The 115,085-nt window shown below is 64.5% G+C and carries 102 protein-coding genes, 2 pseudogenes and 1 riboswitch (2 of these 105 cut by a window edge); of the genes and pseudogenes, 58 read left to right on the plus strand and 46 right to left on the minus strand.

From position 1 onward, the window contains the following. Positions 1–2,813, plus strand: partial view of a ribonucleoside-diphosphate reductase subunit alpha gene (locus AWB81_RS03585; protein ID WP_062632531.1) — the 3' portion only. It extends 187 nt beyond the left edge of the window; only the last 2,813 of its 3,000 coding nucleotides appear in the window; its start codon lies beyond the left edge, outside the window; the stop codon is at positions 2,811–2,813. 230 nt (positions 2,814–3,043) lie between these two features. Here the strand turns inward: AWB81_RS03585 and AWB81_RS03590 are convergent, their stop codons facing one another. Next, the gene (locus AWB81_RS03590) at positions 3,044–4,441 is read right to left on the minus strand and encodes an MFS transporter (RefSeq protein ID WP_062632532.1); all 1,398 of its coding nucleotides are present in this window, start codon (positions 4,439–4,441) and stop codon (positions 3,044–3,046) included. Positions 4,442–4,583: 142 nt separating this feature from the next. Here AWB81_RS03590 and AWB81_RS03595 point away from each other — a divergent pair, with 142 nt between their 5' ends. Then, positions 4,584–4,796, plus strand: a complete 213-nt coding sequence (locus AWB81_RS03595) for a DUF3820 family protein (RefSeq protein ID WP_062632533.1) — start codon at positions 4,584–4,586, stop codon at positions 4,794–4,796. 108 nt (positions 4,797–4,904) lie between these two features. Here AWB81_RS03595 and AWB81_RS44530 read toward each other — a convergent pair whose 3' ends face one another. Further along, positions 4,905–5,093 carry a hypothetical protein gene (locus tag AWB81_RS44530; protein WP_143753603.1) on the minus strand — a complete coding sequence of 63 codons (189 nt, stop codon included), beginning with the start codon at positions 5,091–5,093 and terminating at the stop codon, positions 4,905–4,907. A gap of 259 nt (positions 5,094–5,352) precedes the next feature. On the opposite strand from AWB81_RS44530, the gene AWB81_RS03605 reads away from it, so the two are divergent. The 3 genes from AWB81_RS03605 to AWB81_RS03615 all read left to right on the plus strand — a co-directional run bounded on the left by AWB81_RS03605 (position 5,353) and on the right by AWB81_RS03615 (position 7,794). Then, positions 5,353–6,600, plus strand: coding sequence for a ribonucleotide-diphosphate reductase subunit beta (locus AWB81_RS03605; protein WP_062632535.1), 1,248 nt, complete (start codon positions 5,353–5,355; stop codon positions 6,598–6,600). Positions 6,601–6,703: 103 nt separating this feature from the next. Next, positions 6,704–7,018 (plus strand): hypothetical protein, encoded by a 315-nt coding sequence (locus tag AWB81_RS46765; RefSeq protein WP_087134791.1) that lies wholly within the window; start codon positions 6,704–6,706, stop codon positions 7,016–7,018. Positions 7,019–7,047: 29 nt separating this feature from the next. Further along, the gene (locus AWB81_RS03615) at positions 7,048–7,794 is read left to right on the plus strand and encodes a histone H1-like DNA-binding protein (protein ID WP_087134792.1); all 747 of its coding nucleotides are present in this window, start codon (positions 7,048–7,050) and stop codon (positions 7,792–7,794) included. Between the two features lie 246 nt (positions 7,795–8,040). Here the strand turns inward: AWB81_RS03615 and AWB81_RS03620 are convergent, their stop codons facing one another. From AWB81_RS03620 to AWB81_RS03660, 9 genes are all read right to left on the minus strand, one after another. Then, on the minus strand, positions 8,041–8,517 hold the full coding sequence (locus AWB81_RS03620) for an outer membrane lipoprotein (RefSeq protein ID WP_062632536.1): 477 nt from the start codon (positions 8,515–8,517) through the stop codon (positions 8,041–8,043). A gap of 16 nt (positions 8,518–8,533) precedes the next feature. Further along, positions 8,534–9,472, minus strand: coding sequence for a carbohydrate kinase family protein (locus tag AWB81_RS03625; protein ID WP_062632632.1), 939 nt, complete (start codon positions 9,470–9,472; stop codon positions 8,534–8,536). 107 nt (positions 9,473–9,579) lie between these two features. Further along, entirely contained in the window at positions 9,580–10,080 is a 501-nt protein-coding gene (gene tpx / locus AWB81_RS03630; protein ID WP_062632537.1) for a thiol peroxidase, read from the minus strand. A 101-nt stretch (positions 10,081–10,181) separates the two neighbouring features. Next, entirely contained in the window at positions 10,182–11,591 is a 1,410-nt protein-coding gene (locus AWB81_RS03635; RefSeq protein ID WP_062632538.1) for a DUF3426 domain-containing protein, read from the minus strand. Between the two features lie 56 nt (positions 11,592–11,647). Then, on the minus strand, positions 11,648–12,541 hold the full coding sequence (prmA, locus tag AWB81_RS03640) for a 50S ribosomal protein L11 methyltransferase (RefSeq protein WP_062632539.1): 894 nt from the start codon (positions 12,539–12,541) through the stop codon (positions 11,648–11,650). A 5-nt stretch (positions 12,542–12,546) separates the two neighbouring features. Continuing rightward, complete coding sequence (gene accC / locus AWB81_RS03645; RefSeq protein WP_062632540.1) at positions 12,547–13,917, minus strand: acetyl-CoA carboxylase biotin carboxylase subunit; 1,371 nt, start codon at positions 13,915–13,917, stop codon at positions 12,547–12,549. Between the two features lie 173 nt (positions 13,918–14,090). Continuing rightward, positions 14,091–14,579, minus strand: a complete 489-nt coding sequence (accB, locus tag AWB81_RS03650) for an acetyl-CoA carboxylase biotin carboxyl carrier protein (protein ID WP_062632541.1) — start codon at positions 14,577–14,579, stop codon at positions 14,091–14,093. 364 nt (positions 14,580–14,943) lie between these two features. After that, positions 14,944–15,477 carry a TlpA family protein disulfide reductase gene (locus AWB81_RS03655; RefSeq protein WP_062632542.1) on the minus strand — a complete coding sequence of 178 codons (534 nt, stop codon included), beginning with the start codon at positions 15,475–15,477 and terminating at the stop codon, positions 14,944–14,946. A gap of 38 nt (positions 15,478–15,515) precedes the next feature. Beyond that, on the minus strand, positions 15,516–16,187 hold the full coding sequence (locus AWB81_RS03660; RefSeq protein ID WP_062632543.1) for a hypothetical protein: 672 nt from the start codon (positions 16,185–16,187) through the stop codon (positions 15,516–15,518). Between the two features lie 181 nt (positions 16,188–16,368). Here AWB81_RS03660 and mpl point away from each other — a divergent pair, with 181 nt between their 5' ends. The 18 genes from mpl to pyrF all read left to right on the plus strand — a co-directional run bounded on the left by mpl (position 16,369) and on the right by pyrF (position 36,477). Continuing rightward, positions 16,369–17,802, plus strand: a complete 1,434-nt coding sequence (gene mpl / locus AWB81_RS03665) for a UDP-N-acetylmuramate:L-alanyl-gamma-D-glutamyl-meso-diaminopimelate ligase (protein WP_087134793.1) — start codon at positions 16,369–16,371, stop codon at positions 17,800–17,802. Further along, complete coding sequence (locus tag AWB81_RS03670) at positions 17,799–18,398, plus strand: YqiA/YcfP family alpha/beta fold hydrolase (protein WP_062632545.1); 600 nt, start codon at positions 17,799–17,801, stop codon at positions 18,396–18,398. Before mpl ends, AWB81_RS03670 begins: the two co-directional genes overlap by 4 nt. A gap of 178 nt (positions 18,399–18,576) precedes the next feature. Then, positions 18,577–20,646, plus strand: coding sequence for a ribonuclease catalytic domain-containing protein (locus AWB81_RS03675; protein ID WP_062632546.1), 2,070 nt, complete (start codon positions 18,577–18,579; stop codon positions 20,644–20,646). Beyond that, a complete protein-coding gene (gene aroE, locus AWB81_RS03680; RefSeq protein WP_062632547.1) occupies positions 20,643–21,488 on the plus strand; it encodes a shikimate dehydrogenase in 846 nt (281 codons plus the stop codon). Before AWB81_RS03675 ends, aroE begins: the two co-directional genes overlap by 4 nt. 40 nt (positions 21,489–21,528) lie before the next feature. Next, positions 21,529–22,251 (plus strand): monofunctional biosynthetic peptidoglycan transglycosylase, encoded by a 723-nt coding sequence (gene mtgA, locus AWB81_RS03685; RefSeq protein ID WP_062632633.1) that lies wholly within the window; start codon positions 21,529–21,531, stop codon positions 22,249–22,251. 355 nt (positions 22,252–22,606) lie between these two features. Then, a complete protein-coding gene (locus AWB81_RS03690; RefSeq protein WP_062632548.1) occupies positions 22,607–23,545 on the plus strand; it encodes an IclR family transcriptional regulator in 939 nt (312 codons plus the stop codon). After that, positions 23,542–24,528: a 2-dehydro-3-deoxygalactonokinase gene (locus tag AWB81_RS03695; RefSeq protein ID WP_062632549.1), complete on the plus strand. Its 987-nt coding sequence runs from the start codon at positions 23,542–23,544 to the stop codon at positions 24,526–24,528. Before AWB81_RS03690 ends, AWB81_RS03695 begins: the two co-directional genes overlap by 4 nt. 14 nt (positions 24,529–24,542) lie before the next feature. Then, positions 24,543–25,220: a 2-dehydro-3-deoxy-6-phosphogalactonate aldolase gene (locus tag AWB81_RS03700; RefSeq protein ID WP_062632550.1), complete on the plus strand. Its 678-nt coding sequence runs from the start codon at positions 24,543–24,545 to the stop codon at positions 25,218–25,220. Continuing rightward, positions 25,217–25,996 carry an SDR family oxidoreductase gene (locus AWB81_RS03705; protein ID WP_062632551.1) on the plus strand — a complete coding sequence of 260 codons (780 nt, stop codon included), beginning with the start codon at positions 25,217–25,219 and terminating at the stop codon, positions 25,994–25,996. Before AWB81_RS03700 ends, AWB81_RS03705 begins: the two co-directional genes overlap by 4 nt. 197 nt (positions 25,997–26,193) lie before the next feature. Beyond that, on the plus strand, positions 26,194–27,207 hold the full coding sequence (locus AWB81_RS03710) for an arabinose ABC transporter substrate-binding protein (protein ID WP_062632552.1): 1,014 nt from the start codon (positions 26,194–26,196) through the stop codon (positions 27,205–27,207). A 109-nt stretch (positions 27,208–27,316) separates the two neighbouring features. Next, a complete protein-coding gene (gene araG, locus AWB81_RS03715; protein WP_062632553.1) occupies positions 27,317–28,831 on the plus strand; it encodes an L-arabinose ABC transporter ATP-binding protein AraG in 1,515 nt (504 codons plus the stop codon). A gap of 28 nt (positions 28,832–28,859) precedes the next feature. After that, positions 28,860–29,876 carry an L-arabinose ABC transporter permease AraH gene (gene araH / locus AWB81_RS03720; RefSeq protein WP_062632554.1) on the plus strand — a complete coding sequence of 339 codons (1,017 nt, stop codon included), beginning with the start codon at positions 28,860–28,862 and terminating at the stop codon, positions 29,874–29,876. Between the two features lie 19 nt (positions 29,877–29,895). After that, positions 29,896–30,687 carry an SDR family NAD(P)-dependent oxidoreductase gene (locus AWB81_RS03725; protein ID WP_062632555.1) on the plus strand — a complete coding sequence of 264 codons (792 nt, stop codon included), beginning with the start codon at positions 29,896–29,898 and terminating at the stop codon, positions 30,685–30,687. Further along, positions 30,687–31,562, plus strand: coding sequence for an SMP-30/gluconolactonase/LRE family protein (locus AWB81_RS03730; RefSeq protein WP_200822471.1), 876 nt, complete (start codon positions 30,687–30,689; stop codon positions 31,560–31,562). The genes AWB81_RS03725 and AWB81_RS03730 overlap by 1 nt, the downstream gene beginning before the upstream one ends. An 83-nt stretch (positions 31,563–31,645) precedes the next feature. Continuing rightward, a complete protein-coding gene (locus tag AWB81_RS03735) occupies positions 31,646–32,746 on the plus strand; it encodes an aldose 1-epimerase (RefSeq protein ID WP_062632556.1) in 1,101 nt (366 codons plus the stop codon). Between the two features lie 146 nt (positions 32,747–32,892). Beyond that, positions 32,893–34,359 carry a tetratricopeptide repeat protein gene (locus AWB81_RS03740; RefSeq protein ID WP_143753604.1) on the plus strand — a complete coding sequence of 489 codons (1,467 nt, stop codon included), beginning with the start codon at positions 32,893–32,895 and terminating at the stop codon, positions 34,357–34,359. Positions 34,360–34,418: 59 nt separating this feature from the next. Beyond that, entirely contained in the window at positions 34,419–35,534 is a 1,116-nt protein-coding gene (gene glf / locus AWB81_RS03745) for a UDP-galactopyranose mutase (protein WP_062632558.1), read from the plus strand. 130 nt (positions 35,535–35,664) lie between these two features. Beyond that, positions 35,665–36,477 carry an orotidine-5'-phosphate decarboxylase gene (pyrF, locus tag AWB81_RS03750; protein ID WP_062632559.1) on the plus strand — a complete coding sequence of 271 codons (813 nt, stop codon included), beginning with the start codon at positions 35,665–35,667 and terminating at the stop codon, positions 36,475–36,477. Here pyrF and AWB81_RS03755 read toward each other — a convergent pair. From AWB81_RS03755 to thiL, 4 genes are all read right to left on the minus strand, one after another. Beyond that, positions 36,474–39,830 (minus strand): DEAD/DEAH box helicase, encoded by a 3,357-nt coding sequence (locus AWB81_RS03755; RefSeq protein ID WP_062632560.1) that lies wholly within the window; start codon positions 39,828–39,830, stop codon positions 36,474–36,476. The genes pyrF and AWB81_RS03755 overlap by 4 nt on opposite strands. A gap of 76 nt (positions 39,831–39,906) precedes the next feature. After that, entirely contained in the window at positions 39,907–40,407 is a 501-nt protein-coding gene (locus tag AWB81_RS03760; RefSeq protein ID WP_062632561.1) for a CinA family protein, read from the minus strand. Between the two features lie 32 nt (positions 40,408–40,439). Beyond that, entirely contained in the window at positions 40,440–40,973 is a 534-nt protein-coding gene (locus AWB81_RS03765; RefSeq protein WP_200822470.1) for a phosphatidylglycerophosphatase A family protein, read from the minus strand. Continuing rightward, a complete protein-coding gene (gene thiL / locus AWB81_RS03770) occupies positions 40,963–41,982 on the minus strand; it encodes a thiamine-phosphate kinase (protein ID WP_062632563.1) in 1,020 nt (339 codons plus the stop codon). Before thiL ends, AWB81_RS03765 begins: the two co-directional genes overlap by 11 nt. Before the next feature lies 1 nt (position 41,983). Between thiL and AWB81_RS44535 the strand changes: the two genes are divergently transcribed. The 4 genes from AWB81_RS44535 to AWB81_RS03785 all read left to right on the plus strand — a co-directional run bounded on the left by AWB81_RS44535 (position 41,984) and on the right by AWB81_RS03785 (position 46,056). Further along, complete coding sequence (locus AWB81_RS44535; protein ID WP_143753605.1) at positions 41,984–42,220, plus strand: hypothetical protein; 237 nt, start codon at positions 41,984–41,986, stop codon at positions 42,218–42,220. A gap of 21 nt (positions 42,221–42,241) precedes the next feature. Continuing rightward, complete coding sequence (locus AWB81_RS03775; protein ID WP_062632564.1) at positions 42,242–44,548, plus strand: NADP-dependent malic enzyme; 2,307 nt, start codon at positions 42,242–42,244, stop codon at positions 44,546–44,548. A 463-nt stretch (positions 44,549–45,011) separates the two neighbouring features. Next, on the plus strand, positions 45,012–45,476 hold the full coding sequence (locus AWB81_RS03780) for a ribonuclease (protein WP_374730470.1): 465 nt from the start codon (positions 45,012–45,014) through the stop codon (positions 45,474–45,476). Positions 45,477–45,492: 16 nt separating this feature from the next. Beyond that, positions 45,493–46,056, plus strand: coding sequence for a barstar family protein (locus tag AWB81_RS03785; protein WP_062632635.1), 564 nt, complete (start codon positions 45,493–45,495; stop codon positions 46,054–46,056). Between the two features lie 57 nt (positions 46,057–46,113). On the opposite strand, the gene AWB81_RS03790 is transcribed toward AWB81_RS03785, so the two are convergent. Both AWB81_RS03790 and AWB81_RS03795 read right to left on the minus strand, forming a co-directional pair. Next, on the minus strand, positions 46,114–46,851 hold the full coding sequence (locus tag AWB81_RS03790; RefSeq protein ID WP_062632566.1) for a 16S rRNA (uracil(1498)-N(3))-methyltransferase: 738 nt from the start codon (positions 46,849–46,851) through the stop codon (positions 46,114–46,116). A 122-nt stretch (positions 46,852–46,973) separates the two neighbouring features. Then, the gene (locus AWB81_RS03795) at positions 46,974–47,387 is read right to left on the minus strand and encodes a VOC family protein (protein ID WP_062632567.1); all 414 of its coding nucleotides are present in this window, start codon (positions 47,385–47,387) and stop codon (positions 46,974–46,976) included. 400 nt (positions 47,388–47,787) lie between these two features. Here AWB81_RS03795 and tkt point away from each other — a divergent pair, with 400 nt between their 5' ends. Together tkt and gap are read left to right on the plus strand one after the other, a co-directional pair. Beyond that, positions 47,788–49,830, plus strand: coding sequence for a transketolase (gene tkt, locus AWB81_RS03800; RefSeq protein WP_062632568.1), 2,043 nt, complete (start codon positions 47,788–47,790; stop codon positions 49,828–49,830). 52 nt (positions 49,831–49,882) lie between these two features. Continuing rightward, a complete protein-coding gene (gene gap, locus AWB81_RS03805; RefSeq protein WP_062632569.1) occupies positions 49,883–50,893 on the plus strand; it encodes a type I glyceraldehyde-3-phosphate dehydrogenase in 1,011 nt (336 codons plus the stop codon). Positions 50,894–50,943: 50 nt separating this feature from the next. Here gap and AWB81_RS03810 read toward each other — a convergent pair whose 3' ends face one another. Next, positions 50,944–51,639, minus strand: a complete 696-nt coding sequence (locus AWB81_RS03810; protein ID WP_062632570.1) for a FadR/GntR family transcriptional regulator — start codon at positions 51,637–51,639, stop codon at positions 50,944–50,946. Positions 51,640–51,878: 239 nt separating this feature from the next. On the opposite strand from AWB81_RS03810, the gene AWB81_RS03815 reads away from it, so the two are divergent. From AWB81_RS03815 to AWB81_RS03825, 3 genes are read left to right on the plus strand one after another with little or no spacing between them, the layout of a single operon-like run. Further along, positions 51,879–53,201 (plus strand): C4-dicarboxylate transporter DctA, encoded by a 1,323-nt coding sequence (locus AWB81_RS03815; RefSeq protein WP_062632571.1) that lies wholly within the window; start codon positions 51,879–51,881, stop codon positions 53,199–53,201. 33 nt (positions 53,202–53,234) lie between these two features. Then, positions 53,235–54,245, plus strand: a complete 1,011-nt coding sequence (alc, locus tag AWB81_RS03820; RefSeq protein ID WP_062632572.1) for an allantoicase — start codon at positions 53,235–53,237, stop codon at positions 54,243–54,245. A 5-nt stretch (positions 54,246–54,250) separates the two neighbouring features. Continuing rightward, on the plus strand, positions 54,251–54,766 hold the full coding sequence (locus AWB81_RS03825) for an ureidoglycolate lyase (RefSeq protein ID WP_062632573.1): 516 nt from the start codon (positions 54,251–54,253) through the stop codon (positions 54,764–54,766). A gap of 73 nt (positions 54,767–54,839) precedes the next feature. On the opposite strand, the gene fur is transcribed toward AWB81_RS03825, so the two are convergent. Then, a complete protein-coding gene (gene fur / locus AWB81_RS03830; RefSeq protein ID WP_062632574.1) occupies positions 54,840–55,268 on the minus strand; it encodes a ferric iron uptake transcriptional regulator in 429 nt (142 codons plus the stop codon). Between the two features lie 188 nt (positions 55,269–55,456). On the opposite strand from fur, the gene AWB81_RS03835 reads away from it, so the two are divergent. The 10 genes and pseudogenes from AWB81_RS03835 to AWB81_RS46770 form a co-directional block, all read left to right on the plus strand. After that, the gene (locus AWB81_RS03835; RefSeq protein WP_062632575.1) at positions 55,457–56,281 is read left to right on the plus strand and encodes an outer membrane protein assembly factor BamE; all 825 of its coding nucleotides are present in this window, start codon (positions 55,457–55,459) and stop codon (positions 56,279–56,281) included. A 173-nt stretch (positions 56,282–56,454) separates the two neighbouring features. Then, a complete protein-coding gene (gene dapB, locus AWB81_RS03840; protein ID WP_062632576.1) occupies positions 56,455–57,252 on the plus strand; it encodes a 4-hydroxy-tetrahydrodipicolinate reductase in 798 nt (265 codons plus the stop codon). A 17-nt stretch (positions 57,253–57,269) separates the two neighbouring features. Further along, a complete protein-coding gene (locus AWB81_RS03845; RefSeq protein ID WP_062632577.1) occupies positions 57,270–57,947 on the plus strand; it encodes a MotA/TolQ/ExbB proton channel family protein in 678 nt (225 codons plus the stop codon). A 5-nt stretch (positions 57,948–57,952) separates the two neighbouring features. Then, positions 57,953–58,381 (plus strand): ExbD/TolR family protein, encoded by a 429-nt coding sequence (locus tag AWB81_RS03850; RefSeq protein WP_062632578.1) that lies wholly within the window; start codon positions 57,953–57,955, stop codon positions 58,379–58,381. 227 nt (positions 58,382–58,608) lie between these two features. Continuing rightward, positions 58,609–61,203: a leucine--tRNA ligase gene (leuS, locus tag AWB81_RS03855; RefSeq protein ID WP_062632579.1), complete on the plus strand. Its 2,595-nt coding sequence runs from the start codon at positions 58,609–58,611 to the stop codon at positions 61,201–61,203. 111 nt (positions 61,204–61,314) lie between these two features. Then, on the plus strand, positions 61,315–61,848 hold the full coding sequence (locus tag AWB81_RS03860) for an LPS-assembly lipoprotein LptE (RefSeq protein WP_062632636.1): 534 nt from the start codon (positions 61,315–61,317) through the stop codon (positions 61,846–61,848). Between the two features lie 16 nt (positions 61,849–61,864). Further along, positions 61,865–62,950 carry a DNA polymerase III subunit delta gene (gene holA, locus AWB81_RS03865; RefSeq protein ID WP_062632580.1) on the plus strand — a complete coding sequence of 362 codons (1,086 nt, stop codon included), beginning with the start codon at positions 61,865–61,867 and terminating at the stop codon, positions 62,948–62,950. Positions 62,951–63,104: 154 nt separating this feature from the next. Continuing rightward, positions 63,105–64,376 (plus strand): glutamate-5-semialdehyde dehydrogenase, encoded by a 1,272-nt coding sequence (locus AWB81_RS03870; RefSeq protein ID WP_062632581.1) that lies wholly within the window; start codon positions 63,105–63,107, stop codon positions 64,374–64,376. Between the two features lie 15 nt (positions 64,377–64,391). Continuing rightward, a complete protein-coding gene (locus AWB81_RS03875) occupies positions 64,392–64,808 on the plus strand; it encodes a CopD family protein (RefSeq protein WP_062632582.1) in 417 nt (138 codons plus the stop codon). Between the two features lie 1,110 nt (positions 64,809–65,918). Beyond that, positions 65,919–66,155: pseudogene (locus tag AWB81_RS46770) on the plus strand (YadA C-terminal domain-containing protein); the annotation flags it as partial. 244 nt (positions 66,156–66,399) lie between these two features. Here the strand turns inward: AWB81_RS46770 and AWB81_RS03885 are convergent. Further along, a complete protein-coding gene (locus AWB81_RS03885; protein ID WP_062632583.1) occupies positions 66,400–67,239 on the minus strand; it encodes a MurR/RpiR family transcriptional regulator in 840 nt (279 codons plus the stop codon). Positions 67,240–67,542: 303 nt separating this feature from the next. On the opposite strand from AWB81_RS03885, the gene edd reads away from it, so the two are divergent. From edd to AWB81_RS03905, 4 genes are all read left to right on the plus strand, one after another. Beyond that, on the plus strand, positions 67,543–69,441 hold the full coding sequence (edd, locus tag AWB81_RS03890) for a phosphogluconate dehydratase (RefSeq protein ID WP_062632584.1): 1,899 nt from the start codon (positions 67,543–67,545) through the stop codon (positions 69,439–69,441). A 75-nt stretch (positions 69,442–69,516) separates the two neighbouring features. Continuing rightward, entirely contained in the window at positions 69,517–70,149 is a 633-nt protein-coding gene (gene eda / locus AWB81_RS03895; RefSeq protein ID WP_062632585.1) for a bifunctional 4-hydroxy-2-oxoglutarate aldolase/2-dehydro-3-deoxy-phosphogluconate aldolase, read from the plus strand. Positions 70,150–70,404: 255 nt separating this feature from the next. After that, positions 70,405–71,766 carry a GntP family permease gene (locus AWB81_RS03900; protein ID WP_062632586.1) on the plus strand — a complete coding sequence of 454 codons (1,362 nt, stop codon included), beginning with the start codon at positions 70,405–70,407 and terminating at the stop codon, positions 71,764–71,766. Between the two features lie 60 nt (positions 71,767–71,826). Further along, a complete protein-coding gene (locus AWB81_RS03905; RefSeq protein ID WP_062632587.1) occupies positions 71,827–72,321 on the plus strand; it encodes a gluconokinase in 495 nt (164 codons plus the stop codon). 69 nt (positions 72,322–72,390) lie between these two features. Here the strand turns inward: AWB81_RS03905 and purB are convergent, their stop codons facing one another. The 3 genes from purB to AWB81_RS03920 all read right to left on the minus strand — a co-directional run bounded on the left by purB (position 72,391) and on the right by AWB81_RS03920 (position 75,640). Continuing rightward, complete coding sequence (gene purB / locus AWB81_RS03910; protein WP_062632588.1) at positions 72,391–73,779, minus strand: adenylosuccinate lyase; 1,389 nt, start codon at positions 73,777–73,779, stop codon at positions 72,391–72,393. Positions 73,780–73,879: 100 nt separating this feature from the next. Beyond that, positions 73,880–74,605 (minus strand): N-acetylmuramate alpha-1-phosphate uridylyltransferase MurU, encoded by a 726-nt coding sequence (murU, locus tag AWB81_RS03915; protein WP_062632589.1) that lies wholly within the window; start codon positions 74,603–74,605, stop codon positions 73,880–73,882. Between the two features lie 9 nt (positions 74,606–74,614). Then, on the minus strand, positions 74,615–75,640 hold the full coding sequence (locus AWB81_RS03920; protein ID WP_062632590.1) for an aminoglycoside phosphotransferase family protein: 1,026 nt from the start codon (positions 75,638–75,640) through the stop codon (positions 74,615–74,617). Between the two features lie 259 nt (positions 75,641–75,899). Between AWB81_RS03920 and AWB81_RS03925 the strand changes: the two genes are divergently transcribed. From AWB81_RS03925 to rsmA, 4 genes are all read left to right on the plus strand, one after another. Then, positions 75,900–78,269: an LPS-assembly protein LptD gene (locus tag AWB81_RS03925; RefSeq protein ID WP_062632591.1), complete on the plus strand. Its 2,370-nt coding sequence runs from the start codon at positions 75,900–75,902 to the stop codon at positions 78,267–78,269. Between the two features lie 113 nt (positions 78,270–78,382). Next, the gene (locus AWB81_RS03930; protein ID WP_235025708.1) at positions 78,383–79,735 is read left to right on the plus strand and encodes a peptidylprolyl isomerase; all 1,353 of its coding nucleotides are present in this window, start codon (positions 78,383–78,385) and stop codon (positions 79,733–79,735) included. A gap of 16 nt (positions 79,736–79,751) precedes the next feature. After that, entirely contained in the window at positions 79,752–80,738 is a 987-nt protein-coding gene (pdxA, locus tag AWB81_RS03935; protein ID WP_062632593.1) for a 4-hydroxythreonine-4-phosphate dehydrogenase PdxA, read from the plus strand. Positions 80,739–80,783: 45 nt separating this feature from the next. After that, positions 80,784–81,596 carry a 16S rRNA (adenine(1518)-N(6)/adenine(1519)-N(6))-dimethyltransferase RsmA gene (rsmA, locus tag AWB81_RS03940; RefSeq protein WP_062632594.1) on the plus strand — a complete coding sequence of 271 codons (813 nt, stop codon included), beginning with the start codon at positions 80,784–80,786 and terminating at the stop codon, positions 81,594–81,596. A gap of 4 nt (positions 81,597–81,600) precedes the next feature. Here rsmA and AWB81_RS03945 read toward each other — a convergent pair whose 3' ends face one another. From AWB81_RS03945 to AWB81_RS04010, 14 genes are all read right to left on the minus strand, one after another. After that, positions 81,601–82,533 carry a DMT family transporter gene (locus AWB81_RS03945; RefSeq protein ID WP_062632595.1) on the minus strand — a complete coding sequence of 311 codons (933 nt, stop codon included), beginning with the start codon at positions 82,531–82,533 and terminating at the stop codon, positions 81,601–81,603. Positions 82,534–82,733: 200 nt separating this feature from the next. Continuing rightward, a complete protein-coding gene (gene gloA / locus AWB81_RS03950; protein ID WP_062632596.1) occupies positions 82,734–83,135 on the minus strand; it encodes a lactoylglutathione lyase in 402 nt (133 codons plus the stop codon). Positions 83,136–83,268: 133 nt separating this feature from the next. Further along, entirely contained in the window at positions 83,269–84,168 is a 900-nt protein-coding gene (locus AWB81_RS03955; RefSeq protein ID WP_062632638.1) for a M48 family metallopeptidase, read from the minus strand. Positions 84,169–84,250: 82 nt separating this feature from the next. Next, complete coding sequence (locus AWB81_RS03960; RefSeq protein WP_062632597.1) at positions 84,251–85,024, minus strand: lysophospholipid acyltransferase family protein; 774 nt, start codon at positions 85,022–85,024, stop codon at positions 84,251–84,253. Between the two features lie 46 nt (positions 85,025–85,070). Next, positions 85,071–85,628 carry a D-glycero-beta-D-manno-heptose 1,7-bisphosphate 7-phosphatase gene (gene gmhB / locus AWB81_RS03965; protein WP_062632598.1) on the minus strand — a complete coding sequence of 186 codons (558 nt, stop codon included), beginning with the start codon at positions 85,626–85,628 and terminating at the stop codon, positions 85,071–85,073. A 25-nt stretch (positions 85,629–85,653) separates the two neighbouring features. Continuing rightward, positions 85,654–87,753 (minus strand): glycine--tRNA ligase subunit beta, encoded by a 2,100-nt coding sequence (glyS, locus tag AWB81_RS03970; RefSeq protein ID WP_062632599.1) that lies wholly within the window; start codon positions 87,751–87,753, stop codon positions 85,654–85,656. A 17-nt stretch (positions 87,754–87,770) separates the two neighbouring features. Then, positions 87,771–88,778 carry a glycine--tRNA ligase subunit alpha gene (gene glyQ, locus AWB81_RS03975; protein ID WP_087134796.1) on the minus strand — a complete coding sequence of 336 codons (1,008 nt, stop codon included), beginning with the start codon at positions 88,776–88,778 and terminating at the stop codon, positions 87,771–87,773. 155 nt (positions 88,779–88,933) lie between these two features. Then, positions 88,934–90,601 (minus strand): apolipoprotein N-acyltransferase, encoded by a 1,668-nt coding sequence (gene lnt, locus AWB81_RS03980; protein ID WP_062632600.1) that lies wholly within the window; start codon positions 90,599–90,601, stop codon positions 88,934–88,936. A 112-nt stretch (positions 90,602–90,713) separates the two neighbouring features. After that, the gene (locus AWB81_RS03985; RefSeq protein WP_062632601.1) at positions 90,714–91,616 is read right to left on the minus strand and encodes a CorC family transporter; all 903 of its coding nucleotides are present in this window, start codon (positions 91,614–91,616) and stop codon (positions 90,714–90,716) included. Between the two features lie 201 nt (positions 91,617–91,817). Continuing rightward, on the minus strand, positions 91,818–92,471 hold the full coding sequence (locus tag AWB81_RS03990; RefSeq protein WP_235025709.1) for a gamma-glutamylcyclotransferase: 654 nt from the start codon (positions 92,469–92,471) through the stop codon (positions 91,818–91,820). A 49-nt stretch (positions 92,472–92,520) separates the two neighbouring features. Continuing rightward, positions 92,521–92,991 (minus strand): rRNA maturation RNase YbeY, encoded by a 471-nt coding sequence (gene ybeY / locus AWB81_RS03995; RefSeq protein ID WP_062632603.1) that lies wholly within the window; start codon positions 92,989–92,991, stop codon positions 92,521–92,523. Between the two features lie 22 nt (positions 92,992–93,013). Continuing rightward, the gene (locus tag AWB81_RS04000) at positions 93,014–94,135 is read right to left on the minus strand and encodes a PhoH family protein (protein ID WP_062632604.1); all 1,122 of its coding nucleotides are present in this window, start codon (positions 94,133–94,135) and stop codon (positions 93,014–93,016) included. A gap of 32 nt (positions 94,136–94,167) precedes the next feature. Further along, on the minus strand, positions 94,168–95,529 hold the full coding sequence (gene miaB / locus AWB81_RS04005) for a tRNA (N6-isopentenyl adenosine(37)-C2)-methylthiotransferase MiaB (protein ID WP_062632605.1): 1,362 nt from the start codon (positions 95,527–95,529) through the stop codon (positions 94,168–94,170). An 88-nt stretch (positions 95,530–95,617) separates the two neighbouring features. Then, positions 95,618–96,604, minus strand: coding sequence for a LysR family transcriptional regulator (locus AWB81_RS04010; protein WP_062632639.1), 987 nt, complete (start codon positions 96,602–96,604; stop codon positions 95,618–95,620). A gap of 143 nt (positions 96,605–96,747) precedes the next feature. Here AWB81_RS04010 and AWB81_RS04015 point away from each other — a divergent pair, with 143 nt between their 5' ends. The 3 genes from AWB81_RS04015 to AWB81_RS04025 all read left to right on the plus strand — a co-directional run bounded on the left by AWB81_RS04015 (position 96,748) and on the right by AWB81_RS04025 (position 99,078). Then, positions 96,748–97,122 (plus strand): VOC family protein, encoded by a 375-nt coding sequence (locus tag AWB81_RS04015; protein ID WP_062632606.1) that lies wholly within the window; start codon positions 96,748–96,750, stop codon positions 97,120–97,122. Positions 97,123–97,142: 20 nt separating this feature from the next. After that, the gene (locus AWB81_RS04020; protein ID WP_062632607.1) at positions 97,143–98,318 is read left to right on the plus strand and encodes an MFS transporter; all 1,176 of its coding nucleotides are present in this window, start codon (positions 97,143–97,145) and stop codon (positions 98,316–98,318) included. 73 nt (positions 98,319–98,391) lie between these two features. Next, positions 98,392–99,078: an HAD family hydrolase gene (locus tag AWB81_RS04025; protein ID WP_062632608.1), complete on the plus strand. Its 687-nt coding sequence runs from the start codon at positions 98,392–98,394 to the stop codon at positions 99,076–99,078. A gap of 3 nt (positions 99,079–99,081) precedes the next feature. Here AWB81_RS04025 and ribB read toward each other — a convergent pair whose 3' ends face one another. The 3 genes from ribB to glpD all read right to left on the minus strand — a co-directional run bounded on the left by ribB (position 99,082) and on the right by glpD (position 103,391). Next, complete coding sequence (ribB, locus tag AWB81_RS04030; RefSeq protein WP_374730471.1) at positions 99,082–99,816, minus strand: 3,4-dihydroxy-2-butanone-4-phosphate synthase; 735 nt, start codon at positions 99,814–99,816, stop codon at positions 99,082–99,084. Positions 99,817–99,964: 148 nt separating this feature from the next. Then, a riboswitch (FMN riboswitch) is annotated at positions 99,965–100,125 on the minus strand. A 168-nt stretch (positions 100,126–100,293) separates the two neighbouring features. Further along, positions 100,294–101,790 (minus strand): glycerol kinase GlpK, encoded by a 1,497-nt coding sequence (gene glpK, locus AWB81_RS04035; protein WP_062632641.1) that lies wholly within the window; start codon positions 101,788–101,790, stop codon positions 100,294–100,296. 44 nt (positions 101,791–101,834) lie between these two features. Next, positions 101,835–103,391 (minus strand): glycerol-3-phosphate dehydrogenase, encoded by a 1,557-nt coding sequence (glpD, locus tag AWB81_RS04040; protein WP_062632609.1) that lies wholly within the window; start codon positions 103,389–103,391, stop codon positions 101,835–101,837. Positions 103,392–103,626: 235 nt separating this feature from the next. Between glpD and AWB81_RS04045 the strand changes: the two genes are divergently transcribed. Continuing rightward, positions 103,627–104,007, plus strand: a complete 381-nt coding sequence (locus tag AWB81_RS04045) for a hypothetical protein (protein ID WP_062632642.1) — start codon at positions 103,627–103,629, stop codon at positions 104,005–104,007. 76 nt (positions 104,008–104,083) lie between these two features. Here AWB81_RS04045 and AWB81_RS04050 read toward each other — a convergent pair whose 3' ends face one another. Both AWB81_RS04050 and AWB81_RS04055 read right to left on the minus strand, forming a co-directional pair. Beyond that, positions 104,084–104,281 (minus strand): hypothetical protein, encoded by a 198-nt coding sequence (locus AWB81_RS04050; RefSeq protein WP_062632610.1) that lies wholly within the window; start codon positions 104,279–104,281, stop codon positions 104,084–104,086. A 305-nt stretch (positions 104,282–104,586) separates the two neighbouring features. After that, positions 104,587–105,366 (minus strand): DeoR/GlpR family DNA-binding transcription regulator, encoded by a 780-nt coding sequence (locus AWB81_RS04055; protein ID WP_062632611.1) that lies wholly within the window; start codon positions 105,364–105,366, stop codon positions 104,587–104,589. Positions 105,367–105,630: 264 nt separating this feature from the next. Between AWB81_RS04055 and ggt the strand changes: the two genes are divergently transcribed. The 3 genes and pseudogenes from ggt (at position 105,631) to AWB81_RS04070 (ending at position 109,115) form a co-directional block, all read left to right on the plus strand. Next, complete coding sequence (gene ggt, locus AWB81_RS04060) at positions 105,631–107,268, plus strand: gamma-glutamyltransferase (RefSeq protein ID WP_062632612.1); 1,638 nt, start codon at positions 105,631–105,633, stop codon at positions 107,266–107,268. 461 nt (positions 107,269–107,729) lie between these two features. Then, complete coding sequence (locus AWB81_RS04065) at positions 107,730–108,557, plus strand: ferritin-like domain-containing protein (RefSeq protein WP_062632613.1); 828 nt, start codon at positions 107,730–107,732, stop codon at positions 108,555–108,557. 92 nt (positions 108,558–108,649) lie between these two features. Next, positions 108,650–109,115: pseudogene (locus AWB81_RS04070) on the plus strand (hypothetical protein). Between the two features lie 49 nt (positions 109,116–109,164). Here AWB81_RS04070 and AWB81_RS04075 read toward each other — a convergent pair. From AWB81_RS04075 to AWB81_RS04090, 4 genes are all read right to left on the minus strand, one after another. Next, complete coding sequence (locus tag AWB81_RS04075; RefSeq protein WP_062632614.1) at positions 109,165–110,649, minus strand: DEAD/DEAH box helicase; 1,485 nt, start codon at positions 110,647–110,649, stop codon at positions 109,165–109,167. Positions 110,650–110,916: 267 nt separating this feature from the next. Continuing rightward, entirely contained in the window at positions 110,917–111,537 is a 621-nt protein-coding gene (gene trhA, locus AWB81_RS04080; protein WP_062632615.1) for a PAQR family membrane homeostasis protein TrhA, read from the minus strand. A gap of 197 nt (positions 111,538–111,734) precedes the next feature. Continuing rightward, the gene (locus tag AWB81_RS04085; RefSeq protein WP_062632616.1) at positions 111,735–113,030 is read right to left on the minus strand and encodes a c-type cytochrome; all 1,296 of its coding nucleotides are present in this window, start codon (positions 113,028–113,030) and stop codon (positions 111,735–111,737) included. A 21-nt stretch (positions 113,031–113,051) separates the two neighbouring features. Beyond that, positions 113,052–113,792 carry a c-type cytochrome gene (locus AWB81_RS04090; protein ID WP_062632617.1) on the minus strand — a complete coding sequence of 247 codons (741 nt, stop codon included), beginning with the start codon at positions 113,790–113,792 and terminating at the stop codon, positions 113,052–113,054. A gap of 499 nt (positions 113,793–114,291) precedes the next feature. Between AWB81_RS04090 and AWB81_RS04095 the strand changes: the two genes are divergently transcribed. Further along, positions 114,292–115,085, plus strand: the 5' portion of a protein-coding gene (locus AWB81_RS04095) for a CopD family protein (protein WP_062632618.1). It continues 142 nt past the right edge of the window; the window shows 794 of its 936 coding nt (coding positions 1–794); it begins with the start codon at positions 114,292–114,294; its stop codon lies beyond the right edge, outside the window.

Below are 115,085 nucleotides of genomic sequence, written 5' to 3' on the forward strand. Positions count from 1 at the left end.
CCTTCCTCGCCGTGAACGGCGGGCAGGGCGCAGCTTCCGCGCGCGTGCGCGAGCTGGTCGAGCAACTGACGCAGAGCGTCGTGCGCGCGCTCGTGCGCAGCCGTCCGAACGGCGGCACGTTCCACATCGAAGACATTCAGGATCAGGTCGAACTCGCGCTGATGCGCGGTGGCGAGCACAACGTAGCGCGCGCTTACGTGCTGTATCGCGAGAAGCGCACGCAGGAACGCGCACACGCGCCGGAAGTGCAGGCGAACGCGCTCGGCATCAACGTGATCGACGCCGGCGTCTCCCACCCGCTCGACCTGAACGCGTTGAAGGCACTGATCGTCTCGGCGTGCGAAAACCTCGGCGACGCCGTCTCCGCCGATCCGATCGTCGCGGAAACGGTGAAGAACCTGTACGACGGCGTGCCGATGAGCCAGGTCTACGACTCGGCCATCCTCGCCGCGCGCACGATGATCGAAAAGGACCCGGCGTACAGCCAGGTCACGGCGCGCATCCTGCTGCACACGATCCGCCGCGAGATTCTGGAAGGCGAAGTCACGCAAGCCGAAATGAGCGAGCGCTACGCCGAATATTTCCCGCTCTTCATCAAGCAGGGCGTGGAAGCGGAGCTGCTCGACGACAAGCTCCAGCAATTCGACCTGAAGCGCCTCGGCGCCGCGCTCGACGCGAGCCGCGACCTGCAATTCGGCTACCTCGGCCTGCAGACGCTGTATGACCGCTACTTCCTGCACACGGAAGGCAAGCGCATCGAACTGCCGCAGGCGTTCTTCATGCGCGTCGCGATGGGCCTCTCGCTGAACGAAATCGACCGCGAAGCACGCGCCATCGAGTTCTACAACGTGCTGTCGAGCTTCGACTTCATGTCGTCGACGCCGACGCTGTTCAATTCCGGCACGCGCCGCTCGCAACTGTCGTCGTGCTACCTGACGACGGTCGCCGACGATCTCGACGGCATCTACGAAGCGCTGAAGGAAAACGCGCTGCTCTCGAAGTTCGCGGGCGGCCTCGGCAACGACTGGACGCGCGTTCGCGCGCTCGGCTCGCATATCAAGGGCACGAACGGCAAGTCGCAGGGCGTGGTCCCGTTCCTGAAGGTCGTGAACGACACGGCCGTCGCCGTGAACCAGGGCGGCAAGCGCAAGGGCGCGGTGTGCGCGTACCTGGAGACGTGGCACCTGGACATCGAAGAGTTCCTGGAACTGCGCAAGAACACCGGCGACGACCGCCGCCGCACCCACGACATGAACACGGCGAACTGGATTCCCGACCTGTTCATGAAGCGCGTCCACGAAGGCGGCGACTGGACGCTCTTCTCGCCGGCAACCTGCCCGGACCTGCACGACCTGTTCGGCGCGGCGTTCGAGAAGGCTTACACGGCTTACGAAGAGAAGGCCGCGCGCGGCGAGATCAAGCTGTTCAAGAAGATCCCGGCGGCGCAACTGTGGCGCAAGATGCTCGGCATGCTGTTCGAAACCGGCCATCCGTGGATCACGTTCAAGGATCCGTGCAACATCCGCTCGCCGCAGCAGCACGTCGGCGTCGTGCACTCGTCGAACCTGTGCACGGAAATCACGCTGAACACGAGCGACACGGAAATCGCCGTGTGTAACCTGGGCTCGGTGAACCTCGTCGCGCACCTGGCGAAGCAGGCCGACGGCACGCTGGCGCTCGACCACGACAAGCTGAAGCGCACGATCAGCGTCGCGATGCGCATGCTCGACAACGTGATCGACATCAATTACTACGCGGTCGCCAAGGCGCGTAACTCGAACCTGAAGCATCGCCCGGTCGGCATGGGCATCATGGGCTTCCAGGACTGCCTGCACCTGCTGCGCACGCCGTACGCGTCGGATGAGGCCGTCAGCTTCGCCGATACGTCGATGGAAGCGGTCTGCTACTACGCGTACTATGCGTCGACTGAACTGGCGGAAGAGCGCGGCCGTTATTCGAGCTACCGCGGCTCGCTGTGGGATCGCGGCATCCTCCCGCAGGATTCGCTGAAGCTGCTGGCGCAAGAGCGCGGCGGCTACGTCGAAGTGGACGAAAGCGAATCGATGGACTGGACCTCGCTGCGTTCGCGCATCGCCACGCACGGCATGCGCAACTCGAACTGCATCGCGATCGCACCGACCGCGACGATCTCGAACATCATCGGCGTGTCGGCGTGCATCGAGCCGACGTTCCAGAACCTGTACGTGAAGTCGAACCTGTCGGGCGAATTCACGGTGGTCAACGACTACCTCGTGCGTGATCTGAAGGCGCGCGGCCTGTGGGACGAAGTGATGGTCTCCGACCTGAAGTACTTCGACGGCACGCTCTCGCGCATCGACCGCATCCCGGCCGACCTGCGCGCGATCTACGCCACGGCGTTCGAACTGGACGCGAAGTGGGTCGTAGAAGCGGCGGCGCGGCGCCAGAAGTGGATCGACCAGGCGCAATCGCTGAACATCTACATGGGCGGCGCGTCGGGCAAGAAGCTCGACGAGGTCTACAAGCTCGCGTGGCTGCGCGGCCTGAAGACGACGTACTACCTCCGCACGATGTCGGCGACGAGCGTCGAGAAGTCGACGGTGGCGCACGGCGCGCTGAACGCGGTGCCGTCGGGCGAGTCGGGCAATGGCGCCGGCGGCGCGTCGGGTGCGGGCTACAACGGCGGCATGAACATGGGCGGTTCGTCGGCTGGCGGCTTCAACGCGGCAGCGGCGACGGCTCCGGCAGTCGCGGCAGCGCCGGAAGCGGATGGTCCGGTCTGCATGATGCGTCCGGGCGATCCGGGCTTCGACGAGTGCGAGGCTTGCCAGTAAGCGTCGGCATTCTGCAAGCACCGGCCGGGTGAATGCCAGGTCGGCGCAAGAAGCAGACGCGTAGCTAACGGAAGTGGTGGAAGAGTCGGGCCGGTACTGGAATCGGTTCTCAGACGTCAGACAGACGACGTCGCGAGGAAGGTTCCGATACCGGCCCGATTCGTTTGGTGCAGCGCAAAGGGCCGCAAGCAAGGCTGGCAGGCGGTCTCAGGCGCGTGAGGCGAAGCGGCTCACCCCCGCGTCCCGCGCGAAATCTCCGACCCGGCTTCGTGTGACAGCCGCGCCGTCACCGGAATCGAGAGGAACGAAAACGCGCCGACCACGAAGAACGCCGGCCAGAAATCCGGCCAGACGATCGTCGCGTGACCTTGCACGCTCTGCGAGATGTCGAGCGTGATGCCGGCGATCGTCACGCCAAGCCCGAGCGACACCTGCTGGATGAAACTCGCGAGGCTCGTCGCGCGGCCGACGTCGCGCGTTTCGATCTCTGCATAGGCGAGGGAGTTCAGGCTCGTGAATTGCAACGCCGGGAAGAAGCCGCCGAGCAGCACCACGGCCCAGATGACCCACGTCGGCGTGCCCGGGAAGAAGAGGCCGCAGGCCGCGATCGCGATACCCGAGAGCGCCGCGTTGACCATCAGCGTGTGCCGGAAGCCGAAGCGGTGCAGCACGCGCGACGCGAGCGAGCGCATGAACATGCCGCCGAATGCGGACGCGCAGGTGATCGAGCCCGACTTGAACGCAGTCATGTGCAGCCCTTCCTGCAGCGCGAGCGGCAGGAGGAACGGTACCGCGCCGAGCCCGATCCGGAAGAGCGAACCGCCGAGCACGCTCGCCTGGAAGGTCGGCACACGGAAGAAACGAAGGTCGAGAAGCGGGCGCTCGGCGCGTCGAGCATGCAGCAGGTAGAGCACGACCATCAGCGCGCCTGCCGCGCACATCGTACCCGCGACGCTGTTCGGCACCAGTTCGCCACCGACGAGCGAGAGCCCGAGCAAGAGCAGCGTGCCGCCGCTTGCCGAGAGGAAGAAGCCGAACCAGTCGAGCCGGCCGGGATGTTCCTCGCGCGAGTTGGCGATGTAGCGGTTCGTCAGATAGATGCCCGCGATGCCGATCGGGATGTTGATGAAGAAGATCAGGCGCCAGTGCAGGTAGGTGGTGATGAACCCGCCGAGCAACGGCCCGACGGCGGGGCCGAGCATCGCCGGCACGCTCAGGTAGTTCATCGCGCGGATGAACTCCGAGCGGCGCACCGAGCGGAAGATGATGATGCGCCCGACCGGCACCATCATCGCGCCGCCGACGCCCTGCACGAAGCGTGCGACGGTGAAGGTGGCGAGAGAGTTTGAGGCCGCGCACAGCAGTGAGCCGACCACGAAGATGCCGATGGCGGTGCGAAAGACGGTGCGGGCGCCGAAGCGGTCGGCGACCCAGCCGCAGATCGGAATGAAGACGCCGAGCCCGAGCACGTAGCTCGTAACGGCGATCTTCAGCGTGACGGGATCCCGGCCGAACGCGCGTGCCATCTCGGGAATGGCCGTCACGATGACGTTCGCATCCACGCTTTCCATGAACATCGCGCACGCGACGATGAGAGGGGCGACGAAAGCTTTGATGGCGAGCGGCATGGAGAATCGATCGAACGTCTCTTCGCGGGGCAGCGGCGATTATGGCATCGATGCGAGGCTGCCGCCGAGGCATTGAGCCGTCGATGGCGCGCGATGATAAGGTGCGCGCCATCGACGACATCGACAGACAGGATGGAAGGACATGGACCCGGAAGATTTGCAACGGCTCGTCACGCAGACGATGCCCTATGGAAAGTTCAAGGGAAGACTGCTCGCGGACCTGCCCGCTCACTACCTCGCGTGGTTCGCACGTGAGGGTTTTCCGCAAGGTCAGCTTGGCCGGCTGCTCGCGCTCATGCACGAGATCGACCACAACAACTTGCGCTCGCTGCTTGAGCCGCTGAGGCAGCGATGACGCGTTGTTGAGCTCGCTGAAGGGCTTGACAAAGGCGCTCGGGACGACATTTGGCGTCGGGATCGGGCCCACAATAGCTTGTGGTCGATGGAATAGAGAGCCCAACATTTAGTGGAATTTCGAGGCCTCGGATGCTACACTTCGGCAACGCGTTTTCGACTCATTGAGGCGTTCAGGCCGCATCGGGCGGTCGCGCCAAGCGATGTCGAAGCGAGCGTTTTCGATGCTGCATCGCTCGTCGTCGAGACCGAAAGCGTCGATGCGAAAACGCAGGTCACCGGCATCGTCGACGCTCACTTCGCATCCGCTTCGACGCGCACTTCAAACGCAGTCATGCAAGGTCGCAAGTCGAAGCATCAAGCACGAAGCAAGGCTCGATGATGAGCACGTCGATCGAGCAGCAACACACATCGCGAGAGGCTTCACACACGATGCGTTGAGCAAAGTGTTGTATGCAGGTAGCAACGCGAACACAAAACAGGAATTTTCATGAGCAAGCTCTTTTATCGCTCATGAAAAGATGGTACAAACCGATCTAAATTGATGGTGAGAATCTATGCTCAACTGGGATGACGAGACCACTGCCGTAGCTCCGTCGAGCGCTTCGCAACAGAACACGTTGCGCAACGCCGCGGGTACGGTTGCCGGCATGCAGCAAGCATCGCGCGCCGGTCATCAAGTTGCTCCTCAAGCAGCACGTCACGCCGCCTCGGCGACCAACATCTTCTCGGACGACTTCGTCGCTCCCGCAGCGGCAACCGCAGGCGCCATCGCCGCAGTCAGCGAAGCGCGCGTCAACGTCGCCGACAAGCGCATCATCAACGGCAAGACCGACGTCAACCAGCTCGTGCCGTTCAAGTACAAGTGGGCGTGGGAAAAATATCTGGCGGGTTGTGCCAACCACTGGATGCCGCAGGAAGTGAACATGTCGCGCGACATCGCCCTGTGGAAGGACCCCAACGGCCTGTCCGACGACGAGCGCCGTATCGTCAAGCGCAACCTCGGCTTCTTCGTGACGGCCGATTCGCTCGCCGCGAACAACATCGTGCTCGGCACGTACCGTCACATCACCGCTCCGGAGTGCCGCCAGTTCTTGCTGCGCCAGGCGTTCGAAGAGGCGATCCACACGCACGCTTACCAGTACATCGTCGAGTCCCTCGGTCTCGACGAGAGCGAAATCTTCAACGCGTACCACGAAGTCGACTCGATCCGCGCGAAGGACGAGTTCCTGATTCCGTTCATCCAGACGCTCACCGATCCCGCCTTCACCACTGGCACGCTCGAAGCGGACCAGAAATTGCTCAAGTCGTTGATCGTGTTCGCCTGCGTGATGGAAGGGCTCTTCTTCTACGTCGGCTTCACACAGATCCTGGCGCTGGGTCGTCAGAACAAGATGACGGGCGCGGCGGAGCAGTACCAGTACATCCTGCGCGACGAGTCGATGCACTGCAACTTCGGCATCGACCTGATCAACCAGATCAAGCTGGAAGAGCCGCAACTGTGGACGCCGGAGTTCCGTGCGGAGATTCGCGAAATTTTCAAGCAGGCTGTCGAACTTGAATATCGCTACGCTGAAGACACCATGCCGCGCGGGGTGCTCGGCCTGAATGCGTCGATGTTCAAGAGCTACCTGCGCTTCATCTGCAATCGGCGTTGTCAGCAGATTGGTCTCGACCCGCTCTTCCCGAACGAGGAAAACCCGTTCCCGTGGATGAGCGAGATGATCGACTTGAAGAAGGAACGCAACTTCTTCGAGACACGCGTGATTGATTATCAAACGGGCGGCGCGCTGACCTGGGAATAACAACAAGCCCAGGACGTGTTGCAGACGGAAATCGATGGGATGCAGGTGCCGCCGCGACCAACGCGAGCATCTGCAGTCAAGGTTTTAGGAGAACGGTCGCCTGATGCAAAGTGCGCCTCGAGGGCCAATGGCCCGACTAGAAGACAGGCGTTTTGCGGACCCTTCAATGGGACGGGCAAACTTCCCCCCGGACAATGCCGGCGGCCTGGCCGCCGGTTCGATCAAGCGATTGCCGGCACCGGAGTTCGGTGTCGACTCAATTTGGCGCGCGGTGCCTCGGGGCACGGCGCGCCTTGCCGTATTCATTAGCGTAAGCAGGTGGGATCAGCGTACGCCGATGAATAATCCGCTTCGCAGCGTGCGCCGTGAGACGCGCTCGCGGGAAGCGGGTTTTGACGAAGGGTGTTGTTTGAACTGACTCTCATCTGAAACCTGAAGGAGAAAATGATGGCACTTGCCAAGAAAAAACCCGCCGCCAAGAAGGCTGCAGCCAAGCCGGCCGTAAAGAAGACGGCCGCCAAGAAGGCGACCGCCGTGAAGAAGGTCGCAGTGAAGAAGGTCGCGGCCAAGAAGGCAGCTCCGGCCAAGAAGGTCGCGGCGAAGAAAGTCGCGGTGAAGAAGGTAGCAGCCAAGAAAGTCGCGGCGAAGAAGGTAGCAGCAAAGAAGGTAGCCGCGAAGAAGGCCCCGGCGAAGAAGGTAGCAGCCAAGAAAGTCGCGGCGAAGAAGGTCGCAGCGAAGAAGGTAGCGGCGAAGAAGGCTCCTGCGAAGAAGGCAGCAGCCAAGAAGGCGCCTGCGAAAAAGGCTGCTGCGAAGAAGGCGCCTGCGAAAAAGGCTGCCGCGAAAAAGGCCCCCGCGAAAAAGGCTGCTGCGAAGAAGGCCCCTGCCGCCAAGAAGGCGCCTGCTGCCAAGAAGGCTCCCGCTGCCAAGAAGGCCCCTGCTGCGAAGAAGGCTCCCGCTGCCAAGAAGGCTGCAGCGCCTGCTGCCACCAAAAGTGCTCCCGATGCAGCAGCGAAAACTGCCGCTCCGGCTGCGAAGAAGGCTCCGGTCAAGAAGGCAGCCGCCGCAAAGAAGAGCGCCCCTGCAGCTCCGGCAACCACCGCCACGACTCCGGCAGCTCCGGCTCCAGCTTCGGCGGTCAAGACGGCGTTGAACCCGGCTGCGGCATGGCCGTTCCCGACGGGCAGCCGTCCGTAAGTACCGGGCAGCACGCAGTATCGCGACACACTCGATGTGTCTCTAGGCCGGGTAGGGCTACCCGGTCAAAACCCGTCGCCGGAGCGATCCGACGGCGGGTTTTTATTTAGCCGCGGCAACTCCCATGCAGCCGTCCGCGATCCGCAGACGCAAAAAAGCGCACGTGCCTTGCGACACATGCGCTCGTGTTTGCCACTGGCCGTCCGCGATCAAGCGCGACGGCCAGCGTCTTTGTCCTTCGCCCGCTCAGTGCGTGACGCGCGTGACTCCGCCGCTCGACAGCAGACGAACCCGCTCGCCGGCCTGGAAGACTTCGCCCGTCGAGGTTTGCGTGATGGCACGCATGTCGCCGTTATCCAGCCGCACGGTGATCTCCAGTCCGTTCTTCACCGCGACGTTGTTCTCCACCGCGTTGCCCGCCACGGCGCCCGCGAGACCGCCGACGATGCCCGTCAGGATCGAGCCGGTCCCGCCGCCGATAGTGCTGCCAGCCACCGCGCCGAGCGCGCCGCCGCCAATCGCGCCGAGGCCGCTCGGCTGCCCGTTGTTCGAACTGATCTTCACGCCGCGCACGCTTTCGACGGTTGCCATGCGCACCGTCTCTTCGCGCTGCGCCTGCGATGCCGTGTAGACATCGGGTGAACTGCTGTTATAGGCGCAGCCGGACATTGCCACCGAGCTGACCAGCGCCACTGCCAGCCCGACACGACTCATGCTTTTCATTCCCTTGCTCCACAAATTACGACAGGCTGGTTCCGAATGCCTGTTTGAAACGCTCTTCGATTTCGGCGCGCGTCGGCGCGTAAGTCTGCGGTCCCTGATGTTCGATTTTGAGCGAGCCCATCAGGCTGGCAAGACGACCGGTCTTCTCCCAGCCAAGCTTGTTTTCGATGCCGTACAAAAGGCCGCCGCGGAACGCATCGCCGCAGCCCGTCGGGTCGACCACCTGTCGCGCCTTCACGACGGGAATCTCCTCGACGCCGTCTTTGTGATGAATCTGCGCACCCAGTTCGCCGCGCGTGACCACCAGCGCCTCGACCCGGCCCGCAATGTCTTCGATCGACCAGCCGGACTTGTTGCTCAACAGCTTGGCTTCGTAATCGTTGACCGCCACGTAAGTGGCAAGTTCAATCATGTGACGAAGCTCCACACCTTCGAGGATCGGCAGGCCCTGGCCCGGGTCGAAGACGAACGGCACGCCGGCCTTCGCGAACTGGTCGGCGTGCTGGCGCATGCCGTCGGCGCCGTCGGGCGCGACGATGCCGAGCGTGATCCCGCGCGCCTCGTCGGCGCGATTCTGGTGCGATTCCATCATCGCGCCCGGGTGGAAGGCGGTGATCTGGTTGTTCGCGAGGTCGGTCGTGATGAAGCATTGCGCCGAGTGCTGCTCGGGCAGCACGCGCACGTATTCCTTCGACAGGCCGAGCGCGTCGAGGCGGTCGAGGTAGAGCTGCGCGTCGGCTTCGCCGAGTGTCGCCATGATCTTCGCGTCGCCGCCGAGCAGCTTCAGTGCGTACGCGATGTTGCCCGCGCAGCCGCCGAAGTTGCGGCGCATCGTCGGCACCAGGAAGCTGATGTTCAGCATGTGCACCTGGTCCGGCAGGATGTGGTCGCCGAAGCGGCCCTGGAAGGTCATGATGTTGTCGTAGGCGAGCGAGCCGCAGATGAGCGTAGCCAAGGCGAACGTCCTTTGAATCGAGTCGGAAAGGGGAAGGCGCATTCGTCAGACTGCGCGAGCAGCCTCACGAATGCGCGGACCGCGAGCGGTCCGCGCGAAAAGTGCTTTTACTTCAGTGCCGCGAGCGCCGCGTCGTAATTCGGCTCGTTCTTGATTTCGGACACGAGTTCGGAATACACGACCTTGTCGTTCGCATCGATCACGACGACCGCGCGCGCCGTCAGGCCCTTCAGCGGTCCGCTCGTGACGTCGACACCGTATGCCTTCGCGAAATCCGTGCCACGGAACGTCGATGCCGTCACGACGTTCTGCAGGCCTTCGGTCACGCAGAAGCGCTTGGCCGCGAACGGCAGGTCGCCCGAGACGACCACGACGGCCGTATTGTCGAGCTTGCCGGCAGCCTCGTTGAATTTGCGCGTGGACGTGGCGCAGGTGGGCGTGTCGAGGCTCGGGACGATGTTCAGCACCTTGCGCTTGCCCGCGAAGTTCGCGAGCTTCACGTCGCCGAGGTCCGCGCCGACGAGCGTGAAATCGGGGGCCTGCTGTCCTGTCGACGGGAAGCTGCCGGCCACGTCGATCGGGTTGCCGCCGAGGGTAACTTGACTCATGTTGCGCTCCTGGATTGCGTCAGATGTTCAGAGGAAAGCGCGCGTCCGCTGGCGGACGCGCGTCGGGGAAAAAAGCGAGGCGTGTTGTACCGCTCTCGAAGTCACGGATAAAAAACCTGCACGCGATAGTTCGCGGCGACCGCGTCGCCCGTGTCGAGCCGCACAATCACCGGCTGCGTGCTGCGCGCGGGCAGGCCCGTGGCGAATATCGTACCCGGACGCGCGTAATCCTGCGGCCAGAGCACGCGGCGAATCGCGATGTTGTTCTTGTCGTCGAGCAATGTGAGCTCGAGCGCCGGATAGGCGAGCGCGACGTCGTACCGGTTGCGCAGCGACAGCTTCAGTTCCAGCTTGTGCGGCCCGTCCACTTGCCTCAGGCCGGAGTTCTCGATCTGCAGGCCGTCGATGTCGCGCGGGGGCGTCACGATACAGCCGAGCTGCTCGCATGCTGTGACGTAGATCGACTGCGCGTGCGGAAAATAGACGATCACGGTCTCGCGCTGCCACCACGCCAGTTGCAGCACCAGCGTCACGGCGAGTACGACGGCGGCCACGCGCCCGGTGATCTTCCAGAACTTCGGTGAGCGCCACGGGGGAACCGTCTCGCGCATGGCGGGATAGGGAGCGGCTTCGCCGTCGCCACGCGCGGAGAAGCCGCCGGAGTCGGAAGGCGGCATGTTGAAGCGCGGTTCGGGATCGGACGGCCATGCGGGACCTGGTGCCGGGCGTTCGGTTTCGTTCGCGGCGCGCCGTGATGGATCGACGAAGGGTTCTTCGCGGGTATCGGCGAAGCGCTCCGCGCCGGCTTCGGGAGGAACGCCGGCCTGCCTTCGCGCCTGCTCTTCCTCGGGACGCTCGACGAACGGTCCCGTGCGCGCGCGGACAAAGCGCTTGCCGCTAGCTTCGTCGGGCGGCGTGACGAACGGTTCGGGGCGCTCATCGAGCGACGGGTCCGCGCGATCTCCCTTCAAGGGTGCCGGCTTCGCTTCGGGTTCGTGCCGGGCCGCGGGTACTGCGGCCGTTTCGTTGCGAGCGAGATCTTCGGCGAACGGCGCGAAGACCGTCTCTTCGCCCGCACCAGCATCGCCCGCGACGAACGACTTCGTATGCGGTTTGCCGAAGGTTTCGAATGCGGCTTCGTGCGGGGTATCGGCGGGTGTTTCTTCTGCAGGAGCATTGGCCGTAACGGATTCACCGGCTTGCGAGCCGCGCCCGCCGGGCGTCAAGGGCGTCTCGGCAACGGGCGGACGCTCGTCTTCCTCGCGCCGCGCGTCCGCAAACAAGCCGGCGGACGCTGCAGTCGCAGCAGGAGCGACTTCATCTCGCGCGCTCGCGTGCCCGATTTCGGCAGGCGCGGCCGGCTCGTCAGGCGCGAGTTCGAACTGATAATGTGCGGCGTCGAAGACTTCCTGGCAATGCCCGCAGCGCACGCGGCCATCGTGAGGCGCGAGCAGATGCGGATCGAGTCGGAATACGGTGTCGCAGTGAGGACAGCGGGTTGCCAGCGCCATGTTTGAGCCGAAGGCCTGATGGCCGGTTCGTGGACGATGGCGCTATTCTAAATGCTTTAGCGTCGAGTTCCGGCGAGGCATACCCAGCCTTCGTGTTCGCGCCAGACGCTAATGTCGATCCACTGCGCATAGACGGCCGCGACTTCGTCGGCCTGCCGCGCAAGAATGCCCGACAGCGCGATGCGCCCGCCCGCCTTCACCTTCGAAGCGAGCATCGAAGCCATCAGTTTCAACGGATTCGAAAGAATATTCGCGACGACGATATCGAACTCGCGTTCAGGGCAATCGTCGGGCAGGCCGTAAGTGACCTCCGCGCGATTGCGCTCGCTGTTCTGGCGAGCCGACTCGACCGCTTGCGGATCGATGTCGATGCCGAACACCGGATTCGCGCCGCACTTCTTCGCGAGGATCGCGAGGATGCCGGAACCGCAGCCGTAGTCGAGCACGGACTGATCGTTCTGAACCGACTGCTCCAGCCACTCCATGCAAAGGCGCGTGGTCGGATGGCTGCCGGTGCCGAACGCGAGGCCCGGATCGAGTTCGAGAATGAGCGCGCCGGGGTCGGGCGCGTCGTGCCAGGACGGCACGACCCAGATGCGCTCGCCGATCGAAATCGGATCGAACTGCGACTGCGTGAGCCGCACCCAGTCCTGTTCCTCGACGTCGCGCACGGTGAAGGAAGGCGTTTGCGCCAGTCCGATTTCGTTCGACGCCGCCGCGAGCAGGACGGCGGGATCGGCGTCTTCCGCAAGCAGCGCGACGACGCGCGAGCGCTTCCACGCGCTTTGCTCGGGCGTGAGTCCGGGCTCTCCGAAGAGCGGCTGCTCGTCGGGCGTATCGGCGTCGGCGTCTTCCACGGATACCGACAGCGCGCCGATTTCGAGCAGCGCGTCCGACAGCGCTTCCGCGTGCTCGCGATTCAGCTCGGCGATCAATTCCCGGTAACTCATCGTCTTTACGCCTCTTCTGCGGCGACTGCCGCCTGGCGCGCGGCCAGCTTGTTTTCGAGGTAGTGGATGCTCGTGCCGCCCTCGACAAACTTCGCGTCGATCATCATCTCGCGATGCAGCGGGATGTTGGTCAAAATGCCCTCGACAACCATCTCCGACAGCGCGATGCGCATGCGGTTGATCGCCTGTTCGCGGGTCGCGCCGTAGGAAATCAGCTTGCCGATCATCGAATCGTAGTTCGGCGGGACGAAATAGCCGTTGTACGCGTGCGAATCGACGCGGATTCCCGGGCCGCCCGGCGAATGCCACGAAGTCAGGCGTCCCGGCGACGGCGTGAACTTGAACGGATCTTCCGCGTTGATACGGCATTCGATCGCGTGGCCGCGGAACTGGATGTCCTTCTGGCGGAACAGCAGCTTTTCGCCGGCGGCGATGCGGATCTGTTCCTGCACGATGTCGACGCCGGTAATCAGTTCCGTCACCGGATGCTCGACCTGCACGCGCGTGTTCATTTCGATGAAATAGAACTCGTTGTTTTCGTACAGGAATTCGAACGTGCCCGCGCCGAGATAGCCCATCTTCTTGCAGGCCTCGGCACAGCGGTCGCCGATGCGGTCGATCAGCCGGCGCGGAATGCCCGGTGCCGGCGCTTCCTCGATCACCTTCTGGTGGCGTCGCTGCATAGAGCAGTCGCGCTCGCCGAGCCAGATCGCGTTGCGAAACGAGTCCGAGAGAATCTGGATCTCGATGTGGCGCGGGTTTTCGAGGAACTTCTCCATGTAGACCTGCGGGTTGCCGAACGCACGGCCCGCTTCTTCGCGCGTCATGTTGACCGCGTTCACGAGCGCTGCTTCCGTGTGCACCACGCGCATGCCGCGCCCGCCGCCGCCGCCCGCCGCCTTGATGATCACCGGATATCCGACGGCGCGCGCAATCTTCACGATCTCTTTAGGATCGTCGGGCAACGCGCCTTCAGAACCTGGGACGCACGGCACGCCGGTCTTGATCATCGTCTGCTTGGCGGTGACCTTGTCGCCCATCATGCGGATCGTTTCCGGGCGCGGGCCGATGAACGTGAAGCCGGATTGCTCGACGCGCTCGGCAAAGTCCGCGTTCTCCGACAGGAAGCCGTAGCCGGGATGGATTGCTTCGGCGTCGGTGACTTCCGCCGCGCTGATGAGCGCTGGCATGTTCAGATAGGAGAGGTTCGACGGTGCCGGTCCGATGCAGACGGCTTCGTCGGCGAGCTTTACGTACTTCGCTTCCTTGTCGGCTTCCGAATAGACGATGACCGTCTTGACGCCCAGTTCGCGGCACGCGCGCTGGATGCGAAGCGCGATTTCGCCACGGTTCGCAATGAGGATTTTTTCAAACATAGCAATTATTCGACTCGTCAACGGGCCGCGTGTGCGGCCCTGGAGGATCGGCGGCGCGTTCTGCCGGACTCGATGCGGCGACGCCAGCGCGACATGCCTGAGTGCTGGCCTGACGCCGGAGGCACGCTGTCGAAAAAAGCGCGGCGCGTCCGGCGCGGCATGATGTCGTTCGCTCAGTCGCCGATCAGGAACAGCGGCTGGCCGTACTCGACCGCCTGACCGTTATCGACGAGGATTTCCTTGATGACGCCCGACTTGTCCGCTTCGATTTCGTTCAGGAGCTTCATCGCTTCGATGATGCAGATGGTCTGGCCTTCCTTCACCGTGTCGCCGACCTGCACGAACGGATCGGCGCCCGGCGACGGCGCGCGGTAGAACGAGCCGACCATCGGCGACGTCACGATGTGGCCCTGCGGCGCGACGGCAGCCGGGGTCGCGACCGCGGGTGCGCCTGCAGCGCCGGCGCCCATGTCGCCTGGCGCGCCGAATTGCGGCGCGGCCTGGACCTGGCCTTGTGGCAGATACTGCTGCGGCGCCTGCATGTAGACGGGCGCGGCGTTCTTGACGATGCGAACCTTTCCTTCGCCCTCTGTCACTTCGAGTTCCGAGATACCCGATTCCGAGACGAGGTCGATCAGCGTTTTGAGTTTACGAAGGTCCATCGAAAAATCCCCTTTCAATACTTGGAGACCGGAAACGCATCCGGTGCTTGACTTGATATTTGGGTGATACGTTGCCGGCCGGTCAGCCGCGAAACAGTAAGGCGAGCCTTGCGGACGCCGGCCCGGATGCGCCCAACATGCCGTCCGCGTTCTCCACGCGTTCCCGCGGACGTGCGCCTAGGTTGATGCGAATTGGGCGCACTTTAGCGCCGTTTAGAGAATTTTGTCTAGTTTTACAGGAATTGGATGAATTCCGGCCCGGAACAAATTACCTGACACACGGCGCGTGCGGCAGTATGTTCTTTTAAAATCCCCCAAACAAGCAGCAATTCGGCGCTTTCAGGTGCCAAGTCGCGCTGGCTGATTACAGCGCGTCGAGCGTCTTTTTGAGCTCTGCGAGGTCGACTTCACCGAGTTTTGTCGAACGAACGACGCCTTTTGCGTCGATTACGACGGTAAATGGCAACCCGCCGGCGTCGTCGCCGAAGCGGCGGGCAAGGTCAGCGCCCCCGAATCCCGCGATATAAACCGGGTAGTCGACGGGGACCTTGTGCAGGAAGTCGTTCACGTTCTTTTCGGTGTCGACGCCGAGGCCGATGAACGTGATGCCCTTTTTCTCGTAATCGCGATGCATCGCGGAGAGCGCGGGCATTTCCTTCACGCACGGGCCGCACCAGGACGCCCAGAAGTTCACCACGACGGGCTTGCCCTTGAACGCCGCGAGCGATTGCTGCGTGCCCGCCGCGGGTTGCAGCGACGCACCCCACAACTGGCCGACAGCGTCCGTCGACGGTGCGGCCTCGCTCGTGCCGCCCGTCATCAGATGGCCCGCGTAAAAGCCGCCGCCAGTGGCGGCGATCGCGACGACGAGCGCCGCAAGAATGCGTTTGGAGTTCATTGGATTGCGAGTGAGTGTACGTTCAGTCGTTTAGCCGTTCAGCCGGCGATGCCGAGCGGAGGCGGCGTATCCGGGCCGCCGGAGCGATCGGAGTCGTCGAGCAGCGCGCGCACGGCAGCCGTGTTTGCACGGGCGAGTCGTCCGCGGCCGTCCGCGCGAACCGCGCCGCGCAGGTCATTGGTGTCGTAGAGCGCGATGTGAATGCCGACCGGCTCCTCTGCGCGCGTCGGGCGATTGAGGAAGCTCAGGGTCTCTACGTAGCCGCGCCCGGCGAAGTGCCGAGTCTCGGAGACGTCGTACTGGATATTCGCGTTGAGCAGATAGATCGCGACTTCCTTCGGGTTGTCGCAGAAACATTGCAGATGGACGTCGGAATGTTCGCCGGCCGTGCCGTTGAGCACCGCGCCCGTCAGGTACGGATTGAACTGTTCGAGCCGCAGCATCCAGTCGAGCGCGACTTCGCGCATCCGGCGCAGCACGAGGGGCTGGCTGTCGCTCTGGAAGATCGCCTGGTATTCGCGGATTTCTTCCTCGATCTGGTCGTTATCCGGCAGCCATTCGCCGCCGACCTTCGACTCGCCCACGACCTGCCGCGCCGCCTTGCGCTTCGCGGTGGAGTAGTCGAGCCCGTCTTCGGCGATCATCCGTGCAGCCGCAATCGCGATTTCCTCGCGAACGCGCTGCGGATCGAAATGAGATTTGCGCACCATCTCGGAATAATACTAGAGATTGAAGGGCGGCCCGCTTGGGGGCGGCTGCGCGCACGGGCGCCCGCGCGGACGGCCGCAAAGCCGGTGCGCCGGGCGCCCTCGGTTACAATAAGCGCCTTCTTGCATCTTCGCCGACGGGCGTCCGAAAGCCGCCCGTCCAACGTTTTCCGGGACTGGCGCGTTGGCGCCGACACGCTTTATGCATATCCACATCCTCGGTATCTGCGGCACCTTCATGGGCGGTCTCGCCGTCCTCGCCCGCGAGGCGGGTCACAAGGTCACTGGCTGCGATGCCGGCGTCTATCCGCCGATGAGCACGCAACTCGAAGCGCAAGGCATCGAATTGATCGAAGGCTACGGCGTCGAGCAGCTCTCGCTGGAACCGGACCTCTTCGTGATCGGCAATGTCGTGACGCGCGGAAATCCGCTGATGGAGGCGATCCTCGACCGCGGGCTGCCTTATACCTCCGGGCCGCAGTGGCTCGGCGAGCATGTGCTGGCGGGCAAATGGGTGCTGGCTGTCGCCGGCACGCACGGTAAGACCACGACGAGTTCGATGCTCGCGTGGCTGCTCGAAGAGGGCGGGCTGAATCCGGGTTTCCTTATCGGCGGCGTGCCGCTGAACTTCGGCATTTCGGCGCGGCTGACGGATTCGAGCTTCTTCGTGATCGAAGCCGACGAGTACGACACCGCGTTCTTCGACAAGCGCTCGAAGTTCGTCCACTACCGGCCGCGCACGGCGGTGCTGAACAACCTCGAATTCGATCACGCCGACATCTTCCCCGATCTCGCCGCGATCGAAACGCAATTCCATCATCTCGTGCGCACCGTGCCGGGCGTCGGGCGCATCGTCACGAACGGCCGTGAAGCCGCGCTCGAACGCGTGCTGACGCGCGGCTGCTGGTCGGGCGTGGAACGCTTCGGCGTCGAAGGAGGCTGGCAGGCGCTGCCCGCCTCCGACGGCGCGCCCGTCGACGAGCAATTCGCCGTCTACTGGGAAGGCGAGCGGCTCGGTGTCGTCGACTGGCAGGTGCAGGGCGAGCACAACCGCATGAACGCGCTCGCGGCGCTTGCGGCGGCGCGCTCGGTCGGCGTGCCGCCGTCGCAAGCGATCAAGGCGCTCGGCAGCTTCCGCAACGTGAAGCGGCGCATGGAAGTGAAGGGCAGCGTCGACGGCATCACGGTCTACGACGACTTCGCCCACCATCCGACCGCGATTGAAACCACGGTCGCCGGGCTGCGCACGCGCGTCGCGGGGAAAAACAGCGACGGAAAACCGGCGCGCATTCTCGCCGTGCTGGAACCGCGCTCGAACACGATGAAGCTCGGCACGATGAAGGCGCAATTGCCGTCGAGTCTCGCCGATGCCGATCTCGTCTTCGGCTACGGCGCGCGCGAAGGCCGCGACAAGCTCGGCTGGGATCTCGCCGAAGCGCTCGCGCCGCTCGGCGCGAAGGCGCAGGCGTTCAACGAAATCGATCAGTTGGTCAAGGCGGTCGTCGCCGCCGCACAGCCGGGCGATCACGTCCTCGTGATGAGCAACGGCGGATTCGGCGGCGTGCATCAGAAACTGCTGGACGCGCTGTCGGCGCGCCCCGCCAGGGGCCACGCGTGATTCTCTACCTGCACGGCTTTCGTTCGTCGCCGCAATCGTTCAAGGCGCGCGTGATGCGCGCCCGCCTCGCGGAACTCGGACGGCTCGACGAATGGCAATGCCCGATGTTGCCGGTTTCGCCGCGCGACGCAATCGAGCTCGCCGAAACGCTGACCCATGGCGTCGCTGCCGGCGATGTCACCGTGATCGGCAGCTCGCTAGGCGGCTACTACGCGACGTATCTCGCCGAAAAGCACGGCTGGCGCGCGGTGCTGCTCAATCCGGCGGTCGTCCCGCAGCGCGACCTGAGCCACTACCTTGGCGAGCAGCCGCTGTGGCACGGCGGCGGCAGTGTCGTCGTCACGCCCGGCCATCTGGACGAACTGCGCGCGCTTTCCGTCGAGTCGGTTACGCGGCCCGAGCGCTACTATCTGATCGCCGCAACCGGCGACGAAGTGCTCGACTACCGCACGATGCTCGACCACTACCCGAACGTGCGAACGACGCTGATCCAGGGCGGCGATCACGCGATCAGCGATTTTCCGAAGTATCTGGATCAGGTGATCGCGTTTTGCGCGCCCCGGCCGCCGGCGACGATGGCGTCCGCGGCGGCCTGAACGCGGCCTGAGCGCGGCGACGCCGTCACGCGCGGGGACGGCAAAACGGCGACCAGACGGTGCCTGCTGCGCGAAAACCGGCGTCGAACTTCCGCGCGGTTTTTGCGTTGCCCTAAGCTAAATCCAATGACGGCGAGCCAGTTCGGCGCGCCGCTCCACAGTCTTACGAGAGTATTGAGTGAACGTCTTCTTCGAGGAATCGGGTAGTTTCAAGGCCGGCGCGGTGCTGTCCAGGCAGGGCGACGCGTTCCAGGTCGAGTTGCCGGGCGGGCGGCGGGCGAAGGTGCGCGCGAAAGACGTGCTGATCGAGTTCGAGAAGCCCGCCGCCGCCGACCTGATGAAGGAAGCCGACACCGTCGCGCAGGAGATCGATCTCGATTTCCTGTGGGAATGCGCGCCCGACGAGGAATTTCCGTTCGCGACGCTCGGCGCCGATTATTTCGGCGACAAGTTCGGCGCCGTGGAGCGCGCTGCGCTCGTCTTGCGGATGCACGGCTCGCCGGTGTATTTCCGCCGCAAGGGCCGAGGGCAGTATCAGCGCGCGCCGCAGGAACAGTTGCAGATGGCGCTCGCGTCGCTGGAGAGGAAGCGCCAGCAGGCGCTCGTCCAGGCGGGCTACGAAGAGGAACTGAAGGCGGGCAAGCTGCCCGAAGCGCTCGCCGGCCGTGCGATCGGCCTGCTTACGAAGCCCGACAAGAATTCGATCGAGTACAAAGCGCTCGAAGCCGCCGCCGCCGCGCGCGGCATCTCGCAGGCGCGGCTGATGCTCGAATGCGGCGGGATTCCGTCGGCGCGCTCGCTGCACGAGGCGCGCTTTCTCTCGGAATTCTTCCCGCACGGCGTCGGCTTCCCGGCGGTTCAGTTGCCCCCGCTGCCCGAAGATCTGCCGGAAGCGGACGTCGAAGCGTTCTCCATCGACGATGTCACGACCACCGAAATTGACGACGCCTTCTCCGTCGAGCATCTCGCCGACGGGCGTGTGCGGATCGGCATTCACATCGCGGCGCCGGCGCTCGGCATTACGCGCGGCGACATGGTCGATGCGATCGCGCGCACGCGCCTCTCGACGGTCTACATGCCTGGCGACAAGATCACGATGTTGCCCGACAGCGTCGTCGAGGCGTTCACGCTCGCCGAAGGCGGCCTGCGCCCGGCGCTCTCGCTCTACATCATCGTGAATCGCGAGACGCAGGAAATCGTCGCCACCGAAACGCGCGCTGAACGCGTATTCGTGAAGAGCAATCTGCGCCACAACCATCTCGACGAATTCGTCACGGAAGAAACGCTCGCGAACGGCAGCGGCGAGTATGCGCACAAGGAAGACATCGCGGTTCTGTGGCCGCTTGCGCAGGCGCTCTTCGAAAAGCGCCAGGAAGCGCGATCCACGTACGGCCTCAAGCGCGAAGTGCAGCGCAACAACGACTTCAATTTCTACGTCGAAGGCGAGCACATCACGATCACGCCGCGCCGCCGCGGCTCGCCGCTCGACCTGATCGTCGCGGAACTGGCGATTCTCGCGAATTCGTCGTGGGGCGCGTTTCTCAACGATCACGGCGTGCCGGGCATCTATCGCTCGCAGCGCGGTTTCGGCGGCCCGGGCCCGAAGCGCACGCGCATGCAGACGACGCCCGCGCCGCACGAAGGGCTCGGTGTCGCGCAATATGCGTGGAGCACGTCGCCGCTGCGCCGCTACGTCGATCTGGTGAACCAGTGGCAGCTGCTCGCGTGCGTGCAGCACGGCGTGATGGCGAAGCTCGCCGCGCCGTTCAAGCCGAAGGACGCGGATCTCTTCGCTGTCGTGCAGGGCTTCGACGACACCTATTCCGCCTACGCCGATTACCAGCGCCGCATGGAATATTTCTGGTGCCTGCGCTGGCTCAAGCAGGAAAACCGCAAGCAGGTGCAGGCGTCGGTGGTGAAGGACGACCTCGTGCGCCTCGACGAAATCCCGCTGATCCTGCATGTGCCGGCGCTCGGCGTGCACGCGCGCGGGACGAAGGTGATGCTCGACGTGATGTCGATCGACGAACTGACGGTCGAGGCTTCGTGCCGGCTTCTGCACGTGATCGACGCGCCGTCGTCGGCGGCGGTCGAGGTGGAAGAGCCGGAAGAGGAAATCATCGAAACCGACGATCTCAGCGCACAGAGCGAAGCCGAAGCGCAGGCGGAAGCCACGCCGGACGCATCCGCCGAAAGCCCCGACACCCCCGAACAACCCTCGTCCGACGCCACGGAGCCGACGCGATGAACAAGGAACGCTACGCCGTCATCGGCAATCCGGTCGAACACAGCAAATCGCCGTGGATTCACGCGCGCTTTGCCGAGCAGACGGGCGAGCCCGTCGAATATGGACGCATTCTCGGCACGATCGGCGGCTTTGAAAACGATGTGCGCACGTTCATCGCAGCGGGCGGGCGCGGCATGAACGTGACCGTGCCGTTCAAGCTCGACGCCCATGCGTTCGCCGATTCGCTCACGCCGCGCGCAGCGGCGGCGGGCGCGGTGAACACGCTCAAGTTCACCGCAGAAGGCGTGCGCGGTGACAACACCGACGGCGTCGGCATCGTGCGCGACATCGAGCAGAACCTCGGCGTGCGGCTCGAAGGCGCGCGCATCCTGCTGCTCGGCGCGGGCGGCGCGGCGCGCGGCGTCGTACTCCCGATGTTCGAGAAGAAGCCGGCCGCGCTCACCATCGTCAACCGCACGGCGGCGAAGGCGCATCAGCTCGTCGACCGTTTCGCCGATGCCGCCAGCGCCGCTTCCGTGCGCTTCTCGGGCGGCGGCGCGGAGATCGTCGAAGCCGGGCCGTACGACGTCATCGTGAACGCGACGGCGGGCAGCCTCGACGCCGCGCTCCCCGATTGCGACGACAACGCGTTCGGCCCCGGCACGCTCGCCTACGACATGATGTACAGCCCCAAGCCGACCGTCTTCATGCAGCACGCGGAATCGCTCGGCGCGCGCGTGTCGGACGGGCTCGGCATGCTGGTCGAGCAGGCGGCGGAATCGTTTTTCGTGTGGCGCGGCGTGCGGCCGGACGGCGGCGCGGTGCTGCGCGAGTTGCGCCAGGTGCTGACCGCGAAGGCCTGAGCCCCTCATCCACCGGACCGCGCGCATGGCCTCCCCGACGATGACACGAGCGAAACCCGCGGCCCGTCTCGGCCCGGCGCGCTGGATCGCATACGGCATCTCGGTGCTCGGCATCGCGCTCTTCGCAACGCAGCTCTTCTACTTCGTGCAGATCGGCATCTGGACGACGGTGAATCCGTCGTCGACCGCGTTCATGCGTTCCGACGCCTGGCGGCTCAAAGCGGAGCGGCCGGATTTGTCGGTACAGCGCACATGGGTTCCGTACGACCAGATCTCGCGCAACCTGAAGCGCGCGATCATCGCGTCGGAGGATGCGAACTTCGCGAGCAACAACGGCTACGAAACCGACGCCATCCTCCAGGCGTGGGAGAAGAACAAGGCGCGCGGACGGATCGTCGCGGGCGGCTCGACCATCTCGCAGCAGCTTGCGCGCAACCTTTTCCTGTCGCGGGAGAAGAGCTATATCCGCAAGGCGCAGGAACTCGTCATCACCGCGATGCTCGAGTTCTGGATGGACAAGGAACGCATCTTCGAGATCTATCTGAACTCGGTCGAATGGGGCAATGGCGTCTATGGCGCCGAAGCGGCCGCGCATTATTACTACAAGACGTCAGCGGCGAAGCTCACGGCGTGGCAGAGCGCGCGGCTCGCGGTCATGCTGCCGCGGCCGCGATATTTCGACGAGCATCGCAATTCGGCTTATCTCGCGCAGCGCACCCGGATCATCGCGAAACGCATGGGCGCCGCCGAGTTGCCGGAATAGCTTTTTTAGCCGGTCGACGCTAAACGCATAAAGCCCTGATTGGTCAGGGCTTTTTTTCGTTTTCTTGCTGTTTCCTTACGCGGTGACTCCCATTATCTGAACACTGCAATCACATATTGAATATTCGAGACGGTCGGAACTAGAATCCGTCCACAGCCTGAACGGCACCTGCGACGCGGCGCGATGTTTCATCCGCCGCGCGACGAAAAGAACGGAGACACATCATGCAATCGATCGCCCGCCTGCGTCCGCAGGTCGCTTCGGCTCATTCGGCCACTTCTCATCGAGCATCCCGCGCGACTGCGCAGCGCCACGCCTGACGCCGCGGCGGCACGGTCCAACGAGCACGAGCGCCATGAACAAATCACCGAATACCGATATCGACGTCGCCGGCGGCACGGTCACGCCGGACCCCGCGCAGCAGCCGAAGGCCGCCGCGAAACCGGCCGGCCGCGATCCCGACGCGCTCGCGCTGCCAAGCGCGCTCGTCGACATCACGCCACAGCAGGCGGGCACGCAGACGCTCTTGCGCGGCCTCGCGATTCTCGAAGCTGCCGCGAACGGCGCGCGCGACCTGCGCGCGTTCGGCGCGGCGCTCGGCACGACGCGCAGCACGACACACCGGCTCGTCAGCTCGCTCGTGCAGGCGCGCTATCTGCGCCAGGTGCAGGGCGGATACCTGCTCGGGCCGAAGCTGATCGAGCTCGGCACGATTGCGCTGGAACAGATGCCGCTCACGGCGGTGGCGCGCCCGCATCTGGAAGCGCTCGCCGAGCACACGCACGACACGATTCACCTCGGCGTGCGCGACGGCGACGACGTCCTCTACATCGACAAGATTCCCGGCACGCGCGGTCTGGAAATGCGCTCGCGCGTCGGGCACCGGATGCCGCTCGCGTCGACCGGCATCGGCAAGGCGATGATGCTCGACCTTCCGCACGACGCGTGGACCAGGCTGCTGGAAGCGTCGCATCGGGCGCTCGCGGGCGCGAGCTTCAAGCCCGACAACCGCCCCGACATCGACATCTTCACGCAGCGCATGACGCGCTACGCGCAAGGCGGTTTCACGTTCGACCTCGAAGAAAACGAGGCGTCGATCCGCTGCGTCGCGGCACCGGTGCGGGATGCGTCGGGAGCGATCGTGGCGGCGCTGTCGGTGGCGAGCACGATTCCGTACATGCCGCACGACCGGATGGAAGAACTGATCCCGGTCGTGCAGCGCGAAGCGCGCGCGATCTCGGAAGAACTCGGCTGGCGCGTGCCGCAGCCGACCACGCGCAGGATCAAGCGATGACCGGCGCCGATACAAACGCCGACGCCGCATTGGTCGCGCTCGACTGGGGCACGACCGCGCTGCGCGCCTACCTGCTCGGCGGCGACGGAGCGGTATTGGATACGCGGGCGTCGGCGGCGGGAATCATGAACCTGCCGGCGGGCGGCTTCGACGAGGCGTTCGACGAAACCTGCGGCGCGTGGCTCGCGGGCAACGCGCAACTGCCGGTGATCGCGGCAGGTATGGTCGGCAGCGCGCAGGGCTGGCTGGAGGCGCCTTACATCGAGACGCCCGCCGATGCGCCGGCGCTTGTAAACGGCATCGTGAAAGTGAAGGCGGCGAACGGCGCGACGGTGCATATCGTGCCCGGCGTGCTGCAGGCAGGCGCGATGCCGAACGTGATGCGCGGCGAGGAAACGCAGATCTTCGGCGCGCTCGCCGGCGACGCCGCGCTCGAAAGCGAGCCGCACGGCGCGCTGATCGGCCTGCCGGGCACGCATGCGAAGTGGGCGTTCGTGTTCGGCGGGCGTATCGAGCGCTTCTATACGTTCATGACCGGCGAGACCTTCGGCGCGCTGCGCGATCACACGATCCTCGGTCGCACGATGCGAGCGAACGACCAGCACGATGCCGAGGCGTTCGTGCGCGGCGTCGATACCGCGAAGGACGCCGGCCACGCGGGTCTTCTCGCGACTATCTTCAGCACGCGCACGCTCGGGCTCACCGGACAGCTCGCGCCGGAACAGCAGCCGGACTATCTCTCCGGCTTGCTGATCGGCCACGAACTGCGCGGCCTGAACGAAGTGCTCGTGCGCGAGCATTCGACGCTCGCCGGCAAGACGCTGCGCTTGATCGGCAACGATGCGCTGTGCGAGCGATATCGCGCGGCACTTGCCCGCTTCGGCTGCCACGACACCAAGACCGTCGCGCAGGCGACCGAGCGCGGTCTCTTCCGGATTGCAGCGCAGGCGGGGCTCGTGACATCCGCCGCCCGCACAAGTTGAAAGGAGCAACGCCCATGCAGCCTCATATCAACCTGCCCGCGCCCTACGCGCCGCACGCCGGACTCGATGCCGCGTTCAGCGCGTGTCCGCTGATCGCGATCCTGCGCGGCGTCACTCCCGCCGACGCCGCCGACCACGGCCGCGCGCTGTACGAAGCGGGCTTTCGCATCGTCGAGGTTCCGCTCAACTCGCCGCAGCCGTTCGACAGCATCGCGGCGATCCGTCAGGCGCTGCCGCCCGATGCGATCGTCGGCGCGGGGACGGTGCTGCATTTCAGCTTCGTCGATCAGGTGAAGGCGGCCGGCGGCGAGCTGATCGTGATGCCGCACAGCGACGCCGATGTCGTGCGCGCGGCGAAATCGCACGGCATGGCCTGCGCGCCGGGCGTCGCGACGCCGAACGAGGCGTTTCTCGCGCTGAAGAACGGCGCCGACGTGCTGAAGATGTTCCCCGCCGAACAACTCGGCCCGGAAGTGGTAAAAGCGTGGCGCGCAGTGATCGCGTCGGCCGTGCCGCTCGTGCCGGTCGGCGGAATCGCGCCGGACAACATGGGGCCATTCCTGACGGCGGGCGCGAACGGCTTCGGTCTCGGCTCGGCGCTGTACAAGCCGGGGCAGAGCGCCGCCGTCACCGGATCGCATGCGAAGGCGTTCATCCGCGGCCTTCAGATCGCGCGGGGCGAAAAGAAATGAAGCGGCTCGCCGGCAAGGTCGCGATCGTCACCGGCGCGGGTCGCGGAATCGGCGCGGCGATCGCGCTCGCGTTCGCCCGCGAAGGCGCGTCGGTCGTGCTGGCGGAACTCGATGTCGGGACGGCGCGCGAGACGGCTGCGCGCATCGCGGACGAAACCGGTTCGCAAAACGTGCTCGCGGTAGAGACCGACGTCACACAGAGCGTTTCGGTGCAACGGGCGGTGGCGCAGGCGGAGCAGGCGTTCGGCCCCGTCGACACGCTCGTGAACAACGCGGGCATCAACGTCTTCCGCGACCCGCTCACGATGACCGACGACGACTGGCGCCGCTGCTTTGCCGTCGATCTCGATGGCGTCTGGAACGGCTGCCGCGCGGTGCTGCCCGGCATGGTCGAGCGCGGCACGGGGAGCATCGTGAACATTGCTTCGACGCACAGTTTCAAGATCATTCCCGGCTGCTTTCCGTATCCGGTCGCGAAGCACGGCGTGATCGGCCTGACGCGCGCGCTCGGCATCGAATACGCGCCGAACAACGTGCGCGTGAATGCGATCGCGCCGGGCTACATCGAAACGCAGCTGACGCACGACTGGTGGAACGAACAGGCCGATCCGGCCGCCGCGAAGCAGGCGACGCTCGATCTGCAGCCGATGAAGCGCATCGGCCGTCCGGAGGAAGTCGCGATGACGGCGGTGTTCCTTGCATCGGACGAGGCGCCGTTCATCAACGCGAGCTGCATCACTGTGGATGGCGGGCGTTCGGTGCTTTATCACGATTGATTGAGAAAGAAAGCAGTGACGCACTGGCCGTGGTGCGGCATGGGACCAGAGTAAGCGCATGGGACCAGAGTAAGCGCTAATGCGCCGACTCTGGTCGACAACGCCAAACCTGGTCGACAAAAAAACGCGGCCACACACCTTCGTAGCGCTCGTCAAAACAGCGCATGGACTTGAGACATACGTCAGGAGACACAAAGATGAAACGCAGAATATTCCTCACGCTGGTTGCCGCGACCACCGCCGCAAGCGCCACCATGCTCGCCGCACCGGTCGCGCAGGCCGCCGACGAGCAGATCAAGATCGGCTTTATCGTGAAGCAGCCCGAAGAGCCGTGGTTCCAGGACGAGTGGAAGTTCGCCGAAATCGCCGCGAAGGAGAAGGGGTTCACGCTGGTGAAGATCGGCGCGCCGTCGGGTGAGAAGGTAATGAGCGCGATCGACAACCTCGCCGCGCAGAAGGCGCAGGGCTTCGTGATCTGCACGCCGGACGTGAAGCTCGGGCCGGGCATCGTCGCGAAGGCGAAGGCCGACAAGCTCAAGATGATGACGGTCGACGACCGCCTCGTCGACGGCGCGGGCAAGCCGATCGAGTCCGTGCCGCACATGGGCATCTCGGCTTACAACATCGGCAAGCAGGTGGGCGAGGGCATCGCCGCCGAGATCAAGAAGCGCGGCTGGGACATGAAGGACGTCGGCGCGATCGACGTGACCTACGAACAGTTGCCGACCGCCCATGACCGCACGACGGGCGCCGCCGACGCGCTGGTCGCCGCGGGCTTCCCGAAGGCGAACATCATCATGGCGCCGCAGGCGAAGACGGACACGGAAAACGCGTTCAACGCCGCCAACATCGCGCTGACGAAGAATCCGCAGTTCAAGCACTGGGTTGCTTTCGCGCTGAACGACGAAGGCGTGCTCGGCGCGGTGCGCGCAGCGGAAGGCCGCGGTTTCAAGGCGGACAACATGATCGGCGTCGGCATCGGCGGGTCGGATTCGGCGCTGAACGAGTTCAAGAAGCCGAACCCGACCGGCTTCTTCGCGACCGTGATCATCAGCCCGAAGCGCCACGGCGAGGAAACCTCCACGCTGATGTACGACTGGATCAAGGACGGCAAGGAACCGCCGAAGCTCACGCTCACGAGCGGCATGCTCGCGACCCGCGACAACGTCGCGGAAGTGCGTGAAAAAATGGGCCTCGCGTCGGCGAAATAAGGGTCCGGTGTCAAGGTGAAAGAAAGGCCGCTCTTGCATGGGTCCAGAGTAAGCGCTAAAGCGCTAGCTCTGGTCGACACGAGCGGCCTTGCAGAATTCAGGAGGCGATGTGTCAGCGACGCTGCGTTTTGACAATATCGGCAAGGTGTTTCCAGGCGTGCGCGCGCTCGACGGCGTGTCCTTCGACGTCCACGCCGGCGAAGTTCACGGCTTGATGGGCGAGAACGGCGCGGGTAAATCGACCTTGCTCAAGATTCTCGGCGGTGAGTACCAGCCCGATTCGGGCCGCGTGCTCATCGACGGCAACGAGGTGCATTTCCCGAGCGCGGCCGCATCGATTGCGGCCGGCATCGCGGTGATTCACCAGGAACTGCAATACGTGCCCGATCTCACGGTCGCCGAAAACCTGCTGCTCGGCGCGCTGCCGAGCACGTTCGGCTGGGTGAACAAGCGCGAGGCGAAAAGGCACGTGAAGGAGCGCCTCGTCGCGATGGGCGTCGATCTCGATCCGAACGCGAAGTTGAGGAAGCTTTCCATCGCGCAGCGGCAGATGGTCGAAATCTGCAAGGCGCTGTTGCGCAACGCGCGCGTGATCGCGCTCGACGAGCCGACCAGTTCGCTCTCGCACCGCGAGACCGAAGTGCTTTTCAAGCTCGTGCGCGACCTGCAGGCGGACAAGCGCGCGCTCATCTATATCTCGCACCGCATGGACGAGATCTATGAGCTGTGCAACACCTGCACGATTTTCCGCGACGGCCGCCTGATCGGCTCGCATCCGAAGCTCGCGGAAGTGCGGCGCGACACGCTCGTCGCGGAAATGGTGGGCCGCGAGATCAGCGACATCTACGACTACAAGCCGCGCGAACTCGGTCCGGTGCGCTTTGCGGTCGCGGACGTGGAAGGACATGCGATCAAGAGTCCGGCGAGCTTCGAAGTGCGGCGCGGCGAGATCGTCGGCTTCTTCGGGCTGGTCGGCGCGGGGCGCAGCGAACTGATGCACCTCGTCTACGGTGCGGACAAGAAGAAGGCCGGCACGATCGAACTCGACGGCCGTCCGATCAAGGTGCGCAGCACCGGCGAGGCAATCAGGAACGGCATCGTGCTGTGTCCGGAGGATCGCAAGGAAGAAGGCGTGATCGCGATGGCGACGGTCGCCGAGAACATCAACATCTCGTGCCGCCGTCATTACCTGCGCGCGGGATTCTTCCTCGACCGCAAGAAGGAAGCGCAGACGGCCGAGCGTTTCATCAAGCTCCTGAAGATCAAGACGCCGACGCGCAAGCAGAAGATCCGCTTCCTGTCGGGCGGCAACCAGCAGAAGGCGATTCTTTCGCGCTGGCTCGCCGAGCCCGACCTGAAGGTCGTGATCCTCGACGAGCCGACGCGCGGCATCGACGTCGGCGCGAAGCACGAAATCTACAACGTCATCTATCAGCTGGCCGAGCGCGGCTGCGCGATCGTGATGATTTCGTCGGAACTGCCGGAGGTGCTCGGCGTGTCGGACCGGATCGTCGTGATGCGGCAGGGGCGGATCGCGGGCGAACTGCCGCGTGCGAAGGCGAACGAACAATCGGTGCTGAGTCTCGCGCTGCCGCAGTCGGATACGACGGCAATAGCAGCCTGAACAGGTTCAAAGGAACACGGAGCGAATCATGGAAGCAAGAGAAAACATCGTCAGCCAGGCGAGCGAGTCGGTCGCGAACGCGCTGATCCCGCAGAAATCCGACAAGCAGAAGTGGTGGCAGCAAATCACCGAATACAGCCTGATCGTCATCTTCATCGTGATGTTCGTGACGATGTCGGCGACGGTCGATCATTTCTTCTCAATCGAGAACATGCTCGGCCTCGCGCTGTCGATTTCGCAGATCGGCATGGTCGCCTGCACGATGATGTTCTGCCTCGCGTCCCGCGATTTCGACCTCTCGGTCGGCTCGACCATCGCGTTCGCCGGCGTTCTCTGCGCGATGGTGCTCAACGCCACCGACAACACCGCCATCGCGATCGTCGCGGCGGTCGCGGCGGGCGCGGTGATCGGCTTCGTGAACGGCGCGGTGATCGCCTACCTGCGGATCAACGCGCTGATCACGACGCTCGCGACGATGGAAATCGTGCGCGGACTCGGCTTCATCGTGTCGCACGGGCAGGCGGTGGGAGTGTCGTCGGATACCTTCATCGCGCTCGGCAGTCTCGCGTTCGCCGGCATCTCGCTGCCGATCTGGGTGACGCTTGCGTGCTTCATCGTTTTTGGCGTCATGCTCAACCAAACGGTGTATGGTCGCAATACTTTGGCGATCGGCGGCAATCCGGAAGCGTCGCGGCTCGCGGGGATCAACGTCGAGCGCACGCGCGTCTGGATCTTCATGATCCAGGGCGCCGTGACCGCGCTCGCGGGCGTGATCCTCGCCTCGCGCATCACCTCGGGCCAGCCGAACGCCGCGCAGGGCTTCGAGCTGAACGTGATTTCGGCGTGCGTGCTGGGCGGCGTGTCGCTGCTGGGCGGCCGGGCGACGATTTCGGGCGTGGTGATCGGCGTCCTGATCATGGGCACGGTCGAGAACGTGATGAACCTGCTCAACATCGACGCGTTCTATCAGTACCTCGTGCGTGGCGCCATTCTGCTGGCTGCCGTGCTGCTTGACCAGTTGAAGAACCGCGGCTCGCGTGACTAATTCATCAGAGGGATAAAGCATGGCATCTTCCATCGACAGCGCCTACGCGCGCTTTCCCAGCCTCGCCGGCAAGACGGTGCTGATCACCGGCGGCGCGACCGGCATCGGCGCGGCCTTTGTCGAGCATTTCTTCGATCAGGGCGCGAAGGTCGCGTTCTTCGACATCGATACCGACGCGGGTGAGGCGCTCGCCGACCAGTTGGGCGCCGATCTGCCGGAAGGCCGCTATCGGCCGATGTTCCTGCGCGTGGATCTGACCGACATCGACGCGCTCAGGAAGGGCATCGCCGATGTGCGCAGCGCGCTCGGCCCGATCGGCGTGCTCGTGAACAACGCGGCGAACGACAAGCGCCACAAGATCGAGGACGTGACGCCCGAGTCCTACGACGCGGGCATCGCGGTGAACATCCGTCACCAGTTTTTCGCGGCGCAGGCCGTGATCGACGACATGAAGCAGCTCGGCAGCGGCTCGATCATCAATCTCGGCTCGGTCAGCTGGATGCTCAAGAATGGCAACTATCCGGTCTACGTGACGGCGAAGGCGGCGGTGCAGGGCATGACGCGCGGCCTCGCGCGCGACCTCGGACCGTTCAGCATCCGCGTCAACACGCTCGTGCCCGGCTGGGTGATGACGGACAAGCAAAAGCGCCTCTGGCTCGACGACGCCGGCCGCCGTGCGATCAAGGAAGGGCAGTGCATCGACGCCGAGTTGCTGCCCGAGCATCTCGCGCGCGCGGCGCTGTTCCTCGCGTCCGACGACAGCCGCATGATGACCGCGCAGGACGTGATCGTCGACGGAGGCTGGGCGTGATGGACGCGCGCGTGCAGCTTCTGGTCGACAGCCAGTGCGCGCTCGGCGAAGGCGCGACCTGGTGCGCGGCGAGCGGCCGGTTCTACTGGACCGACATTGAAGGCGAACGCCTGTGGCGCTATGATCCGCGCGACCGGACGAGCGTTTCGTTCGCGATGCCCGAGCGGCTGTGCTGCTTTGCGACATGCGCCGATCCAGATTATTTGCTGCTCGGACTCGCGTCGCGGCTCGCGTTCTTCGATCTCGCGACGGGCGAAATTGAAACGATCGTCGAAGTCGAGGCCGGCCTGCCGACGCGCCTGAACGACGGCCGCTGCGACCGGCAGGGCCGGTTCGTGTTCGGCACGAAGCACGATGTCGCGAAGGCTGAGGCGATCGGCGGGTTTTATCGGCTGAACGGGGATTTGTTGCTCGAACGGCTGCCGCTTGCGGACTGCGCGATTTCGAACAGCATTGCGTTCAGCCCGGACGGCACGACGATGTACTACTGCGATTCGCCGACGCGGCAAATTCGCGCATGCGACTACCCGACGTTCGCGCACGATCGACTGTTCGCCGAATTGAGCGACGCCACCGGCGAGCCCGACGGCTCGACAGTCGATCGCGACGGTGGTCTGTGGAACGCGCAGTGGGGCGGCGCGCGCGTCGTGCGGTATGCGCCCGACGGCCGCGAAGCGGCGCGCATCGAAGTGCCGAGCGCGCAGCCCAGTTGCGTCGCGTTCGGCGGCGCGGCGCTCGACACGCTGTACGTGACGAGCGCGCGCGTCGGCCTCGATGAAGAACAACTGCAACGCGACTTGCACGCTGGCGGCGTTTTCATCGCGACGCCCGCTGCGAGCGGGATCGCGGAACCGGTGTTTGCAGGCAAGGCATGAAGAATCCGAGGCGGCGCGCAGATGACGCGCCGCCCACCCGACCCGGCCATGCCGGGCTGTCGCCTCTCGATGGAGCGTGAGACATGACTGTTGCTCGTTCAGCGGAAAGAGTGAATCCTGCGTCGACGTCCTCCACAGCGGCCGCCAACGCGCGGCGCTCCAAACTGGCCGCCGCCACCGAGCCGCCAATACGGCCCGGACCGGGCACCTCCGTCGTCGCGATGGGCGGCGCCGGCATCGAAGGCTGCATCACGCTCGCCAATTCGAATCTGCGGCTCGACGTGGCCCCCGCGCTCGGCGGCGGCATCACGCGTTTCGACTGGCGTCATGAAGGCGCGCTCGTGCCGATCTTCCGGCCGTGCGTTCATCCGAGCGCGGACACCGATCCGAACCAGCTTGCGTGCTATCCGCTGCTGCCGTATTCGAACCGGATCGGCAACGGGCATTTCAACTTCTCCGGGCGCGCGATCGACGTGCCGCGCAATCGCGACGACGAACCGCTGCCGCTGCATGGCGACGGCTGGCTCGGAGCGTGGGAAGTCGAGGAAGAGGAGGCGTCGCGGGTGCGTCTGACGCTCGACCGGAGCGGGGGCAAGCCGTATTCGTATCGCGCGGCGCAGACGTATCGACTGGATGGCGCGACGCTTGTCGTTGCGCTCGATGTCGAGAACACCGGCCGCGAGGCGCTGCCGTTCGGGCTCGGACTGCATCCCTTTCTGATGCGGGAGGCGGACACGGAGCTGTCGGCGGCGGCGGGCGGGTTGTGGCTCTGCGGCGACGACTGGCTGCCGGTGCGGCATGTGCCGGCGCCGCCGGCGTGGCAGTTCGGCGTCGCGTATCCGATGCCGCCGACGATGGTCAACAACGCGTTCACCGGATGGAGCGGGCGGACGAGCGTGTTATGGCCGAAGCGGCGTCTTTCGCTGACGATTTCCGCCAATACGGATTACTACGTGCTGTACGCGCCGCCCGGGGCCGATTACTTCTGTTTCGAGCCGGTCGATCATCCGATCAACGCGGTCAACCTGCCCGGAGGCGGCGAAGCGCATGGGATGACCGTGCTGGCACCGGGGGAGAAGCTGGCGCGGGAGTTCCGGTTCACCGTCGAGCGGACGGGTGAAGCGGTCCGGCGCGGGCGGCCGAGAGCGGCAGCGGGGGCGCGGGGGCGGACGGCGGCACGGTAGCCTCGTCGGAAAGGGGAGGAATTCTCTGCAAAGTAGCCGGGCCACTGGGTGCGAAATGCGGGGAATTATCGTCTCTGTTCGGGCAATGGCCTTTTCAGGTTGTTCAGTAGACTCGTTGCGTAAGAACTTGGACAACGCGCGAATCGATGATGACAGCCTCTCCCTCAGCCTGCAGTGATGAAATCGGCGTTTGCGCCGGCCCGGAATCCAGTGATGGACGCGCGCCCACGGAGGCTTTAGGCCAGCCAGCGCCGGAGCGAACGGCAGTTGCGAGCAGCGACGCTGTCGATCGGGATCTCAAAGCGGCCGAAGTCTTTGAAATGGCAGTCTTGCTTCACGCCGAAGGCGATTTCCGTGGGGCCGAGCCGCTTTATTTGTCGGCGCTCGAACGGCAGCCAGATCACGCCGACGCGAATCACAACTTCGGCGTGCTGTTGATCCAGCAGGAGCGATTGCCCGACAGCCTGTCTTATCTCAAGGCCGCGTGCGACTTGACACCGGATCGCGCGGATTACCGTGCGGTCTATGAAGAGGCGCTCCTGCTCGCCGGCGAGCAGGAGAAGGCTTCGAACCCGATTTCAGGCGAGCCGCTCGACTCACGCTCGACCGCCGCGAATCCGGTCGCGCTCAAGTGCGCCTACGACGAGGTCATCCTGTTTTGTCCGCAGGTAGTGACCGGCGGCCCCGAAGCCATGCATCAACTGGCCTATACCATCAACGCGCTTGGCGGCAACGCGAAGATTGCGTACTACGGGGCGATTTCCCGGACCAGCCTGGCCAACGATCAGGTCGAATGCAGCTATCAACCCGATCCGAACCTCGTCGAGGCCTACGCGGCCTATCAGCCCGTCGTGCTGAGCCGCGCTTCGTTGAAACCGCGCACGCTGGTCATTTTCCCCGAGGTATTGGCCGAAGTCGCGAGAAAAATGACCGCATGCCCCCGCGCCATCTGGTGGCTGTCCGTGGACAATGCCGTTGTTTCGAATCCCAAACTGACCGATAAACAAACCGCCCGCGAAATTCTGGACGAGCCGCAACTGATTCATCTGTATCAGTCGGAATATGCCCGGCATTTCCTGCAACATCACGTCGGGCTGCGCAACCTGTTTCCGCTATTCGACTTCATCAATCGGGATTACATCGAAGAAGGCGAGTCGTCAGCGCGGGAAGCCAGGCGTCATGTGGCGATATTTCCCCGCAAGGGCGGACCTTTGGCCGCGCAATTCGTTGCCTCCGCTCAGGGGATCGATTTCCGGTTACTCCAGAATATGAGCCGTGCCGAAGTTCGCGCCGCATTGCGAGAGTGCGCGATTTATATCGATTTCGGCCATCATCCGGGTAAAGACAGAGTGCCGCGCGAAGCGGCGGCGAGTGGCGCGGTTGTTTTCCTTCATGAGAAGGGGGCCGCTGCGCATTTCGCGGATCATCCACTGGATCGCCGCTATCTGTTCAACACCGGTGACATCGCCAGTGGCGAACTGCTTCGACGCGTCCGGGCTGCCCTGGAAAACCTCGACTTTCACGTCGACCAGCAGCGTTACTACAGGCAGCGCATCCGGCTGGAAGTGTCGGAGTTCGAGCAGCAAACGCGCGCGGCCTTCTTCGAAAACTGAATATCACAGCATGATTCGAGCCTCACGGTTGCTGACGGCTCGAAGTCGCGGAGTTCCAGATGAAAATTTTGATAGTCGGCGCCGGCTTGTTCGGCGCCGTATGTGCGCACGAGTTTGCCAAAGCAGGCCACCGTTGCACGGTCATTGAAAAGCGATCCCACATTGGTGGCAACGTCTTTACTCGATATATTCCGGAAGCGGACTGCCACGAGCACGTGTATGGCGCGCATATCTTCCACACGAACTCGAAAAAGATCTGGGATTACGTCAATCAATTTGCCGAATTCAACCATTACGTCAACCGCGTAAAGGTCGACTGCGGTTCGGGGATATACAGTTTTCCGATCAACCTGTTCACCCTTTACCAGGTGTATGGCGTGCGCACACCCGACGAGGCCCGGGCGCGGCTCGAGCAGGCATTGGTGCCCAACGCGACGCCGGCGAACATGGAAGAATATTGCCTGTCCGCAATCGGGAAGGACCTGTATCAAATCTTTATCGAAGGGTACACGCAGAAACAGTGGGGTCGGCATCCTCGCGAACTTCCCGCCGATGTGGTCAAGCGGCTGCCCGTACGTTTCACATTTGACGACAATTACTTCAACGACCGATATCAGGGAATCCCGGTCGGCGGATATACGGCGATCATCGAAAAAATGCTGGCCGGAGCAGACGTCAGGCTGAACGTCGACTTCAATGCCGACCGTGAAGACTGGATATCCCAGTACGACAAGGTCGTGTACACCGGACCGATCGATGCGTTTTTTGATTATCGGCACGGCACGCTCGAATATCGATCGCTTCGGTTCGAACGCGAGTTACTGCCCGTTTCCGATTTTCAGGGAAACGCCGTGATGAATTATTCGCGCCGGGAAGTTCCGTGGACGCGGATCATCGAACACAAGCATTTCGACATGAAACTGAACGCGCCGAATACGTTGATCACCCGCGAATATCCGGATGCGTGGACCGTCGGGAAAACCGAATACTATCCGCTCAATAACCCGTCGACCGACATGCTTTTCCGTCGATATCGCGACGCAGCGGAGGAGTTGGCGCCGAAAATTCATTTCGGCGGACGCCTGGCTGAATATCGCTATTACGACATGCATCAAATTGTAGGTTCGGCGCTTTCGTTGTGTGACCGGCTGGGTGAGGGCCGATCTTCAATGTGATTTTCCGGTTGCCGCAATGGCATCGTGTAACGCCGTGGCAGGGATTTGCGGGCGGTGCCCCATCGAGCGCGCGGTCTCCGCCCGCCCGCACGTTAAAATGCGTGTCATCTCACCCGGATCGCACGCTTCCATGTCCTTCATCGAATCTCTCAACGCCGCCTGGACGCGCACGCAGTCGCTCCTGTGCGTCGGTCTCGACCCCGAGCCGTCGAAATTCCCCGGCTCGCTGAAGAACCGCCCCGACGCGATCTTCGACTTCTGCCGTGCGATCGTCGATGCCACCGCGCCCTATGCGTCCTCGTTCAAGCCGCAGATCGCCTACTTCGCCGCACATCGCGCCGAAGACCAGCTCGAGCAGCTGATCGCGCACATCCACGAGAAGCATCCCGGCCTGCCGGTGATTCTCGACGCCAAGCGCGGCGACATCGGCAGCACCGCCGAGCAGTACGCGCGCGAAGCCTTCGAGCGCTACGACGCCGACGCCGTCACCGTGAATCCCTACATGGGTTTCGACTCCATCGAGCCGTATCTCGCACATGAAGGGCGTGGCGTGATCGTGCTGTGCCGCACGTCGAATCCGGGCGGCTCGGACCTGCAATTCCTGGAGACGCAGGGCCGCCCGCTCTATCAGGTCGTCGCGCAACTGGCCGCCGAAAAGTGGAACGCGGCAGGGCAACTGGGGCTCGTCGTCGGCGCGACGTTTCCGAAGGAAATCGAAGTGGTGCGCGGGATTGTCGGCGAGATGCCGCTCCTGATTCCGGGCATCGGCGCGCAGGGCGGCGACGTCGAAGCGACGGTGCGTGCCGGACGCACGCCAGCCGGCGCGGGGATGCTGATCAACTCGTCGCGCGCGATCATCTACGCCGGCCGTGACGACGATTTCGCCAGCGCCGCCGCAGAAGCCGCGAAAAAGACCCGCGACACGATTAACCTCTATCGTTAAACCGAAGGGATCGGCGCGAACAGCGCGTCGAGGTCTTCGGCGGAAAACTTCACCGCGCCCGCCGCGTCGTCCGACAGGATGCTCGCGGCGAGCGCCGCCTTCTTCTCCTGCATCGCGACGATCTTCTCCTCGATGCTGCCCGCCGCGATCAGCTTGTAGACGAACACGGGCTTGTCCTGACCGAGCCGGTGCGCGCGGTCGGTTGCCTGGTTCTCGGCGGCCGGGTTCCACCACGGGTCGTAGTGGATCACCGTGTCGGCGGCGGTCAGGTTCAGGCCGACGCCGCCTGCCTTCAGGCTAATCAGGAAGAGCGGCACCACGCCTTCCTGGAAGCGCCGCACCGCCGCCCTGCGGTCGGTCGTCTCGCCCGTGAGCATTGCGTAGGCGATGCCCGCCTTGTCGAGCGCGGCGGCGATGATCGCGAGCATCCCCGTGAATTGCGAGAAGACGAGCACGCGCCGGCCTTCTTCGATCAGTTCCGGCAGCATCGCGAGCAGCAAGTCGAGCTTCGCGGATTCCTCCACGCGCTTCGCCTGCTTCAGTTTCACGAGCGACGGATCGCAGCACACCTGCCGCAGCTTCAGCAGCGCGTCGAGCACGACGATATGGCTGCGCGCGAAGCCGTGCTCGGAAATCGCGGCGCGCACTTTTTCCTGCATCGCCGAGCGCACGGTTTCGTAGAGATCGCGCTGCGCGCCTTCCAGATCGACGGTGCGCACGATCGTCGTCTTCGGCGGCAGTTCCTTCGCCACTTCGTCCTTGCGCCGCCGCAGCATGAACGGCCGGATGCGCCGCGCGAGAAGTTGCCGCCGCACGCTGTCGCCGTCCTTTTCGATCGGGGTGCGCCAGCGTTTGGCGAAATCGCGCTGGCTGCCGAGAAATCCCGGCAGCAGGAAATCGAACTGCGCCCACAACTCGCCCAGGTGATTCTCGAGCGGCGTGCCGGTCAGGCACAGCCGGTGCCGCGCGCGCAGGCTGCGGATGCTCGCGGCCGACTTGGTCGTCGCGTTCTTGACGTATTGCGCCTCGTCGAGGATCAGCAGGTGGTAATCGTGCTGCACGAGCGCTTCGTGATCGCGCCAGAGCAGCGCGTAGGTCGTGAGAATCAGGTCGTGCTCGCCGATCTGCGCGAAGCGGTCGTGGCGTTCCGGCCCGTGGAGGTTCAGCACCCTGAGACCCGGCGCGAAGCGACGCGCTTCCTCGCACCAGTTGTGGACGAGCGTCGTCGGCAGGACGATCAGCGCGGGGCGGTCGAGGCGTCCCGCCTCTTTCTCGGCGAGGATGTGCGCGAGCGTCTGCACGGTTTTGCCGAGGCCCATGTCGTCGGCGAGCACGCCTGACAGACCGTGCTCGCGCAGGAACTGCATCCACGCGAGACCTTCGCGCTGGTACGCGCGCAGCTCGGCGTTCAGGCCCGCCGGCGGCGCCGTCTCGCGCGGGCCGTTCGCGCCTTGCAGCCGCCGCGCGAGTTCGATCACGGCGGTATCGCCGCGAAACTGCCAGCGATGGGTGTCGTCGAGGGCGGCGAGCCGGCCGGCGTCGAGCGCGGGAATGCGCAGCGTCTCGCCTTCGCGCATCCCGCTGAACAGGTCGATCAGCACGCGCACGACCGGCTTCAGCCGGCTCGCAAGCAGGCGCAGCCGCTCGCCGCTGTCCGTGCGCAGTTCGACGCCTTCGTCGTCGGCGATCGAATCGAGCATGCCGGTCAGCCAGCGGCGGTCGCGCCGGAACAGGTCCGCGAGGAGCGGCTCCAGACGCAGCTTGCGCTCGCCCGCCGTGATGCCCATCTCGACGTCGAACCAGCCGTCGCCCGAGCTGTGCGCGCTGCCGTCGATGTCGTCGATCTCGATCACGTTGAAGGTGAAATCGCGCGTCATCTTCACGCGCCAGCCGTCGCGGCGCAGGACCGGCAGCACATCGGCGACGAAGCGCTCCCACGCCTTCGGATCGTTCAGCACGCGCAGGCCCACGGGAAACGGCTTCGGTCCGTACACGTTCTGCAGCGAAAGCTTTTGCAGCCCGGCGTCAGCGAGTTGTTGCAGACGCTCGTTTTCGGCGTCGGCGCGGCGCCTCACTTCGACGAGTTCGTCGCCGCGGCGCTGCAGTTGCGTCGTGGCGCTTTCGGCGTCGACGGTCAGGCCGTCGTAGTCGAAGCCCACCATCGCAAAATCGAGCGAGGTTGCGCGGTGGTCGTATTTGCCGAAACGCGCGACATGCACGGGCAGCGTGTCGAGCGTCAGCACCGGCTCGGGCGCGGTGTCGATCACGCGGATCTCGCCGGAATCGCGCAGCGGCGGCAGGGGCAGCGGCTGCGGCAGCGCGCTCGCGCATTCGCGCAGCGCCTCGGCGACGAGCGGCGCTTCCGCGAGCGAGATTGGCGGCATGCGGAGGTAGTCGGCGAGTTGCCGCGCGGGCATCGGCGCTTCGATGACGCCCGCTTCGCCCGTCTGCGCGTCGAGATACCACGGCGGGTCGGTGGGCAGGATGGCGGCGGCGTCGGGTTCGGCACGCAACACCGGCCGCAGGCGATTACTGGTTTCCGGCATCCAGTCGATGCGGCCCGGACGCGGTGCGCCCTCGCGCATCGCAGCGCCCGCTTCGACCTGGCCTGCCGCGGACTTCTCGAGCCGCGTCAGGAGACGCCCCGTCGCGAGCAGTTTCGAGACGATCGCCGCGCCGTCCGGGCCGCTCAGATAGAAGCGTCCCATCACATCGTTCGCGAGACGGCTCGGGGCGAGCGCGCGCAGGATCGTCAGGTCGTCGTCGGTGACGAACTTCGCAGGATTGGCCAACGCGGCCTGAGTCGCGTTCCATCGTTCGACGTCGCGGATCGAGCCGTCGACTGCCAGGCGCACCTTGAAGATTTTCAGGTCCGGATGGCTGGCGTCATCGGCGGCGGCGAGGAGGTAGACAAGCGCATACGCCGCCTGCGATTTCGATTCGGACGACGCTGCCGTGGTGCGCCGAGTCGATCCGATATGCGCCCGGAACAGCTTGAGCCATTCCGCGAGTTCGGGACGCATGCCGCCCGGCTGAGCGGGATCGGGCTGGACGTCGCTCGTGGATTGGAGGTTCGCGAGCAATACGGCGCCGACGTGCTTGCATCGGTACCCGACCGGGCACGTACACGCATCGTGAAGCTCGATGCCCGAGCGCGAGCGGATGAAAACCAGATTGACCGCGTACGGCGCGCGCTGCGTGCCCTGCACGCGGGCGGTCAGGCATCCGCCGCCCTGCCAGCGCATTCCCGACACGGCTCCGACATATCCGACCGCCTTCGCCACCGTTCTGGCGTCGAGCCAATGAGTGATCTGGGATCGATCGTAGGAAATCGGGGTGGTCGTATCGTTCATTCAGACTAGTTCGTTCGATGCGGCGCGGCCGGCGACCGTTTCCCGCCGAAAGCCGCCGTGGGCGTACGCGTTCGGGCTACCTTTCCCTGCGCTCCAGGAAGAGAAGCAGGCCGCGCAGCGCGTGCGCGGCGGCTTGCGCGCGCACCTGCTCGCGATCGCCCTTGAAGTGCTGCGTCTCGACCGCTGTGTGCAGCCTGTTGCTCCACGCGAACGATACCGTGCCGACCGGCTTCGCGTCGCTGCCGCCGGCCGGGCCGGCGACGCCCGTGATCGACACCGACACCTGCGCGCGGCTGTTGCGCAGCGCGCCCTCGGCCATCGCTTTCGCGACGGGCTCGCTGACCGCGCCGTGCTGCTCGATGAGCGCGGCCGGCACGCCGATCATCTCCGTCTTCGCGAGATTCGAATAGGTGACAAAACCGCGCTCGAACCAGGCGCTGCTGCCGGATATGTCCGTGATCGCGGCCGCGACCATGCCGCCCGTGCACGATTCGGCCGTCGCGAGCATGAGCCGTTCGTCGCGCAGCTTGTTGCCGACGCGGATCGAAAGTTGGTGAACGACGTTATCGGTAGCCATGATGTGTCTCGAAGGAGCCGGAAGAGGGAGCGTCAGACCGTCATGCGCCAGAGCGCGATCACGAGCAAGGTGAAGAAAGCGGCGACGAGGTCGTCGAACATGATGCCGAAGCCGCCCTTGAGATGGCGGTCGAAATGGCGGATCGGCGGCGGTTTCACCATGTCGAAGAAGCGGAACACGATGAACGCCCACAACTGACCGGTGAACGTGACTGGCGTGACGAAGAGCAGCACGAGCCAGAACGCGACGATCTCGTCCCACACGACCGGAGACGGGTCGGCTGTGCCCATCTTCGTCGCGGTGAAGCCGCAGAACCAGCAGCCCGCGACAAAGCCGGCGACGATCAGCGCGCCCCATTCGGCCACGGTCAGATACTGGTTGAACGCGACGAACGACACCCACGCGAAGAGCGTGCCGACGGTGCCCGGCGCGATCGGCGAGAGGCCGCTGCCGAAGCCGAGCGAGAGGATGTGCAGCGGATGCGTGAGCATGAAGCGCGCGCTCGCCCTGCGCGGCTTTCGAGCGGGAGCGGGCGAGTCGCCCGCGATCGTAGGGTCAGTCTGCATGAAAATGGTCGAAGCCTTGCAACGTCAGGGAAAGCGGTGCCCCGCTGCGGTCGTGCCAGGCGATGGACGGCGCGGTTGCGGAAGCATCGGCGATGCGCTCGATTGTACCGATGCGCGTGAGCCGCACGCGTTCGCGCTCGCCGATGGCCGCGATCGTCGCGCGTGCCTCGGCGGGCGCGGTGAAGCACAGTTCGTAGTCGTCGCCGCCCGCGAGCGCGCAGGTGCGGCGCGCTCGTTCGGGCAGCGCCGCAAGTGAGTCGGAGACCGGCACGGCGTCGGCGTCCACGACGGCGCGTGCGTGCGAGCGCTTCAGGATATGCGCGAGGTCGCCGGCGAGCCCGTCGGAGATGTCGAGCGCCGCGCGCGCCACGCCGCGCAGCGCGAGCCCGAGCGCGACGCGCGGCTCCGGGCGTTCCAGCGCGCGCTTGAGCCGGACGACGGCGGCTTCGTCGTCGATGTCCCATTCGCCGCGCAGCAGGCCGAGCCCCGCGCGGGCGTCGCCGAGCGTGCCGGACACCCAGATGTCGTCGCCGGCTTCTGCGGCGTCGCGGCGCAGCGCGGCGCCAGCCGGCACGTCGCCGAACACGGTGATGCAGATGTTGAGCGGGCCGCTCGTCGTGTCGCCGCCGATCAGTTCGCAGTCGAAGCGTTCAGCGAGCGCAAAGAGGCCGTCGCTGAACGCGGCGAGCCATTGCTCGTCGGCGGCAGGCAGCGCGAGCGCGAGCGTGAACGCGTGCGGCGCGGCGCCCATCGCCGCGAGATCGGACAGGTTGACCGCGAGCGCCTTGTGGCCTAGCGCGTGCGGATCGACATCGGGGAAGAAGTGACGGCCTTCGACCAGCATGTCCGTCGAGATCGCGAGCTGCTGGCCGGGCGGCGCGACGATCAGCGCGCAATCGTCGCCGATGCCGAGCGCCGCGCGCGACACTTTCGCCGCTTCGCCGGGCGGCGATCCGCTTCTCGCACGGCGGGCGAAAAAACGTTCGATTAGGGAAAACTCGGAAAGCATCGTGAGCCTGGAAGGCAAATTAGGATTAATGGAATTGACAGCGCCTGGCGCAAATGCAGCCAGTTCCCGGCGGGTTGAATCGCGTTCGACGGCCATGAGCGACTTTAACGCGCGCGGCGCCTTCTGCCCCAAGCGTTTTCAGACCGTTCAAGTTCAGGCAGTTGCACCCGAATTGCGCGGATTGCAACCCGATTCGGTGCCTGAATGGCGCTACAATGCGTTCGAACTTCTATTCTAATCTCGCACTGCTACCCGCCTCATGACCACATCCGCCAATACCAAATTGCGCGAAGCTGCGCTCGATTACCACGAATTCCCGACCCCCGGCAAAATCGCGATTGCGCCGACCAAACAGATGATCAACCAGCGCGATCTCGCGCTGGCGTATTCGCCGGGCGTCGCGTTTGCGTGCGAGGCCATCGTCGAGGATCCGCTGAACGCCGCGCGCTTCACCGCGCGCAGCAACCTGGTCGGCGTCGTGACCAACGGCACCGCGGTGCTGGGGCTCGGCAACATCGGGCCGCTCGCATCGAAGCCGGTCATGGAAGGCAAGGCGGTGCTGTTCAAGAAGTTCGCCGGCATCGACGTGTTCGACATCGAGCTGAACGAGTCGGACCCGCACAAGCTGGTGGACGTGATCGCCGCGCTGGAACCCACGTTCGGCGGCATCAATCTTGAAGACATCAAGGCGCCGGATTGCTTCATCGTCGAGCGCGAATGCAAGAAGCGCATGAAGATTCCCGTCTTCCACGACGACCAGCACGGCACCGCGATCGTCGTCGCGGCGGCGCTCACCAATGGTCTGAAGGTGGTCGGGAAGGATATCGGCGAGGTGAAGCTGGTCGCGTCGGGCGCGGGTGCGGCGGCGCTGGCGTGTCTGGACCTGCTCGTCGATCTCGGCATGAAGCTCGAGAACATCTATGTGACGGATCTGGCCGGCGTGGTCTATCAGGGCCGCGTCGAACTGATGGACCCGGACAAGGAACGTTTCGCCCGCCAGACCGAAGCCCGCACGCTCGCGGACGTGATCGAAGGCGCGGATGTGTTCCTCGGTCTGTCGGCGGGCGGCGTGCTGAAGCCGGAAATGGTGAAGGGCATGGCCGCCAAGCCGCTGATTCTCGCGCTCGCCAATCCGACGCCCGAAATCCTGCCGGAAGTCGCGCTCGAAGTGCGCCCGGACGCGGTGCTCGCCACGGGCCGCACGGATTATCCGAACCAGGTCAACAACGTCCTCTGCTTCCCGTTCATCTTCCGCGGCGCGCTAGATGCGGGCGCCACCACCGTCACGCGCGAGATGGAAATCGCCGCCGTGAACGCGATTGCTGAACTCGCGCGGCAGGAACAGAGCGATATCGTGGCGACGGCGTATGGCATTCAGGACCTGTCGTTCGGTCCGGAATACCTGATTCCGAAGCCCTTCGATCCGCGCCTGATCGTCAAGATCGCGCCGGCCGTCGCCAAGGCCGCGATGGATTCCGGCGTCGCGACGCGGCCGATCGAGGACATGGAAGCGTACGAGCAGCATCTGCAGCAGTTCGTCTACCACAGCGGCACCACGATGAAGCCGGTGTTCCAGCTCGCGCGCAGCGTCGAGCCGGAGAAGAAGCGCATCGTGTTCGCGGAGGGCGAGGAAGAGCGCGTGCTGCGCGCGGTGCAGATCGCTGTCGACGAGAAAATCGCCAAGCCGATCCTGATCGGCCGTCCGGCGGTCATCCAGCAGCGCATCACGAAGTTCGGCCTGCGCCTCACGCCGGGCACCGATTTCACCGTCATCGACACCGATCACGACGAGCGTTACCGCGATTTCTGGCAGAGCTATTACAAGATGATGGCGAGGAAAGGCATCAGCCAGCAGATGGCGAAACTCGAAATGCGCCGCCGCACGACGCTGATCGGCTCGATGCTGGTCGAGCGCGGCGAAGCGGACGGCATGATCTGCGGCATGATCAGCACGACGCATCGCCATCTGCATTTCATCGACCAGGTGATCGGCAAGAAGGAAGGCTGCAGCGTCTACGCCGCGATGAACGCGCTGGTTTTGCCGGGACGCCAGATTTTCATCGTCGACACGCACGTGAACGTCGATCCGACGCCCGAGCAACTGTGCGAGATCACCATCATGGCGGCCGAGGAAGTGCGCCGCTTCGGCATCGAGCCGAAGATCGCGCTGCTGTCGCATTCGAATTTCGGCACCAGCAACGCGCCCACCGCGCAGAAGATGCGCGACGTGCTCGCGCTCCTGAAGGAACGCGCGCCGGATCTGGACGTCGACGGCGAAATGCACGGCGATGTCGCGCTGGATTCGCGTCTGCGTAAAGAGGTGCTGCCGGAATCGACGCTCGAAGGCGACGCGAACCTGCTGATCCTGCCGAACATCGATTCGGCGAACATCTCGTACAACCTGCTTAAAGTGGCGGCGGGCAATAACATCGCGATCGGACCGATGCTGCTCGGCGCGGCGAAGCCGGTTCACGTGCTGACGGCATCGGCGACGGTGCGGCGGATCGTCAACATGACGGCGTTGCTGGTGGCGGACGCCTCGGCCACGCTGAACCGCTCGAGCTGAACGACGCGGGAGGCGCGGGGCTCGCAACGAGCGCCGCGTGGTTTGCATCGCCTTGCATCGAGAACGAAAAAAAAGCGTGCCGGATGACCGGCACGCCCGAGGCATGCAAGGGGATTTGCGTCTCCTCGAATTGGAGATGGCGACGGTGCAAACCGTGAAACGGGCGGCAAGCGAGGCGAAACCTGCCGCGCCGTTTCTTAGCCATTCCAGGTATGAATTTTTATCCGGTAAGAGATAAAAATCACTCAGATTTAGGCTAAAAATGGGTTCGACCGACGGATTTTTTGCGTCTCCGGATCGCCCGCCAAATCATCCCAAAACCTCCGATTCCCGACCGAACGTTGATTCCGGGTGTCATTAGCGATACCCTTACGTCTTTCCTGGTCGTCGATTTCAGGGTTCATCGCGGGGACATCGCTACGTGAAGCGGACGTGGTTTCATCACTGCATCGTCGCGCTTTTAGTGGCCCTGAGCGGCTGTGGCAAAGGCGATCACGCAGAGGACGCGCATCAGGTCGCGGCCGGTGCGAGCGCCGTGGCCGCGCCGGTGCCGCCGGTACAGCCGCCGGAATCGGCCGCCTCGGGCGGGTCGTGCGGAAAAGAGAACGGGCAGGAGGTCAGGCACGAAGCAGCGGACGGACTTGGGACCGTCGCCATCGCGCAATTGCCGAAGCAGGCCGTCGCCACATTGCGGCTGATCGAGTCAGGCGGGCCGTTTCCGTTCGAGAAGGACGGCGTCGTGTTCGGCAATCGCGAGCGTTTGCTTCCGCCGCATCGGCGCGGCTACTACCACGAATACACTGTCCCCACGCCGCGGGCCCGCGACCGCGGCGCGCGCCGGATCGTGTGTGGTGGGGCTCGTCGGCAGATCGGCGACTGTTACTACTCCGACGACCACTACGCCAGTTTTAAACGCATTGCGGGATAACTTCGGGATGAACGGCATGAGCGACAACATCTACGCGCACGGAAACGGTGCGGCGGGTGATCTTTTCGCCACCGGCGATGGCAACCTGTTCCAGCGAGTACTGCGGCTACGCACGACTGAACACGACAACAGACCCGACGACGAACCGAGCCCGACGCTGTCATCAACGGACGAGGGGTCCATGAGTCTTTTCAGGACGGTGCGGCCGAACATCGTGCAATCGATTCGCGCCTTTCGCGTGCAGGAACTCGCCGACGAAGCGACCCGGCTCGGCCAGCATTTTCTGTTTGCGTATTGCGGCGCGGCTCAGAGCAAGCAGGAAGTGCTTGAGACGATTGCCACGTCGTTCCTGTTTCCCAAGCACTTCGGCAAGAACTACGACGCGCTCTACGACTGCCTGACCGATCTCGTCCACAAGGCTGGATCGCAGCCCGGTTTCGTGATCGTGCTCGAAGCGCTGCCGATCGCGCAGAAATTCGACAAGGAAGGGCGCGAAACACTGCTCGACGTGTTCCGCGAGGCGTCCGAGTTCTGGGCCGAGCGGCGTGTGGCGTTCCGGGTGTTTTACTCGTTCGCCTGAGTCTTCCGCCTCGCGCGCGTGGTTGAAAAAAGCCGGTCGATAGACCGGCTTTTTTTGTCACCAGCCGCCCCAGCGCGCCGCGAGCGCCGCCAGCACGGCGATTCCGGCAGTCTCGGTGCGCAGGACGCGCGGGCCGAGTCCGAGCGTCGAAAATCCCGCATCGACGATATATTTCTCCTCCACAGGGGAAAAACCCGCTTCCGGCCCGATCAGCAAGATCACCGGCGCGGAGGGCGGCGCCTCCGGCAACGTCGCGAAGCTCACCTCGGCGCGCGGCGACAATAGAAGGCGCAACTCGCCAACGACTGCAGGAGCGAGCTGGCCGAGCCACGCGTCGAGATCGCGCGGCGGGGCGACGTCGGGAATCCGGTTCCGTCCGCATTGTTCGCACGCCGAGCGTACTAGCGCCTGCCAGTGCGCCTGGCGCCGCAGGGCGCGGTCGCCCGCGAGACGCACGACGCCGCGCGCCGCCGTCAGCGGCGCGACGCCCGCCACGCCGAGTTCGACCGCCTTCTCGATCAGCCAGTCCATTTTGTCGCCGCCCGCGACGCCCTGCGCGAGCGTCACGCGATACGGCGGCTCCGCTTCGCGGTCGTCGTGCCGGTCGATGCGCGCAACGGCCGCGCGCTTGCCGATCTCGACGAGTTCGGCTGCGTACTCGCCGCCGGCACCGTCGAACAGCGTGACAGGGTCGCCAGTCTGGAGGCGCAGGACGTGAACGTGGCGCACCACGTCGTCGGGCAGCGGAAGTGTTTTGCCCGCCGCGAGCGGGCCGTCTACGAAAAAGCGTGGCATGTCGTTGATCGCCGGCTCTGGCCCGAAGGCCGCGCCGGCGGATAAGTTGAGCCTGTCGTGAAAAAACGCTGGAAACGCGCGAGGAAAGCGGGCGAGCGTCGCAACGCCCGCGAACTGGCCGGCTAGCCCAGATGCCGCGCTATCGCCCAGCGATAGCCGTCCGGGTCCTCGAACTGCGCGAAACGGTCACCCCAGAACTGGTCCTGCGGTTCGATCAGCCCCTTCGCGCCGACCGCGAGCGCGCGCGCGTAAGTGGCATCGACGTCGTCGACATACAGATAGAACGACTGCGGCGCCATCTGCCCGCCGCTCTTCGGTGTGCGCGCCTGCGAGCCGTAGGCGCCCTCGGGCGCGAACATCAGGATCAACTGCCCGCGATACGTCATCTCGACGTGGATGATCGCGCCGTCGTCGTTGACGCTGTCGCGCACCGCGAAACCCAATGCCTGCTCGTAGAAACCGGTGGCGACGTGCGCATCGCGCACGGTGAGATAGGGCGTCAGCCAGGGGACATCGGCTGGGCGGGGATCGGTCATCGAAAAGCTCCTTGCAGCTTGGCCGTGAGGCGCATTGTGCCACGAAGGCCTGCGGAGCCTGGCTCGCAGCCCCGCAGCGCGCGGCATTCGACAGCGGGCCGCACGCGCGCACGACCCGGAAAAAAGCGGCGCGCGGCGCCACTTCGCATCCTTCGATACGCGCTTTCGCCGGACGTTCCGTGCGCTCCGATGCAGGGACCATGCCCGGCCTCCGGCGCGCACGCGCACGCCGCCGAGCGCGGCCTTTCGCGCAATGTCAATCGGACCTGTCTGTTAGAATCACGCTCTCCGATCCTCCTCGTTTCTCGTCGTTCCGGGGCCTGAAAGTGTCGTTCGCAGCCGCCCGGCGCGTCATCCGGAAACACCCAGGATCCTTTCAGGACTTACCCCCGACTCTGACATGACGACCCCGACCTCCAGCCAAACCGCCCTGATGGCCAACGCGATTCGCGCGCTGTCGATGGACGCCGTTCAACAAGCCAACTCCGGCCATCCGGGCATGCCGATGGGCATGGCGGAAATCGGCGTCGCGCTGTGGTCGCGCCACCTGAAGCACAACCCGACGAACCCGCACTGGGCCGATCGCGACCGTTTTGTGCTGTCGAACGGGCACGGCTCGATGCTGCTGTATTCGCTGCTGCATCTGACGGGCTACGACCTGCCGATCTCGGAGCTGAAGAATTTCCGCCAGCTGCATTCGAAGACGCCGGGCCATCCGGAAGTCGGCATGACGGCGGGCGTCGAGACGACCACCGGCCCGCTCGGACAGGGTCTCGCGAACGCGGTCGGCATGGCGCTCGCTGAGGCGCTCCTCGCCGCCGAGTTCAACCAGGAAGGCGCGTCGATCGTCGATCACCACACGTATGCGTTTCTCGGCGACGGCTGCCTGATGGAAGGCATTTCGCACGAGGCCTGCTCGTTCGCCGGCACGCTGAAGCTGAACAAGCTGATCGCGCTCTACGACGACAACGGCATCTCCATCGACGGCGACGTCGAGCACTGGTTCCACGACGACACCCCGAAGCGCTTCGAAGCCTACGGCTGGAACGTGATCCGCGCGGTGGACGGCCATGATGTCGACGCGGTCGATGCCGCCATCGCGCAGGCGAAGAAGTCCGACAAGCCGACGCTGATCTGCTGCCGCACCGTGATCGGCAAGGGCGCGCCGACGAAGGCGGGCGGCCACGACGCGCACGGCGCGCCGCTCGGGGACAAGGAAATCGCCGATACGCGCGCCGCGATCGGCTGGTCGTGGGAGCCGTTCGTGATTCCGCAGGAAGTCTATGCGGCATGGGACGCGAAGGAAGAGGGCGCGCGCGCCGAGGCGGAGTGGAACAAGTCTTTCGAAGCGTATCGCGCAAAGAACCCGCAGCAAGCCGCCGAGTTCGTGCGCCGCATGAACGGCGAACTGCCGGCCAACTGGGCCGAGCAGGCGAAGAATATTGTCGAAGGGGCGAATCAGCGCGCCGAAACGGTCGCGACGCGCAAGGCCTCGCAACAGGCCATCGAAGGGCTCGCCGCCGCGCTGCCGGAACTGCTCGGCGGTTCCGCCGACCTGACCGGCTCGAACCTCACGAACTGGAAAGCATCGAAGCCGGTCCGCGCCGCCGGCGACGGCAATGACGGCAAGGGCATCCAGTGGGGCAATCACATCAACTACGGCGTGCGTGAATTCGGCATGAGCGCCGCGATCAACGGCATCGCGCTGCACGGCGGCTATCGTCCGTTCGGCGGCACCTTCCTGACGTTCTCGGACTACAGCCGCAATGCGCTGCGCGTTGCCGCGCTGATGAAGTCGCGTTCGATCTTCGTTTTCACCCACGATTCGATCGGCCTCGGCGAAGACGGCCCGACGCACCAGTCGATCGAACACGTGTCGAGCCTGCGCCTGATCCCGCAACTCACGACCTGGCGCCCGGCCGACACGGTGGAAACCGCCGTGGCGTGGACGCAAGCCATCGGGCATCAAGGCCCGTCGGCGCTGGTCTTCAGCCGTCAGAACCTGCAGTTCTCGCCGCGCAACGACGTGCAGATCGCGAACATCGCGAAGGGCGGCTACGTGCTGCGCGACTGGAACGACGACATCCCCGCGCGCAAGATCATCCTGATCGCGACGGGCTCGGAAGTGCAACTGGCGATGGAAGCCGTCGACAAGCTCTCGCAGGAAGGCATCGGCGCGCGCGTGGTGTCGATGCCGTCGACCAATGTGTTCGACCGCCAGGACGCCGAGTATCGCGAGCGTGTGCTGCCGAAGGGCGTCGTGCGTGTGGCGATCGAAGCGGGCGTGACGGATTTCTGGCGCAAGTATGTGGGTCTCGAAGGCGGCGTGGTCGGCATCGATTCGTTCGGCGAATCCGCGCCGGCCGGCGCTCTCTTCAAGCATTTCGGCTTTACCGTCGAGCATGTCGTGGAGACGGCCAAGGCCGCGCTCGCCGGCGCGTAAGTTCGTGCTCGCCGGCGCCCCGGAAGTATTTTTTTAGCCAAGGAGATAGACCATGACGATTCGCGTTGCAATCAACGGCTACGGCCGGATCGGCCGCAACACGTTGCGCGCCCTCTATGAAAACGGCAAGAAGCACGACATCGAGATCGTCGCAATCAACGATCTCGGCGATGCCAAGACGAACGCTCACCTGACGCAGTACGACACGGCGCACGGCAAGTTCCCGGGCGAAGTGAAGGTGGACGGCGACTACCTCGTCGTCAACGGCGACCGGATCCGCGTGCTGGCCAACCGCAACCCGGCCGAACTGCCGTGGGGCGAGCTGAACGTCGACGTCGTGATGGAGTGCACCGGTTTCTTCACGACGAAGGAAAAGGCGAGCGCGCACATCAAGGGCGGCGCGAAGAAGGTCATCATCTCGGCGCCGGGCGGCAAGGACGTGGACGCAACCATCGTCTACGGCGTGAACCACGGCGTGCTGAAGGGATCGGACACGGTCATCTCGAACGCATCGTGCACGACGAACTGCCTGGCACCGCTCGTCAAGCCGCTGAACGACAAGATCGGCCTCGTGAACGGCCTGATGACGACCATCCACGCGTACACGAACGACCAGGTCCTGACCGACGTGTATCACGAAGACCTGCGCCGCGCGCGCTCGGCCACGCACAGCCAGATCCCGACGAAGACGGGCGCGGCGTCGGCGGTCGGCCTGGTGCTGCCGGAACTGAACGGCAAGCTCGACGGCTACGCGATTCGCGTGCCGACGATCAACGTGTCGGTGGTCGACCTGTCGTTCATCGCCGCACGCGACACGACGGTCGATGAAGTCAACAAGATCATGAAGGAAGCATCGGAAGGCGCGCTGAAGGGCATCCTCGGCTACAACGATGCGCCGCTGGTCTCGATCGACTTCAACCACAACCCGGCATCGTCGACGTTCGATTCGACGCTGACGAAGGTGTCGGGCCGGCTGGTGAAGGTGTCGAGCTGGTACGACAACGAGTGGGGCTTCTCGAACCGCATGCTGGATACGGCTGTCGCGCTCGCGAACGCGAAGTAAGCAACGCGATTGCTGACAGGAAGCCGCTCTTCGGAGCGGCTTTTTTTCGTTTACGCCTTCAGCGGCAGCGGAAAATGCACGCCCGCGCGCTGCGCTGCGTTGACGATATGCGTCTCGATTGCGCGCCCCGCGCCTTCGCTGTCGCGCGCCTTGAACGCCGCGACGATCGCCGCGTGCTCGTGAAAGGTCGACAGCACCAGTTCGCGCCGGTAGAACGGCAGGCGCTGGCTCTCCTTCATGATGTCGGCGCTGCCGCGCAGGATCGATTCGATCGCCGCGTTCCCCGCGAGACTCACGATGCGCATGTGAAACGCGAAGTCGAGTTGCGCCGCTTCTTCCAGTTCGGCGCTGATGAGCGCGCCATGCAGCGAGTCGAGATTGTCCTGCAGCCAGTCGATGTCCGCATCGCCGATCGAATGTGCTGCCAGCCGCGCGACGAAGCCCTCAAGCGCGAAACGCATCTGGTACGTATCGGGCAGCGACGCCTGATCGGCGAAACGCCACGCGTGCGACGTCGATGCCTGCGCGCTGCTTACATACACGCCCTTGCCCGGCCGGATGTGCAGCATGCCGAGCGCTTCGAGCGTCGTGAGCGCCTCGCGCAGCGACGCGCGGCTGATCGCCAGTTCCTCCGATAGCTGCCGCTGCGCCGGCAGCAGGCTACCCACGGGATAAACGCTTGCCTCGATGCGTTCGCGAATGGTCGCGATCGCGGCATCGGTTACGGTGTGCGGGACGTTTTTCATATGAGGAATCAGGATTAGGCCGGTCTGACCGCCATTGTAGGCGCAGCACGCCGTCCCGTCCCACAAGCATTTTTACCTATCGACGCAAGCCCCCGATAACGCGGGTAAACCGGTATCAGACCGACCTTGACTGGGCTATATCGGCTTTCTAATATTCGTCATCACAGCACTGGTCCGACCAGTCGGAACAGTTGCTGAATTGATCCCGTGACTGAGATTGACGACGAAGGAGAACGGTCGTGTTGAGATTCCTGAATTCGCTGTTTGGCAGGGTAATGATCGCGTTGATCATAGGCATCGTGGTCGGGGCGCTGTTCCCGCACTTCGGACAGTCGCTGAAGCCGCTCGGCGACGGCTTTCTCAAGCTCATCAAGATGGTGATCGGGCCGATCGTGTTCTGCGTCGTCGTGAGCGGCATGGCGAGCGCGGGCGATCTGAAGAAGGTCGGGCGCGTCGGCCTGAAGGCGGTCATCTACTTCGAAATCATGACAACGCTCGCGCTCGTGATCGGCGCGGTTCTCGCGTGGGTGACCCGCCCGGGCGTCGGCATGAACATCGACCTGCATTCGCTCGATGCCGCCTCGCTCACCACCTACACGGAACACGCGAAGAGCCTGAAGGACACCGCCGGCTTCCTGCTGAAGATCATCCCCGACACCGCGATGGACGCCTTCGCGAAGGGCGACATCCTGCAGGTGCTCGTGTTCTCCGTGCTGTTCGGCGCGGCGCTGTCGCTCCTCGGTAACAAGGCGCAGCGCGTGACCGGCCTGATCGACGAGCTGTCGCACGTGTTCTTCCGCATCATGGCGTTCATCATCAAGCTCGCGCCGCTCGGCGTGCTCGGCGCGATTGCGTTCACGACCGGTCAGTACGGCGTGGCGTCGCTCAAGCAACTGGGCCTGCTGGTCGTCGTGTTCTACGCAAGCTGCTTCCTGTTCGTGTTCGTCGTGCTCGGCGTCGTGATGCGTCTCGCCGGCTTCTCGATCTTCAAGCTCGTGCGCTATCTGCGCGAAGAACTGTCGATCGTGCTCGGCACCGCTTCGTCGGACGCCGTGCTGCCGCAGATCATGCGCAAGCTCGAATGGATGGGTGTGAAGGATTCGACCGTCGGCCTCGTGATCCCGACCGGCTATTCGTTCAACCTCGACGGCTTCTCGATCTATCTCACGCTCGCCGTCATCTTCATCGCGCAGGCCACCAACACGCCGCTCTCGCTGCACGACCTGATCGTCGTGGTGCTCGTGTCGCTCGTGACATCGAAGGGCGCGCACGGCATTCCCGGCTCGGCCATCGTGATTCTCGCCGCGACGCTCTCCGCGATTCCCGCAATTCCGGTGCTCGGCCTCGTGCTGATTCTTCCGGTCGACTGGTTCGTCGGCATTGCGCGCGCTGTGACCAACCTGATCGGCAACTGCGTGGCGACGGTGGTCGTCGCCGTGTGGGAAAAGGACATCGACCGGGCGCGTGCGAAACGCGTGCTCGACCAGGACGCCGACTTCCTGTTCGTGCCGGCACCCGCCAACACGAACGTACACACTCAAGAAACGGCGCACGCGCTGTAACGCTCACAACCGACTTTCAAGGAACCGACCATCATGGCAACCCCGATCCTCGACGCCGACGCTCCCGCTTTCACGCGCCGCTACATGAATCTCGCAGATCCGCGGCTGGGCGCCGAAGCGCTCTTCGCGAGCGACGAATTCTTCGCGCCGAAGGAGCGCATGCTCGACCCGCAACCGGCGCAGTTCATCCCCGGCAAGTACGACGACCACGGCAAGTGGATGGACGGCTGGGAAACGCGCCGCAAGCGCACGACGGGCTACGACTTCTGCATCGTCAAGCTGGCGCGGCCGGGCACGATCCGCGGCATCGACATCGACACGAGCCATTTCACCGGCAACTTCCCGCCGGCCGCGTCGATCGAGGCGTGCTTCACCGACAGCACGAACCCGCAGGAAAACGGTGACTGGCGCGAGATCGTCCCGGCGACGACGCTGCAGGGCAATCGCCATCACTACGTCGAGATCGCCGACACGCGCGCCTACACGCACCTGCGCGTGAACATCTATCCGGACGGCGGGATCGCGCGGCTGCGCGTCTACGGGCAGCCGAAGACGGACTTCTCGCGGGTCGCGCGCGGCACGCTGCTCGATCTGGCGGCGATCGAAAACGGCGCCTATCTGGTCGCGGCGAACAACCAGCATTTCGGGCCGGCTTCGCAGATGCTGATGCCGGGACGCGGCGTCAACATGGGCGATGGCTGGGAGACGCGTCGTCGCAGGGAGCCGGGCAACGACTGGGCGATCGTCGCGCTGGCGCATCCGGGCGTGATCCGCGCGATCGAAGTCGATACCGCGCACTTCAAAGGCAATTTCCCGGACCGCTGCTCGTTGCAGGCGGCGCGCGTCGAGGGCGGCACGGACGACTCGCTCGTCACGCAGGCGATGTTCTGGCCGGTGCTGCTGCCCGAGCAGAAGCTGTCGATGGACAACGTGCATCGCTTCGAGAGCGAAGTCGCGGCTCTCGGGCCGGTGACGCACGTGCGTTTCAACATCTTCCCGGACGGCGGCGTGTCGCGGCTGCGCGTGTTCGGCGACATCGAGTAAAGACCATGAAAACGCTGACGCTGGAACCCCTGACGCGCGAGGCGTTCGCGCCTTTCGGCGACGTCATCGAACTGGAAGGCGCGCGCCATTTCCCGATCAATGGCGGTACGACCGAGCGCTTTCACGATCTCGCCAACGTCGATATCGGCGCCGACGAGGGCGGGCGGCCGCTCATCAGTGTGTTTCGCGGGCAGCCGCGACCGCAGCCGGTCGAGATTTCGATGTTGGAGCGCCATCCGCTCGGCAGCCAGGCGTTCCTGCCGTTGCGCGACGTGGCGTATCTGGTCGTCGTGGCGCCCGCGGGCGAATTCGATCCTGCACGGTTGCGCGCCTTCCACACCCAAGGCTGGCAGGGCGTGAACTACGCGCGCGGCGTCTGGCACCATCCGTTGATCGTGCTGGATCGCGAAGGGGATTTCATCGTCGTCGACCGTGGCGGCAGTCAGCCGAATTGCGACGAAATCGATCTGGCCGAACGGCATGTGCTGATCCGCGCGGCGTCGAGCCGCCACGCCGCCTGAAAAAACCGGAGCCGCAAAAGAAACCGCCGCCCTTCGGCAACGATGGGCGGCGGTTTTTTATATCGGAAGCGCTTCAGTGCTTGCGATGCGGACAGTTTTCCTTCGTGCACGCGCCATAAAGCGCGAGTGCGTGTTCGTGCAGCTTGAAACCGCGGTCCTTCGCGATCGCCTGCTGGCGCGCTTCGATCTCGCCGTCGAAAAACTCCTCGACGCGTCCGCAGTCGATGCACACGAGGTGATCGTGATGCGACCCTTCGTTCAGTTCGAAGACGGCCTTGCCCGATTCGAAATTGCTGCGCGAAAGCAACCCGGCCTGCTCGAACTGCGTGAGCACGCGATAAACCGTCGCGAGCCCGATGTCGAGTTCTTCGTGGATCAGGTTGCGATACACGTCTTCGGCCGTCAGGTGGCGCACCGGACTATGCTGAAAAATTTCCAGAATCTTGAGGCGGGGCAGGGTCGCCTTGAGCCCGATATTTTTGAGATCGGCGGGATTGGTCATGGCTAGGCATCCCTAGAGTACAATTCAAGGTTCTCATAGTAATGCGTTTTTACCGTTTCGGTCATCTTCGTGCGAAGTAGAACCGCGGTGGAAGCAGTCAGCGTGGTCTGAAAACGCCTCGCACGCAGGGTGAAATGAAAGGTGAAATGTTGCCAAAATCTTTATCGAATTGCCTGGAGAGCCGTCGTATGCGGGGAACCTTGATCGCTGCCGTATTAGCCACAGCGCTGGCCGGATGTTCCACTTACGACAGCGTCACGCAGCGGATTGCACAGAGCATCACGCCGTATCGAATCACTGTCGTGCAGGGCAATTTCGTTTCGCAGGAAGCGGCGAGCCAGATGCAGGTCGGCATGTCGCGGGATCAGGTGAAGGCGCTGCTCGGCACGCCGCTGCTCACCGACATGTTCCACTCGGACCGCTGGGATTACGTCTTCTATTTCAAGCGCGGATCGACTTCAGTCGTGCAGCAGCGCGACTTCGTCGTCAACTTCGCGAGCGATCGCGTCGTGAGCTGGGCGGGCGGCGAGAACCTGCCGTCGAACCTCGAACTGCTCGCCGAAATCGACGGCGACAAGGGCGTCAAGGTCGCGAAGCTGTCCGCACCCGCGACGGCAACGGCTTCCGCCGCGTCGGGCACGACGGCTGCCGTCACGGCGCCGCCGCCCGACCAGCCGTCGATCCAGCCGGATGCGTCGGCAGCTTTCGCGGGCGACGCGAACCAGCAGGCCGCGCAGGCCGCCAACCGCGCGACGAGCCAGGTGCAGACGCCGACCGGCCGCACGCAGTCGTCGGCGCGGGCGAGCCTGCCGCAGACAGCGGGCGGCGCGCCGGGCGCGGCGGCCACCACGGCCGGCAATTCGCAGATCCAGTTGAAGCGCCAGCCGCAGCCGATCAATATTCCGGACAGCAGCGCGGTCGGTCCGCAAGGTTCGTCGCCGGCGCCTGCGTCCGCGAATGCCGCCGGACAGACGCAGTTCTATGTGCCGCAGCAGGGCGCGCCGAGCAACTGATGCAGGTCGCAGGGCAAGTCATAAAGCGCTTCAATTAGCAGGTCATTCGGGAACGGCGGGCGTGGTCCCGCTGTCTCTCGTCTGGAACCGGCGCGCGACATACCAGACCGGTTTTGTCGCACGTTTCAGCCGGGTCCGGACGCACGTCTCAACCCAGTCACAGCAGACACGCCATGAAAATCGCCATCGCCGGCGCATCGGGCCGCATGGGCCGGATGCTGATCGAAACCGTTCTCAACGATGCCGACGCCCGGCTGGCCGGCGCCCTCGACCGTCCCGGCGCGCCGCAGCTCGGCCAGGACGCGGGTGCGTTCCTCGGCAAGACGACGGGCGTCGTGCTCACCGACGACATCGAGCGCGTTTTCGCGGACGCCGATTTCCTGATCGACTTCACGCGCCCCGAAGGTACGATGCCGCATCTGGAAGCGGCGCTTCGGCACAACGTCAAGATGATCGTCGGCACGACCGGATTCGACGACGCGCAGAAGGCGCAGTTGCGCGCGGCGGGCGAGGAGATCGGCATTGTGCTTGCGCCGAACATGAGCGTCGGCGTGAACGTGACGATGAAGCTGCTCGAATTCGCCGCGAAGCAGTTCGCCGAAGGTTACGACATCGAGATCATCGAAGCGCATCACCGTCACAAGGTCGATGCGCCGTCCGGCACGGCGCTCGCGATGGGCGAAGTGATCGCGGGCGCGCTCGGGCGCGACCTGAAGGACTGCGCCGTCTACGGCCGCGAAGGCGTGACGGGCGAACGCGATCCGTCGACCATCGGTTTTTCCGCGATCCGTGGCGGCGACATCGTCGGCGACCATACGGTGCTCTTCGCGGGCATCGGCGAGCGCATCGAGATCACGCACAAATCGGCGAGCCGTCTTTCGTATGCGCAGGGCGCGCTGCGCGCCGCGCGCTTCCTCGCCGGCCGCGACGCCGGTTTCTTCGACATGCAGGACGTGCTCGGCCTGCGCTGAGCCCTCTCTAGCTGACAATGGCGGACACGGGCGTTATCCACTATCTGCAAAGCGGCGACGGCATCACGCGCGGCGTCGCGCTCGTGCTGCTCGCGATGTCGGTGGCGAGCTGGTGCTTTCTGATCGTCAAGGCGTGGGTGCTCACGCGCGCCAAGCGCCAGGGCCCGCATGCGCTCAAACGGTTCTGGCAGGCGGCAACGCTTGCAGACGGCATCGACGCATTGCGCGCCACCGACCGCGAGCGCGTCTATCTGCCGCTCGCGGAAGCGGCGTGGCATGCGTCGGAGGCTGAAGTGCCAGGCGCGCTGCTCGCGCGCGTCGAGCGCAGCGAGCGCGTGTTGCGGGCGCTGCGTCAGGCACTACTCAGCTCGCAGCGGCGGCTCGAATTCGGGCAGGTGCTGCTCGCGTCGGTTGGAAGTACGGCGCCGTTCGTCGGACTGCTCGGCACGGTGTGGGGCATCTATCACGCGCTCGGCAGCATCGCGGCGAGCGGGCAGGCGATGATCGAAAACGTCGCCGGACCAGTCGGCGAAGCGCTCATCATGACGGCATTCGGCCTCGTGGTCGCGATTCCGGCGGTGCTCGCGTACAACGTGCTCGGGCGGTACGTGCGACAGGTCTCCGAAGAACTCGACGGCTTCGCGCACGATCTGCACGCCTATCTCTGCGGCGGCGTCTGCGTCGACAAGGAGTAACGGCGATGGCATTCGGCGGACTCGAAAAAAAGCCGAACGGCTCGCCGATGGCCGAAATCAACATGACGCCGCTCATTGACGTCATGCTCGTTCTGCTCGTGATCTTCATCATCACGGCGCCGCTTTTCACGCACGCGATCCGGCTCGAACTGCCGAAGGTGTCGTCGCAGGCGGTGCGCGAGGCGCCGGACACGATCACGCTTTCCATCGACGACGCCGGCAAGCTGTACTGGAACGACCAGCCGTTGACGCTCGACGAGATGTGCACTCGCTTCGCGACCGAAGGCAAGCGCGCGGCGCCGCCGGAGATCCATCTGCGGGCGTCGGCGGCGACACGCTACGACGTCATCGCGCAGGTGATGGGCGCTGCGCAGCAGGCGGGGCTCGACAAGATCGGCTTCGTCACGCAGCCGAAAGGCGCGCCGGCTCGCTAGGAGAAGCGCGGCCGCTTCGGCAGCCCGCGAAAGCCCGCCAAACCGCGCCGGGCGAGCCGCCAGCCCCGCCGCCAAGGCCGCGCCGCCGAACGGTATAATCGCCCTTTGCCTGATCGGCGCGTCCGTCACGACCGAAGACTCAAGCCAACAAGCCGATCCCCACGTCACGCGCCAACGCGGCCGGGGCCGGGCCAGATTCCAGCATCAGCCGAACAGCCAACCACACCATGCACGATAAATACGTACCCGCCGACGTCGAATCCGCCGCGCAAAGCGACTGGCGCGCGAAAGACGTCTACCGGTCGACCGAAGCCGCCGACAAGCCCAAGTTCTACTGCGTCTCGATGCTGCCGTATCCGTCGGGCAAGCTGCACATGGGCCACGTGCGCAACTACACGATCAACGACGTGATGTACCGCTATCTGCGGATGAACGGCCACAACACGCTGATGCCGATGGGCTGGGACGCGTTCGGCATGCCCGCGGAGAACGCCGCGATGGCGAACGGCGTGCCGCCCGCCAAGTGGACGTACGACAACATCGCGTACATGAAGAAGCAGATGCAGTCGATGGGCCTCGCGATCGACTGGTCGCGCGAAATCGCCACCTGCTCGCCCGATTACTACAAGTGGAACCAGTGGCTGTTCCTGAAGATGCTGGAAAAGGGCATCGCGTACAAGAAGACCGGCACGGTGAACTGGGACCCGGTCGACCAGACCGTGCTCGCGAACGAGCAGGTCATCGACGGCCGCGGCTGGCGCTCGGGCGCGCTCGTCGAGAAGCGCGAAATCCCGATGTACTACATGCGCATCACGGATTACGCCGATCAACTGCTCGACGACCTCGAAGGCCTCGGCTGGCCCGAGCGCGTGAAGGTGATGCAGCAGAACTGGATCGGCAAGAGCTACGGCGTGAACTTCGGCTTCCCGTATGAAATCGACGGCGAAGCGAAGCTCCTGCGCGTGTTCACCACGCGCGCCGACACGATCATGGGCGTGACCTTCGCCGCGATCGCCGCCGAGCATCCGCTCGCCACGCGCCTCGCGCGGGACAATCCCGCGTTGCAGCCGTTCATCGACGAGTGCAAGCGCGGCGGTGTCGCCGAAGCCGACATGGCGACGATGGAAAAGAAGGGCATGCCGACCGGCTTTTTCATCACGCATCCGCTGACGCAGGACAAGGTCGAGGTGTGGATCGGCAACTACGTGCTGATGAGCTACGGCGAAGGCGCGGTGATGGGCGTGCCGGCGCACGACGAACGCGATTTCGCGTTCGCGAAGAAATACGACCTGCCGATCGGGCAGGTCGTCGCGATGGAAGGCAAGGAGTATTCGACCAGCGCGTGGGAAGAGTGGTACGGCGACAAGACCGGCGGCCGCCTCGTGAACAGCGGCAAGTACGACGGCCTCACGTCGGAAGAAGCCATCGATGCGATCGCCGCCGACCTCAAGTCGGCGGGCTTCGGCGACAAGCAGGTCACGTGGCGTCTGCGCGACTGGGGCATTTCGCGCCAGCGCTACTGGGGCACGCCGATTCCGATTATCCATTGCCCGAGCTGCGGCGACGTGCCGGTGCCGGAACAGGACCTGCCCGTCGTGCTGCCGGAAGACCTCGTGCCGGACGGCACGGGCAATCCGCTCGCAAAGTCCGAAGCGTTCGTCAACTGCGCGTGCCCGAAGTGCGGCGCGGCGGCCAAGCGCGAAACCGACACGATGGACACATTCGTCGATTCGTCGTGGTATTTCTCGCGCTACGCGGCGCCCGACGCGAAGTCGATGGTCGATGAGCGCACCGATTACTGGATGCCGATGGACCAGTACATCGGCGGCATCGAGCACGCCATTCTTCACCTCTTGTATTCGCGCTTCTGGACCAAGGTCATGCGCGACATGGGCCTCGTGAAGTTCGGCGAACCCGCGAAGAACCTGCTCACGCAGGGCATGGTGCTGAACGAAACGTACTACCGCGAAGACGCGGCGGGCAAGAAGACCTGGTACAACCCGCTGGACGTGACGGTTTCGCACGACGACAAGGGCCGTCCGACCGGTGCCGTGCTCCTCGCGGATGGACAGCCGGTGGTGCTGGGCGGCGTCGAGAAGATGTCGAAGTCGAAGAATAATGGCGTCGATCCGCAGACGCTGATCGATCAATACGGCGCCGACACCGCGCGTCTGTTCGTGATGTTCGCGGCGCCGCCGGAGCAGTCGCTCGAATGGTCGGGCACGGGCGTCGAGGGCGCGAGCCGCTTCCTGCGCCGCGTGTGGCAATACGCGCATGGCCAGGCAGATGCGCTCAAGCAGCACGCGAAGCTCGACGTGTCGAAGCTCACCGACGCCGAGCGCGCGCTGCGCCGCGAAATCTACAGCGTGCTCAAGCAAGCCGATTTCGACTACGGCCGGCTGCAGTACAACACGGTCGTGTCGGCGGCGATGAAGATGCTCAACGCCGTCGATGGCGCGAAGGACGCGAGCGCGGGCGTGCTCAACGAGGCATTCGGCGTGCTCTTGCGCGTGCTGTATCCGGTCGTGCCGCACGTCACGTTCCAGTTGTGGTCGGAGCTCGGCTACGCGAAGGAATTCGGCGACCTGCTCGACGCGCCCTGGCCGAAAGTCGACGAAGCCGCGCTCGAACAGGCCGAGATCGAACTCGTGCTGCAGGTGAACGGCAAGGTCCGCGGCTCGCTGACGGTCGCAAAGGACGCGCCGCGCGAAGCCATCGAAAAGGCCGCCGTCGAGCATGAAATGTTCGCGAAGTTCGCCGAAGGCCGTGCACCGAAGAAGGTCGTCGTGGTGCCGGGACGCCTCGTCAACGTGGTCGTCTGAGCCGCAACGAAAAACATGGGAGTGTATGTGAGCCGGAAAGTCGTCGAAGGGAAGGCGTGCGATCAGTCGTCCGAGACACACGCGCAGTCCGGTGTCAGCAGGCGTTCGTTCCTGTCGCTCCTGGGCGGCGCGCTCGCGTTGTCCGCGTGCGGCTTCCAGTTGCGCGGGCAGCAGGACTACGTGTTCAAGCGGCTCGCGATCAACGGCGGCGCGCCGCAGATGGTCGCGCGCCTCGAACGCGTCGTGCAGGGCGGCAGCGACACGGTGATCGTGAGGCCGTCGGAAAAGCCTGAGGCGATCCTGGCGCTCGGCGAGGGCCGTGGGCAGCGCACGCTGAGCCTGAATTCGCAGGGCGTCGTGCAGGAATACGAGCTGATATATTCGCTCAACTATTCGCTCACCGGCGCGGACGGCACCGTGCTGATTCCGCCGAGCGTGATCGCGCTCAACCGGGCGATGACCTACAGCACCCAATACGCGCTCGCGAAGCAGCAGGAAGCGGATCTGCTCTATCGCGACATGCAGAACGATGCGGTCGACCAGCTGACGCGCCGGCTCGCCGTCGTGCGTTCGCTGCATCCTGCGCCGAGCGAGCAGACGCCGGGCATTGCGCCGCGTGCGCCGCTGCCGACGCCGCCGCTCTGAGCAAAGCGCACTCCGCATGCAAATCAAACTCGACGCGCTCGACGCGCATCTCGCCAAAGGCCTCAAAGGCCTGTACGTCGTCTATGGCGACGAGCACCTGCTCGCGCAGGAAGCGTGCGACCGCATCCGTGCGGCGGCGCGCTCGGGCGGGTTCACCGATCGCTCGGTGTTCACGGTCGAGCGCTATTTCGACTGGAGCAGCTTGCTGGGCGCCAGCCAGTCGATGTCGCTCTTTGGCGACCGTCAGCTGGTCGAGTTGCGCATTCCCACCGGCAAACCCGGCAAGGAAGGCGCGGAAGCGCTCAAGACCATCGCCTCTGCCGACAATCCGGACGTCCTCACGCTGATCACGCTGCCGCGTCTCGACTCGGCGACGCAGAAAGCCGCGTGGTTCACCGCGATCACCGGCACGGGCGTCGCGCTGAAGATCGATCCGGTCGAGCGAGCCCAGTTGCCGATGTGGGTCAACCAGCGTCTTTCGCAACAGGGCCAGCGCGTCGCGCCCGGTGAGGAAGGGCGGCGCGCGCTGACGTTCATCGCGGAGCGGGTCGAGGGCAACCTGCTCGCCGCGCACCAGGAAATCCAGAAGCTCGGGCTGCTTTATCCCGAGGGCGTGCTCACGTTCGAACAGATCCACGACGCCGTGCTCAACGTCGCGCGCTACGACGTCTTCAAGCTCAACGAGGCAATGCTGACGGGCGACGTCGGCCGTCTCGCGCGCATGCTCGACGGCCTCAAGGGTGAGGGCGAGGCGGCGGTGCTGGTGCTGTGGGCGCTCGTCGAGGAAGTGCGCACGCTCTTGCGCATCAAGCGCGGCGTCGCGGCGGGCAAGCCGCTCGCTACGCTCCTGCGCGAAAACCGCGTTTGGGGTCCGCGCGAACGGCTGATCGGACCGGCGCTTTCCCGTGTGACCGAAGGCGCGCTGGAAAAGGCGCTCGCGCTCGCGGCGAAGCTCGACCGGCAGGTGAAAGGCCTTTCCGGCAGCACCGGAAAGCGCGGCAGCGAGCCGCCGCCGAATCCGTGGGACGGCATGTTCGAACTCGCGATGACAGTCGCGCATTCGGGCAACCCGGCGCCGGCGCCAGGCCGACCTCGTCGCTGAAACGCGCACCGGCTTAGAATCAGGTTATTGGGCGTCCCGTTTTCTGCGGACGCATTCGGTCCCGCCGCATCGGCACGCCGCCCAGGCGCGCTCGCGTGCAGAGCGCCTCGCAGGCCGGCGGCAAGGATCAGCAAGAAGCAGCAAGAGACCCACGATGAACATCGACGAATACATGACCGATCTCGGCCGCCGCGCGCGTGCCGCGTCCCGCGCGATGGCGCGTGCCACGACGTCCGCGCGCAACGCGGCGCTCGAAGCGGTGGCGAAGGCGATCGAGCGCGAACGCGCCGCGCTGAAAGAGGCGAACGCCCGCGATCTCGCCCGCGCGCGCGACAAGGGCCACGACGCCGCTTTCATCGACCGCCTGACGCTCTCCGACCGTGCGCTGAACACGATGGTCGAGGGCCTGCGCCAAGTGGCGTCGCTGGCCGATCCGATCGGCGAGATCAGCGGCCTCAAATTCCGCCCGACCGGCATTCAGGTGGGCCAGATGCGCGTGCCGCTCGGCGTGATCGGCATCATCTACGAGTCGCGGCCGAACGTGACCATCGACGCCGCCGCGCTGTGCCTGAAATCCGGGAACGCTGCGATCCTGCGCGGCGGCTCCGAGGCGCTCGAATGCAACACCGCGCTCGCGAAGCTGATCGGCGAAGGGTTGGAGGCCGCCGGCCTGCCGCAGGACGCCGTGCAGGTCGTCGAAACGGCGGATCGCGCGGCGGTCGGCAAGCTCATCACGATGACGGATTACGTCGACGTGATCGTGCCGCGCGGTGGCAAAAGCCTGATCGCGCGGCTGATGGAAGAATCGCGCGTGCCGATGATCAAGCATCTCGACGGCATCTGCCACGTCTATGTCGACGACCGCGCCGATCTGGTGAAAACGCTCGCGGTCTGCGAAAACGCGAAGACGCATCGCTACGGCACCTGCAACACGATGGAAACGCTGCTGGTCGCGCGCGGCATCGCGAACGAGGCGTTGCCGGCGCTCGCGCGCATGTTCCAGGCGAAGGAAGTCGAACTGCGCGTCGATCCGGGCGCGCGCGCCGTGCTGGAAGCGGCGCAGATCGGCGGTCTCGTCGATGCGAAAGAGGAAGACTGGCGCACCGAATATCTCGCGCCGGTGCTGGCGGTCAAGGTCGTCGCGACGCTCGACGAAGCCATCGATCACATCAACGAACACGGCTCGCATCACACCGACGCGATTCTCACCGAAGACCACGACCGCGCGATGCGCTTCCTGCGCGAAGTGGATTCGGCGAGCGTGATGGTGAACGCATCGACCCGTTTCGCCGACGGTTTCGAGTTCGGTCTGGGCGCCGAAATCGGCATCTCGAACGACAAGCTCCACGCGCGCGGACCGGTGGGCCTCGAAGGACTGACATCGCTCAAGTACGTGGTGCTCGGCCACGGCGAAGTGCGCCAATAAGAAGGCCACGTATCGATGCTCTGGATCAAATCGCTGCATATCGTGCTGGTGGCTTCGTGGTTTGCGGGGCTTTTTTATCTCCCGCGCATTTTCGTGAATCTTGCGATGGAGAACGACGCGGCCGCCACCGCGCGGCTCTTGCTGATGGCAAGAAAGCTGTTTCGGTTCATGACCTTCATCGCGATACCGGCGCTCGCGTGCGGCCTGTGGCTGTGGCTCGTGGTCGGCATCGGACAGGGACAGGGGTGGCTGCACGCGAAGCTGACGATTGTCGCGCTGCTCATCGTTTATCACGCTTATTGCGGCCGGCTGCTGCATACCTTCCAGCGCGGCGAGAACAAGCGCTCTGACAAGTGGTATCGCATGTTCAACGAACTGCCGGTGCTGGGGCTGCTCGGCGCGACGCTGCTGGTGGTCATCAAGCCTTTCTAGGCTATCTGTCGACGGCAGCCGCCAAAGCAGGCGAAGCGGCTCGCCGTTCATCTCCCAATATGTGTGGCGGATCGCGCAACGCGATCCAAAATCGGACGAACCTCATAGTCATCCGATAACAAACACGGACAATCCCCTCCCGCACTAAAGCCGATTTCGGCCGCGACGCCCGACCGGCTTCGCGCGCCGACCAAACGCAAAAATCCGTGACAGGCGGCGGTGCATTCGCCGCGCACGCGCAGGGACAAATTTTGTCTCCGGTCGGCAAAATTCGTCACAGCAATTTACTTCGATAACCTGATTAATTGCGATTAAGAGGCTTCCTATACGTCGCCTGAAAGGCGCTGCGGATAATTCGCTTCCCGTACACGACGGGTCGTCTTGAACAAATGGGAATGCGAAGAAAATCGGGAGAAGAGGCGAACGATTCGGGTGGCAGAGGAATCGGAAAGACTGCTTCGATCGACGCATCAACCGTACTCCGTGCCGGGGCGTCAGCCGAGGCATCAGTGCACAACCGCGTAGCAACACTTCATGAAAAACGATGCCCCGGGCGCCGACTTGTCCGCCCAACCGGCTTTGAACGAACAGGCCCTGACGCCTGCCCGAAAAGTCGACGACACCTTGCTGAAGAGCCTCATCTGGATGGCGGCTCATCACGGCAAGCCGGTTAGCGAGGCCGCGCTGATCGCGGGCCTGCCCGCCGGCCGCTTCATGTTGCCCAAGCAGGCGCAGATCGCGATGGAGCAGGCCGGCTTCGCGGCGGGCGTCGTCGAGCGACTCGTGCATGAAGTGTCGCCGATGCTCCTGCCCGTGATTCTTTTTCGCAAGGACCACGGCGGCTGCATTCTGCTCGGGACCGCGCCGGACAAGGTCAAGGTGCAGAAGAGCCAGGCCGATGCCAAGGGCAGGACGGAAGACGAATACGAGACGGCATATCGGCTGATCCTGCCCGAAGTCGGGCCGCAGGTCGTCACGATGGGCGCGTCGAAGGTCAAGGAGTTCTACACAGGCTTTGCGATGCTCGTGAAGCCGCTCGCCAAGGTCGATGCCCGCGCGGGCGTCCCCTCCGACGACGGCAATGGCCACCAGTTGCAGTCTGGACTGGGCGACGTCGCTCGCAAGTCGTACGGCGGCATCGCGGCAGCCACGGCGCTGACGATGATCCCGGACGTCGACGCGAACAAGACGTTGTCGGTCGGTATCGTCGGCGGCACGTACCGCGGTTATGCGGCAACGGCCATCGGCGGCACGGCACGTATCACGCAAAACCTGAAGGTGCGCGTGGGTGCTGGCCGGAGTTCCAGCGGCACGACGGTCGGCGCAGGCGCTGCGTACCGGTGGTAAGCCCATAGTCGAACGGCCAGCCAGCAGCGCACTCCGGTGCGCTGCTTCTGGCGGCCGGTCCGGCCCGGCGGTCGATTCGCGAGAGTCGGCCGTGACGGACGGATCGGCGCTATCTCAAGCGATTCAAAACAAAGCGGGCTCTTCTTCGGAAGAGCCCGCTTTGTTTTGTGCACGTCATTCGCAGATTGGCGCGCACATCGGCCGGGCCGAAGCGCGGCTCTCACCTCGTCACGCCAGGCATCCATCAACTCCCCACGCGCCGTTTCTCCAGCACGTCCTTCGCCTGCGCGAGTTTCTCCGCCAGTTGCGGCCCGCGCGCGAGCGCGACGCCCACCGCCAGAATGTCGCCGATCGCGAGATGCGACACACGCGACGTCATCGGCGAAAAAATATCGGTGTCTTCATCGACATTGGCAAACAATCCGACGCTCGCCATGCGCGCAAGCGGCGAATTACCGTGCGTGATCGCGATCACCCGCGCGCCGCCCGCGAGCGCCGACTTGCAGGCGTCGAGGATATCCTTGGTGCGCCCCGTGTTCGAAATCGCGACGACGACATCCCCCGCGCCGAGCAGCGCCGCCGAAGTCGTGTACGTGTGAGGGTCGGAATACGCCACCGACGGCACGCCGAGCCGGAAAAACTTGTGCTGCACGTCGAGCGCGGCAATGCCCGATCCGCCCGCGCCGTAGAATTCGATGCGGCGCGCGTCGGCGAGCAACGTGATCGCCGCGGCGACGCTGTCCGTCGATAAGCCGTTGCGCACCTGGATCAGCGCGCCGATCGTCCGGTCGAGCACTTTCGCGGCGACGCCGGACACGGGCTCGTCGGTTCGCACGTCGCGATAGACCGTGGGCACATCTCCTGCGACGCTCTGAGCCAGCCGGATCTTGAATTCGCGAAAGCCGGAAAAGCCGAGCGCCCGGCAAAAGCGCGCGATGGTCGGCTGGCTCACGCCGACGCGCGCGGCAAAGTCGGTCATCGCAAGATCGAGCACTTCGCGCGGCGCTTCCAAAACGTAGTCGGCGAGCTTGCGCTCGGACGGGCGCAATTGTTCGCGCATTGCTTCGACTTGGGACAGCAACATCGGGAATCTCGCCTATGCTGGAAATTGCGTGGACTATAGCTGATTAACCATCATGTACAAATACTACATAAAATCGTCTTGCGCAGATCAGGGATTTCCCTGATACGTATGTGCAGCAAGCTTTGGTGGTCTAAGTGTTCGCTTAACGGAATGCGGTAAAAGCCCGTTGCAGACGTGTAGTTTTTCTACTAACATCGGGTCACTCGGCAAAGTGGCGCATTGAACCAGAACTGCCGATCCCCGCGACATTCAACCCAAGCACCTCGGCGGCGTGTTCACGCGGAACGAGGCGAAGGAGTTTCGATGGTTTCCCCGCATCCGCAATTGAAGAAGGTCACCGACCGCGTGATCGAACGCAGCAAGCCGACGCGCGCGGCGTATCTGGCGCGCATCGCAGCCGCGCACGGCCAGTTCCCGGCGCGTGGCGCGCTTTCGTGTGCCAATCTCGCGCATGGCTTTGCCGGCCTCGAAGGCCAGGAAAAGATCGCGATCAAGTCGGTGCGCGAACCGAACATCGGCATCGTTTCGTCATACAACGAGATGCTCTCGGCGCACGCACCGTACAAGTCCTTCCCCGACATCATCAAGCAAGCTGCGCGCGAAAGTGGCGGCATCGCGCAGTTCGCGGGTGGCGTGCCGGCGATGTGCGACGGCATTACCCAGGGCAACGCGGGAATGGAACTGTCGCTGTTCTCGCGCGAAGTGATCGCGATGAGCACGGCGGTCGCGCTCACGCACAACATGTTCGATGCGGCACTGTGCCTCGGCATCTGCGACAAGATCGTGCCGGGCCTCCTGATCGGCGCGCTGCAGTTCGGCCATCTGCCGACCATCTTCGTCCCGGCCGGCCCGATGACGAGCGGCCTCACCAACGACGAAAAGGCCAAGGTCCGCCAGCAGTTCGCGACCGGCGCGTGCGATCGCGGCGCGCTGCTCGAAGCGGAATCGGCGGCGTATCACAGCCACGGCACCTGCACGTTCTACGGCACGGCGAACAGCAACCAGATGCTGATGGAGGTGATGGGCCTGCATCTGCCGAGTTCGGCTTTCGTCCATCCGCACACGCCGCTGCGCGATGCGCTCACCGCTCAGGCTGCGAAGCGCGTGCTCGAACTCACCGCCGAGCGCGGCGACTACACGCCGATCGGCCACGTCGTCGACGAGAAGTCGATCGTGAACGGCATCGTCGCGCTGCTGGCGACCGGCGGCTCGACCAATCACACGCTGCATCTGGTCGCGATTGCGCGTGCGGCGGGCATCGTGATCGACTGGAACGACTTCGACGAGCTCTCGGCCAGCGTGCCGCTGCTCGCGAAGATCTACCCGAACGGCAAGGCCGACGTGAACCATTTCCACGCGGCGGGCGGTGTCGCGTTCCTCGTGCGCAACCTGCTCGAAGCGGGTCTGCTGCACGAAGACGTCAAGACCGTCGCGGGTCCGGGGCTCACGCACTACACGAAGGAGCCGAAGCTCATCGAGGGCAAGCTGGAGTGGGTCGACGGCACGGAAGCTAGCCACGACACGAAGGTGCTGCGCGGCATCGAAGAGCCGTTCGCGCCCGATGGCGGCCTGCGCCTGATGCAGGGCAAGCTCGGCCGCGGCGTAATCAAGATTTCGGCGGTGGCGCCGGAGCATCGCGTGGTGAAGGCGCCGGCCATCGTCTTTCATTCGCAGGAAGAAGTGCAGGAAGCGTTCGACAAGGGCGAACTGAAGCGCGATTTCGTCGCGGTCGTGCGCTTTCAAGGCGCGCGTGCGAACGGAATGCCGGAGTTGCATCGATTGACGCCGCTTCTCGGCGTGTTGCAGGATCAGGGCTTCCACGTTGCGCTCGTCACCGATGGACGCATGTCGGGCGCGTCGGGCAAGGTGCCGGCGGTGATCCACGTGTCGCCGGAAGCGTTGCTGCAAGGCCCGCTCGGCAAGGTGCGCACGGGCGACACCATCGTGATCGACGCGCAGGCCGGCGTGCTCGACATCGAAATCGATTCGAAGCAATGGGCGGCGCGTGAAGTCGAGGCACCGCGCCATCAGGCGGAAAACGAAGTCGGTTTCGGCCGCGAGCTCTTTGGCGTTTTCCGCAGCGCGGCATTGCCGGCGGAACTGGGCGCATCGGTGTTCGGTCCGATGGTCGGCGAGACGCACGAGACGCGCGCCGCCTATCAGACGACGAAGACGGCACACGTATCGCACGCCACGCACTGAGCAGTACACGGGAACCTGAGGGATACCACTCGCGGACAGAACAACACACGCCGCACAAGACAGGAGTTGCATCACATGAAAACGGTAAGCGAAATCGTGCGTCTGGGCCCGGTGATTCCGGTGCTCGCCTTCGATTCGGTCGAGCAGGGCGAACACGTGTCGCGCGCGTTGCACGCTGGCGGCGTGAAGGTCCTCGAAATCACGCTGCGCACGGCGGCAGGCATCGGCGCGATCGAGCGCGCGAGCCAGCTCGCGGACGACATCGTGGTCGGCGTCGGCACGATCACGAAGCCCGAGCACTGCGCGCAGGCGAAGAAGGCGGGCGCGCAGTTCGGTGTGTCGCCGGGACTCACGAAGGACATGCATAAGGCCGCGCAGGATGCCGGCCTGCCGCTTCTGCCGGGCGTGATGACGCCGAGCGACATTATCCAGGCGCTCGAACTCGGCTACGAGATCGTCAAGTTCTTTCCGGCGCAGCAAGCGGGTGGCATTCCGATGCTGCAGGCGTTCTACGGTCCGTTCCCGACGCTCAAGTTCTGTCCGACAGGCGGCATCACCGCCGAAACCGCGACGAGCTTCCTCGCGCAGCCGAACGTCGTGTGCGTCGGCGGCTCGTGGCTGACGCCGAAAGCGGCGCTCGCCGCGCAGAACTGGGAGGAGGTCACGCGACTCGCGCGAGCGGCGAGCGCGCTGGCCGCACCGGCCTGATCGCCTGTTGCCGGGCGCACGAGCGGCCGGCAACCCAGCGAAAGCCTCTGCGACCTCGGCGTCACGGAGGCTTTTTTTGTATTCATGGAAGCTTTCGGATCGATGTTTTGATGTAGTCGGGACGCTGCAAATCGAAGGCAACAAGTAAAATCCGGATTCCTCGGCGCCGCGTGTGCGCTTGCCGGACGCCGCTGTTACGAGCGACGGCAAACGCACCCGTAGCGATAACGTCAACAAAACCAAAGGAGGCGCTTCATGGAAGCCGTCCACGGCAGCATGCTGCTCGTCTACGCGGTCATCGCGATCGCAGTGCTGATCCTGATGATCACGCGCTACAAGGTCTACCCGTTCCTCGTTCTTCTGATCGTTTCGCTGCTGCTAGGGCTCGCCGTCGGCATGCCGATGGACAAGATCGTCAAGGCGTTCGAAACCGGCAACGGCAACACGCTCGGCCACATCGCGGTGGTGGTGGGTCTCGGCACGATGCTCGGCAAGATGATGGCCGAGTCGGGCGGCGCGGAGCGCATCGCGAATACGCTCATCCACCTGTTCGGCGAGAAGAACATTCACTGGGCGATGATGTTCGTCGCGATCATCGTCGGCTTGCCCGTGTTCTTCGAAGTCGGCTTCGTGCTGCTGATTCCGATCGCGTTCAACGTCGCGAAGCGCACGGGCAAGTCGCTCCTGCTGATCGGCCTGCCGATGGTCGCGGGTCTGTCCGTCGTGCACGGCCTGATTCCGCCCCACCCGGCAGCTCTCCTCGCGGTGCAGGCGTATCACGCCGACATCGGCAAGACGATTGCCTACGGCCTGATCGTCGGCGTGCCGACGGCGATCGTCGCGGGTCCGCTCTTCGCGCTCGTGATCCACAAGTACATCAAGCTGCCGGAGAACAATCCGCTCGCGGCGCAGTTCGTCGAGCAGCACACGGAAGGCCAGAAACGCGAGCTGCCGGGCTTCGGCGTCACGCTTTTCACGATCCTGCTGCCGGTGATCCTGATGCTGGTCGGAAGCTGGGCTGACCTCGTCTTCGCGCCGAAGACGCTGCCGAACGACCTGTTGCGCTTTGTCGGGCAGTCGGACATCGCGCTCCTGATCGCCGTGCTCGTGAGCTTCTACACCTTCGGCGCGGCGCGCGGCTTCAATCGCGAGCAGATCCAGAAGTTTTGCGGCGAGTGTCTCGCGCCGATCGCGGGCATTACGCTGATCGTCGGTGCGGGCGGCGGCTTCGGCAACATCCTGCGCGAAAGCGGAATTTCGCAGCAGATCGTCGCGTCGGCTTCGCAGGCGAACCTGTCGCCGCTGTTGCTCGGCTGGTTCGTCGCCGCGCTGATTCGTCTGGCGACAGGCTCGGCCACGGTGGCGATGACGACCGCGTGCGGCATCGTCGCGCCGATCGCGGCGGCAGCGGGCGGCGGCACGAAGCCCGAGTTGCTGGTGCTCGCGACGGGCGCAGGCTCGCTGATCTTCTCGCATGTGAACGATGGCGGCTTCTGGCTGATCAAAGAGTATTTCGGGATGACGGTGGGCCAGACGTTCAAGACCTGGTCGCTGTGCGAGACGATCATCTCGCTGTTGGGTTTGGGGCTGACCTTCGCGCTCGCGGCGGTCTTGTAAGCAAGGATTGGCGCATAGGACCGGAGTAAAGCGCTAACTCCGGTCGACAGGAGAAAATCAATGATATTCATCGCGATGGGCGTCTCAGGTTGCGGCAAGACGCGGATTGGTGAACTGCTGGCGGAACGGCTCGAATGCGCCTTCACCGATGGCGACGCGTTTCACAGCGAAGCGAACAAGGAGAAGATGCACAAGGGCATCCCGCTGACGGACGATGACCGCTGGCCGTGGCTTCGGACGATCCGCGCGGCGATCGAGGAAAAGCAGAGCGCGGGCGAGACGGCGGTGTTCACGTGCTCGTCGCTCAAGCGCGCATACCGCGACATCCTGCGCGCTGGCGATTCCGACGTGACCTTCGTCTATCTGCACGGCACGGTGGAATTGCTGCGCGAGCGGCTCGGCGAGCGCAAGGGTCATTTCTTCGATCCGTCGCTGTTGCAGAGCCAGCTCGATACGCTGGAGCCGCCGGGCGCGGACGAAGCGATCGAAGCCGATATCGCGATGACGCCGGATCAGATCGTCGACAAGGTGCTGAAGGAAGTGAAGGAGCGCTGAAGGCGCTCGAGGCATAAAAAAAGGGCGTCCCGTGTCGCGGGACGCCCTTTTTTGTAGCGACGGTTTTCGTTACTTGATGCGCTTCGCCAGTTCCACCGCCTTGCCGATATACGAACCCGGCGTCATCTCCAGCAGCAGCTTCTTCGCGTCGTCGGGAATCGCGAGGCCGTTGATGAACGCCTGCAAGCCCTCGCGCGTGATGCCCTTGCCGCGCGTCAGTTCCTTCAGCTGCTCATACGGATTCTCGATGCCGAAGCGGCGCATCACCGTCTGCACCGGCTCGGCCAGCACTTCCCAGGTGTTGTCGAGGTCTTCGTTCAGGCGCGCCGCGTTCACTTCGAGCTTGTCCAGCCCGCGGATCAGCGAATCGTAGGACAGCAGCGAATATCCGAACGCCACGCCGATGTTGCGCAGCACGGTCGAATCGGTGAGGTCGCGCTGCCAGCGCGAGATCGGCAGCTTGTCGGCGAGATGGCGCAGCGTCGCGTTCGCTAGGCCCAGATTGCCTTCCGAATTCTCGAAGTCGATCGGGTTGACCTTGTGCGGCATCGTCGACGAACCGATTTCGCCCGCCTTCGTCTTCTGCTTGAAGTAGCCGACCGAGATGTAGCCCCACACGTCGCGGTCGAGGTCGAGCAGGATCGTGTTCGCGCGCGCGACGGCGTCGAACAGTTCGGCCATGTAGTCGTGCGGTTCGATCTGGATCGTATACGGGTTGAAGGTCAGCTTCAGCCGCTCTTCGACCACTTCCTTCGAAAACGCTTCCCAGTCGAATTCCGGGTACGCCGACAGATGCGCGTTGTAATTGCCGACCGCGCCATTCATCTTGCCGAGGAGCGGCACGGCGGCGATGCGCTCGATCGCGCGCGACAGACGCGCTGCGACGTTGGCGATTTCCTTGCCGAGCGTCGTCGGGCTGGCGGGCTGGCCGTGGGTGCGCGAGAGCATCGGCTGCGCCGCGTGTTCGTGCGCGAGCTTGACGAGCCGCTCGTGCACCGAGCGCAGCGCGGGCAGGATCACGTGCTCGCGGGCGCCGGCGAGCATCAGCCCGTGCGACGTGTTGTTGATGTCCTCCGACGTGCACGCGAAGTGGATGAATTCGCTCGCGCGCTCCAGTTCCGGCTGGCCCTTTACCGATTCCTTCATCCAGTATTCGACCGCCTTCACGTCGTGATTCGTCACGCGTTCGATGTCCTTGATGCGCGCGGCGTCGTGCGCGGTGAAGCGCTCGACGAGTTGCAGCAGGAATTGCTCGGACGCATCGGAAAAACGCGGCACTTCGGCGAAACCGGCGCGCGAGAGTGCGATCAGCCAGTGAATTTCGACGGTTACGCGATGGCGCATGAACGCGGCTTCGGAGAGCCATTCGCGCAGGGCTTCGGTCTTGGCGGCGTAGCGGCCATCGAGCGGCGACAGCGCGGTGAGCGCGAAGAGGGTATCGGGACGGGTATCGGACATGGTGGCAGCCGCGCTCGGGGGCGGGATTGGGACGGGATAACCGTGGATTTTACCATCGGAGCCGGATTAAACCGGGCGCAGGCGGCGGCGCGGCCTGCGCTTATCGCCTGTCCGTGCGTTCCCGCAGCGCGAGATCGAGTGCGCTCAACTGCGCGGGCGTGCCGACGTTCTCCCAGCGGCCTTCGTACAGTTCGCCGCTCGCGCGTCCCGCTGCGATGGTCTCGCGGTAGTACGGCGTCAGTGCGCGCCGGGTGCCGGGCGCCAGGTCGCGGAACATGCGGGTATCGTGAAGACCGATGTTGCCGAACGTGAAGCGCGGCGCGCCTTCGAGCGACAGCGTGCCATCCTTCAGCGCGAAATCGCCCTTGGCGTGAAAAGGCGGATTCGGCACCATCACGAGGTGCATGCCGGGCTGAGCCGACGAAGCGAGCCTCGACGCATGGGCGCCGAGCGAACCGTAATCGAAGTCGCAGAAGACGTCGCCGCTGACGGCCACGAATACTTCCGGTTCGCCGCGCGTCTCGATCAGCGGCAGCGCCTGCGCGATTCCGCCTGCCGTTTCGAGCGCCTCTGTTTCCGCCGAAAAACGCAGTTGCACGCCCCAGCGCGAACCGTCGCCGAGCGCGGCCTCGATCTGCGCGCCGAGCCACGCATGATTTATCACGATGGTTTCGACGCCCGCCGCCGCCAGCCGCTCGATCTGCCAGACGATCAGCGGCTTGCCGCCGGCTTCGAGCAGTGGCTTCGGGCAGGTATCGGTGAGCGGACGCATGCGCTCGCCGCGCCCGGCGGCGAAGATCATCGCCAGCTTGAGGGAAGACGTCATGCGGCGCGCTTAGAACGTGTAGCCGACATCGGCAGCGCGGCCCTCGAGCGTATCGATGAGACGCGCGAACGGACGCAACGGGCCGTAGCGCTCGGCCACCTTGCGCGCATAGCCGATGAAACGCGGCAGATCGGCAAGATAGACCGGCTTGCCGTCGCGGTAATTGATGCGGCAGAAGAGGCCCAGCACCTTGATGTGACGCTGTAGGCCCATCCACTCGACCTGCCGGTAGAACTCGCCGAAATCAGGGTCCACGGGCAGGCCGGCCTTCTTCGCGCGTTCCCAGTAATAAGCGATGCAGTCGAGCTGGAACTCCTCGTCCCAACTGATGAAGGCGTCACGCAGCAGCGACGCCAGATCGTACGTAATCGGCCCGTAGACGGCATCCTGAAAGTCGAGCACGCCGGGATTCGGCTCGCTCACCATCAGGTTGCGCGGCATGAAGTCGCGCAGCATGAAGACCTGCGGCTGCGCAAGCGCGCTTTGCACGAGCAGCGTAAAGGTACTGTCGAGCACCTTGCGATCGGTTTCGGCGAGTTCGTGCCCGAGATGCCGGCCGACGAACCATTCCGGCATCAGCTCCATCTCGCGGCGCAGGAACGCCTCGTCGAAGGGCGGCAGCACGCCTTCGCGCGAGCTCGACTGAAAGCGGATCAGCGCGTCGAGCGCGGCGCGCATCAGCCCACGCGCGTTTTTCTCGTCGAGCACGGAGAGATAGGACGTCGTGCCGAGATCGGTCACGAGCATGAAGCCGGCATCGAAATCGGTTTCGAGGATCGCGGGCACATGCACACCGGCTTCTGCCAGCAAACCGGCGACCTGCACGAACTCGCGGCACTTTTCGGGTGGCGGGGCGTCGACGGCGATCAGCGTTTTTCCGTGTTCACCGCCCGCGGCAATGCGGAAATAGCGGCGAAAACTGGCATCGGTCGACGCCGGCGCGAGGCTCGGAAGATCCAGCCGATAGCGTTCGGCGAACGATTCGAGCCAGGCGTAAAGCTGTGTAAGGCGGACGTCGGTGGGAATGTGCGTCATAAATTCGAAGGGCAAAACATCTTGCCATATAATACCCCACGACTTTTTTAAGCGATCCGTTTTCGCCCGGCGCCAAGGCCCGAGCAGCGCAGCTTCACTTTCGATCGAGTGTCATCCTTCGTTCACAACCGCTTTCGCTTGCAGCGTTCTTGCAGCGGGTTCGTCGGATACGACTGCGCGGCTTGCGTGCAAACTCGGGTGCGAGTTCAAGGCATTGCGTGCTCGCGGACGCATAACGGCATCGAACCGCCACCCATACATGCCGCCACGACAGTTTCCTAAATCGATTACCAAGCGTCATGCTTTGCCACGCAGACGGCGGCTCGTCGCGGCGCTGCTTGCTGCTCCGGGTCTCATGCCGGCGCTCGCGCACGCGCAGCTCGCGGGCGCGGCGGCCGAGCCTCAGCCGCTCGACGGCGCCGGCAACCTGCGCCTCGCGCCGCAGCTCGAAGAGCGGCCGCTGCGTCCGGGGCAGCAGCCGGCCACGTTCCTGCTCGGCGACAGGACCACCGGCACCACCGATGAGGACATGGCCGCCAAGGGTTCGGCGGAAGTGCGCAGGAACGTGTCGGTCATCAAGTCGGACGCGCTGCACTACGACCAGGACACCGACATGGCCGATGCGTACGGCAATGTCAGGATCATCAGCAACGGCAATACGTTTGTCGGCCCGGAAGCGCACCTGAAGGTGGAAGCGAACGAAGGCTATATGACGAACCCGAAGTACCGCTTCAACCTGTCGGGCGGATCGGGCAGCGCCGAGCGCGTCGACATGCTCGACAACGAACAGGCGCGCGTCGACCACGGCACCTACACGGCGTGCGCGTGCGAGACCGACCCGGCGTGGTACATCAAGGGCACGTCGTTCGATTTCGATACCGGCTCGCAGGAAGGCATCGCGCATAACGGCGTGCTCTTCTTCCAGGGCGTGCCGATCATGGCGAGCCCGTGGCTGTCGTTTCCGCTGACGGGCGAGCGGCGCAGCGGCCTGCTGCCGCCGACGTTCTCGCTCAGTTCGACGACCGGCTTCGAAGCGACGATCCCGTATTACTTCAACATCGCGCCGAATCGCGACCTGACCGTGACGCCGCGCCTGATGACGCAACGCGGCGTGCAGACGGCGGCGACCTATCGTTATCTGTCGCCGACCTACTCGGGCACGATCACGGGCGAATTCCTGCCGAACGACCGCCAGACTCACACGAACCGCTACGCGATCTACCTGCAGCATCAGCAGAACTTCGGCGGCGGCTTCGGCGGCTATATCAACTACAACAAGGTCTCCGACGATCAATACCCGGAAGACCTGGCGAATGCGTCGAACCAGTTCCTGAACGGCACGCAGTTGCTGTATCAGCAGGAAGCCGGGCTGACGTACAACAACGGGCCGTGGTCGGTGCTCGCGCGTGAACAGCGCTGGCAGACGCTGCAGCCATCCGTTCCGCCGTATGCGCGCGAACCGCAGTTGAACGTGCTGTACAACAAGTACAACGTCGGCGGCTTCGACTACGGGGCGGAAGCCGACTACACGCGCTTCACGATCACGCAGGACGGCGCGACCGACGGCCAGCGCGTCGTCTTCAATCCGTACCTGAGCTACAGCGTCAATGCGCCGGGCTACTTCATTACGCCGAAGGTGCAGTGGCACTTTGCGTCGTATGACCTGTCGCACGTCGCGAGCACGGCACCGGTCGGCCAGCCGAAGAATTTCACCGAATCGATTCCGACTGTCTCGTTCGATACGGGCCTCGTGTTCGACCGTTCGGTGCGGATCTTCGGCCAAGACTATATCCAGACGCTCGAGCCGCGGCTGTACTACGTCTACACGCCGTATCGCAACCAGAATTTCGCGCCGATCTTCGATACTGCCGAAGCCGACTTCGGCCTCGCGGAGATCTACACGCCGAACACGTTCGTCGGCAACGACCGGATCGCCGATGCGAACCGCCTGACGGTCGGTCTCACGACGCGCTTCATCAACCCGGCAACGGGCGATGAGCGCGCGCGCTTCGTGATCGCGCAGCAATATTATTTCCAGAGCCAGCGCGTCACGATCACGCCGGACCAGGTCCCCGACCAGGCGAAGCATTCCGATCTGATCGCGGGCGCGGCGATCAAGCTGGGCGCGGGTTTCGCTTCGGAAACAGCGTTCCAATATAATGCGGACAACAACCAGCTCGTGCGGTCGAGCGTCGGCTTCGCGTTCAGTCCCGCCGACCGCAAGGTGGTCAACATCGGTTATCGCTACACGCGTCAGAACGAGACCACGCTGGTCAACGAGCCTATCAACCAGATCCTGTTGTCGGTGCAGTGGCCGATCACGCAGCGGCTCTACGGCGTCGGCCGGGTGAACTACGATCTCGCCGGCCATCGGCTCGTCGACGGTCTGGTCGGCTTCCAGTACGATGCCGACTGCTGGCAGTTCGGCTTCGGCATGCAACGCTATGCAAACGGGGTCACAACCACCGGCCAGTCGGCATCGGGCACGCGCGTGCTTGCCCAGTTGACGTTCAAGGGCCTGTCGAACGTCGACAACGGCCTCGTGAACGCATTCCGTTCGAGCGTGCAGGGCTACCAGACGCCGCCGCCCGCGGCCGCGCCGTTCGCGCGTTTCACCAATTACGAGTGACGGGGCGAACACCATGTCGTCGATCGGAAGAGTGACAGCGGGCAAAAACCACCGCAAGGCAAGCAGCACACTAGCGGGCAAGACCCGTATTTGATGGAGTATTTGTGGCAAACATGAACATGTTTCGATCGACAACGCTGGCAGCGGGCGCTTTCGCCGCGGCACTGATCCTGAGTTCCCCCGCCGGCGCGCAGGCCTTGTCGAAGGGCAGCGTACAAGTCGCCGACTCGGTCGTCGCGGTCGTCAACAGCGACGTCATCACGCAACGCGAACTCGAAGACCGCGTCGGGCTCATCACGCGCCGCCTGCAGCAGCAGAACGCGCCGCTGCCGCCCACCGCGCAGCTGCAGCGTCAGGTGCTCGACCAGATGGTGGTCGAGCGCATCCAGTTGCAGAAGGCCAAGGAAGACGGCATCAACGTCGACGACGCCACCGTGAACCGCACGCTCGAACGCCTCGCGCAGCAGAACCAGATGACGCTCGACGTGTACCGCGCGCGCATCGAGGCGCAAGGCGTACCCTGGTCCACGTTCACGCGCGACGCGCGCACCGAGCTCACGCTCTCGAAGTTGCGCGAGAAGGAAGTCGACAGCAAGATCACGGTGTCGGACGCGGAAATCGCGAATTACGTCGCGAGCCAGCGCGGCCCGAACGCGAAGCAGTCAAGCGACCTGCATCTGCAGCACATCATGTTCAAGCTGCCGCCGAACGCATCGCAGACCGACATCGCCGCGGTTCAGGCGAAGGCCGAAGCCGTGCTGAAGGAAGCGCAGTCAGGCGAGGATTTCGCAAAACTCGCGAAGCAGAATTCGCAGGACACCGACGCCGCCAAGGGCGGAGATCTCGGCTTTCGCACGCAGGGCTCGCTGCCCGCGGGCGTCGTGACGGCGGTGTCCACGCTGCGTCCGGGCCAGGTCGTGCCGCAACTGATCCGCACCGACGGCGGCTTCGAAATCATCAAGCTCGTCGAGCGCCGCTCGGGGCAGGGCACCGCAGCCGACGCGCCGAAGCTCGTGCAGACGCACGTGCGCCACATTCTCCTGCGCGTGTCGGACGGCATGTCGGAATCGGCGGCGCGGCAGAAGCTGGTCGACATCAAGCGCGACGTGGTCGGTGGCGGCGACTTCGCGAACTTTGCGCGCACGTATTCGCAGGACGGTTCGGCGTCGCAGGGCGGCGATCTCGGCTGGATCAGCCCGGGCGAAACCGTGCCCGAGTTCGAGCGCGCGATGAACAACCTGAAGGACGGTGACGTCAGCGATCCGGTGCGCAGCGAATACGGCTATCACCTGATCCAGGTGCTCGGCCGCCGCGACGCCGAAGGCTCGGCCACGCAGCAGCTCGACATCGCGCGCCAGGCAATCGGCCAGCGCAAGGCCGAGCAGGCGTATTCAGACTGGCTGCGCGAACTGCGCGACACCGCCTACGTGCAGTACAAGGGCATCGCGGCGCAAGCGGACCAGTAACCCGGAACCAGCAACGATGAACGCCGCCTCCGACGCCCGTCCGCTTTCCATCGCGATCACCACCGGCGAGCCCGCCGGAGTCGGTCCCGAATTGACTGCGGCGGCGCTCGGTCAGGCGGCGACCCGTTGGCCTTCGGCGCGTTTCACGGTGCTCGGCGATCGTACGTTGTTGCAGGATCGCGCGGGATCGAAGGAAGCGCTCGACAGTGCGCAAATCTACATCGAGCATCATCCGCTCGCCGTGCCGTCGCAGGCGGGCAAGCTCGACGCGGCCAACGGGCGCTATGTGCTCGGCCTGCTCGATGCCGCGATCGACGGCGCGCTCGCCGGCCGGTTCGACGCGATCGTCACCGCGCCGTTGCAGAAGAGCACGATCAACGACGCCGGCGTTCCCTTCACCGGCCACACCGAATATCTCGCCGAGCGCACGAACACGCCGCGCGTCGTGATGATGCTGGCGGGCACGGGCGAACGGCCGCTGCGCGTCGCGCTCGCGACCACGCATCTGCCGCTCAAGGACGTGTCGGCGGCGCTCACGGCCGGTGGCATCGTCGAGACGCTGCATATCATCGATCACGACCTGCGCGCGCATTTCGGCTTGTCCGCGCCGCGCATTCTCGTGACCGGGCTCAATCCGCACGCGGGCGAAAACGGCTATCTGGGCCGCGAGGAAATCGACGTGATCACGCCTGCGCTGGAACGCGCGCGCGCGCTCGGCATTGATGCGCCCGGCCCTTACCCGGCGGACACGCTGTTCCAGCCGCGCTATCTGAAAGACGCGGATTGCGTGCTTGCGATGTTCCACGATCAGGGTTTGCCGGTGCTGAAATTCGCGACGTTCGGCGAAGGCATCAACGTGACGCTCGGGCTGCCGATCATCCGTACGTCGGTCGATCACGGCACCGCGCTCGATCTGGCGGGCACCGGTCGCGCGGACCCCGGCAGTATGATCGCGGCAATCGATACCGCGGTTTCGATGGCGAGTCATCGGCGCGCGGGCTGACCCACACGATCCCATCCATCTCGCAGTCCTTACGCGGTTCTTTCGATGTCGACCAAGCACCAGGGCCATTTCGCGCGCAAGCGCTTCGGGCAAAACTTCCTCGTGGATCAGGGCGTGATCAATTCGATCGTCGATACGATCGCGCCCAGGCGCGGCGAGCGCATGGTCGAGATCGGGCCGGGCCTGGCTGCGCTCACGGAGCCGCTGATCGAACGGCTCGCGACACCCGAATCGCCGCTGCACGCGGTCGAACTGGACCGCGACCTGATCGCGCGGCTCGGCAAGCGCTTCGGCGACCTGCTCGTGCTTCACGCGGGCGATGCGCTCGATTTCGACTTTGGCTCGCTCGCGCTGGAAGGCGAGAAGCCCACGCTCCGGATCGTCGGGAATCTGCCGTACAACATTTCCAGTCCGCTGCTGTTTCATCTGACGGCGTTTGCACCGAAGGTCGTCGATCAGCATTTCATGCTGCAGGACGAAGTCGTCGACCGGATGATCGCCGAGCCCGGCACGAAGGATTTCGGCCGGCTTTCGGTGATGCTTCAGTATCGCTATTCGATGGACAAGTTGATCGACGTCCCGCCCGAGTCGTTCCAGCCGCCGCCGAAGGTGAATTCCGCGATCGTGCGGATGATTCCGTTCGCGCCGCACGAGTTGCCTGCCGTCGACGAGCGTGTGCTCGGCGAGGTCGTGCAGGCGGCGTTTTCGCAGCGTCGCAAGATGATGCGCAATACGCTCGCCGTTTATCGCGACACGGTAGATTTCGACGCGCTCGGCTTCGATCTCGCGCGCCGGGCGGAAGAAGTGCCCGTCGCCGAGTATGTGACGCTCGCGCAGGTGGTCGCGAAGACGCGCTGACCGCTCATCTTGCGCTCTTTGCGGACTTGTTCACGAGCGCGATCCCGGCCAGCACCATCGCAGCCGCGATCATGAAACGCAGCGTGAAGTGCTCGCCCAGCAGCACCACGCCGAAGGTCACGCCGAAGATCGGCGTCAGGAACGAAAAGACCGACAGTCTCGACGCCATATAGCGCGTCAGCAGCCAGAACCACGTCAGATAGCTGATGAACGCGACGACGATCGCCTGATACGCGAGGCTCGCGAGCGCACGCGGCGTCACCATCGCCACGTGCGTCTGGTCGAGCGCGAACGCGAGCGCCAGCAGCACGATCGCCGATACCGCCAGTTGATAGAACAGCGTCTTGCTCGCGCTCGCATGCGCGAGCGAACTCGCGCGCACGACGACCGTCGTCGCTGCCCACAGCAGGCCGCCGAGCACGCCGAGCGCATCGCCGGCGACGCCACGCAACGTCGATGCGCGGTTCGGATCGGCGTGCAGGAAACCATCAGCGAACGCGAGCGCGATACCGCAAAACGCCACGGCGATGCCGAGCCATTGCACGCGGCGCATCTTCTCGCCGGCCACGAACCAGTGCAGCCCGAGCGCCGTGAAGCACGGCGCCGTATAGATGAAGACGGCCATGCGCGTGGCCGTCGTGAGCGTGAGGCCGAAGAAGATGCAGACGAACTCGCCGCCGAACAGCACGCCCGCGAGCAGGCCGGCGCCGAGCGTATCGTCGCTCGTGAAGAGTGAGGTGCCGCGCGAGCGCGTCCAGAGCCATACGAGCACGGTCGCGATGGCCGAGCGGATGCCCGCTTGCAGCATCGGCGGAAACGACGCGTTCGCTTCCTTGATCGCGACCTGCTGGAAGCCCCATGCGGCGCACAGAACGACCATGACGATGACAGCTGTCGCGTCCGGCGCGCGACGCAGGGAAAGGGCAGGGGTGCTCATCTCTCTTCTTGTGCGGCATTCGCGCTCACGCGAATGCACTGTTGTGGAGCGTCGATTTTGCCACCGATCGTCAGGCGGCGCGAAAGGTGAGGTCAGGGTGAGGGTCGTATGAACGGTCGCGCGCTGATGCGGCGCGTCACATCAAAAAAACGCCGGCTCGCGGCATGGCGAACCGGCGTTCGGCAAAGCGTGCTTCAGCTTCAGACGCCCGCGACGTGCGAGTGCTTTTCGATGAGTTCGATCTTGTAGCCGTCCGGATCTTCGACGAACGCGATCACGGTCGTGCCGCCCTTCACCGGGCCCGCTTCGCGCGTCACCTTGCCGCCTGCCTCGCGGATGCGGTCGCACGCGCCGGCGGCATCGTCGACTTCGATCGCGATGTGCCCGTAAGCGTTGCCGAGATCGTATTTGTCAGTGCCCCAGTTGTAGGTGAGTTCGAGCACGCTGGCTTCGCTTTCGTCGCCGTAGCCGACGAACGCCAGCGTGTATTTGTACTCGGTGTTTTCGCTCTGGCGCAGCACTTTCATGCCGAGAATGCGCGTGTAGAAATCGATGGAACGCTGCAAGTCGCCGACGCGCAGCATCGTGTGGAGAAGTCGCATGGTGGGTTTCCTGTGGGGTTGTCCTGGGCGGTTCGGAGACCCGGAGCGCGCCGGTGTCTTTACGCACTCGTACGCGCGGGGCCGCGAGCAAAATTGTAACGCCGGCCGTCGATGCTCGCAGGGCGCGTGCGGCTCAGAGCGCCGGCAGCAGTTCCGGTGGATGGTGCTTGAGTGTGTGCCGCGCTTCGCGGAATTCGGGAAAGATCGATTCGACCGTCTGCCAGAAACGCGGACTGTGGTTCATCTCGCGCAGGTGCGCGAGTTCATGCGCCACGACGTAATCGATGATCGAAAGCGGAAAGTGGATCAGCCGCCAGTTGAGGCGAATCTTGCCATCACTGGAGCAACTGCCCCAGCGCGTCGCCGCCGACGACAGCCCGTACGCACGAAACTCGACGCCGAGCTTGTGCGCATACACGACGAGCCGGTCGCCGAAAATGCGCTTCGCCTCGGTCTGCAGCCAACCCTGCACGCGGTCCTTGATCTGCTGCGGATCGGCGAGCGCGGGCAACGCGAGCGAGAGCACGCCGCTTTGCTCATCGAAATGAAGCGCACGTCGCGCCGAACCCAGCGACACGCTGATCGACCTGCCGAGATAGGGAAACTGCGCGCCGTCTTTCCAGTCGATGCGCGGCAGCGCACGCTGCTCGACGCGCGTCTGCCACTCGGCGAGCTTCTTGAAGATCCACTTCTGCTTGTCGGCGATGGCGCTTTCAATGTCGGCGAGCGTAACCCAGCGCGGCGCGGTGATCGCAAGCCCGGTGCCGTCGATCATGAAGCCGATCGTGCGGCGCGACGAGCGCTTCAGGCGATAGTCGAGCGTCTGCTGTCCGAGCACGAGGCGGCGCAGGCGTGTGCCGTCGGGGGCGTAGGGCGGAGGGGCGGCATTCGCGCCCGGCGCGATTTCACCGAGCAAGGGCGCGGGCGTCTGCGAGGCAGGCGCGGCGATGCCGGGCGCATCCGCGAACGGCAGATCGAGTTGCAGGTTGTCGAGCGCGACAGCGGGACGCTGCCGCGATGGGGTCTTCTGCATCGGCTCAGCTTTGCGCTCGCGGCGCAGGAATGACGAGAACAACGAAAAGGACAATGCGCGGCTCGGCGTGTGTGCAGTCGTTTCAGCGGCCGGCGGACGCGTGGGGCGCGTGCGTCGAACCTGCATCTGTCGAACTGTAGGCAGCCGGATCGATACGGCGCATTTCCGCTTCGATCCAGGTCTCGACGCGCTGGTTCACTTCTTCCGGCGTGAGGCCCGCGGTGTCGATCGGCTTACCGATCGACACCGTGACTATACCCGCATATTTGAGAAACGAATGGCGCGGCCAGACGTGCCCGGCGTTGTGCGCGATCGGCACGACGGGCACGCCGGTCGCGACCGCGAAGCGCGCACCGCCCGTCTTGTACTTCCCCTGGCTGCCGACGCGCGTGCGCGTGCCTTCGGGAAACATGATGACCCACGCGCCTTCGTCCATGCGCGCGCGGCCCTGGCGCGTCACCGAGGCGAACGCATCCTTGCCCTGCTTGCGGTCGATGTGCACCATTTTCAGCAAGCCGAGCGCCCAGCCGAAGAAGGGCACGAAGAGCAGTTCGCGCTTGAACACGTAGCAGAGCGGACGCGGCATCAGCGCAGGAAACGCGAGCGTTTCCCACGCGGACTGGTGCTTGGACAGCAGCACCGCCGGACCGTCGGGAAGGTTGTCCCATCCTTCGATGGTGTAGCGAATGCCGTTCAGATGGCGCAGGACGACGATCGTCGATTTGCACCAGCCGGCTGCCATCCAGTAGCGCTTGTCGGCGCGCAGGAACGGAAACGCGATGAAGCAGGCGATCGCGTACGGAACCGTGTACACGATGAAGTAAATGAGCAACAGCAGCGAGCGGATGAAGCGCATTGGTGTGGATTCTTGTAGTGCGCCGCTAAATCGGGTCAAAAAGCGGTCAATCTTGGTTCTGGGCGAGGAAATCGAGAACGAAGGTGCGCAGGTCCTTGTGCACCTTCGTGCCCGTCGGCAGGTTGCCAGCGGCGAGCGTCTTTTCGCCCTTGCCCGTCAGCACCAGATTCACCGGAAAGCCGAGTGCCGCGCCCGCCTGCAGATCGCGCAGCGAATCGCCGACCACCGGCGTGTGTTCAGGATCGATCTCGAAGCGGTCGATGATCTGCTGCAGCATGCCCGGCTTCGGCTTCCTGCAATCGCATTGATCCTCTGCGGTATGCGGGCAGAAAAACACGGCATCGATCCGTCCGCCCACCGCCGCCGCCGCGCGATTCATCTTCTGATGCATGGCGTTGAGCGCGGCCATGTCGAAGAGGCCGCGACCGATGCCCGACTGGTTCGACGCGATCGCGACGTGCCAGCCGGCCTGGTTCAGGCGCGCGATGGCGTCGAGGCTGCCGGGGATCGCGACCCATTCGTCGGGCGACTTGATGAATGCGTCGGAATCGACGTTGATTACGCCGTCGCGGTCGAGAATGACGAGCTTTCTGTTTGGATTCATGGAGAGGGCGCCTGAGCTCGCGCGCTCACGCGGCGAGCTTCGAAATGTCCGCGACGCAATTCATCTGCTGATGCAGCGCGCCAAGGAGTGCCAGCCGGTTGCTTCGCAGCGCCGGGTCTTCCGCATTCACCATCACGTCGTTGAAGAAGGTGTCGACGGCATCGCGCAGCGCGGCGAGCGCCGACAGCGCTTCCGTGTAGTTGCGCTCGGCGAGCTGGCTCTGCACACGCGGCGCGACCTGTTCGAGCTGCGCGTAGAGCGCCTTTTCTGCCGCTTCGACGAGCAATTCGGGTTTCACGCTCGACGGCACAGCTTCCGTCGACTTCTTCAGGATGTTCGAGATGCGCTTGTTGGCGGCCGCGAGCGATGCCGCTTCCGGCAGCGCCGCGAACTCGCGCACGGCTTCGAGGCGCGCCACGATGTCGTCGAGACGCGTCGGGTTCAGGCTCAGCACGGCGTCGATTTCGCTCGCGTTGAAGCCGCGCTCGCGCAGTACGCCGCGCAGGCGGTCCATGAAAAATGCATAGATCGCGTCCGTCGATTCGGCCACTTGCGGCATGTCGACGAAGTGCTTTTGCGCGACGCGCAGCAGGTCGAGCAGATCGATGGCGAGGCGCTTTTCGAGCAGGATGCGCAGCACGCCGAGCGCGTGGCGACGCAGCGCGAACGGATCTTTTTCACCCGTCGGTTGCAGTCCGATGCCCCAGATGCCGACGATCGTCTCCAGCTTGTCCGCGAGCGCGACCGCGCAGCCGACGCCCGTCGACGGCGTTTCGTCGCCGGAGAAGCGCGGCTGGTAATGCTCCGAGCACGCGCGCGCGACGTCTTCCGGCTCGCCGTCGTGACGCGCGTAGTAGGTGCCCATCGTGCCTTGCAGCTCGGGAAATTCGCCGACCATGTCCGTGAGCAGGTCCGCCTTCGCGAGCAGCGCGGCGCGCTTCGTCAGCGCGACGTCGATGCCGATCATCGGCGCGATCTCACCCGCGAGCGCTTCGAGGCGCTTCACGCGTTCGAGCTGCGAGCCGAGCTTGTTGTGATAGACGACGTTGGCGAGCAGCGGCACGCGGTCCGCGAGGCGCTTCTTCTTGTCCTGCTCGAAGAAGAATTTCGCGTCGGCGAGACGCGGGCGCACGACGCGCTCGTTGCCTTCGACGATGTCGCCGGGCGTCTTCGTGTCGATGTTCGACACGATCAGGAAGCGCGAACGCAGGCGGCCGTTGGCGTCGGTCAGCGCGAAATACTTCTGGTTCGTCTGCATCGTGAGGATCAGGCATTCCTGCGGCACCTGCAGGAACTCCTCACCGAAATGGCACTGATACACGACCGGCCATTCGACCAGCGCGTTCACTTCGTCGAGCAGCGCCTCGGGCATCACGACGCGATCCTCGCCCGCGAATGCCTGCAGTTGCGTGCGGATCGATTCCTTGCGGTCCTCGAAACTCGCGACCACGTGCGCTTTCGACAGCAGCGTTTCCGCGTAGCTGTCGGCGTTCGGGATCTGCACGAAGCCGTGCGACATGAAGCGATGGCCGATGGTCGTATCGCCGGAATCGATGCCGAGCGCCGAGACCGGCACGACCTCGCGGCCATGCAGCGCGACGAGCCGCTGCACCGGACGCACGAACTGCACGTTGGTGCCGTCCGGGCGCTGGTAGGTCATGACCTTCGGAATCGGCAGCCTGGCGAGCGTTTCGTCGAGCGCGGCTTGCAGGCCGTCGGCGAGCGCGGCGCCCGGCGCCGCGTAGCGCAGGAAGAACGCTTCGGCCTTGCCGTCCTGCGCACGTTCGAGTTCGGCGAGCGGGAAGTCGGGGAAGCCGAGCGCGGCGAGTTTCTTCGCGAGGGGCGCGGTGGGCTGGCCATCCTTGTCGAGCGCGACGGACACCGGCAGCACTTTTTCGCGCACCTGCTTTTCGGGCGCAACCGCGCGCACGTTCTTCACCAGCACGGCGAGGCGACGCGGCGTTGCGTATTTTTCGAAGTTCGGCTCGCCGTCGATCAGGTCGCGGGCCGCGAGACGTTGCACGATGCCTTCGGCGAACGCGGTGCCAAGACGCGCGAGCGCCTTCGGCGGCAGTTCTTCGGTGAGCAGCTCGACGAGCAGCGTTGCTTGATTGGATTGCGTCATTGTTCTTTCGTGTCTCGTCAAACCTGGTCGATGTTGCGTTCGACCTTCAGCGGCGGCGCCCAGGCGGGCATGGCGGCGTCGTGTTCGTCGGTGGTGAGGCCGGCCGCCGGATGCACCGGATTGCCGAGCATCGGGAAGCCGAGCGCTTCGCGCGAGTCGTAGTACGCCTGCGCGACGAGGCGCGACAGCGCGCGAATCCGGCCGATATACGCCGCACGTTCCGTGACCGAGATCGCGCCGCGCGCGTCGAGCAGGTTGAACGTGTGACCGGCTTTCAGCACGAGTTCGTAGGCGGGCAGCGCGAGCTTCGCGTCGATCATCTTCTTCGCTTCGGCCTCGTAGCTGTTGAAGAACGTGAACAGCAGGTCGACGTTGGCATGCTCGAAGTTGTAGGTCGATTGCTCGACTTCGTTCTGGTGATAGACGTCGCCATAGGTGAGGCGCCGCGTTTCGCGGCCGTTCGGGCCGTCTTCTTCCCATTCGGTCCAGACGAGGTCGTAGACGTTCTCGACCTTCTGCAGATACATCGCGAGACGTTCCAGCCCGTAGGTGATCTCGCCGAGAACCGGCTTGCAGTCGATGCCGCCCACTTGCTGGAAATAGGTGAACTGCGTCACTTCCATGCCGTTCAGCCACACTTCCCAGCCGAGTCCCCACGCGCCGAGCGTCGGGTTCTCCCAGTCGTCCTCGACGAAGCGCACGTCGTTCTGCTTCAGGTCGAAGCCGAGCGCTTCGAGCGAGCCGAGATACAGATCGAGGATGTTTTCCGGCGCGGGCTTCAGCACGACCTGATACTGATAGTAGTGCTGCAGGCGGTTCGGGTTGTCGCCGTAACGGCCGTCCTTCGGGCGGCGCGAGGGCTGCACGTAGGCGGCGCGCCACGGTTCCGGTCCGATCGCTCGCAGGAACGTGTGAACGTGCGAGGTGCCCGCGCCGACTTCCATGTCGATCGGCTGGAGAAGCGCGCAACCCTTGTTGTCCCAATAGGATTGCAGCGTCAGGATGATTTGCTGAAAAGTGAGCATGATTGCCTTTGAGGCGGACCGGCTCCAGAGCGCGTCGCGAGAGCGGACGCCGGGGCCGGCCAAAGTGCTAAAACGTTGAATTTTAGCTGAATGAAGGGCGCGTGCGACTTTCGGCGGGTTTGCGCCGTCTTCCGTCGACCTTTACGCCGACTGTTTCACTTCCCGCGCGCGTCCTTGCGCGACGGCGCAAATGCGAATGCGAACGCGAGCAGCAGCAGCGACATGGCGATGACGGTCAGATTGCCGCTCGTCACATACGGCGTGCGGCCGGACGTGCCCTGGACGGTGGCTTCGAGCGTGCCGGTCGTATAGGTCGGCAATTTCGAGACGACGTCGCCGTTCGCCGCGATCACCGCGGTCATCCCGGTATTGGTCGCGCGCAGCATCGGGCGTCCGGTTTCGATGGAGCGCATCCGGGCGATCTGCAAGTGCTGGTCGAGTGCGATGGTATCGCCGAACCAGGCGAGATTCGTCGAGTTCACGAGAATGCCGGCCGGCGCGACCTGCTCGCGCAGCGTCTTCGCGATCTCTTCACCGAAGATGTCCTCGTAACAGATGTCGACGGCGATCGGCTGGTTGTGCACGAAGAACGCCTTTTGCACCGACGGCCCGCGCGCGAGATCGCCGAGCGGAATGCCCATCAGGTTCACGAACCAGTGAAAACCGAGCGGCACGAATTCGCCGAAGGGGACGAGGTGATGCTTGTCGTAACGAGACACATCGAACGAGCCGGGCGTGATGCCGAACAGACTGTTGGTGAAATCCTTCGCGCGGCCTTCGGGTGTGATCGTCACGCCGATGGCGCCGAACAGGATCGACGACTTCGTCGTGTCCGCGAACTGGCGCAGCGCGAGCGCGAGGTCCTCCGGCACCTGCACGGCGAGCACCGGCAGCGCGGTTTCGGGCGTGACGATCAGATCGGCGGGCTTCTCGGTGATCATCCGCCGATAAAGCGCGAGCGATGCATTCACGCCTTCCTGCTCGAACTTCATCTCCTGCTTCACGTTGCCTTGCAGGAGACGCACCGTGAGCGGCGAGTTGGCGGGCGTCGTCCACTGGACGAGCGAGAGCAGCATCCCCGCGACGACGAGCGCCACCGCGACAACGCCCGGCGCGAAGCGCGCGGCCGGGCTCGCGGTCCCGACACGGCGTCGCGTATTGTAAAAAGCCTGCACGGCGAGCGCGGCCACCAGCGCGAGCACCCAGCCGACGCCGTACACGCCCGCAATGGCGCCATATCCGGCGAGCGGTCCATCGACTTGCGCATAGCCGCTCGACAGCCACGGAAAGCCGGTGAACACGAGCCCGCGCAGCCATTCTCCAAGCGCCCACGCGCTCGCGAACGCAAACGCGCCGTGCCATGTCGGGACAAAACGCGGCTCGGCGGCGTCGTTTTCACGGTCGTCGAATTGCGCGCGTCCGGCAACCAGCGACCACACGACCGAAGCCGCCGCCGGATAGATCGCTAGATAGAGCGAAAAGAGCGCCACGGCCGCGGCCGCGAGCGGCGCGGCCATACCGCCGTAGAAATGCATGCTGACGTACAGCCACCACACGCCCGTCACGAAATTGCCGAAGCCGAACGCCCAGCCAGTGAGCGCGGCACTTTTCCAGCTGCTCGTGCGCGAGAGCCATGCAAAGAACAGCGCGAAGATGACGAGTTCGATCCAGCCGCCATGCGGCGTCGGCGCGAAGGAAAACGTATTCGCCGCGCCGAGCACCGCCGCGACGAGGTAATGCCAGAACGGAAGCGCTGCTACTTCGCTGGATTCGGAAGACGGACTGCGCCGGCGGCGCATGATGCGAAATGATGAATCGGCCATTGATTACACGGTCGTGGTCGGCTGAAAAGGGGATGCGGCGCGAAGGATGGTGCGCCGCTGGCGGGACGGCCCGCGTCAATTCACCGCAGGGCCGCCGCGAAGCCGCGGTTACTCAGCCGCGGTCGTCTTCTTCGCCTTCGTGCGAGTGGCGATCGTGGCTCATGTGCGGCACGCGCCGCACGAGCAGCACGTGGATCTGCCGCGCGTCGCCGCGCAGGATTTCGAACGCGAAGTCGTCGATGCGCACTTTCTCGCCGCGATGCGGCACGCGCCCGAAGCGATGCGTGACGAGCCCGCCGATGGTATCGACTTCATCGTCGGAGAAGTCGGTGCCGAATTCCTCGTTGAACTGCTCGATGCCGGTGAGCGCACGCACACGATACTTCCCGTCCGGCGACGAAATGATGTTGCCGGCTTCTTCGTCGAAGTCGTATTCGTCTTCGATGTCGCCGACGATCTGCTCCAGCACGTCTTCGATGGTGATGAGGCCCGCGACGCCGCCGTATTCGTCGACGACGATCGCGATGTGATTGCGGTTCACGCGGAAATCGTGCAGCAGCACGTTCAGGCGCTTCGACTCCGGGATGAACACGGCGGGGCGCAGCATGCCGCGCACGTCGAATTCCTCTTCGGCGTAGTAGCGCAGCAGATCCTTCGCGAGCAGCACGCCGATGATGTTGTCGCGGTTGCCCTCGAACACCGGATAGCGCGAGTGCGCCTTTTCGAGCACGAAGGGGATGAATTCGGCGGGGGTTTCGGCGATGTTGATCGCGTCCATCTGGGCGCGCGGCACCATGATGTCGCGGGCGCAGAGGTCGGAGACCTGGAAGACGCCTTCGATCATCGAAAGCGAATCGGCGTCGAGCAGATTGCGTTCGTGGGCGTCCTGCAGCACTTCGAGCAGTTCGTCGCGCGACTCGGGTTCGTGCGAGATGAAATCAGTCAGACGCTCGAGAAGGGAGCGTTTTTCCTGCGGTTTGTCGGTGTGTCGTCGACTGGGATAAGCGTCGTTCATAGCGGGGCGCCCGCAAGCTTCGGGGCGCGAATTGGCGGAAAGTTAAGCATACACGATGGAAAAAGCGCGGCTGCACGGCCCGGCGCACGGATTTGCAACCATGCTAACTGATAAATGTGCGGGAAGTATGTCGAGAAAAACACGTTGTCCGAACGGACGAGCGTGCTCTTTTCAGGTCATAGGAATCGCGTCGGAAAGGTTTCATTCCTGCGACTTGCAGCGCCTGAGGAGCGCTTCGAGCGCGCGGTCCGGCATGCCGCTTTCGCGCAGCGCCTCGACGGTGCGGCTCACGTAGTCGAAAGTCGTGCCATAGCGGCCGCTCGCGCAGCCGAGCACGGTCCGCACGACGGGATCGGCGAGCTTGCCGGTGTAGGACGTCGCGTCGCGCCGCATCACAAAGGCGAGCGCCGCGACGCGCCGGCCGTCCGCGAGCGTGCACGGCAGCCACGCGGGACGATAGGATGCCATCGCCATTTCGCGGCGCCAGAGCACTTCGAGGTGTTCCTGCGCGCCTTCCCCGTCGAGACGGAACGCGATGCCGGTGCACGAGCCGCCGCGATCGAGCGCGAGAACGAGACCGGGCTGCTCGGGCGTGCCGCGATTCACGCGCGACCACAGATAGAGCCCGCGGTGATAGCCGTGCACCTTGCTGCGCACGGCTTCGACGGTCGGCAGACCCGGGTTCCAGATCAGCGATCCATAGCCGAAGAGCCACAAATCCGACTTCCGGTCCCAGTGCCTGAGCGCATGCTCGCGCGACACCGCCAGTTCTTCGTCAGTGAGAAGCGGCGAGTCAACGAGCTTCGGCGGGTACTCCGCGCACCCGGGCGCCGGCACGGACGCCGGTGAAGGCACAAGCGATTCAAGTTCGGGCGTCTCGTCTTTCACGGCGGGTCGGGCGTCGTTAGGGAATCGGAACGTAGGGATCGGAAAAGCCGAGCGCGCGCATGATGTCGGTCTCGATCGATTCCATTTCGGTGGCTTCGGTCTCGTCCTCGTGATCGTAGCCCTGAGCATGCAGCGTTCCGTGCACGATCAGATGCGCGTAGTGCGCGGCGAGCGGCTTGCCCTGCTCGGCGGCTTCCTTCTCGACGACGGGACAGCACAGGATCAGGTCGCCCGCGACCGGATCGTCTTCCGATTCGGCGTAGGCAAAGGTGAGCACATTGGTCGCGTAATCCTTCTGCCGATATGTGCGGTTGAGCGTGCGGCCTTCGTCTTCCTCGACGAATCGGATGGTCAGCTCGGCGTCCGCGAAGAGCGACGCCTTGATCCAGCGCACGACCGTCGCGCGCGGCAGCACGGCCTTGTGCGACGGATACGCCTTCGCGGCGGGGAACTGCATCGTCAGCGCGAGTTTGTGCGGGCGTGTCATGGACGAATGGTCGAACGGCGCGTCATTCCGAGCGTTGCGCCGACTTGGCCGCCTCGGCGAGGGCCGCGTCCTTCTGCGTCTGCGCGTCGTAAGCCTCGACGATGCGCGCGACCAGCGGATGCCGCACCACGTCGGCCGAAGTGAAATGCGTGAGCGCGATGCCGCGCACTTCGGTCAGCACGTGCTGAGCCTCGACGAGCCCGCTCTTGTGGCCGCGCGGCAGGTCGACCTGCGTCGTGTCGCCGGTGACGACCGCCTTCGAGCCGAAGCCGATCCGCGTGAGGAACATCTTCATCTGCTCGGGCGTGGTGTTCTGCGCCTCGTCGAGGATGATGAACGCGTGATTCAGCGTGCGGCCGCGCATGTACGCGAGCGGCGCGATCTCGATCATCTGGCGCTCGAACATTTTCGCGGTCTTGTCGAAGCCGAGCAGATCGTAGAGCGCGTCATATAGCGGGCGTAGATACGGGTCGACTTTCTGCGCGAGATCGCCCGGCAGGAAGCCGAGCCGCTCGCCCGCTTCCACGGCGGGACGCGTCAGCACGATGCGCTTCACCTGATCGCGCTCGAGCGCATCGACTGCGCACGCCACCGCGAGATAGGTCTTGCCCGTGCCCGCCGGTCCAATGCCGAAGGTCAGGTCGTGCGCCACGATCTGGCGCAGATATTCGCGCTGCGCGGGCGTACGGCCGCGCAGGTCGGCGCGCCGCGTATAGAGCTTCGGACCAGGGTCTTCGGTTTCGTCGAGATCGATCGTCGCGCTCGGTTCGTCGAACGGATGATCCGGGTCGCCGCGAAAACGCGGATCGACCGGCTGATCGTTCTGACCATTGCCATTCCCGTTGCCGTTGTTCGGCCCGCGCGTGCGCCGCTGCGCATGGCGCGCCTCGACGAGCGCGAGCTGGATGTCGTCGACGGAAATCGGGTCGCGCGCACGGTTGTAGAAGTTTTCGAGCGCCGCGAGCGCCACTTTCGCGCCGCGTCCGCGAATCGAAATCTTGTGGCCGCGCCGTGAAAGCGTCACGTCGAGCGCCTGCTCGATCTGCCGCAGGTTTTCGTCGAGCGGGCCGCAGAGGTTGGCGAGCCGCGCGTTGTCGTCGCGCGGTGCGGTGAATTCCATATGCTGCTGAGGAGCGGTCTTCAAGGCGAAAGTGGGTGTCCGGTCTGGGATGCTACTCAATGTGTGGTCGCCGGCGCCATGATCAAGGCGCCGCGCAGCGAGTGCGGATACGCGTGATTGATCTCGACGTCGATCATCTGGCCGATCAGCCGCGTGTGCGATGCGACCGGCGCCGGGAAATTCACCACCCGGTTGTTCTGCGTGCGGCCGGCGAGTTCGGTCGGGTCCTTGCGCGACGGGCCTTCAACCAGAATACGCTGCACCGAGCCGAGCATCGAATTGCTGATCTTCGTGACGTTCGCCTCGATGGTCGCCTGCAAATGTTGCAGGCGTTTGAGCTTCACTTCGCGCGGCGTGTCGTCGTGCAGGTTCGCGGCCGGCGTGCCGGGGCGCGGGCTGTAAATGAACGAGAAGCTCGTGTCGTAGCTCATCTCGTCGACGAGCGCCATCATCTTCGCGAAATCTTCCTCGGTTTCGCCCGGAAATCCGACGATCATGTCCGTCGATAGCGACAGATCGGGACGAATCGCGCGCAGCTTGCGGATCACCGACTTGTATTCGAGCACCGTGTAGCCGCGCTTCATCGCCATCAGGATGCGGTCGGAGCCGTGCTGAACCGGCAGATGCAGATGCGAGACGAGCTTCGGCACCTTTGCGTAGGTGTCGATCAGGCGCTGCGTGAATTCCTTCGGATGGGACGTGGTGTAGCGAATCCGCTCGATGCCCGGCACCTCGGCGACATATTCGATCAGCGTGGCGAAGTCCGCAATGTCCTGCGAGCCGAGCGTGAGCGGCCCGCGATACGCGTTCACGTTCTGGCCGAGCAGCGTGACTTCGCGCACGCCCTGGTCGGCGAGACCGGCGATTTCGGTGAGCACATCATCCAGCGGGCGCGACACTTCCTCGCCGCGCGTGTACGGCACGACGCAATAGCTGCAGTACTTGCTGCAGCCTTCCATGATCGAGACGAACGCGCTCGGGCCTTCGGCGCGCGCAGGCGGCAAATGGTCGAACTTTTCGATTTCAGGGAAGGAAATATCGACCTGAGCGCGGCCCGTCGAGCGGCGCTTGTCGATCATCTCAGGCAGGCGATGCAGCGTCTGCGGGCCGAACACGAGATCGACGTAAGGCGCGCGCGAAACGATCGCCGCGCCTTCCTGGCTCGCAACGCAGCCGCCGACGCCGATCAGCAGGTTCGGGTTCGCTTCCTTCAGTTCGCGCACGCGGCCCAGATCGGAGAAGACTTTTTCCTGCGCCTTTTCGCGCACCGAGCAGGTATTGAACAGGATGACGTCCGCATCTTCGGGCGTGTCCGTCTTGACGAGGCCTTCCGCTGCGCCAAGGACGTCGACCATCTTGTCGGAGTCGTACTCGTTCATCTGGCAGCCAAAGGTCTTTACATAAACTTTCTTGGTCATGAATTTCGCCGGTCGCAGTGGTTAACCTGGGGGCGCGGTATCGAGAGGTTGAAAAAATGGGCGTTTTTGCCGTTCTTGTTGTTCTAATTTAGCCCGATATTATAGCCCTCGCCGATTCCTTACGTTTCGGCCGGCCTTGCGCGTCAGGCGGGTAGGCGAGGTCGCCAAGCAGTTCGGCGGTCGCCGTCGCAAAACGCTCGACGAGAAAATCCAGCAGCACGCGCACGCGTGGCGCCATGTAGCGGTTCGCGTGGAACAGCGCGTGAACCGCCGCCTCGTGCGTGCACCAGTCGGGCAGCAGCATTTTCAGCGTGCCGGCGCGCACGTCGGCGGCGATATCCCAGATCGATTTGTGGGCGATACCGTGGCCCGCTAGCGCCCACGCGCGCGTGAGCGCCCCGTCGTTCGATTCCCACGATGCTTCGAACGGCATCGTGAAACTCGCGCGCTCGTCGCCGCGCACGAAGTCCAATTCGGCGAGCGGCCCCGCCGACGTCACCAGCACCGCGAAGTCATGGCCTTCAAGATCGGCGGGCGTCGCGGGCGTACCCCGGCGTGCCAGATAGTCGGGCGATGCGCACAGCACGCGCCGGTTCGGTGCCAGTTGGCGCGCGGCGAGACCGCTGTCCGGCGGCGCGCCGAAGCGAATAGCGAGATCGATTTCCTCCTGCAACAGGTTCGACACCGAATCCGACAGCGTCAGCGCGAACCGGACTTCGGGATAGCGCGCGTTGAATTCGTCGAGCCAGCCGCGCAGCAGATAGCGACCGAAATCCGACGTCGCGGAAATGCGCACCTTGCCGCGCACGAGATTCTGGCCGGCCTGCAGCGCGGCCTCGGCGTCGTCGATGGCCTGCAGCGCAATGCGGCAGTGCTGCAGATAGAGGCGCCCTTCATCGGTGACGCGTAACTGGCGCGTCGTGCGCTCGAAAAGCCTGGCATGCAGCGATTTTTCGAGCTTGAGCAGACGCGCACTCGCGGCCGCAGGCGACAGGCCGAGCTTGCGTCCCGCCGCCGACAGGCTGCCGAGCGCCGCTGCTTCCACGAAAAGGCGCATGTCGCCGAGCCGGTCCATCGCCATGAGTCGATTCTCAATTCAGATTTGACAATGATTCAAATGCTACGCCAATTATCAAAAAGACGCCGGTCGCGCAGAATGCGCGCATGCACTCGGAGCTCAGGGTTTTCCCGAGAGCGCCCATGTCCGGAGAGTCAGCCATGCAACTCGATCACGTGACGATCGTCGCCCCCGAATGCGAAGCGATGAAGCGCTTTTTCGTCGATGTCGCGGGAATGACGCTCGGAGCCCGGCCGCCGTTCGGTGTCGGCGGGTACTGGCTTTATCTCGGCGGGCGGCCGGTCGTGCATCTGATCGCGTCGCGTGCGGCTTCCGACGCTCACCAGGCATCGACGCGCATCGACCATCTGGCGTTGCGTGTCGATGGCGTCGAAGAGTGGGAAGCGCTGTTTGGCCGCCTGCATCGCCACGGCACGGCCTATCAACTCGCGGAAGTCCCGCTTACGGGGGAGCTTCAACTGTTCGTCCAGCTCGCGCCGGCTGTCGTCGTGGAATTCGTGACGACGCGCGCCTAACCATCTACGGGAAATTTGAAATGCCCATTCCACTTCTCGCGCTGGCGATCAGCGCATTCGCGATCGGCACGACCGAATTCGTGATCATGGGGCTTTTGCCCAACGTCGCCCGCGATCTCGCGGTGTCGATTCCGTCGGCCGGCTTGCTCGTGACCGGTTACGCGCTCGGCGTCGCGGTCGGCGCGCCGCTGCTCGCCGTCCTGACGAGCCGGATGCCGCGCAAGCTCGCGCTGCAACTGCTGATGGCGGTGTTCATCGTCGGCAACGTGCTGTGCGCCGTCGCGCCGAACTACGGCTTGCTGATGGTCGCGCGCGTGGTGACTTCGTTCGCGCACGGCTCGTTCTTCGGCATCGGCGCGGTGGTCGCGGCGTCGCTCGTGCCGGCCGAGAAGCGCGCGAGCGCCATCGCGCTGATGTTCACCGGACTCACGCTCGCGAACGTGCTCGGCGTGCCGTTCGGGACGTTCATCGGCCAGGAATTCGGCTGGCGCGCGACCTTCTGGATCGTCGCGGCGCTCGGCGTGCTTTCGGCGCTCGGCGTGACGGCGCTCGTCCCCAACCGGCACGACGCCGGACCGAGCGGGCTCGGCCACGAAGTGCGCGTGTTGAAGGAGCCGCAAGTGTGGCTCGCGCTCGCGATGACCGTGCTCGGTTTCGGCGGCGTGTTCGTCGTGTTCACCTATATCGCGCCGATTCTGGAGCAGGTGGGCGGCTTCTCGCCGCGCGGCGTGACGCTCGTGCTCGTGCTGTTCGGCGTCGGCCTGACGATCGGCAACACGATTGGCGGCAAGCTCGCGGACCGCTCGCTGATGCCGTCGCTCATGGGCATCCTGATTGCGCTCGCGATTGTGATGGCCGTGTTCGCGACGACGAGCCATAGCCAGACGGGCACCATCGTCACGATCTTCGTGTGGGGCATTGCGGCATTCGCGACGGTGCCGCCGCTGCAGACGCGCGTCGTCGAGAAGGCGAAGGCCGCGCCGAACCTTGCTTCGACGCTCAATATCGGCGCGTTCAACGTGGGCAATGCGGGCGGCGCGTGGCTCGGCGGCATGGTGCTGGAACGCGGCCACGCGCTTGATTCGCTGCCGTGGGTGGCGGCGGCGGTCGCGATTCTCGCGCTCGCGGTGACGTGGTACGCCGCGCGGCTCGACGCACGGCCGGTCGTGAACGGCGCCAACGCGGTCGACGCCTGAAAGTCGGCCGGCGTTTCGTATGAACGGAGGATTTCGACCGATTATGATGTCGGCTCAACGTAACCGAGCCATCATGATCGACCATCTCATCTGTGACTGCGACGGTGTGCTCGTCGACAGCGAAGTCATCGCCGATCGCGTCATGCTGGAGGCGCTGACCGAAACCTTCCCGGGCGTCAATTTCAAGCCGGTCATGAAGACCGCGTTCGGCCAGCAGACCTCGCGCTTCCTGACGCACCTCGAAACGAAGTTCGGCATCGCGATGCCCGCTGGTTTCGTCGATACGCTCGGCGCGCGCGTCGGCCGCGAACTGGCGCGCTCGGTCGGACCGATCGCCGGCGTGCGCAATGCGCTGCAACGCGTGAGCCTGCCGGTGGCGGTGGTGTCGAACAGCTGGATGGAGCGCGTGCGCGCGTCGGTGCAGCGCGCGGGACTCGACGAGATCGTCGGCGAGCGCCTGTTCAGCGCCGAGCAGGTCGCAAAGCCGAAGCCTTATCCCGACGTCTATCTCTTCGCGGCGAAAACGCTCGGCGTGGCACCGGAGCGTTGTCTCGTCGTCGAGGACAGCATCGCCGGACTGACGGCTGCGCGCGCGGCCGGCATGATGACGATCGCGTTCGTCGGCGCGAGCCACATTCCGGAGGGCTACGCGCACGTGCTGCGCCAGAGCGGCGTCACACGCATCATCGATTCGATGGACGACTTGCCCGCGCTCGTCGAGGCGGGCATGCGCGGCGAATTCCGCGGCGTGCAGTCGTAACGCCTAGACGGCTTCTTCCTCCACGACTTCCCGCGTCGCCGCCAGCACCGCGCGGAATTCGACCAGTTCCGCGATCGTCAGCATCGGCAGGCCGTGCTCTTTGGCGAATTGTTCGACCTGGGCGCCGCGCGTCATCGTTCCGTCGGCGTTCATCAGTTCGCACAGCACGCCCGCCGGTTTCAGACCAGCCAGGATCGCCAGATCGACGGTGCCTTCCGTATGTCCGCGACGCGCGAGCACGCCGCCCGGCATCGCGCGCAGCGGGAACACGTGACCGGGACGCACGATGTCGGCGGGTTTCGCGTTGTCGGCGATGGCGGCGCGGATCGTCGTCACGCGATCGGCCGCCGAGACGCCCGTCGTCACACCCTCGCGCGCCTCGATCGACACCGTGAACGCCGTGCCGTAGCGGCTCCCGTTGGCGGCGGCCATCGGCGGGAGTTCGAGCGCGCGCACTTTCTCGTCGGGCAGGCACAGGCACACGATCCCGCTGCATTCGCGGATCAGGAGCGCCATCGTGGCATCGGTGATTTTTTCGGCGGCGACGATCAGATCGGCTTCGTTCTCGCGGTCGTGATCGTCCTGCAGTACGACGGCGCGGCCGTCGCGCATGGCCTGGAGTGCCGCTGCGATGCGCGGCGGAACGTCGACGGAAGCAAGCAGGGAAAGGTCGGCGAAGGCGTCATCGGCGATGACGGACGGTGCCGCAAAAGACAGGTTCTGATTGGAAACGGACATGTGAAACGCTCTCGCTAAGGAATGGGCGAAAAACGTTTCAGGGCATTGCAGAAAGGCATAACGACACCCGGACCGCGCCGCGTGGACGACGCCGTCTGGTCCGGCACGCGATGCGCGCCTTCACCGAGGGGAACGGACATGACCATCTGCACATCTTCTTCCATCCGGACTATGACCGTCGGCTCTGGCTTCGCACCAGATCTGCTGACCCCGTCGATGTTGCTGACGGGCGCTCGCGGGCTCGTGAACAGCCTCTCGGCCATCGCACATACCGCCGGTGGGGAATTTCGCCCCGCCCTGAAGACGCACTGATTTCCCGCTAATTAAGCAACTAGCGGCTATTTTCAGGATACAACAGACCGGCGAAAGTTGCAGCATGGCGCGACGCGTAACTTGTCGAAATGCGACATTGGCTCAAAGCGTAACTTGTCGAAATGCGACATTGGCTCAAAGCGATTAACGCCGCTGCCGGGACCATCACGCGTCCGCCCACGCCTTCGCCGCGTTGATCGCCCGCTGCCAACCGGCGAGGCATGCATCGACGTCAGGTTTCTGCATCGACGGCGTGAAGCGGTGTTCAAGCTTCCACTGCTGCTTCAGTTCGTCGACATCCTTCCAGTAACCGACCGCCAGCCCCGCGAGATAGGCCGCGCCGAGGGCCGTGGTCTCGGCGACCTGCGGGCGCACGACATCGACACCGAGAATGTCCGCCTGGAACTGCATCAGCAGATTGTTCGCGCACGCGCCGCCATCGACGCGCAGTTCCGCGATCGCGCCGCCCGAATCCGCTTCCATCGCCTTCAGCACGTCGAGCGACTGATACGCGATCGAATCGAGCGCTGCACGGGCGATATGTCCCGCATTCGTGCCGCGCGTTACGCCGAACAGCGTGCCGCGCGCCCGGGCGTTCCAGTGCGGCGCGCCGAGGCCCGCGAAGGCCGGCACGAGATAGACGCCGTCGCAATGCGGCACGCCGCGCGCGAGCGTTTCAATTTCGCTCGCACTCTTGATGATGCCGAGTCCGTCGCGCAGCCACTGCACGACCGCGCCCGCGATGAAAATGCTTCCCTCCAGCGCATAGTTGATCTGGCCGCCGATCTGCCAGGCGATCGTCGTGACGAGGTTGTTGCGCGATTCGATCGGCGTGTCGCCGGTGTTCATCACGAGGAAGCAGCCGGTGCCGTAGGTGTTTTTCACCATGCCGGTTTCCGTGCACATCTGGCCGAAAAGCGCGGCGTGCTGGTCGCCTGCGATGCCGCCTAGCGCGATTTTCGAAGCGAACACGGTGGTTTTCGTCGATCCGTAGACCTCCGACGACGGGCGCACCTCGGGCAGCATGCTGCGCGGAATCTCGAGCGCGTCGAGCAGTTCGTCATCCCATTGCAGCGTGTGGATGTTGAAGAGCATGGTCCTTGACGCGTTGGTGACGTCGGTGATGTGCAGTTCGTGCCGCGTGAAATTCCACACGAGCCAGCTGTCGACGGTACCGAACGCGAGGCGCCCCTGCCGTGCCTTGTCGCGCGCGCCATCGACGTTGTCGAGGATCCAGCGGATCTTGGTGGCCGAGAAATACGAATCGATCGGCAGGCCGGTCTTCGCGCGGACTTTTTCTTCGAGTCCCTGCACCTTCAGCTGGTCGCAGAAGTCCGCCGTGCGGCGGTCCTGCCAGACGATCGCGTTGTAAATCGGATGGCCCGTGTCGCGATCCCAGACAATGGTGGTCTCGCGCTGGTTCGTGATGCCGATCGCGGCAATCGACGTGCCGTTCAGCCCGGCGCGCGTGACCGCTTCGGCGGCGACGCCCGCCTGCGTCGACCAGATTTCCTGCGGGTCGTGTTCGACCCAGCCCGGCTGCGGATAGATCTGCTGGAATTCCTTCTGCGCCATCGACACCACGTTGCCGTTGCGGTCGAACAGCATGGCGCGGGAGCTGGTCGTGCCCTGGTCGAGCGCGAGGACGTACTGATCCTGCATTGTCTTCTCCACTGTTTTTTTTGGACGCGCGTTGTTCGATGCCTTCAGGGCGAGTGTAGCCGCGATGCCGCGCGCAATGACGGTGCGTTCGATGTCGCGCTCGCGAGCCAACGGTCGATGCGCCGGCTGACTTCGTCGAGCGACGCGCGACCAATATGCAAACCGAGCTTCGAGCGGCGCCACAGCACGTCTTCGGCGCGCAACGCCCATTCGTTGTCGCGCAGGTAGCGCAGTTCGGCTTCGTAGAGACCGGGCGCGAACGCTTCGCCGAGCTCCTCGACGGAGCGCGCCGCGCCGATCACCCGCGCGGCGCGCGTGCCGTACGCGCGCGCATAGCGGCGCGCCAGCGCGGGAGGAAGCCACGGATGATGCTGTTCGAGTTCGCGCAGAAAGCGCTCGAAGTCGGCATCGGCGAAATCGCCGCCCGGCAGCGGCACGCCTTCGGTCCACGTGCGGGCGGGCGCCTGCAACGCGTCGGCAAGCTTGTCGACGGCCTCTTCCGCGAGCTTGCGGAAGGTCGTGATCTTGCCGCCGAAGACGGACAGGAGCGGCGCGCCGCCGGCATCGAGTTCGAGCAAATAGTCGCGCGTGACCGCCGACGCGTTCTCCGCCGTCTCGTCTTCAAGGAGCGGGCGCACGCCGGAGTAGCTCCAGCAGACGTCTTCCGGCGCAATGTGATGCTTGAAATAGCGGTTGATCGAATCGCAGAGATAGCGGATTTCGTCGGCGCCGATTTCGACCTTCGCTGCATCGCCGCCGTATTCGATGTCGGTCGTGCCGATCAGCGTGTAGTCGTTTTCGTAGGGAATCGCGAAGATGATTCGCTTGTCGGGGTTCTGGAAGATGTACGCGTGGTCGTGCTCGAACAGGCGCTTCGTCACGATGTGGCTGCCCTTCACGAGCCGCACGCTGTGCCGCGTTCTCGTGTTGCCGAGTGCGCCCTTCAGCAGGTCGCCGACCCACGGACCCGCCGCATTGGCCATGGCGCGGGCGCGCACTTCGATGCGCTCGCCGGCCGGTCCTTCTAGCGTCGCGAGCCATTCGCCCTCCGAGCGCTCGGCGCCGACGAGCCGCGTGTGCGTCATGACGGTCGCGCCGCGTTCGTGCGCGTCGAGCGCGTTGAGCGCGACGAGGCGCGCATCGTCGACCCAGCCGTCGGAGTAGACGAAGCCGCGCCGGATCGAATCGACGAGCGGCGCACCCGCCGGATGCCGGCGCATGTCGATGCCCCGCGAGCCGGGCAGCAATTCGCGCCGCGCGAGATGGTCGTAGAGAAAAAGGCCCGCTCGGATCATCCAGGCGGGACGCAGGTTCGGCATGTGCGGCATCACGAAGCGCAGCGGCCACATGATGTGCGGCGCGGCATGCAGCAAAACCTCGCGCTCCTGCAACGCCTTGCGCACGAGCTTGAACTCGCCGTATTCCAGATAACGCAGCCCGCCGTGAATGAGTTTCGTGCTCGACGACGACGTGTGCGACGCGAGATCGTCCTTTTCACACAGCAGCACGGACAATCCGCGGCCGGCCGCGTCGCGCGCGATGCCCGCACCGTTGATGCCGCCGCCCACCACGAGCAAGTCGTACTGTCCGCGCTGCGTCACGTTGGTCTTCTCCCGTCCGTCAAAGGAAAATCTGACGAACCTGTAATGTTCGAATTCGAAATCTAACGAACATAAACGAAAAAGTAAAGTCGGCCGGATGGGATAGGTGTTTTCGCCGATGCCGACGGGTTGCCGGCACGCCTTGTCATTTGCGCGTATGCCATGCGGCCGAGTGGCGCGAATGCGCGCTCCGTCCGATACTTGGGCGTCGGTGGAAAACGAAGAGGTGAATGCGATGCGAAAGCTGTTTTGCGTGGGCGCGGCAGGCGCGCTATTGCTCGCTGGTTGCGTGGGCACGCCGAGTCTCAGCGGCACGAGGGGTGCGCCATCGTTCAGTGCCTTGCAGGAAATGTGCGGAAGCGCGGCGGCGGACTACGGCCCGGACGCGCAGGATGTCTATTCGACCTTCTTCGACGCCTATGTCGCGTTCAAGCGCAACGGGCTCTCGAAGGAGCGCTTCTGCGCATTCCAGAGCGCGATCGCGGAACGGCACGCCGCCTACGCGGCCAATCCCGGTCCGCAGGCGCAAAATGCCTGGGCGAGCTTTTTCCTCGATCAGCGCGCGCAGGCGTTGAGCTGGCGTGCCGCCGTCGATCCGACGTTGCGGGCAGGATGATCAGGGAATGCACTCGCGCGCGGCGGCGAAGCCGGGCGCGAGCCTTGAACAGGAGAAAAGCAAAAGCAGAAGCGAGCTACGAGAACCGCTTGAATGCCTTCATTGTCGAGTCGCCTGAGGCCGTGAGGCGCCATTGTTGTCGTCCTGACGCGAGGTTTTCGAGCTGGACGAGTTGACGTTCGAGCAGGGCGTCGAGTTCTTCGCGCGCCATTTCGACCTGATTCGGAGCTTCCTGAACTAGCAACAGCGTGGCAAATTCGTGCGGACTCAGCATCTCGTGTTCTCCATGACGACAGAACGGCACAAAAGTGTCCGGCTAAGGCCGGCGCTTAAGGCTCGCAACGTTGCGTGGGGGAACTGCAATAGCCGGGCAGACGCGGTGTTCTTCAAGCTTTTTTGAGGCTTGCGGGTGCCGGGAATCTGGATTGTAGGGAAAGTGTCTGACGAGTGCCAAACGGTTGCGGAAAATATTGCGTTTGACTTTTCCTGGACGCGAAAGCGGTCCATCCGTTGCGCGAATTCGGAGAATTTACTTGAACTTCGTGCCGCACTGCACACAAACACGCGGTCGCGGCAGGTCTAGTCAGCGATGTAAACCTGCGTGCTGGCGGCGGCGAGTGCATCGGCCATTTCGGGCGGCGTCGGCGCGTCGGTGAAGAGGGCGTGGATCTGGTTCAGGTGGCCGAGCCGCACGAGCGCGGGGCGGCCGAATTTCGAGTGATCGGCGGCCAGGAAGACGGTGCGCGCGTGCTGGATGATCGCCTCGGCGACGCGCACTTCGCGCGTGTCGAAGTCACGCAGGGTGCCGTCCTCCTCGATGCTCGAGGTCCCGATGATCGCAAAGTCCACCTTGAACTGACGAATGAAATCGATCGCCAGCTCGCCGACAATGCCCTTGTCCCACGGTCGCACGATGCCGCCGGTGACGAGCACTTCGCAATCGGGATAGCCGCCCATCATGCTCGCCACGTTCAGGTTGTTCGTGATGACGCGCAGCCCACGGTGCCGGTTTAGCGCCCGCGCGACTTCTTCGGTGGTCGTGCCGAGGTTGATGAAGAGCGAGGCCTGATCGGGAATATGTGTGGCGACGAGCGCCGCGATGCGTCGCTTTTCGTCGTGGAACATGCGCTGGCGCGCCGTGTAGGAGACGTTCTCCGAACTCGTCGGCAGGCTCGCGCCGCCGTGGTAGCGGCGCAGCAGGTTCATGTCGGAGAGCCAGTTGACGTCGCGCCGGATGGTTTGCGGCGTAACCTCGAAATGCGCGGCGAGATCGTCGACGGTCACGAAGCCGTCGCGTTGCACCCAGTCGAGCAGTTCCTGCTGTCGTGCGTTCAAGGTGAGGCGGGGGTCTCGTGTCATGGCGATGTTCTTTTGCGAGCGGCGCGCATCGTTTTGTTAGCCGTATTGTAAGTTGGAAATGTTCGAACGAACGACAGACCTATTCAGCGAGGTAAACTGATGTCAGGACTTCATTAATTGATGCGATAAATGAATTTGTTTTTCGCAAGTGTTCGCGATGGAATGCTCTGCTTTCGTCCGTTTCATTGCTTCTGAAAATCGCCTGAGCCGCCGCCGGCCGTCCCGACGCCCCCGGTGCGCCAGCCGCACCTGAACTGGAAACCCATGACCCGCTTCAACTGGCAAAACCCGTATCCGACACCGCGCCTGCCCGTCTTCGCCCGCAACATCGTTTCGACTTCGCATCCGCTTGCTGCGCAGGCCGGTCTGCGCATGTTCTGGAAGGGCGGTAACGCCGTCGATGCAGCGATCGCCGCCGCGGCCGCTATCACCGTCGTCGAGCCGGTATCGTGCGGCCTGGGCGGCGATGCGTTCGCGCTCGTCTGGGACGGCGCGAAGCTGCACGGCCTGAATGCATCGGGCGTTTCGCCGGCGGCGTGGAATGTCGACTACTTCAAACGCAAGTACGGCGAGGAGAACGGCCTCGCGAACCAGCCAAAGCGCGGCTGGGACGCGGTCACCGTGCCAGGCGTGATCGCGGGCTGGGAAGCGCTGCACGCGAAATTCGGCTCGCTGCCTTTCGGCGACCTGATGGAACCGGCGATCGAAATTGCCGAGCGCGGGCATGCGGTGGCGAGCATCGTTGCGTACAAGTGGGCGGCGGCCGTGCCGGAACTGAAGGACCAGCCCGGTTTCGCCGATGTTTTCATGCCGCGCGGCCGCGCGCCCGAGATCAGCGAACTAGTCCGCTTTCCCGGCCACGCGAAGACGTTGCGCAAGCTCGCGGAGCAAGGCCCGCGTGCTTTCTACGAAGGCGAGATCGCCGAGCGCATCGCCGCGTATGCGAAGGATGGCGGCGCGGCGCTGACCGCCGCCGACCTGCGCAGCTACCGGGCCGACTGGGTCGAGCCGATCAGCAAGGACTATCGCGGTCACACGGTGCACGAAATTCCGCCGAACGGACAGGGCATCGCCGCGCTGATCGCGCTCGGCATCCTCGACAAGTTCGACGTCAACGCGCTCACTGTCGATCGCATCGAGTCGCAGCACCTGCAGATCGAGGCGATGAAGCTCGCATTCGCCGACGTGTATCGCTATGTCGCCGATCCGCGCTCGATGGAAGTGACGCCCGAGCAGATGCTCGACGACGCCTATCTGATCGAACGCGCGAAGCTGATCAATCCGAAGAAGGCCACGCAGTTCGGCTTCGGCATGCCGAAGGCGGGCGGCACGATCTATATGTCGGTCGCGGACGAGCGCGGCATGATGGTGAGCTTCATTCAGTCCAACTACATGGGCTTCGGCTCGGGCGTCGTCGTGCCCGACACGGGCATCTCGCTTCAGAACCGCGGCTGCGGGTTCTCGATGGACCCGAAGTCGGCGAACGTCGTCGAAGGCGGCAAGCGGCCGTTCCACACGATCATCCCGGCATTCCTCACGCAGAAAGTCGACGGCAGGCACGAGGCGGTGATGAGCTTCGGCGTCATGGGCGGCGACATGCAGCCGCAAGGCCATCTGCAATCGATCGTGCGGATGCTCGACTACGGCCAGCAGCCGCAGGCTGCCTGCGACGCGCCGCGCTGGAAGGTGAACCACGATTTCACCATCGACATCGAATCGACGCTCTCCGCCGAAACCGCGCGCGCGCTCGAAGGGCTCGGCCACACAATCAAGTCGGTCGACGACCCCTACATGGACTTCGGCTCGGGGCAGTACATCTGGAAGCTGGACCGCAATGACCCGGAACGCGGTTACGTCGCGGCAAGCGACAGCCGGCGCGACGGGCTCGCTGCCGGATTCTGATCCTGCGCCCGCGCATCGGCGGGCGGTTCATACCTGATTGCGTTCGTTCCATCCGCATGCCTTCGGCAGCGGGTGAGGACGACGCTTGTCCGCAACATCAAAAGGACAGCCCGTCCCGGTGGTGCCCAAAAGGGGCGGTCTTCGGACCGCTTTCGACGTTTACAGAATGCTGTTTCAGTTCGGCCATATTTGTCAAAAAAACGGGGCCGCGGAACGAACTGTGCTCATTAGAGTGCCGCGATTAGGAACTGTGACTGCATTTCACGAGTCTGTGAGTAGTCTGCAAACTCGTTGCAGGACGGCTAAGATGCAAAAGCAATGCCGTCAATGGCCCGTTCATCGGCCGCTTCACCGGCCCGATGAAGCATTTCGAAGACGCTGCGACGGAACCGTTCGCGGCTTACCTGAACCTCCGCCTTCACGTTCGGCGACGTGTTCAGTGCAGCTTGGGAGCGCGATAGATGCACACTGACAATACCCATGTGATGCCATGGCGAATCGAGGACATCGATTTGAGCCGTATCGACCGGCACAAGGCTGTGTCGAATGAGCATCTGCTTTTGTTACTGTGTGCCTGCTCGTTCATCGAGAGCGGCACCGATCTGTACACGAGTAACCTCAGCAAGTATTTCAACGACGATCCGGAGATTTCCGCGTGGCTCAATAATGAGTGGGAGCCCGAGGAGATGCAGCATGGGCGCGCGTTAAAGACCTACATCCATCACGTGTGGCCAGAGTTCGACTGGGACACCGCATTCCGGAATTTTTTCGCGGAGTATTCGCTCACCTGCTCCATGGAAGATTTCGAGAAGAAGCGGGCGCTCGAGATGGTGGCGCGCTGCGTCGTCGAGACGGGCACGGCTACGCTTTATCGTGCGATCAACGAATGTTCCGACGAACCGGTGCTGAAGCAGATCACCGACAACATTCGTACCGACGAAGTCCGCCATTACAAGCATTTCTTCCGCTTTTTCAAGAAGTACAACCGGATCGAAGGCAACGGACGCATGGCAGTGCTGGGCGCGCTGATGCGCCGCGTGCTGGAGCTCAAGAACGAGGATTCGGAAATCGCGCTGCGACACGTGTTCGCGATCCGCTATCCGGAGCGCGTGCGCGACTCGGCTTACAACCGCGAACTGTCGGCGCATGTGAACAAGCTCGTGCGGCGTAACCTGTCCGCCGACATGTGCGTGAAAATGCTGCTGAAGCCGCTCGATCTGCCCGCGCGCATCCAGCCGGGCGTGCTTTATCCGCTCGCGAAGATCACGCAGCACGTGTTCTTCCGCTAGGCTTGAAGCGTCCGCGCCGGCCGGCTCGAGTCGCATGCGAAAGGCCCGCTGCTGCGGGCCTTTCGTTTTTCAACCATCGGAAGAGAACGCCCATGACCCAGTCCGATTCCGCCCGCTCGCGGCCCATCGAGCAGAGCGCGTTCGACGAGTGGCCGCCCGAGTTGCGTTCGCTCTTCGACGGCACGTCCATCGAGACCAAAGGTGGCTTCACGGCGTCGCTTCTCGCCGTCGATGAGGCGGGGCGCGTGCGCACGTCGCTCCTGAGCCTCGGCGAACTGGCGCGCGGCGCAGGCGATCGCCTCAACGGGTCGCGCGACGCTCACATTCGTCTTCGACGCAGCGTTCTTTCAGGTTCAACTGGAGGCGCGCCCGGTGCCGCTCGATGACACGCCGCTCGCGTGCTTTGTCTCGACGATCGAGACGGGCGAGTGGCAGCGCGTCGGCTACGCGCGGCTGACGGGTGGGATCGTTTTCGAACTGGATGACGGCGAGGCCGTGATGACACGCTGGCGCGCGCAAGTGGAGATGCTGAAGCGGGCGGCGAGCGCCGCCGCTTGATAGACGCGCGGGCGCTCGTTCATCGAACGGGGCCCGCGTTGCTGCAGATTTAACGCCCTCGTTGGCCCGAGCGCGGCGTGTCGCGGCGACCGTTGCCGCCTTCGTTGCGCGCCTTGCCGCCGAGCAGCGCGCCCGGATTCGGCGACAGCCCGTTGCGCTGACCGTTCGAATGAGCTGCACGCGGCGCATCGGTTTTGCCGTTGGGCTTCGCCGTCGCAGGCTTTGGCGAGCGCGAGCCATTGTTATTGCCGCCTGCCGGCTTCGCACCCGCCGGCTTCGCACCGCCATTGCCGCCTGCGCCGTCGCGTCGCGGCGCGCCTTGTCCCTGACGCGGCGAGCGCTGGCCGCCGCCGCCCTGACTGCGGCGCTGGATCGGCTCGGCCTTCGCGTTCGGGTCCGGCTCGAAGCCTTCGATCACTTCCTGCGGAATCGGACGCTTGATGAGCCGCTCGATGTCCTTCAGCAGTTGATGCTCGTCGACGCAAACCAGCGACACGGCTTCGCCCGTCGCGCCCGCCCGGCCGGTGCGGCCGATGCGGTGCACGTAGTCTTCCGGCACGTTCGGCAAATCGAAATTCACGACGTGCGGAAGCTGGTCGATATCGATGCCGCGCGCGGCGATATCGGTTGCGACCAGCACCTGCAGCGTCTGGTCCTTGAATTCGGCGAGCGCACGGGTGCGCGCCGACTGGCTCTTGTTGCCGTGAATCGCCAGCGCGCTGATGCCGTCCTTGCCAAGCTGTTCGGCCAGCCGGTTCGCGCCGTGCTTCGTGCGCGTGAAGACGAGCACCTGGAACCAGTTGTGCCGCTTGATCAGATGCGTGAGCATTTCGCGCTTCTTGTCGCGATCGACGGGGTGGATCTTCTGCGCGACCGTCTCGGCCGTCGTGTTGCGCCGCGCGACTTCGATCAGCGCGGGCGAGTCGAGCAGGTTGTCGGCGAGCGTCTTGATCTCGTCGGAGAAAGTGGCCGAGAACAGCAGGTTCTGGCGCTTCGGCGGCAGCTTCGCGAGCACGCGCTTGATGTCGTGGATGAAGCCCATGTCGAGCATGCGGTCCGCTTCGTCGAGCACGAGAATTTCGACACGCGACAGGTCGATGGTCTTCTGCTGCATGTGATCGAGCAGGCGCCCCGGCGTCGCAACGACGATATCGATGCCGCGCTTCAGCGCATCGATTTGCGGGTTGATGCCGACGCCGCCGAACATCACGGTCGACTTCAGCTTCAGGTACTTGCCATAGGCGCGCACGCTTTCCTCGACCTGAGCGGCGAGTTCGCGCGTCGGCGTGAGGATCAGCGCGCGGACATGGCGCTTCGCGCCTGCCGGAGCCGGCGCCATCTGCGAGAGGCGTTGCAGGATCGGCAGCGTGAAGCCGGCGGTCTTGCCGGTGCCGGTTTGTGCGCCCGCGAGTAGGTCGCCGCCGTTCAGGACAGCGGGAATGGCCTGGCGCTGGATCGGCGTGGGGCTCGTGTAGCCAAGTTCGTTGACGGCACGCAGCAGGGGTTCGGACAGTCCGAGAGAATCAAAAGACATAGAGTGTTCGCACTTTCGGTATGACGACCGGCGCTGACGCTTCATGGCCGCCAATGCGGCCTGTGCGCTGACATCAGCGCGCGGGCGACGATCGAGGAAATCGGGCGGCATGGCGTCCGGCGCGCATTTGCGCTACCGGGCACATCGAAGATGCCGCGAAGTTCGGCGCGCTATCAAAACACGTCGACTGGCGTTAAGTTGCATCCGGAACATCGCGATGCGTTCCGCGCAGCGCGCGGCTCGCGTCACGAGCGTCTCATGCACGTGTTACGCGACGTAGCGCGCCACGCTGACGAATTGACACAGGCTGCCTGCCAGCACGAACAGGTGCCAGATACCGTGGCCGTGCCGGATGCGCTCGTCGTTGATGAAAAAATAGATACCGGCGCTATAGATCACGCCGCCCGCCACCAGCCACGCAGTGCCTGCGGGCGGCAGCGCCGAAACGAGCGGACGGACGGCTACGAGCGCGAGCCAGCCCATCAACACGTAAAGCACCATCGAAACGCTGCGGGTTCGGCGCCCGAGCGTGAGTTCCTGCACGATGCCGAGGACAGCAAGCCCCCAGCTCACACCAAACAGCGACCAGCCCCAGGGACCACGCAACGTGACGAGCGTGAACGGGGTGTAGCTGCCTGCGATCAGCAAGTAGATTGCCGAATGATCGCATTTTTGCAGTATCGCCTTGACGCGCGGATTACGCGCCCAGTGATACAGCGTCGAAATTGCGTACAGCGCGAAAAGCATCGCGCCGTAGATCGCGAAGCTCACGATCTTGTACGGATCGCCTTCGAACGAGGCCATCGTGACGAGCGCCGCCAGTCCTGCCACCGACAGCACCGTGCCGATCAGGTGGCTGATACTGTTGAACCGCTCGCCAAAATACATTGCACTTCCTCGTTGCGCCTTGCTTCGCTGTTTCTGCCCGCATCATGCCTTGCATGGACAAAAGCGGCGTCGATACAGGCACATGACAAAGCGCCGCAAGCTAGATCTGGAAAGCACTTGGCCACCAAAGACAAGGGGCGCGGCCCCGACTCGAAGGCTGCGCCCCAGCATCTATTGTACGCTGTCTGCGTTTATTGTCAGTCGAGCGGCGCCGATCTCAGATTGCTGACCTGTTGCGGCGACACCGGCGTACCGTGGTTGCCCCACGACATACGGATGTACGTCACGACCGCAGCGACTTCCGTATCCGACAGCGCCTGCGCGAACGGCGGCATGCCGTGCGGCATCGGGTTGCCGCCCGTGCTCGGCGGATAACCGCCGTTGAGCGTCATGCGGATCGGGTTGACGGCCGACTGCATCTGGATCGACGGGTTGTTTGCAAGCGGCGGATAGGCCGGCGGCTTGCCGAGGCCGTTCTCCGCGTGACACTTCGCGCAGTTCTCCGTATAGACCTTCTTGCCCATCTGCAACAGTTCGGTGCCGAACTTCTCCGACGTCTCGAGCTGCATCGTTTCCGGCGCTTCCTTCTTCTGCGGGATCGACTTGAGATACGTCGACATCGCGTTGATGTCCGCGTCGGACATGTACTGCAGGCTGTTGTGGACCACTTCGGCCATCGGACCGAACACCGCGCCACGCTGCGACACGCCGGTCTTCAACAGGTCGTTGATGTCCTTGATGTCCCAGTCGCCGAGGCCGGCTTCCTTGTTCGACGTCAGCGACGGCGCATACCAGTTCTGCAGCGGGATCAGGCCGCCGGCGAACGCCGCCGAGCTGACCGGGCCGCCCATCGCGTTGATCGACGTGTGGCACATGCCGCAATGGCCGAGGCCTTCGACGAGATACGCGCCGCGGTTCCATTCGACCGACTTCGTCGGATCCGGCTTGTACTCGCCTTCGCTGAAGAACAGCGTGCGCCAGCCGATCAGCAGGTTGCGGTTGTTGAACGGGAAGCGCAGTTCGTGCGGACGGCTCGCGACGGACACCGGCGTGACCGAGCGCAGGTACGCGTAGATCGAGTCCGAGTCGGCGCGCGTGACCTTCGTGTAGCTCGTGAAAGGGAAGCCCGGGTAGAGCAGGCTGCCGTCCTTCGAGCGGCCCGTGTGCATCGCGCGATAGAAGTCATCCGACGTCCACTTGCCGATGCCATACTGGTCGTCCGGCGTGATGTTCGGCGTGAACATCGTGCCGAACGGCGTGGCCATCGGCAGGCCGCCCGCGAATTCCTTGCCGCCGCGCACCGTGTGGCACGCGATACAGTCGCCGGCGCGGGCGAGATACTCGCCTTGCTTGATGAGCGCGGCCTTGTCGGCGGGCGTGGCCGCGATGGCGCCGCCCGAATGGAGATTGTCGCCGCCCGACCAGAGGACGGCGCCGGCTGCGACGGCTGCCACGACGACAGCCGAGAGTGCGAACAGGGACTTGCGTTTCATTGTGTTGTCGCTCCTCGCGCCTTATTGCGGTTCGCTGCCGCAGGTGAGCGGCATCTTCAACGAGCCAGCGGGCGCGGGCACCGGGTTGGCGGGTGCGGTTTGCGTCGAGAGCCATGCGGCGACGGCGGTGACGTCGTCGTCCGTCAGGCGGGAGGCGATTTGCTGCATGCAGTCGGGCGCCTTCGCGTGACGCGTGCCCGAACGCCATGCGCCAACCTGCGCGCTGATGTAATCCGAGTGCAGGCCGACGAGACCCGGGATGGCCGGCTGCATGCCGGTCAGCGGCTTGCCGTGACAGGCGGCGCAGGCAGGAATCTGTTTCGATGTATCGCCGTTCAGCACGATCTGCTGGCCGCGCGCGAGAGTCGACTGCGACACGTTGCTCTTCGCGGGCTGCGGATACGGCGGACGCTGTTGCGAGAAGTACGTCGCGATCTGATGAAGGTAGTCGTCCGAGAGATACGTGACGAGGTAGTTCATCGGCGGGTACTTGCGGCGCCCTTCGCGGAAGTTCTGCAACTGGTTGTACAGGTAGTCGGCCGGCTTGCCGGCAAGACGCGGGAAATAGTCGTTGTCCGTGCCTTCGCCGTGCACGCCGTGGCACGCGGTGCAGCCCTGCACGCGTGCGGCCATCGTATCAGGGGCGATCGGCTGGTTTTGCGCCTGCGCGGCATTGAAAGCGCCAGCGCCAATCAGTGCCAGGCCGAGCAACGAGGCGAGCAGCGGACGGTATTTGCGTCTTGAAGACACGCGACACTCCATGAAATTCGGGGACCTGCCGAGCTTCGTTCGGCTCGGTGCGAAAGTGGCGAACTACTCAGTAGCGTAGCTGCGATGCGCGAAGCTACTACCACAAAAGGCTCGACGAGCCTCTGATGCGACGCGGCATTCTATCATCGTTGCATGATGATGACTATTTGGGCTTGGCCTTCCACAGCGGGCGTTTCGGCGTTTCCGCGACAATTTGTCACGTAGTTTCGACGCGGATGATTGGTGTGGGGGATGAGATTGCCGAGGGCGCTTCGCGAGCTTTTTGCTCGCGTCGCATCGACAAACGCTCGACCCATGGCCACGCCGCTCGGGGCCAGCAAAAGTATCAAGGCGTTTCAATACGTGCATGCGAAGCGCCCGTTCGACTAGACTTCGCGGGCTGCATGCGTCCTTTCTTTTATTCCTGCCGACCGTTCTTTTCCTGCCTCCCGATGATGTCCGTATCGCAATCGCCCATCCAGCATGCCCGCCCGACCACCGGGGAGCGCCCATGAACGACGACCCGCTCTGGCTCGCGCAGGTTGCCTTTGCCGCGCTCGGCGACATCGCTTTCGCCTCGACGCTCGGCGCCGTGCTGATGAACGGATGGCTTTCGAACGAGAAGGCCTTTGCCGCGGTCTCGCCGGCGCGCTTCGGCTGGGCGCGCGCGCGGCGCATCGGTTCGGGCGGCGCGCTCGTGCTCGCGTTCGCGAATCTTGTGCTGCTGTGGCTGCAGGCGGCATCGATGAGCGGCGTGCCAGTCATGGAGGCGGGCGCGTCGGTGTGGGCTGTTCTCACGGCGACGCACGCCGGCGCCGGCTGGGCGATCGCGTTCGCCGGCAGCGTGCTGCTCGTGCTCGCCACCGCATCCGGCGCGCCGATGGGCGCCGGGCGGCTCGCATTCGCCGCGTTCGCTGCGCTCGTCGCGGCGGCGGGCAAGGCGTCGGTCGGACATGCGGCCGATGCCGGCGCCTTTTCGGCCGCCGAGGTCGTGCAGACGGTGCACCTGCTCGCGACGGGCGTCTGGGGCGGTGTCGTGATAGCGGGCGCGTTCGCGGTGTTGCCTGCGCTCGGGACCTCGCTTGCGCGCGCGTTCCTGATCCGCATCGCCGGGAAGATGTCGGCGATGGCGGTGGTCGCGGTGGTGCTCGTCGTCGCGACCGGCATCTTCAATGCGCTGCGCGGGCTCGGCGGCGCGGCGAGCGTGTTGCAGGAAAGCGTCTGGGGACACGTGCTGATCGTGAAGGCCGTGCTCGTCGCGACGGCGCTGATCTTCGGAGGGCTCAACCGCTGGTCCGCCTTGCC

Origin of the sequence: Caballeronia arationis, assembly GCF_001544975.2 — a bacterium.
In the GTDB taxonomy this organism is placed as follows: domain Bacteria; phylum Pseudomonadota; class Gammaproteobacteria; order Burkholderiales; family Burkholderiaceae; genus Caballeronia; species Caballeronia arationis.

Bases quoted from the DNA above. Each gene is read 5' to 3' on its own strand.
- AWB81_RS04045 (WP_062632642.1), top strand. From the start codon at position 103,627: ATGCGAAAGCTGTTTTGCGTGGGCGCGGCAGGCGCGCTATTGCTCGCT.
- AWB81_RS04055 (WP_062632611.1), bottom strand. From the start codon at position 105,366: ATGACACGAGACCCCCGCCTCACCTTGAACGCACGACAGCAGGAACTG.
- AWB81_RS03700 (WP_062632550.1), top strand. From the start codon at position 24,543: ATGCAGCCTCATATCAACCTGCCCGCGCCCTACGCGCCGCACGCCGGA.
- holA (WP_062632580.1), top strand. From the start codon at position 61,865: ATGCAAATCAAACTCGACGCGCTCGACGCGCATCTCGCCAAAGGCCTC.
- mtgA (WP_062632633.1), top strand. From the start codon at position 21,529: ATGACACGAGCGAAACCCGCGGCCCGTCTCGGCCCGGCGCGCTGGATC.
- AWB81_RS03870 (WP_062632581.1), top strand. From the start codon at position 63,105: ATGAACATCGACGAATACATGACCGATCTCGGCCGCCGCGCGCGTGCC.
- glyQ (WP_087134796.1), bottom strand. From the start codon at position 88,778: ATGCTCACTTTTCAGCAAATCATCCTGACGCTGCAATCCTATTGGGAC.
- pdxA (WP_062632593.1), top strand. From the start codon at position 79,752: ATGAACGCCGCCTCCGACGCCCGTCCGCTTTCCATCGCGATCACCACC.
- accB (WP_062632541.1), bottom strand. From the start codon at position 14,579: ATGGACCTTCGTAAACTCAAAACGCTGATCGACCTCGTCTCGGAATCG.
- AWB81_RS03905 (WP_062632587.1), top strand. From the start codon at position 71,827: ATGATATTCATCGCGATGGGCGTCTCAGGTTGCGGCAAGACGCGGATT.
- AWB81_RS03875 (WP_062632582.1), top strand. From the start codon at position 64,392: ATGCTCTGGATCAAATCGCTGCATATCGTGCTGGTGGCTTCGTGGTTT.
- tkt (WP_062632568.1), top strand. From the start codon at position 47,788: ATGACGACCCCGACCTCCAGCCAAACCGCCCTGATGGCCAACGCGATT.
- dapB (WP_062632576.1), top strand. From the start codon at position 56,455: ATGAAAATCGCCATCGCCGGCGCATCGGGCCGCATGGGCCGGATGCTG.
- AWB81_RS03710 (WP_062632552.1), top strand. From the start codon at position 26,194: ATGAAACGCAGAATATTCCTCACGCTGGTTGCCGCGACCACCGCCGCA.
- AWB81_RS03660 (WP_062632543.1), bottom strand. From the start codon at position 16,187: ATGGTGCGCAAATCTCATTTCGATCCGCAGCGCGTTCGCGAGGAAATC.
- AWB81_RS03795 (WP_062632567.1), bottom strand. From the start codon at position 47,387: ATGACCGATCCCCGCCCAGCCGATGTCCCCTGGCTGACGCCCTATCTC.
- AWB81_RS04020 (WP_062632607.1), top strand. From the start codon at position 97,143: ATGCCCATTCCACTTCTCGCGCTGGCGATCAGCGCATTCGCGATCGGC.
- AWB81_RS03755 (WP_062632560.1), bottom strand. From the start codon at position 39,830: ATGAACGATACGACCACCCCGATTTCCTACGATCGATCCCAGATCACT.
- AWB81_RS03960 (WP_062632597.1), bottom strand. From the start codon at position 85,024: ATGCGCTTCATCCGCTCGCTGCTGTTGCTCATTTACTTCATCGTGTAC.
- AWB81_RS03765 (WP_200822470.1), bottom strand. From the start codon at position 40,973: ATGCAGACTGACCCTACGATCGCGGGCGACTCGCCCGCTCCCGCTCGA.
- AWB81_RS04015 (WP_062632606.1), top strand. From the start codon at position 96,748: ATGCAACTCGATCACGTGACGATCGTCGCCCCCGAATGCGAAGCGATG.
- AWB81_RS03955 (WP_062632638.1), bottom strand. From the start codon at position 84,168: ATGCAGAAGACCCCATCGCGGCAGCGTCCCGCTGTCGCGCTCGACAAC.
- glyS (WP_062632599.1), bottom strand. From the start codon at position 87,753: ATGACGCAATCCAATCAAGCAACGCTGCTCGTCGAGCTGCTCACCGAA.
- AWB81_RS03775 (WP_062632564.1), top strand. From the start codon at position 42,242: ATGACCACATCCGCCAATACCAAATTGCGCGAAGCTGCGCTCGATTAC.
- aroE (WP_062632547.1), top strand. From the start codon at position 20,643: ATGAACAAGGAACGCTACGCCGTCATCGGCAATCCGGTCGAACACAGC.
- rsmA (WP_062632594.1), top strand. From the start codon at position 80,784: ATGTCGACCAAGCACCAGGGCCATTTCGCGCGCAAGCGCTTCGGGCAA.
- AWB81_RS03605 (WP_062632535.1), top strand. From the start codon at position 5,353: ATGCTCAACTGGGATGACGAGACCACTGCCGTAGCTCCGTCGAGCGCT.
- ybeY (WP_062632603.1), bottom strand. From the start codon at position 92,991: ATGACACGCCCGCACAAACTCGCGCTGACGATGCAGTTCCCCGCCGCG.
- AWB81_RS03620 (WP_062632536.1), bottom strand. From the start codon at position 8,517: ATGAAAAGCATGAGTCGTGTCGGGCTGGCAGTGGCGCTGGTCAGCTCG.
- AWB81_RS04075 (WP_062632614.1), bottom strand. From the start codon at position 110,649: ATGTCTTTTGATTCTCTCGGACTGTCCGAACCCCTGCTGCGTGCCGTC.
- AWB81_RS03790 (WP_062632566.1), bottom strand. From the start codon at position 46,851: ATGCCACGCTTTTTCGTAGACGGCCCGCTCGCGGCGGGCAAAACACTT.
- AWB81_RS03735 (WP_062632556.1), top strand. From the start codon at position 31,646: ATGACTGTTGCTCGTTCAGCGGAAAGAGTGAATCCTGCGTCGACGTCC.
- AWB81_RS03690 (WP_062632548.1), top strand. From the start codon at position 22,607: ATGAACAAATCACCGAATACCGATATCGACGTCGCCGGCGGCACGGTC.
- AWB81_RS04025 (WP_062632608.1), top strand. From the start codon at position 98,392: ATGATCGACCATCTCATCTGTGACTGCGACGGTGTGCTCGTCGACAGC.
- AWB81_RS03635 (WP_062632538.1), bottom strand. From the start codon at position 11,591: ATGGCGCTGGCAACCCGCTGTCCTCACTGCGACACCGTATTCCGACTC.
- AWB81_RS03885 (WP_062632583.1), bottom strand. From the start codon at position 67,239: ATGTTGCTGTCCCAAGTCGAAGCAATGCGCGAACAATTGCGCCCGTCC.
- AWB81_RS03845 (WP_062632577.1), top strand. From the start codon at position 57,270: ATGGCGGACACGGGCGTTATCCACTATCTGCAAAGCGGCGACGGCATC.
- AWB81_RS03705 (WP_062632551.1), top strand. From the start codon at position 25,217: ATGAAGCGGCTCGCCGGCAAGGTCGCGATCGTCACCGGCGCGGGTCGC.
- AWB81_RS04090 (WP_062632617.1), bottom strand. From the start codon at position 113,792: ATGGAGTGTCGCGTGTCTTCAAGACGCAAATACCGTCCGCTGCTCGCC.
- AWB81_RS04085 (WP_062632616.1), bottom strand. From the start codon at position 113,030: ATGAAACGCAAGTCCCTGTTCGCACTCTCGGCTGTCGTCGTGGCAGCC.
- glpK (WP_062632641.1), bottom strand. From the start codon at position 101,790: ATGCAGGATCAGTACGTCCTCGCGCTCGACCAGGGCACGACCAGCTCC.
- AWB81_RS03760 (WP_062632561.1), bottom strand. From the start codon at position 40,407: ATGGCTACCGATAACGTCGTTCACCAACTTTCGATCCGCGTCGGCAAC.
- AWB81_RS03730 (WP_200822471.1), top strand. From the start codon at position 30,687: ATGGACGCGCGCGTGCAGCTTCTGGTCGACAGCCAGTGCGCGCTCGGC.
- pyrF (WP_062632559.1), top strand. From the start codon at position 35,665: ATGTCCTTCATCGAATCTCTCAACGCCGCCTGGACGCGCACGCAGTCG.
- AWB81_RS03655 (WP_062632542.1), bottom strand. From the start codon at position 15,477: ATGAACTCCAAACGCATTCTTGCGGCGCTCGTCGTCGCGATCGCCGCC.
- AWB81_RS03900 (WP_062632586.1), top strand. From the start codon at position 70,405: ATGGAAGCCGTCCACGGCAGCATGCTGCTCGTCTACGCGGTCATCGCG.
- AWB81_RS03835 (WP_062632575.1), top strand. From the start codon at position 55,457: ATGCGGGGAACCTTGATCGCTGCCGTATTAGCCACAGCGCTGGCCGGA.
- AWB81_RS03850 (WP_062632578.1), top strand. From the start codon at position 57,953: ATGGCATTCGGCGGACTCGAAAAAAAGCCGAACGGCTCGCCGATGGCC.
- fur (WP_062632574.1), bottom strand. From the start codon at position 55,268: ATGACCAATCCCGCCGATCTCAAAAATATCGGGCTCAAGGCGACCCTG.
- AWB81_RS03740 (WP_143753604.1), top strand. From the start codon at position 32,893: ATGATGACAGCCTCTCCCTCAGCCTGCAGTGATGAAATCGGCGTTTGC.
- purB (WP_062632588.1), bottom strand. From the start codon at position 73,779: ATGTCCGATACCCGTCCCGATACCCTCTTCGCGCTCACCGCGCTGTCG.
- AWB81_RS03725 (WP_062632555.1), top strand. From the start codon at position 29,896: ATGGCATCTTCCATCGACAGCGCCTACGCGCGCTTTCCCAGCCTCGCC.
- miaB (WP_062632605.1), bottom strand. From the start codon at position 95,529: ATGACCAAGAAAGTTTATGTAAAGACCTTTGGCTGCCAGATGAACGAG.
- AWB81_RS03985 (WP_062632601.1), bottom strand. From the start codon at position 91,616: ATGAACGACGCTTATCCCAGTCGACGACACACCGACAAACCGCAGGAA.
- AWB81_RS03920 (WP_062632590.1), bottom strand. From the start codon at position 75,640: ATGACGCACATTCCCACCGACGTCCGCCTTACACAGCTTTACGCCTGG.
- lnt (WP_062632600.1), bottom strand. From the start codon at position 90,601: ATGGCCGATTCATCATTTCGCATCATGCGCCGCCGGCGCAGTCCGTCT.
- trhA (WP_062632615.1), bottom strand. From the start codon at position 111,537: ATGTATTTTGGCGAGCGGTTCAACAGTATCAGCCACCTGATCGGCACG.
- prmA (WP_062632539.1), bottom strand. From the start codon at position 12,541: ATGAGTTACCGGGAATTGATCGCCGAGCTGAATCGCGAGCACGCGGAA.
- accC (WP_062632540.1), bottom strand. From the start codon at position 13,917: ATGTTTGAAAAAATCCTCATTGCGAACCGTGGCGAAATCGCGCTTCGC.
- eda (WP_062632585.1), top strand. From the start codon at position 69,517: ATGAAAACGGTAAGCGAAATCGTGCGTCTGGGCCCGGTGATTCCGGTG.
- AWB81_RS03945 (WP_062632595.1), bottom strand. From the start codon at position 82,533: ATGAGCACCCCTGCCCTTTCCCTGCGTCGCGCGCCGGACGCGACAGCT.
- gap (WP_062632569.1), top strand. From the start codon at position 49,883: ATGACGATTCGCGTTGCAATCAACGGCTACGGCCGGATCGGCCGCAAC.
- AWB81_RS46765 (WP_087134791.1), top strand. From the start codon at position 6,704: ATGCAAAGTGCGCCTCGAGGGCCAATGGCCCGACTAGAAGACAGGCGT.
- araH (WP_062632554.1), top strand. From the start codon at position 28,860: ATGGAAGCAAGAGAAAACATCGTCAGCCAGGCGAGCGAGTCGGTCGCG.
- AWB81_RS03925 (WP_062632591.1), top strand. From the start codon at position 75,900: ATGCCGCCACGACAGTTTCCTAAATCGATTACCAAGCGTCATGCTTTG.
- AWB81_RS04010 (WP_062632639.1), bottom strand. From the start codon at position 96,604: ATGGACCGGCTCGGCGACATGCGCCTTTTCGTGGAAGCAGCGGCGCTC.
- alc (WP_062632572.1), top strand. From the start codon at position 53,235: ATGGCAACCCCGATCCTCGACGCCGACGCTCCCGCTTTCACGCGCCGC.
- AWB81_RS03785 (WP_062632635.1), top strand. From the start codon at position 45,493: ATGAGCGACAACATCTACGCGCACGGAAACGGTGCGGCGGGTGATCTT.
- AWB81_RS04050 (WP_062632610.1), bottom strand. From the start codon at position 104,281: ATGCTGAGTCCGCACGAATTTGCCACGCTGTTGCTAGTTCAGGAAGCT.
- ribB (WP_374730471.1), bottom strand. From the start codon at position 99,816: ATGTCCGTTTCCAATCAGAACCTGTCTTTTGCGGCACCGTCCGTCATC.
- gmhB (WP_062632598.1), bottom strand. From the start codon at position 85,628: ATGAATCCAAACAGAAAGCTCGTCATTCTCGACCGCGACGGCGTAATC.
- leuS (WP_062632579.1), top strand. From the start codon at position 58,609: ATGCACGATAAATACGTACCCGCCGACGTCGAATCCGCCGCGCAAAGC.
- glf (WP_062632558.1), top strand. From the start codon at position 34,419: ATGAAAATTTTGATAGTCGGCGCCGGCTTGTTCGGCGCCGTATGTGCG.
- AWB81_RS03615 (WP_087134792.1), top strand. From the start codon at position 7,048: ATGGCACTTGCCAAGAAAAAACCCGCCGCCAAGAAGGCTGCAGCCAAG.
- tpx (WP_062632537.1), bottom strand. From the start codon at position 10,080: ATGAGTCAAGTTACCCTCGGCGGCAACCCGATCGACGTGGCCGGCAGC.
- thiL (WP_062632563.1), bottom strand. From the start codon at position 41,982: ATGCTTTCCGAGTTTTCCCTAATCGAACGTTTTTTCGCCCGCCGTGCG.
- edd (WP_062632584.1), top strand. From the start codon at position 67,543: ATGGTTTCCCCGCATCCGCAATTGAAGAAGGTCACCGACCGCGTGATC.
- AWB81_RS03930 (WP_235025708.1), top strand. From the start codon at position 78,383: ATGAACATGTTTCGATCGACAACGCTGGCAGCGGGCGCTTTCGCCGCG.
- gloA (WP_062632596.1), bottom strand. From the start codon at position 83,135: ATGCGACTTCTCCACACGATGCTGCGCGTCGGCGACTTGCAGCGTTCC.
- ggt (WP_062632612.1), top strand. From the start codon at position 105,631: ATGACCCGCTTCAACTGGCAAAACCCGTATCCGACACCGCGCCTGCCC.
- AWB81_RS03695 (WP_062632549.1), top strand. From the start codon at position 23,542: ATGACCGGCGCCGATACAAACGCCGACGCCGCATTGGTCGCGCTCGAC.
- AWB81_RS04065 (WP_062632613.1), top strand. From the start codon at position 107,730: ATGCACACTGACAATACCCATGTGATGCCATGGCGAATCGAGGACATC.
- AWB81_RS03810 (WP_062632570.1), bottom strand. From the start codon at position 51,639: ATGAAAAACGTCCCGCACACCGTAACCGATGCCGCGATCGCGACCATT.
- AWB81_RS03825 (WP_062632573.1), top strand. From the start codon at position 54,251: ATGAAAACGCTGACGCTGGAACCCCTGACGCGCGAGGCGTTCGCGCCT.
- murU (WP_062632589.1), bottom strand. From the start codon at position 74,605: ATGACGTCTTCCCTCAAGCTGGCGATGATCTTCGCCGCCGGGCGCGGC.
- AWB81_RS03590 (WP_062632532.1), bottom strand. From the start codon at position 4,441: ATGCCGCTCGCCATCAAAGCTTTCGTCGCCCCTCTCATCGTCGCGTGC.
- AWB81_RS03595 (WP_062632533.1), top strand. From the start codon at position 4,584: ATGGACCCGGAAGATTTGCAACGGCTCGTCACGCAGACGATGCCCTAT.